General features: G+C 69.9%; 107 protein-coding genes, 1 tRNA gene and 1 pseudogene (2 of these 109 cut by a window edge). 71 read left to right on the forward strand and 38 right to left on the reverse strand.

What is annotated here, in order from left to right; translation table 11 throughout:
• Together ACYVHG_RS10970 and ACYVHG_RS10975 are read left to right on the forward strand one after the other, a co-directional pair.
• On the forward strand, positions 1-648 hold the 3' portion of the coding sequence (locus ACYVHG_RS10970; protein ID WP_461167468.1) for a cystathionine gamma-synthase. 525 nt of this gene lie to the left of the window's left edge; only the last 648 of its 1,173 coding nucleotides appear in the window; the start codon falls outside the window, past its left edge; its stop codon occupies positions 646-648.
• Positions 649-820: 172 nt separating this feature from the next.
• Entirely contained in the window at positions 821-1,957 is a 1,137-nt protein-coding gene (locus ACYVHG_RS10975; protein ID WP_461167469.1) for a polysaccharide deacetylase family protein, read from the forward strand.
• 76 nt (positions 1,958-2,033) lie between these two features.
• Here ACYVHG_RS10975 and greA read toward each other — a convergent pair whose 3' ends face one another.
• The 3 genes from greA to ACYVHG_RS10990 all read right to left on the reverse strand — a co-directional run bounded on the left by greA (position 2,034) and on the right by ACYVHG_RS10990 (position 3,880).
• The gene (greA, locus tag ACYVHG_RS10980; RefSeq protein WP_461167470.1) at positions 2,034-2,528 is read right to left on the reverse strand and encodes a transcription elongation factor GreA; all 495 of its coding nucleotides are present in this window, start codon (positions 2,526-2,528) and stop codon (positions 2,034-2,036) included.
• Positions 2,529-2,696: 168 nt separating this feature from the next.
• Positions 2,697-3,455 (reverse strand): queuosine precursor transporter, encoded by a 759-nt coding sequence (locus tag ACYVHG_RS10985; protein ID WP_461167471.1) that lies wholly within the window; start codon positions 3,453-3,455, stop codon positions 2,697-2,699.
• Positions 3,452-3,880, reverse strand: a complete 429-nt coding sequence (locus ACYVHG_RS10990; RefSeq protein ID WP_461167472.1) for a DUF4307 domain-containing protein — start codon at positions 3,878-3,880, stop codon at positions 3,452-3,454. The genes ACYVHG_RS10985 and ACYVHG_RS10990 overlap by 4 nt, the downstream gene beginning before the upstream one ends.
• An 86-nt stretch (positions 3,881-3,966) precedes the next feature.
• On the opposite strand from ACYVHG_RS10990, the gene mca reads away from it, so the two are divergent.
• The 6 genes from mca (at position 3,967) to ACYVHG_RS11020 (ending at position 10,139) form a co-directional block, all read left to right on the forward strand.
• A complete protein-coding gene (mca, locus tag ACYVHG_RS10995; protein ID WP_461167473.1) occupies positions 3,967-4,833 on the forward strand; it encodes a mycothiol conjugate amidase Mca in 867 nt (288 codons plus the stop codon).
• Positions 4,833-5,150, forward strand: a complete 318-nt coding sequence (locus tag ACYVHG_RS11000) for a hypothetical protein (RefSeq protein WP_461167474.1) — start codon at positions 4,833-4,835, stop codon at positions 5,148-5,150. Before mca ends, ACYVHG_RS11000 begins: the two co-directional genes overlap by 1 nt.
• Before the next feature lie 78 nt (positions 5,151-5,228).
• On the forward strand, positions 5,229-7,199 hold the full coding sequence (locus ACYVHG_RS11005; RefSeq protein WP_461167475.1) for a thioredoxin domain-containing protein: 1,971 nt from the start codon (positions 5,229-5,231) through the stop codon (positions 7,197-7,199).
• Positions 7,200-7,393: 194 nt separating this feature from the next.
• Complete coding sequence (locus ACYVHG_RS11010) at positions 7,394-8,506, forward strand: 3-deoxy-7-phosphoheptulonate synthase (RefSeq protein ID WP_461167476.1); 1,113 nt, start codon at positions 7,394-7,396, stop codon at positions 8,504-8,506.
• 2 nt (positions 8,507-8,508) lie between these two features.
• Positions 8,509-9,258 carry an SDR family NAD(P)-dependent oxidoreductase gene (locus ACYVHG_RS11015; protein ID WP_461167477.1) on the forward strand — a complete coding sequence of 250 codons (750 nt, stop codon included), beginning with the start codon at positions 8,509-8,511 and terminating at the stop codon, positions 9,256-9,258.
• Positions 9,259-9,338: 80 nt separating this feature from the next.
• Positions 9,339-10,139, forward strand: coding sequence for an isoprenyl transferase (locus tag ACYVHG_RS11020; protein WP_461167652.1), 801 nt, complete (start codon positions 9,339-9,341; stop codon positions 10,137-10,139).
• 3 nt (positions 10,140-10,142) lie between these two features.
• On the opposite strand, the gene coaA is transcribed toward ACYVHG_RS11020, so the two are convergent.
• On the reverse strand, positions 10,143-11,066 hold the full coding sequence (coaA, locus tag ACYVHG_RS11025) for a type I pantothenate kinase (RefSeq protein ID WP_461167478.1): 924 nt from the start codon (positions 11,064-11,066) through the stop codon (positions 10,143-10,145).
• 45 nt (positions 11,067-11,111) lie between these two features.
• Between coaA and ACYVHG_RS11030 the strand changes: the two genes are divergently transcribed.
• The 8 genes from ACYVHG_RS11030 (at position 11,112) to ACYVHG_RS11065 (ending at position 20,284) form a co-directional block, all read left to right on the forward strand.
• Positions 11,112-12,335 carry a DUF885 domain-containing protein gene (locus ACYVHG_RS11030; RefSeq protein WP_461167479.1) on the forward strand — a complete coding sequence of 408 codons (1,224 nt, stop codon included), beginning with the start codon at positions 11,112-11,114 and terminating at the stop codon, positions 12,333-12,335.
• A gap of 9 nt (positions 12,336-12,344) precedes the next feature.
• On the forward strand, positions 12,345-13,643 hold the full coding sequence (gene glyA / locus ACYVHG_RS11035) for a serine hydroxymethyltransferase (RefSeq protein ID WP_461167480.1): 1,299 nt from the start codon (positions 12,345-12,347) through the stop codon (positions 13,641-13,643).
• Between the two features lie 91 nt (positions 13,644-13,734).
• The gene (locus ACYVHG_RS11040) at positions 13,735-14,562 is read left to right on the forward strand and encodes an acyl-ACP desaturase (RefSeq protein ID WP_461167481.1); all 828 of its coding nucleotides are present in this window, start codon (positions 13,735-13,737) and stop codon (positions 14,560-14,562) included.
• Between the two features lie 272 nt (positions 14,563-14,834).
• Positions 14,835-16,139, forward strand: coding sequence for a PhoH family protein (locus tag ACYVHG_RS11045; protein ID WP_461167482.1), 1,305 nt, complete (start codon positions 14,835-14,837; stop codon positions 16,137-16,139).
• Positions 16,140-16,285: 146 nt separating this feature from the next.
• A complete protein-coding gene (locus tag ACYVHG_RS11050) occupies positions 16,286-16,636 on the forward strand; it encodes a PadR family transcriptional regulator (protein WP_461167483.1) in 351 nt (116 codons plus the stop codon).
• Positions 16,633-17,952 (forward strand): permease prefix domain 1-containing protein, encoded by a 1,320-nt coding sequence (locus ACYVHG_RS11055; RefSeq protein ID WP_461167484.1) that lies wholly within the window; start codon positions 16,633-16,635, stop codon positions 17,950-17,952. Before ACYVHG_RS11050 ends, ACYVHG_RS11055 begins: the two co-directional genes overlap by 4 nt.
• A gap of 46 nt (positions 17,953-17,998) precedes the next feature.
• Positions 17,999-18,439, forward strand: a complete 441-nt coding sequence (locus tag ACYVHG_RS11060; RefSeq protein ID WP_461167485.1) for an anthrone oxygenase family protein — start codon at positions 17,999-18,001, stop codon at positions 18,437-18,439.
• Positions 18,440-18,589: 150 nt separating this feature from the next.
• Positions 18,590-20,284, forward strand: coding sequence for a fumarate hydratase (locus ACYVHG_RS11065; RefSeq protein ID WP_461167486.1), 1,695 nt, complete (start codon positions 18,590-18,592; stop codon positions 20,282-20,284).
• On the opposite strand, the gene ACYVHG_RS11070 is transcribed toward ACYVHG_RS11065, so the two are convergent.
• The 4 genes from ACYVHG_RS11070 to glpX form a co-directional block, all read right to left on the reverse strand.
• Positions 20,285-20,866 (reverse strand): methyltransferase domain-containing protein, encoded by a 582-nt coding sequence (locus ACYVHG_RS11070; protein WP_461167487.1) that lies wholly within the window; start codon positions 20,864-20,866, stop codon positions 20,285-20,287.
• 9 nt (positions 20,867-20,875) lie between these two features.
• Complete coding sequence (locus tag ACYVHG_RS11075) at positions 20,876-22,393, reverse strand: serine/threonine-protein kinase (RefSeq protein ID WP_461167488.1); 1,518 nt, start codon at positions 22,391-22,393, stop codon at positions 20,876-20,878.
• Between the two features lie 169 nt (positions 22,394-22,562).
• A complete protein-coding gene (locus ACYVHG_RS11080) occupies positions 22,563-23,978 on the reverse strand; it encodes a class II fumarate hydratase (protein ID WP_461167489.1) in 1,416 nt (471 codons plus the stop codon).
• A 59-nt stretch (positions 23,979-24,037) separates the two neighbouring features.
• Entirely contained in the window at positions 24,038-25,042 is a 1,005-nt protein-coding gene (gene glpX / locus ACYVHG_RS11085; protein ID WP_461167490.1) for a class II fructose-bisphosphatase, read from the reverse strand.
• 140 nt (positions 25,043-25,182) lie between these two features.
• Here glpX and ACYVHG_RS11090 point away from each other — a divergent pair, with 140 nt between their 5' ends.
• The gene (locus tag ACYVHG_RS11090; RefSeq protein WP_461167491.1) at positions 25,183-25,827 is read left to right on the forward strand and encodes a DUF4245 domain-containing protein; all 645 of its coding nucleotides are present in this window, start codon (positions 25,183-25,185) and stop codon (positions 25,825-25,827) included.
• A 1-nt stretch (position 25,828) separates the two neighbouring features.
• Here ACYVHG_RS11090 and ACYVHG_RS11095 read toward each other — a convergent pair whose 3' ends face one another.
• The 3 genes from ACYVHG_RS11095 to ACYVHG_RS11105 are packed head-to-tail and all read right to left on the reverse strand — an operon-like array spanning position 25,829 to position 27,932.
• Entirely contained in the window at positions 25,829-26,041 is a 213-nt protein-coding gene (locus ACYVHG_RS11095) for an exodeoxyribonuclease VII small subunit (RefSeq protein ID WP_461167492.1), read from the reverse strand.
• A complete protein-coding gene (gene xseA, locus ACYVHG_RS11100) occupies positions 26,038-27,333 on the reverse strand; it encodes an exodeoxyribonuclease VII large subunit (RefSeq protein ID WP_461167493.1) in 1,296 nt (431 codons plus the stop codon). The genes ACYVHG_RS11095 and xseA overlap by 4 nt, the downstream gene beginning before the upstream one ends.
• On the reverse strand, positions 27,330-27,932 hold the full coding sequence (locus ACYVHG_RS11105; RefSeq protein ID WP_461167494.1) for a lipid droplet-associated protein: 603 nt from the start codon (positions 27,930-27,932) through the stop codon (positions 27,330-27,332). The genes xseA and ACYVHG_RS11105 overlap by 4 nt, the downstream gene beginning before the upstream one ends.
• A 59-nt stretch (positions 27,933-27,991) precedes the next feature.
• On the opposite strand from ACYVHG_RS11105, the gene ACYVHG_RS11110 reads away from it, so the two are divergent.
• Entirely contained in the window at positions 27,992-28,942 is a 951-nt protein-coding gene (locus ACYVHG_RS11110; protein WP_461167495.1) for a 4-hydroxy-3-methylbut-2-enyl diphosphate reductase, read from the forward strand.
• 84 nt (positions 28,943-29,026) lie between these two features.
• Positions 29,027-29,182, forward strand: a pseudogene (locus tag ACYVHG_RS11115) (DivIVA domain-containing protein); the annotation flags it as partial.
• Between the two features lie 44 nt (positions 29,183-29,226).
• Here the strand turns inward: ACYVHG_RS11115 and ACYVHG_RS11120 are convergent.
• The 7 genes from ACYVHG_RS11120 to ACYVHG_RS11150 all read right to left on the reverse strand — a co-directional run bounded on the left by ACYVHG_RS11120 (position 29,227) and on the right by ACYVHG_RS11150 (position 37,527).
• Positions 29,227-30,639, reverse strand: coding sequence for a DUF6542 domain-containing protein (locus ACYVHG_RS11120; RefSeq protein WP_461167496.1), 1,413 nt, complete (start codon positions 30,637-30,639; stop codon positions 29,227-29,229).
• A gap of 16 nt (positions 30,640-30,655) precedes the next feature.
• Positions 30,656-31,741, reverse strand: coding sequence for a DNA recombination protein RmuC (locus ACYVHG_RS11125; protein ID WP_461167497.1), 1,086 nt, complete (start codon positions 31,739-31,741; stop codon positions 30,656-30,658).
• Positions 31,742-31,775: 34 nt separating this feature from the next.
• Entirely contained in the window at positions 31,776-33,029 is a 1,254-nt protein-coding gene (locus ACYVHG_RS11130) for an AI-2E family transporter (RefSeq protein WP_461167498.1), read from the reverse strand.
• Positions 33,026-33,535: a methylated-DNA--[protein]-cysteine S-methyltransferase gene (locus tag ACYVHG_RS11135; protein WP_461167499.1), complete on the reverse strand. Its 510-nt coding sequence runs from the start codon at positions 33,533-33,535 to the stop codon at positions 33,026-33,028. The genes ACYVHG_RS11130 and ACYVHG_RS11135 overlap by 4 nt, the downstream gene beginning before the upstream one ends.
• Positions 33,532-35,028, reverse strand: coding sequence for a DNA-3-methyladenine glycosylase 2 family protein (locus tag ACYVHG_RS11140; RefSeq protein WP_461167500.1), 1,497 nt, complete (start codon positions 35,026-35,028; stop codon positions 33,532-33,534). Before ACYVHG_RS11140 ends, ACYVHG_RS11135 begins: the two co-directional genes overlap by 4 nt.
• 61 nt (positions 35,029-35,089) lie before the next feature.
• On the reverse strand, positions 35,090-35,221 hold the full coding sequence (locus ACYVHG_RS11145) for a CstA-like transporter-associated (seleno)protein (RefSeq protein WP_461167501.1): 132 nt from the start codon (positions 35,219-35,221) through the stop codon (positions 35,090-35,092).
• A 29-nt stretch (positions 35,222-35,250) separates the two neighbouring features.
• Positions 35,251-37,527, reverse strand: a complete 2,277-nt coding sequence (locus ACYVHG_RS11150) for a carbon starvation CstA family protein (RefSeq protein WP_461167502.1) — start codon at positions 37,525-37,527, stop codon at positions 35,251-35,253.
• Between the two features lie 105 nt (positions 37,528-37,632).
• Between ACYVHG_RS11150 and ychF the strand changes: the two genes are divergently transcribed.
• The 4 genes from ychF to ACYVHG_RS11170 all read left to right on the forward strand — a co-directional run bounded on the left by ychF (position 37,633) and on the right by ACYVHG_RS11170 (position 40,188).
• Positions 37,633-38,706 (forward strand): redox-regulated ATPase YchF, encoded by a 1,074-nt coding sequence (gene ychF, locus ACYVHG_RS11155; protein WP_461167503.1) that lies wholly within the window; start codon positions 37,633-37,635, stop codon positions 38,704-38,706.
• 138 nt (positions 38,707-38,844) lie between these two features.
• Positions 38,845-39,210 carry a zinc ribbon domain-containing protein YjdM gene (locus tag ACYVHG_RS11160; protein ID WP_461167504.1) on the forward strand — a complete coding sequence of 122 codons (366 nt, stop codon included), beginning with the start codon at positions 38,845-38,847 and terminating at the stop codon, positions 39,208-39,210.
• 98 nt (positions 39,211-39,308) lie between these two features.
• Complete coding sequence (locus tag ACYVHG_RS11165; RefSeq protein WP_461167505.1) at positions 39,309-39,740, forward strand: VOC family protein; 432 nt, start codon at positions 39,309-39,311, stop codon at positions 39,738-39,740.
• A 97-nt stretch (positions 39,741-39,837) separates the two neighbouring features.
• On the forward strand, positions 39,838-40,188 hold the full coding sequence (locus ACYVHG_RS11170) for a hypothetical protein (protein ID WP_461167506.1): 351 nt from the start codon (positions 39,838-39,840) through the stop codon (positions 40,186-40,188).
• On the opposite strand, the gene ACYVHG_RS11175 is transcribed toward ACYVHG_RS11170, so the two are convergent.
• Positions 40,172-40,819 (reverse strand): DUF2461 domain-containing protein, encoded by a 648-nt coding sequence (locus ACYVHG_RS11175; RefSeq protein ID WP_461167507.1) that lies wholly within the window; start codon positions 40,817-40,819, stop codon positions 40,172-40,174. The two genes, ACYVHG_RS11170 and ACYVHG_RS11175, sit on opposite strands and share 17 nt — an antisense overlap.
• A 23-nt stretch (positions 40,820-40,842) precedes the next feature.
• On the opposite strand from ACYVHG_RS11175, the gene ACYVHG_RS11180 reads away from it, so the two are divergent.
• From ACYVHG_RS11180 to ACYVHG_RS11190, 3 genes are read left to right on the forward strand one after another with little or no spacing between them, the layout of a single operon-like run.
• Positions 40,843-41,301 carry a peroxiredoxin gene (locus tag ACYVHG_RS11180; protein WP_461167508.1) on the forward strand — a complete coding sequence of 153 codons (459 nt, stop codon included), beginning with the start codon at positions 40,843-40,845 and terminating at the stop codon, positions 41,299-41,301.
• 21 nt (positions 41,302-41,322) lie between these two features.
• A complete protein-coding gene (locus tag ACYVHG_RS11185) occupies positions 41,323-41,889 on the forward strand; it encodes a DUF1707 SHOCT-like domain-containing protein (protein WP_461167509.1) in 567 nt (188 codons plus the stop codon).
• Positions 41,886-42,332, forward strand: coding sequence for an acetyltransferase (locus ACYVHG_RS11190; RefSeq protein ID WP_461167510.1), 447 nt, complete (start codon positions 41,886-41,888; stop codon positions 42,330-42,332). The genes ACYVHG_RS11185 and ACYVHG_RS11190 overlap by 4 nt, the downstream gene beginning before the upstream one ends.
• Before the next feature lie 3 nt (positions 42,333-42,335).
• Here ACYVHG_RS11190 and ACYVHG_RS11195 read toward each other — a convergent pair whose 3' ends face one another.
• Positions 42,336-43,886 carry an OFA family MFS transporter gene (locus ACYVHG_RS11195; protein WP_461167511.1) on the reverse strand — a complete coding sequence of 517 codons (1,551 nt, stop codon included), beginning with the start codon at positions 43,884-43,886 and terminating at the stop codon, positions 42,336-42,338.
• Positions 43,887-44,067: 181 nt separating this feature from the next.
• On the opposite strand from ACYVHG_RS11195, the gene fdnG reads away from it, so the two are divergent.
• Genes fdnG through nrfD form a run of 3 tightly spaced genes read left to right on the forward strand, consistent with a single transcriptional unit; the run spans position 44,068 to position 49,390 of the window.
• Positions 44,068-47,298: a formate dehydrogenase-N subunit alpha gene (gene fdnG / locus ACYVHG_RS11200; protein ID WP_461167512.1), complete on the forward strand. Its 3,231-nt coding sequence runs from the start codon at positions 44,068-44,070 to the stop codon at positions 47,296-47,298.
• The gene (locus tag ACYVHG_RS11205) at positions 47,286-48,302 is read left to right on the forward strand and encodes a 4Fe-4S dicluster domain-containing protein (protein WP_461167513.1); all 1,017 of its coding nucleotides are present in this window, start codon (positions 47,286-47,288) and stop codon (positions 48,300-48,302) included. Before fdnG ends, ACYVHG_RS11205 begins: the two co-directional genes overlap by 13 nt.
• Positions 48,299-49,390, forward strand: a complete 1,092-nt coding sequence (gene nrfD, locus ACYVHG_RS11210) for an NrfD/PsrC family molybdoenzyme membrane anchor subunit (protein ID WP_461167514.1) — start codon at positions 48,299-48,301, stop codon at positions 49,388-49,390. Before ACYVHG_RS11205 ends, nrfD begins: the two co-directional genes overlap by 4 nt.
• Here nrfD and selD read toward each other — a convergent pair.
• Positions 49,362-50,372 carry a selenide, water dikinase SelD gene (gene selD / locus ACYVHG_RS11215; RefSeq protein ID WP_461167515.1) on the reverse strand — a complete coding sequence of 337 codons (1,011 nt, stop codon included), beginning with the start codon at positions 50,370-50,372 and terminating at the stop codon, positions 49,362-49,364. The two genes, nrfD and selD, sit on opposite strands and share 29 nt — an antisense overlap.
• Positions 50,373-51,016: 644 nt before the next feature.
• Between selD and ACYVHG_RS11220 the strand changes: the two genes are divergently transcribed.
• From ACYVHG_RS11220 to selB, 3 genes are all read left to right on the forward strand, one after another.
• A tRNA-Sec gene (locus ACYVHG_RS11220) sits at positions 51,017-51,112 on the forward strand.
• Positions 51,113-51,140: 28 nt separating this feature from the next.
• Positions 51,141-52,436 carry an L-seryl-tRNA(Sec) selenium transferase gene (gene selA, locus ACYVHG_RS11225; protein ID WP_461167516.1) on the forward strand — a complete coding sequence of 432 codons (1,296 nt, stop codon included), beginning with the start codon at positions 51,141-51,143 and terminating at the stop codon, positions 52,434-52,436.
• Positions 52,424-54,244: a selenocysteine-specific translation elongation factor gene (gene selB / locus ACYVHG_RS11230; RefSeq protein ID WP_461167517.1), complete on the forward strand. Its 1,821-nt coding sequence runs from the start codon at positions 52,424-52,426 to the stop codon at positions 54,242-54,244. Before selA ends, selB begins: the two co-directional genes overlap by 13 nt.
• Before the next feature lie 6 nt (positions 54,245-54,250).
• Here selB and ACYVHG_RS11235 read toward each other — a convergent pair whose 3' ends face one another.
• Genes ACYVHG_RS11235 through ACYVHG_RS11245 form a run of 3 tightly spaced genes read right to left on the reverse strand, consistent with a single transcriptional unit; the run spans position 54,251 to position 58,274 of the window.
• Positions 54,251-55,831 carry an ABC transporter permease gene (locus ACYVHG_RS11235; protein WP_461167518.1) on the reverse strand — a complete coding sequence of 527 codons (1,581 nt, stop codon included), beginning with the start codon at positions 55,829-55,831 and terminating at the stop codon, positions 54,251-54,253.
• On the reverse strand, positions 55,828-56,592 hold the full coding sequence (locus ACYVHG_RS11240) for an ABC transporter ATP-binding protein (protein ID WP_461167519.1): 765 nt from the start codon (positions 56,590-56,592) through the stop codon (positions 55,828-55,830). The genes ACYVHG_RS11235 and ACYVHG_RS11240 overlap by 4 nt, the downstream gene beginning before the upstream one ends.
• 14 nt (positions 56,593-56,606) lie before the next feature.
• Positions 56,607-58,274 carry an AMP-binding protein gene (locus ACYVHG_RS11245; RefSeq protein WP_461167520.1) on the reverse strand — a complete coding sequence of 556 codons (1,668 nt, stop codon included), beginning with the start codon at positions 58,272-58,274 and terminating at the stop codon, positions 56,607-56,609.
• 101 nt (positions 58,275-58,375) lie between these two features.
• Between ACYVHG_RS11245 and ACYVHG_RS11250 the strand changes: the two genes are divergently transcribed.
• The 7 genes from ACYVHG_RS11250 (at position 58,376) to ACYVHG_RS11280 (ending at position 67,314) form a co-directional block, all read left to right on the forward strand.
• A complete protein-coding gene (locus ACYVHG_RS11250; protein WP_461167521.1) occupies positions 58,376-59,905 on the forward strand; it encodes a CoA-acylating methylmalonate-semialdehyde dehydrogenase in 1,530 nt (509 codons plus the stop codon).
• A 9-nt stretch (positions 59,906-59,914) separates the two neighbouring features.
• Positions 59,915-61,078, forward strand: a complete 1,164-nt coding sequence (locus tag ACYVHG_RS11255; protein ID WP_461167522.1) for an acyl-CoA dehydrogenase family protein — start codon at positions 59,915-59,917, stop codon at positions 61,076-61,078.
• A 13-nt stretch (positions 61,079-61,091) separates the two neighbouring features.
• Entirely contained in the window at positions 61,092-61,961 is an 870-nt protein-coding gene (mmsB, locus tag ACYVHG_RS11260) for a 3-hydroxyisobutyrate dehydrogenase (protein ID WP_461167523.1), read from the forward strand.
• A gap of 21 nt (positions 61,962-61,982) precedes the next feature.
• On the forward strand, positions 61,983-62,483 hold the full coding sequence (locus tag ACYVHG_RS11265; RefSeq protein ID WP_461167524.1) for a MarR family winged helix-turn-helix transcriptional regulator: 501 nt from the start codon (positions 61,983-61,985) through the stop codon (positions 62,481-62,483).
• 132 nt (positions 62,484-62,615) lie between these two features.
• Positions 62,616-65,087: an alpha-glucan family phosphorylase gene (glgP, locus tag ACYVHG_RS11270; protein ID WP_461167525.1), complete on the forward strand. Its 2,472-nt coding sequence runs from the start codon at positions 62,616-62,618 to the stop codon at positions 65,085-65,087.
• A complete protein-coding gene (locus tag ACYVHG_RS11275) occupies positions 65,084-65,992 on the forward strand; it encodes an ROK family protein (RefSeq protein ID WP_461167526.1) in 909 nt (302 codons plus the stop codon). Before glgP ends, ACYVHG_RS11275 begins: the two co-directional genes overlap by 4 nt.
• Positions 65,989-67,314, forward strand: coding sequence for a hypothetical protein (locus ACYVHG_RS11280; protein ID WP_461167527.1), 1,326 nt, complete (start codon positions 65,989-65,991; stop codon positions 67,312-67,314). The genes ACYVHG_RS11275 and ACYVHG_RS11280 overlap by 4 nt, the downstream gene beginning before the upstream one ends.
• Here ACYVHG_RS11280 and ACYVHG_RS11285 read toward each other — a convergent pair.
• A complete protein-coding gene (locus ACYVHG_RS11285) occupies positions 67,305-68,294 on the reverse strand; it encodes a LacI family DNA-binding transcriptional regulator (protein WP_461167528.1) in 990 nt (329 codons plus the stop codon). The genes ACYVHG_RS11280 and ACYVHG_RS11285 overlap by 10 nt on opposite strands.
• A 50-nt stretch (positions 68,295-68,344) precedes the next feature.
• Here ACYVHG_RS11285 and ACYVHG_RS11290 point away from each other — a divergent pair, with 50 nt between their 5' ends.
• Together ACYVHG_RS11290 and ACYVHG_RS11295 are read left to right on the forward strand one after the other, a co-directional pair.
• On the forward strand, positions 68,345-69,571 hold the full coding sequence (locus ACYVHG_RS11290) for an MFS transporter (RefSeq protein WP_461167529.1): 1,227 nt from the start codon (positions 68,345-68,347) through the stop codon (positions 69,569-69,571).
• Between the two features lie 201 nt (positions 69,572-69,772).
• Positions 69,773-70,693, forward strand: coding sequence for a hypothetical protein (locus ACYVHG_RS11295; protein WP_461167530.1), 921 nt, complete (start codon positions 69,773-69,775; stop codon positions 70,691-70,693).
• Between the two features lie 207 nt (positions 70,694-70,900).
• Here the strand turns inward: ACYVHG_RS11295 and ACYVHG_RS11300 are convergent, their stop codons facing one another.
• Complete coding sequence (locus ACYVHG_RS11300) at positions 70,901-71,665, reverse strand: lysostaphin resistance A-like protein (RefSeq protein WP_461167531.1); 765 nt, start codon at positions 71,663-71,665, stop codon at positions 70,901-70,903.
• 57 nt (positions 71,666-71,722) lie between these two features.
• Between ACYVHG_RS11300 and ACYVHG_RS11305 the strand changes: the two genes are divergently transcribed.
• The 4 genes from ACYVHG_RS11305 to ACYVHG_RS11320 are packed head-to-tail and all read left to right on the forward strand — an operon-like array spanning position 71,723 to position 76,806.
• A complete protein-coding gene (locus ACYVHG_RS11305) occupies positions 71,723-73,000 on the forward strand; it encodes a glycosyltransferase 87 family protein (RefSeq protein WP_461167532.1) in 1,278 nt (425 codons plus the stop codon).
• A gap of 4 nt (positions 73,001-73,004) precedes the next feature.
• On the forward strand, positions 73,005-74,069 hold the full coding sequence (locus ACYVHG_RS11310) for a thiamine ABC transporter substrate-binding protein (RefSeq protein WP_461167533.1): 1,065 nt from the start codon (positions 73,005-73,007) through the stop codon (positions 74,067-74,069).
• Positions 74,070-74,079: 10 nt separating this feature from the next.
• A complete protein-coding gene (locus ACYVHG_RS11315; RefSeq protein ID WP_461167534.1) occupies positions 74,080-75,705 on the forward strand; it encodes an ABC transporter permease in 1,626 nt (541 codons plus the stop codon).
• 39 nt (positions 75,706-75,744) lie between these two features.
• Positions 75,745-76,806, forward strand: coding sequence for an ABC transporter ATP-binding protein (locus ACYVHG_RS11320; protein ID WP_461167535.1), 1,062 nt, complete (start codon positions 75,745-75,747; stop codon positions 76,804-76,806).
• Between the two features lie 69 nt (positions 76,807-76,875).
• Here the strand turns inward: ACYVHG_RS11320 and ACYVHG_RS11325 are convergent, their stop codons facing one another.
• Entirely contained in the window at positions 76,876-77,073 is a 198-nt protein-coding gene (locus ACYVHG_RS11325) for a hypothetical protein (RefSeq protein ID WP_461167536.1), read from the reverse strand.
• A 176-nt stretch (positions 77,074-77,249) separates the two neighbouring features.
• Here ACYVHG_RS11325 and typA point away from each other — a divergent pair, with 176 nt between their 5' ends.
• The 6 genes from typA to ACYVHG_RS11355 all read left to right on the forward strand — a co-directional run bounded on the left by typA (position 77,250) and on the right by ACYVHG_RS11355 (position 85,671).
• Entirely contained in the window at positions 77,250-79,157 is a 1,908-nt protein-coding gene (gene typA, locus ACYVHG_RS11330) for a translational GTPase TypA (RefSeq protein ID WP_461167537.1), read from the forward strand.
• 92 nt (positions 79,158-79,249) lie between these two features.
• Complete coding sequence (locus ACYVHG_RS11335; protein ID WP_461167538.1) at positions 79,250-81,115, forward strand: ABC transporter family substrate-binding protein; 1,866 nt, start codon at positions 79,250-79,252, stop codon at positions 81,113-81,115.
• Entirely contained in the window at positions 81,112-82,011 is a 900-nt protein-coding gene (mshB, locus tag ACYVHG_RS11340; protein ID WP_461167539.1) for an N-acetyl-1-D-myo-inositol-2-amino-2-deoxy-alpha-D-glucopyranoside deacetylase, read from the forward strand. Before ACYVHG_RS11335 ends, mshB begins: the two co-directional genes overlap by 4 nt.
• Entirely contained in the window at positions 82,011-82,361 is a 351-nt protein-coding gene (locus ACYVHG_RS11345) for a hypothetical protein (RefSeq protein WP_461167540.1), read from the forward strand. Before mshB ends, ACYVHG_RS11345 begins: the two co-directional genes overlap by 1 nt.
• A gap of 35 nt (positions 82,362-82,396) precedes the next feature.
• Positions 82,397-84,946 (forward strand): bifunctional FO biosynthesis protein CofGH, encoded by a 2,550-nt coding sequence (locus tag ACYVHG_RS11350; protein ID WP_461167653.1) that lies wholly within the window; start codon positions 82,397-82,399, stop codon positions 84,944-84,946.
• Complete coding sequence (locus ACYVHG_RS11355; protein ID WP_461167541.1) at positions 84,943-85,671, forward strand: hypothetical protein; 729 nt, start codon at positions 84,943-84,945, stop codon at positions 85,669-85,671. Before ACYVHG_RS11350 ends, ACYVHG_RS11355 begins: the two co-directional genes overlap by 4 nt.
• Before the next feature lie 70 nt (positions 85,672-85,741).
• Here ACYVHG_RS11355 and ACYVHG_RS11360 read toward each other — a convergent pair whose 3' ends face one another.
• Complete coding sequence (locus tag ACYVHG_RS11360; RefSeq protein WP_461167542.1) at positions 85,742-86,959, reverse strand: NupC/NupG family nucleoside CNT transporter; 1,218 nt, start codon at positions 86,957-86,959, stop codon at positions 85,742-85,744.
• A 108-nt stretch (positions 86,960-87,067) separates the two neighbouring features.
• Between ACYVHG_RS11360 and fdxA the strand changes: the two genes are divergently transcribed.
• Both fdxA and dapC read left to right on the forward strand, forming a co-directional pair.
• Positions 87,068-87,394 carry a ferredoxin gene (gene fdxA, locus ACYVHG_RS11365; protein WP_461167543.1) on the forward strand — a complete coding sequence of 109 codons (327 nt, stop codon included), beginning with the start codon at positions 87,068-87,070 and terminating at the stop codon, positions 87,392-87,394.
• A 16-nt stretch (positions 87,395-87,410) separates the two neighbouring features.
• Complete coding sequence (dapC, locus tag ACYVHG_RS11370; RefSeq protein ID WP_461167544.1) at positions 87,411-88,514, forward strand: succinyldiaminopimelate transaminase; 1,104 nt, start codon at positions 87,411-87,413, stop codon at positions 88,512-88,514.
• Positions 88,515-88,532: 18 nt separating this feature from the next.
• Here dapC and dapD read toward each other — a convergent pair whose 3' ends face one another.
• Positions 88,533-89,483 (reverse strand): 2,3,4,5-tetrahydropyridine-2,6-dicarboxylate N-succinyltransferase, encoded by a 951-nt coding sequence (gene dapD / locus ACYVHG_RS11375; protein ID WP_461167545.1) that lies wholly within the window; start codon positions 89,481-89,483, stop codon positions 88,533-88,535.
• Positions 89,484-89,522: 39 nt separating this feature from the next.
• On the opposite strand from dapD, the gene dapE reads away from it, so the two are divergent.
• The 9 genes from dapE (at position 89,523) to ACYVHG_RS11420 (ending at position 97,182) form a co-directional block, all read left to right on the forward strand.
• Positions 89,523-90,599, forward strand: a complete 1,077-nt coding sequence (gene dapE, locus ACYVHG_RS11380; RefSeq protein WP_461167546.1) for a succinyl-diaminopimelate desuccinylase — start codon at positions 89,523-89,525, stop codon at positions 90,597-90,599.
• 10 nt (positions 90,600-90,609) lie between these two features.
• Positions 90,610-91,395, forward strand: coding sequence for an LOG family protein (locus ACYVHG_RS11385; protein ID WP_461167547.1), 786 nt, complete (start codon positions 90,610-90,612; stop codon positions 91,393-91,395).
• On the forward strand, positions 91,392-91,940 hold the full coding sequence (locus tag ACYVHG_RS11390) for an LOG family protein (RefSeq protein ID WP_461167548.1): 549 nt from the start codon (positions 91,392-91,394) through the stop codon (positions 91,938-91,940). The genes ACYVHG_RS11385 and ACYVHG_RS11390 overlap by 4 nt, the downstream gene beginning before the upstream one ends.
• Positions 91,900-93,762, forward strand: coding sequence for a long-chain-acyl-CoA synthetase (locus ACYVHG_RS11395; RefSeq protein ID WP_461167549.1), 1,863 nt, complete (start codon positions 91,900-91,902; stop codon positions 93,760-93,762). Before ACYVHG_RS11390 ends, ACYVHG_RS11395 begins: the two co-directional genes overlap by 41 nt.
• Positions 93,763-93,844: 82 nt before the next feature.
• Positions 93,845-94,657 (forward strand): dihydropteroate synthase, encoded by an 813-nt coding sequence (gene folP, locus ACYVHG_RS11400; RefSeq protein ID WP_461167654.1) that lies wholly within the window; start codon positions 93,845-93,847, stop codon positions 94,655-94,657.
• On the forward strand, positions 94,654-95,565 hold the full coding sequence (locus ACYVHG_RS11405; protein ID WP_461167550.1) for a glucosyl-3-phosphoglycerate synthase: 912 nt from the start codon (positions 94,654-94,656) through the stop codon (positions 95,563-95,565). The genes folP and ACYVHG_RS11405 overlap by 4 nt, the downstream gene beginning before the upstream one ends.
• A 70-nt stretch (positions 95,566-95,635) precedes the next feature.
• Positions 95,636-95,956, forward strand: coding sequence for a DivIVA domain-containing protein (locus ACYVHG_RS11410; RefSeq protein WP_461167551.1), 321 nt, complete (start codon positions 95,636-95,638; stop codon positions 95,954-95,956).
• A 120-nt stretch (positions 95,957-96,076) separates the two neighbouring features.
• The gene (locus ACYVHG_RS11415; RefSeq protein WP_084611546.1) at positions 96,077-96,244 is read left to right on the forward strand and encodes a DUF3117 domain-containing protein; all 168 of its coding nucleotides are present in this window, start codon (positions 96,077-96,079) and stop codon (positions 96,242-96,244) included.
• A gap of 74 nt (positions 96,245-96,318) precedes the next feature.
• Complete coding sequence (locus ACYVHG_RS11420; protein WP_461167552.1) at positions 96,319-97,182, forward strand: putative RNA methyltransferase; 864 nt, start codon at positions 96,319-96,321, stop codon at positions 97,180-97,182.
• Here ACYVHG_RS11420 and glgA read toward each other — a convergent pair.
• The gene (glgA, locus tag ACYVHG_RS11425; protein WP_461167553.1) at positions 97,160-98,344 is read right to left on the reverse strand and encodes a glycogen synthase; all 1,185 of its coding nucleotides are present in this window, start codon (positions 98,342-98,344) and stop codon (positions 97,160-97,162) included. The genes ACYVHG_RS11420 and glgA overlap by 23 nt on opposite strands.
• A gap of 79 nt (positions 98,345-98,423) precedes the next feature.
• Here glgA and glgC point away from each other — a divergent pair, with 79 nt between their 5' ends.
• Entirely contained in the window at positions 98,424-99,641 is a 1,218-nt protein-coding gene (glgC, locus tag ACYVHG_RS11430) for a glucose-1-phosphate adenylyltransferase (RefSeq protein ID WP_461167554.1), read from the forward strand.
• 37 nt (positions 99,642-99,678) lie between these two features.
• Here glgC and ACYVHG_RS11435 read toward each other — a convergent pair whose 3' ends face one another.
• From ACYVHG_RS11435 to cofD, 3 genes are read right to left on the reverse strand one after another with little or no spacing between them, the layout of a single operon-like run.
• Entirely contained in the window at positions 99,679-100,236 is a 558-nt protein-coding gene (locus ACYVHG_RS11435; protein WP_461167555.1) for an NUDIX hydrolase, read from the reverse strand.
• A gap of 8 nt (positions 100,237-100,244) precedes the next feature.
• Positions 100,245-101,624, reverse strand: a complete 1,380-nt coding sequence (locus ACYVHG_RS11440; protein WP_461167556.1) for a coenzyme F420-0:L-glutamate ligase — start codon at positions 101,622-101,624, stop codon at positions 100,245-100,247.
• The gene (gene cofD, locus ACYVHG_RS11445; RefSeq protein WP_461167557.1) at positions 101,621-102,634 is read right to left on the reverse strand and encodes a 2-phospho-L-lactate transferase; all 1,014 of its coding nucleotides are present in this window, start codon (positions 102,632-102,634) and stop codon (positions 101,621-101,623) included. The genes ACYVHG_RS11440 and cofD overlap by 4 nt, the downstream gene beginning before the upstream one ends.
• Before the next feature lie 208 nt (positions 102,635-102,842).
• Between cofD and ACYVHG_RS11450 the strand changes: the two genes are divergently transcribed.
• Positions 102,843-103,211: a WhiB family transcriptional regulator gene (locus tag ACYVHG_RS11450; protein WP_461167558.1), complete on the forward strand. Its 369-nt coding sequence runs from the start codon at positions 102,843-102,845 to the stop codon at positions 103,209-103,211.
• 19 nt (positions 103,212-103,230) lie between these two features.
• Here ACYVHG_RS11450 and ACYVHG_RS11455 read toward each other — a convergent pair whose 3' ends face one another.
• Positions 103,231-103,734, reverse strand: coding sequence for a metallopeptidase family protein (locus tag ACYVHG_RS11455; protein ID WP_461167559.1), 504 nt, complete (start codon positions 103,732-103,734; stop codon positions 103,231-103,233).
• 104 nt (positions 103,735-103,838) lie between these two features.
• Here ACYVHG_RS11455 and ACYVHG_RS11460 point away from each other — a divergent pair, with 104 nt between their 5' ends.
• From ACYVHG_RS11460 to manA, 4 genes are all read left to right on the forward strand, one after another.
• Complete coding sequence (locus ACYVHG_RS11460; RefSeq protein WP_461167560.1) at positions 103,839-104,318, forward strand: DUF3499 domain-containing protein; 480 nt, start codon at positions 103,839-103,841, stop codon at positions 104,316-104,318.
• 64 nt (positions 104,319-104,382) lie between these two features.
• On the forward strand, positions 104,383-105,753 hold the full coding sequence (locus ACYVHG_RS11465; protein ID WP_461167655.1) for a phosphomannomutase/phosphoglucomutase: 1,371 nt from the start codon (positions 104,383-104,385) through the stop codon (positions 105,751-105,753).
• 39 nt (positions 105,754-105,792) lie between these two features.
• Positions 105,793-106,902, forward strand: a complete 1,110-nt coding sequence (locus ACYVHG_RS11470) for a tobH protein (RefSeq protein ID WP_461167561.1) — start codon at positions 105,793-105,795, stop codon at positions 106,900-106,902.
• Entirely contained in the window at positions 106,902-108,146 is a 1,245-nt protein-coding gene (manA, locus tag ACYVHG_RS11475; RefSeq protein WP_461167562.1) for a mannose-6-phosphate isomerase, class I, read from the forward strand. The genes ACYVHG_RS11470 and manA overlap by 1 nt, the downstream gene beginning before the upstream one ends.
• Before the next feature lie 9 nt (positions 108,147-108,155).
• Here the strand turns inward: manA and ACYVHG_RS11480 are convergent, their stop codons facing one another.
• Positions 108,156-108,359 carry a hypothetical protein gene (locus ACYVHG_RS11480; RefSeq protein WP_461167563.1) on the reverse strand — a complete coding sequence of 68 codons (204 nt, stop codon included), beginning with the start codon at positions 108,357-108,359 and terminating at the stop codon, positions 108,156-108,158.
• A gap of 197 nt (positions 108,360-108,556) precedes the next feature.
• Here ACYVHG_RS11480 and ACYVHG_RS11485 point away from each other — a divergent pair, with 197 nt between their 5' ends.
• Both ACYVHG_RS11485 and ahcY read left to right on the forward strand, forming a co-directional pair.
• Positions 108,557-110,047, forward strand: a complete 1,491-nt coding sequence (locus ACYVHG_RS11485; protein WP_461167564.1) for an amino acid permease — start codon at positions 108,557-108,559, stop codon at positions 110,045-110,047.
• Positions 110,048-110,173: 126 nt separating this feature from the next.
• Positions 110,174-111,664, forward strand: a complete 1,491-nt coding sequence (ahcY, locus tag ACYVHG_RS11490; RefSeq protein ID WP_461167656.1) for an adenosylhomocysteinase — start codon at positions 110,174-110,176, stop codon at positions 111,662-111,664.
• A gap of 18 nt (positions 111,665-111,682) precedes the next feature.
• Here ahcY and ACYVHG_RS11495 read toward each other — a convergent pair whose 3' ends face one another.
• Genes ACYVHG_RS11495 through ACYVHG_RS11505 form a run of 3 tightly spaced genes read right to left on the reverse strand, consistent with a single transcriptional unit; the run spans position 111,683 to position 114,187 of the window.
• A complete protein-coding gene (locus ACYVHG_RS11495) occupies positions 111,683-112,399 on the reverse strand; it encodes an Rv0361 family membrane protein (RefSeq protein WP_461167565.1) in 717 nt (238 codons plus the stop codon).
• On the reverse strand, positions 112,386-112,904 hold the full coding sequence (locus tag ACYVHG_RS11500) for a DUF1003 domain-containing protein (protein WP_461167566.1): 519 nt from the start codon (positions 112,902-112,904) through the stop codon (positions 112,386-112,388). The genes ACYVHG_RS11495 and ACYVHG_RS11500 overlap by 14 nt, the downstream gene beginning before the upstream one ends.
• Positions 112,901-114,187, reverse strand: coding sequence for a magnesium transporter MgtE N-terminal domain-containing protein (locus tag ACYVHG_RS11505; protein WP_461167567.1), 1,287 nt, complete (start codon positions 114,185-114,187; stop codon positions 112,901-112,903). The genes ACYVHG_RS11500 and ACYVHG_RS11505 overlap by 4 nt, the downstream gene beginning before the upstream one ends.
• A gap of 51 nt (positions 114,188-114,238) precedes the next feature.
• On the opposite strand from ACYVHG_RS11505, the gene ACYVHG_RS11510 reads away from it, so the two are divergent.
• Positions 114,239-114,405, forward strand: the start of a protein-coding gene (locus ACYVHG_RS11510) for a YflT domain-containing protein (protein WP_461167568.1). It continues 352 nt past the right edge of the window; 167 of the gene's 519 nt are visible here — the first part of the coding sequence; its start codon is at positions 114,239-114,241; its stop codon lies beyond the right edge, outside the window.

Here is a 114,405-nt window from a genome sequence, read left to right on the forward strand (position 1 = left end):
CACGCCGCCGGGGCGAAGCTGGTGGTCGACAACACCTTCGCCAGCCCCTACCTGCAGACCCCGCTCACGCTCGGCGCCGACGTGGTGCTGCATTCGGTGACCAAGTACCTCGGCGGGCACAGCGACACCGTCGGCGGCGCGCTGATCACCGACGACGAGCAGCTCGACACCGATTTCGCGTTCCTGCAGAACGGTGCGGGTGCGGTACCCGGGCCGTTCGACGTGTACCTGGCGCTGCGCGGGATCAAGACCCTCGGAGTGCGGATGGACCGGCACTGCGACAACGCCGAGCGGATCGTCGACTCCCTCAGCGGGCGCCCCGAGGTCTCGACGGTGCTCTACCCGGGCCTGGCCGAGCACCCCAACCACGAGGTCGCCCGGAAGCAGATGAAGCGCTTCGGCGGCATGATCTCGCTGCGGCTGGCCGGTGGCCGTGAGGCCGCGCAGCAGTTCTGTGCACGCACCGAGATCTTCACTCTGGCCGAGTCGCTGGGCGGAATCGAATCGCTCATCGAGCACCCCGCGGCCATGACGCACGCCTCCACCGCCGGCTCGCAGCTGGAGGTCCCGGACGATCTGGTGCGCCTGTCCGTGGGCATCGAGGACATCGGCGATCTGATCGCCGATCTGGAGAACGCCTTCGGCTGACGCCGCGTAGGCACCATCGACCGAATCCCCCGTGCGGCCTGCTCGCACGGGGGATTCGGCGTTCGCCGGTAACGACTCGGTCACCATCCGATCCCTCGACTTCCACTTCAGACTTTCTGAGACTAAAGTGGCGCATGTTGTAGAACGTGACACAAGTGGCTGGAGTGAGTTCGTGAGGCCGAAACAGAGCCGAAGGGTCCGCAATTACGCGGTTGCCGGGAGTGCGCTGGTGATCGCCGGCGCCCTCGCGGCGGCCTGCGGTGTGACCGGTATCGATTCCAGCCGCGCCGGGTCGAGCCTCACCTTCGACCCGTTGCCGTCGTCGGCACCGTCGGGTGCCTCCGCCGCACCCGGCCCCGGCGGTTACCCCGGTGCACTGCCCTCCGGGCAGACGGCGGCGTCGCCCGCCCCGCCCGCACCGGCCACGATGACCGTTCTGGTCCCGCCGCCGAACGCCCCGGCGGCACCTCCGGCCGACGCCGCCCGCGTTCCGGTGGCACCGGCCGCACCTCCCACCGGGCCGGGCAACGCCTCAGGGTCCGGCGATTCCGGTAACAGCGCCACCGGGAACACAGCGAGCGGGAACACTCCCGGCGGGAACACTGCCGGGTCCGGGAACGGCGCGCAGCCGGCCCCTGGTGGGGATGCGGGCCGCCCCGCAGCACCGTCGTCCGGCCGCCAGGCGCCTGCACAGCCCAAACCCGCACTGCTGCCCGACGGCAGCGTGGACTGCGCCCGGAGCAAGTGCGTGGCGCTCACCTTCTCCGGCGGCCCAGGACCGGTGACCAGGCAGTTCCTCCAGGCACTGGACAGCTACGGAGGCAAGGGCACGTTCTTCGTCACCGGCGCGCAGGTCAGCCTGAACCCGGACATCATGACCGCGATCGCCGGGACCGGGAACGAGGTCGCCAACGGCACCTGGACCCAGCCCGATATGACCACCCTCTCCGACGCCGAGGGCAGCTCGCAGTTGCAGCAGACCAACGACGCGATCCGCAGCTCCGTCGGCATCACGCCCACACTGTTCCGGCCGATGGGCGGGCACACCAACGCGGCGGTGGTGGACGCCGGCAAACGACTCGGCCTGACCCAGGTGCTGTGGGACCTCGACAGCCGCGACTACAACTACCAGGCCGATCCGGACGGTCTGACGAAGGTGCTGATGCAGGTCAAGCCCGGTCAGATCGTGATGTTGCACGACACCTTCGTGGCCTCGGCGCAGGCCCTGGAACGCACGATGGCCGCGCTGACCGAGCAGGGCTACGCCTTCGTCACCGTCAGCCAGCTGCTGCGCACCCGCGCCGGCTGATCCGAGACCGATATGGAAAGCGGGCCCGTCCCCGGAAAGGGGGCGGGCCCGCTGTTCGCTGTGCGGCGGGAGCCGATCAGGAGTGGTACGGCTCCGCGCTGACCAGCGTGACCTTGACCGTCGCGCCGCTGGGGATCGTGTACTCGCGGGTGTCGCCGACCTTCGCATCGATCAGGGCGGAACCGAGCGGCGAGCTGGGCGAGTAGACCTCGAGCCCACCGTCCTGTGCGCCCTCCTCGCGGGTCGCGATCAGGAACGTCTCGGTATCGGAATCGTCACCGTCGTAGTAGACCTTGACCACCGAACCGGGCAGCGCCACGCCCGACTGGGTGGGGGCCTCGCCGACCTTCGCGTTGTTCAGCAGTTCCTGCAGCTGGCGGATACGCGCCTCCTGCTGGCCCTGCTCCTCACGCGCGGCGTGGTAGCCGCCGTTCTCCTTGAGGTCGCCCTCTTCGCGGCGCTCGTTGATCTCGGCGGCGATGACGGGCCGGTTGGCGATCAACGTGTCCAACTCGTTCTTGAGCCGCTCGTGCGACTCCGGGGTCAGCCACGTCACCTGCGTGTCCGTCATGTCATCCATCCTTCGTCGATTGTCGGCAGGGCCCGGTTGCAGGCCCTACACCTGCCGCCGAACCGGTCCCGGGGCACTGCCCGGGGCCCGAAATGCAGCAATACACGGCTCCGCTCGGAACCGTGCATCCGCCGATTCTAGCACGGAACCGGCTATTGTGTGCGGCCGTCACGCAGTCTGCAGGGCGGCCTGATACGTGGGTTCGCGGCGTTTGAGGAAACCGCACAGCGCGTAACTCAGCGGCATGATCGCGATCTCGACCAGCGTCTTCCAGACGAACCCCAGGATCAGGTAGTTGAGGAACTGCCCGGCGCTGGTGAAGCCGAGTGCCGGGGCCGCGATCGAGCAGAAGACCAGCGTGTCGAAGAACTCGCCGACCACGGTCGAACCGAGCAGCCGGGACCACAGGTGCCGCTCCCCGGTGATCTCCTTCATCCGTACCAGCACGAACGAGTTCATCAGCTCGCCGACCAGGTAACCGGCCAGGCCCGCGATCAGGAAGCGGGGGACCACCCCGGCGACGGTGCGGAAGGCCTCGTCGTTCGGCCAGCCGGGAGCCGGCGGCAGGGCGGTGGTGATCCAGAAGCAGAGGGCGGCGAGCGCGAGGATGGCGAAACCGGTGAAGATCACCCGGCGCATCGCGCGGAAGCCGTAGACCTCGGAGATCACGTCACCGAGGACGTAGGCGAGGGGGAAGAGGTAGAAGGCGCCGTCGGTGGCGATCCCGTCGATCTGCAGGCCCAGGATGTTCAGCTGCAACGACGGTGCGAACAGCACGGCCTTCGTGCCGGTGATGTTGCTGATGATCATGACGCCGACGAACAGGCCGACGAGCATGGGGAAGTAGTGACTGCTGACTCGCGCGTACGCCGGCCTCACACGGTTGCGGGCCGGCCGCCCAGACTCGGGTTCTCTCTCGATGCTCACGGACGGTCAAGATACGCGGGCACATCCGTTCCGCAACCGAAGACATCACCCACAGCGGCGGGCTCCGTGGTACGGACCTCGCTGGTCACCACCACGATCGGCTCGGTCGACGGGGGCACGTAGAACTCCCGTCGGCCGATCTCGTTCGCCGCCCGATCCTTGGCGTAGATGATGCAGCTGACCGGCTGCGACGGGTCGGTGCGGGTCACCGAGACCTGCACCTCCACGGTCGAATCGGAGACCACCTCGTAACCCGCCGCGGTACCGGTGACCGGCTTGCGGGCGAATTTCTGGTATCCGAGCCAGGCGATGCCCACACCCGCGACGACGACCACGATCAGACCGATGATCGCCCAGCGCCGCGCTTTCGCGGGATCCCGCTCATCCGGGTACCGGTCGGCGGGGCGGGCGGGGACGGTCGACATGCGTCCATCGAAACACGCCGCACCCCGCCCGCGCCAAGCGCACCCGGCGCGGCGCGGAGTCGGCCGATCGTGGAACACTGGACGCCATGACCGGTTATCGCCTACTGGCCGTCCACGCGCACCCGGACGACGAGTCGAGCAAGGGCGCCGCCACCATGGCGCGATACGCATCCGAGGGCAACGACGTACTGGTCGCGACGTTCACCGGCGGAGAGCGCGGCGACATCCTCAATCCCGCGATGGACGTGGCCGGGGTCAAGGACCGCATGGTCGACGTCCGGCGTGAGGAGATGGCCAAGGCCGCTGCGATCCTCGGCGTCGATCACCGCTGGCTGGGCTACGTGGACTCGGGACTGCCCGAGGGCGACCCGCTGCCCCCACTGCCCGAGGGCAGCTTCGCGACGCTGCCGCTGGAGGTCCCCGTCGAGGCCCTGGTGCGCCTGATCCGCGAGTTCCGTCCGCACGTGATGCTCACATACGACGAGAACGGCGGCTACCCGCACCCGGACCACATCATGACGCACAAGGTGTCGATGGCGGCCTACGAGGCCGCAGCGGATCCGGAGCGGTTCCCGGACGCCGGAGCGCCCTGGCAGATCTCGAAGGTCTACTACAGCCACGGTTTCCTGCGCGGGAAGTTCCAGGCCTTCGCCGACGAGTTCGCCGAGCACGGCATGGAGAACCCGTACACCGAGTGGCTGGCCAAATGGAAGGACGAGAAGAACGACATGATGGCCCGGGTCACCACGCAGGTCACGTGTGGGGAGTTCTTCCCGGTCCGCGACGACGCGCTGCGCGCCCACGCCACCCAGATCGACCCCAACGGACCGTTCTTCGTGGTGCCGATGGAGTGGCAGCAACGACTGTGGCCCACTGAGGAGTACGAATTGGCGAAGACGACAGTGAGCAGCAGGATGCCCGAGACGGACCTGTTCAGCGGAATCGAGCTGTGATGGGACCGTTGCTGCAACTCGCCACCGACGTGGTGATCCTCGCCGACCCGCAGAAGCCCAAGGGGCCCGAGTTCGGTAAGTCGGGCCCGCTCGGCCTGGCCGTCACCGTCGCCCTGCTGGCCGTGACGTTCTTCCTCATCCGGTCGATGAACAAGCACGTCAAGAACCTGCCCGAGTCGTTCGAGGACGAGGCTCCCGGAGTGGGCGACGAGGCCGGCGGGACCGACCACGCCGGCATCGAGACCGCCGACGGCTCGCCGGCGAAGGCCGACGGCGCACCGTCCACCGCGACCGAGGGCACTGAACCGAAGCCCTAGCCGTGATGCCCGGGGACGTCGTCCTGATCGGCCGCTGATCGCGGAAACGCTGTCAGTGCCCTGAGGCAGGATGGGTACATGAACCGTCTCGGCCAGTCGACCAGCCCGTACCTGCGGCAACACGCCGACAATCCGGTGCACTGGGTGCAGTGGTCCGAGCAGGCGCTCGCCGAGGCGGCTGAGCGGGACGTACCGATCCTGCTGTCCATCGGCTACGCCGCCTGCCACTGGTGTCACGTGATGGCGCACGAGTCCTTCGAGGACGAGGCCATCGCGGAGCAGATGAACGCCGGTTTCGTGTGCATCAAGGTCGACCGCGAGGAACGCCCCGACCTGGATGCGATCTACATGAACGCCACCGTCGCCATGACCGGGCAGGGCGGCTGGCCGATGACCTGCTTCCTCACTCCGGCGGGGGAGCCCTTCTACTGCGGCACCTACTTCCCGCCGGAGCCGCGCAACGGACAGCCGGGCTTTCCGCAACTGCTCGACGCGATCAGCGACACCTGGCGCGAGCGCCGTGCCGAGGTCACCCGGGTCTGCGAGCAGGTCACCGAGCACCTGTGCCGGGCCGGCGCAGGCCTGCCCGACGGTGCCGCGCCCACCGCGCCGGAGCTCGCAGACGCGGTGGCCGCGCTGTGTGCCGATGAAGACCGTTCCGGCGGCTTCGGTCGCGCTCCGAAGTTCCCACCCTCGGCGACGGTCGAAGCGCTGCTGCGGCACCACGAACGCACCGGTGATCCGGCCGCCTATGCGGTCGCCCTACGGTGCGCGGAGGCGATGGCGCGCGGAGGCATCTACGACCAGCTCGGCGGCGGCTTCGCCCGGTACGCCGTGGACGCCGACTGGGTGGTGCCGCACTTCGAGAAGATGCTCTACGACAATGCCCTGCTCCTGCGCTTCTACGCCCACCTCGGCCGGCGCACCGGCTCGCCCCTGGCGCTGCGCGTGGCCGGCGAGACCGCCGACTTCCTGCTCCGCGACCTCCGGGTCGACGGCGGCGCGTTCGCCTCCTCCCTGGACGCGGACACCGACATCGACGGACACGGGGTGGAGGGTGCGACGTACGTGTGGACGCCCGCGCAGCTGGCGGAGGTCCTCGGCGAGTCCGACGGTGCCTGGGCCGCCGAGGTCTTCGCAGTCACGGAGGCGGGCACCTTCGAGCACGGCACGTCCACGCTGCAACTGCACGGCGAGCCCGACCCGGTGCGGCTCGCCGATGTGCGGCGGCGACTGTTCGACGCCCGCTCCCGCCGCCCGCAGCCCGGCCGCGACGACAAAGTGGTCACCGTCTGGAACGCTCTCGCGATCACCGCGCTCGCCGAAGCGGGCCGGGTCGGCGATGCCGCCGCCTGCGCGCACTACCTGCTCGATACCCACTGGGACGGCGACCGGCTGTACCGCAGCTCATTGGGCGGGCTGGTCGGCGCTGCCGACGGGATGGCCGAGGACTACGCGGCGTTGGTCACCGGCCTGCTCGCGCTGGCCCAGCACACCGGAGATCCCGCCTGGTCACAGTCGGCGACCGTGATCCTGGACGCGGCGATCGACCGATTCGCCGACCCGTCGTCCGTCGGGAACTGGTACGACGCACCGTCGGACGGTCAGCCGCTGCTGACCCGGCCGCGCGACCCCGCCGACGGCGCGACACCGTCGGGCGCGAGCCTGATCGCCGAGGCACTGACTTACGCCGAGGTCCAGCTCGGTGAGCGCTACGCGGCGCTCGCCGCCGCCACCCGGGCCCGTGCGGGCGAGCTGATCCGCCGGCTCCCGCGCGGCGCTGGGCACCATCTCGCGGTCGCGGAGCAGGCCCGGGCCGGGCTCGCCGTCGCTGTCGCCGACGGTGCCGGAGCCGCCGCCCTCCTCGCCGAGGCGCGTCGCCTGGCACCCGGCGGCGCCGTCGTCGTCGCAGGTGAGCGGGACTCACAGCCGCTGCTCGAAGGTCGCGGCCCGGTGGACGGCAAGGCCGCGGCCTACGTCTGCCACGGGCAGGTGTGCGCACTGCCGGTCACCGATGGTCAGGCACTGGCCGCGCTCCTGCGCCGATAGCGTGTGCTAGTTTCTCCGGCGTGGGTATGAACGCGTATTGGCGCTTTACGTCGGGCTCCGGGTGGGCCGGCGGTGATGCGCGTATGCGCGGATAACCCGTCCGAACAACCCCGGAGCCCAGGCAGCGAGATCACTCGCTGCCTTTTTCTATGGCGCCGGAGGGGATCTGGTGCCGTCCACCAGAGAGGTACCCCATGACCATCGAACTCGACGTACCGGCATCGACATCGAACCGCCGTGTCCGCGCCTTCCACGCCATTCCGTCACCGGCGCAATTGCGTGAGGAACTGCCGCTGGAATCCGCTCTGGCCGCGCAGGTCGAAGCGGACCGCGCCGCGGTCGCCGATGTGATCGCCGGACGCGACCAGCGGCTGCTCGTGGTGGTGGGGCCGTGCTCGGTGCACGACCCGCAGGCCGCTCTCGATTACGCTCGCCGGCTCAAGCCGATCGCCGATCAGCTCGCCGACGAGCTGCTGATCGTGATGCGCGTGTACTTCGAGAAGCCGCGCACCACCGTCGGCTGGAAGGGCCTGATCAACGACCCCGGCATGGACGAGAGCTACGACGTGCCCCGCGGCCTGCGTATCGCGCGGCAACTGCTGCTGCAGATCCTCGAGATCGGGCTGCCGGTGGGGTGCGAGTTCCTGGAACCGACCAGCCCGCAGTACATCGCCGACACTGTGGCCTGGGGCGCGATCGGTGCCCGCACCACCGAATCGCAGGTGCACCGTCAGCTCGCCTCCGGACTGTCCATGCCGATCGGTTTCAAGAACGCCACCGACGGCAACGTCTCCGTCGCGATCGACGGGGTGCAGGCGGCGGCGGCCGGCCACGTCTTCTTCGGCACCGACGACGACGGTGCCGCCGCCGTGGTCGAGACCGTGGGCAACGACAACTGCCACGTGATCCTGCGCGGCGGCCGGGGCGGGCCCAACTTCGACGCCGGATCCGTCTCGTCGGCGGTCGCGGCGCTGGTGCAGGCGGGCCTGTCCCCGTCGCTGATGGTCGACTGCTCGCACGCGAACTCGGGTAAGGACCATGTACGCCAGGCGGAGGTGGCGCGGGAGATCGCCGGCCGGATCGCCGCGGGGGAGCAGGGAATCTCCGGGATCATGCTGGAGTCCTTCCTGGTCGCCGGTGCGCAGCAGCCCGGTCCGGGGCCGCTGGTCTACGGACAGTCGGTGACCGACAAGTGCATGGACTTCACCGTCACCGATTCGGTGCTGCACGATCTGGCCGCCGCACTGCGGCACGATCCCCGCGATACGGTGGTCGCCACCAGGTCCCACTCAACATTTCAGGAGTAGTCATGGCCGAAGTCGCTGTCGTCACCGGAGCCAGCAGCGGGATCGGGGCCGCCACGGCGCGGCAACTGGTGCTCGCCGGATACGACGTGGTGATCGGTGCCCGCCGGATCGAGCGGCTCGAGGATCTCAAGGCCCGGCTCGAAGCCGAGTTCCCCGAGCGGATCGTCACCGCACTGGCGCTCGATGTCTCCGATGCCGCCTCGGTGCGTGCCTTCACCGACGCCATCGACACCGTGGACGTGCTGGTCAACAACGCCGGTGGCGCGATCGGTGTGGACCGCTTCGAGAGCGCCGACGAGGCCGATTGGGCCCGCATGTACGACATCAACGTGCTGTCCATTCTGCGCGTGACCCAGGCGCTGCTGCCGAAACTGCGCAACTCCCCGGCGGCCAGCGTGGTGACCATCGGCTCGGTGGCCGCGCTGGAGCCGTACGAGACCGGCGCCGGCTACAACGCCGCCAAGTTCGGTGCCCGCGCAGTGACCCGTGTACTTCGCCTCGAGCTCAAGGGCGAGCCGATCCGGGTGATCGAGATCGACCCGGGCATGGTCGAGACCGAGTTCTCACTGGTCCGGCTCGGCGGCGATGCCGAAGCCGCGAGCAAGATCTACGAGGGCGTCGACAACCTCACCGCCGACGACGTCGCCGATGCCGTGACCTGGGCGGTCACCCGGCCTCCGCACGTGAACATCGACCAGATCCAGATCATGCCCCGCGATCAGGTCGCCGCCCGCAATGTGCACCGCCGGTAGCGCGCGGCCGAAACCCGGAAACGGTGCCGCAGCGGCGTAGTGTGTTCCGCGTGGTGAGTGCTCCCAGACTGCCCTTGTCGATTCCCACCGGCTCGGCCCGCAAACTCGTCGCACCCGTGTACGCGCTGTACGAGCGTCGCCTGGTGAGCGAGCTCACCTCGTCGTACCGCGACGGTGCGCAGCGCCCCCGGCATGTGGCCGTGCTGTGCGACGGGAACCGGCGCTGGGCCCGGGCCGCCGGATTCACCGATGTCAGCCACGGCTACCGGATGGGCGCGAAGAAGATCGCCGAGATGCTCGACTGGTGTGATGAGGCGGGCATCGAACTGGCCACCATCTACCTGCTGTCCACCGAGAATCTGAGGCGTGATCCGGACGAGCTCGCCGCACTGCTGGAGATCATCACCGACGTGGTCGAGGAGATCGCCGGCGCCGACAAGAACTGGTCCGTGCAGATCGTGGGCGCGATGAACCTGCTGCCCGCCGAAGCCGCCCGCCGGCTCACCGCGGCCGCCGAGGGGACCCGGGGACGCACCGGCACACACGTCAACGTCGCCGTCGGGTACGGCGGGCGCAAGGAGATCGTGGACGCGGTGCAATCGCTCCTGCGGGAGAAGGCGTCCGACGGTGCCTCACCGGCCGAGCTGGTGGACGCGGTGACCGTCGACGGGATCGACCAGCACCTCTACACGAAGGGGCAGCCCGACCCGGATCTGGTTATCCGCACCTCCGGTGAGCAGCGCCTGTCCGGATTCCTGTTGTGGCAGAGCGCGTACAGCGAGATCTGGTTCACCGAGGCGTACTGGCCCGAGTTCCGGCGGGTCGATTTCCTGCGCGCACTGCGCGACTACGCCGCGCGGCACCGCCGGTTCGGGAGCTGAGACCTACAGCTTGCGCAGCCGCACCCGGTTGATCGAGTGGTCGGAGTCCTTGCGCAGCACCAGCGTCGCGCGCGGGCGCGTCGGCAGGATGTTCTGCACCAGGTTCGGCCGGTTGATACCCGCCCAGATGTCTTCGGCGCGGTCCCGCGCCTCGGTGTCCGAGAGCTCGGCGTAGTGGTGGAAGTGCGACGACGGATCCGCGAACGACGTGGTCCGCATGGACAGGAACCGGTCGACGTACCACCGCTCGATGTCCTCGATCCGCGCGTCCACGTACACCGAGAAATCGAACAGGTCCGAGACCATCAGCCGCGAGCCCGTCTGCAGTACGTTCAGCCCCTCGACGATCAGTACGTCCGGGCGTCGAACATGGATGAACTCCCCGGGCACGATGTCGTAGAGGCGGTGCGAGTAGACCGGGGCGGTGACGTCCTCGGCGCCGGACTTCACCGCGGTCACGAACCGCAACAGGGCGCGCCGGTCGTAGGCCTCGGGGAAACCCTTGCGGTGCATGATGCCGCGGCGTTCCAGCTCGGCGGTGGGGTAGAGGAAACCGTCGGTGGTCACCAGATCGACCCGCGGGTGCGAGTCCCAGCGGGAGAGCAGTGCCTGCAGCACACGGGCCGTCGTCGACTTGCCGACAGCGACCGATCCGGCCACCCCGATCACGAACGGGACCTGGGCGTCGTGGCGCTGTTCGCCGAGGAAGGTCGCGGTCGCCGCGTACAGCCGTTGCCGGGCGGCGACCTGCAGGTGGATCAGACGTGAGACCGGTAGGTAGACCTCGGCGACCTCGGCCAGGTCGATCTGCTCGCCGAGACCGCGCAGGTGGGAGAGGTCCTCCTCGGTCAATGACAGCGGGGTCGACTGCCGGAGCTCACGCCACTGAGCACGGTCGAGCTCGATGTACGGGCTCGGTTCGCTCACCGGGCTCCGCTCCCCGCGTCAGACATGCCCCTTAGTCTGGCACGCATGGGCGACATCAGCGTCACTGACCGTTACCTGCGGCTCGGCCTGCGGTTCGACCGCATCGAATCCGGTTTCGTCGACGCCTACTTCGGTGACCCGGAGCACCGTCGGGCGGTGGCGGCCGAGGACGCGCCCGTTCCGTCGGAGCTCGCCGCCCAGGCGCGCGCCCTGCTGCGCGAGATCGACGCCGATACCTCGCTCAGCGCGCAGCGCCGCGAGTTCCTGGCCGGTCACGTCGCGGCCCTGGAGTGCTCCGCCCGCAGGTTCGACGGTGCGCCCATCGGTTTCGTGGACGAGGTGAAGGCCTACTTCGACGTGGACATCGCCCTGGGGGAGACCGCCGACTACGAGGCCGCGCACGCCCGGCTCGACGAACTGCTGCCCGGCACCGGCCCCGTGCAGCCTCGGATGCAGGCGCAGCGCGAACGCTTCGCCGTTCCCGCCGAGCGGGTGCCCGAGGTGGTGGACGCGCTCGCCGGGGCGCTGCGGGAGGTGGTGCGCGAGCGTTACCGGTTGCCGGAGGCGGAGACGGTGGCGTTCGAGATCGAGCGCGATAAGCCCTGGTCCGGGTTCAACTACTACCTGGGCGGCTACCGATCGCGGGTGGCGATCAACGGCGACCTGCCGCAGTACCTGTCGACGCTGCCGCACCTGATCGCACACGAGGCCTACCCGGGGCACCACACCGAGCACTGCCGCAAGGAGCAGCTGCTGGTGGCGGGGGAGCCCGGCGGGAGGCAGCCCGAGCAGACCATCTTCCTGGTCAACACCCCGCAGTGCCTGATGGCCGAAGGACTCGCCGATCACGCACTGCACGCGGCGATCGGGCCGGGCTGGGGTGCCTGGGCCCGCGAGATCTACGCCGATCTGGGCTTCGGTTTCGACGGGGAACTCGCGGAGGCGATCGCCGTGGCATCGTCGCCGCTGCAGCGGGTGCGACAGGACGCCGCGCTACTGCTGCACGATCGCCACGCCGGCGAGGACGAGGTGGCCGCGTACCTGCAGCGCTGGGGGCTGATGGCCGAGCGGAGCGCGCGGCAGTCGCTGCGCTTCGTCGGCTCGCCGCTGTGGAGGGCGTACATCAGCACCTACGTGGAGGGGTACGCCCTGCTCGGCCGGTGGCTGGACGCCGCACCGGGTGTCCCGGGGGCTCGGGAGGAGCGCTTCGGCCGTCTGCTCGACGAGCCGCTCACCCCGTCTGCGCTGCGGCGGGAACTCGCCGCTTAGGATGGGCACATGAGCGAAAACAGCGTGAACTCCGCGTCCCTCGCCGAACTCGATCCCGAAGTGGCCGCCGCCATGAACGGTGAGCTCGCCCGGCAGCGCGACACGCTGGAGATGATCGCGTCGGAGAACTTCGTGCCCCGCGCGGTGCTGCAGGCGCAGGGCTCGGTGCTCACCAACAAGTACGCCGAGGGCTACCCGGGGCGCCGTTACTACGGCGGCTGCGAGTACGTCGACGTGGTCGAGGACCTCGCGCGCGATCGCGCCAAGGAGCTCTTCGGCGCCGAGTTCGCCAACGTCCAGCCGCATTCCGGCGCGCAGGCCAACGCCGCGGTGCTGCAGGCGCTGATGGAACCCGGCGAGACGCTGATGGGCCTGGACCTCGCGCACGGCGGGCACCTCACCCACGGCATGCGGCTGAACTTCTCCGGCAAGCTCTACGAGAACGTCTTCTACGGCGTGTCCAAGGAGGACCACCGGGTGGACATGGACGAGGTGCGCAAGATCGCCCTCGATTCCAAGCCGAAGGTGATCGTGGCCGGCTGGTCGGCGTACCCGCGTCACCTCGACTTCGCGGCCTTCCGCTCCATCGCCGACGAGGTGGGCGCACACCTGTGGGTCGACATGGCGCACTTCGCCGGCCTGGTGGCCGCCGGCCTGCACCCGAGCCCGGTCCCGCACGCCGACGTGGTCTCCTCGACGGTGCACAAGACGCTGGGCGGCCCCCGGTCGGGCATCATCCTGGCCAAGCAGGAGTGGGCGAAGAAGCTGAACTCCGCGGTCTTCCCCGGCCAGCAGGGCGGCCCGCTGATGCACGTGATCGCCGCCAAGGCCGTCGCGCTCAAGGTCGCGGCGACCGACGAGTTCCGGCAGAAGCAGCAGCGCACCCTCGACGGTGCCCGGATCCTCGCCGAGCGCCTCGGCGCGAAGGACGTCGCCGATGCGGGTGTCACCGTCCTCACCGGTGGCACCGATGTGCACCTGGTGCTGGTGGACCTGCGCAACAGCGACCTCGACGGCCAGCAGGCCGAGGATCTGCTGCACGAGGTCGGAATCACCGTCAACCGCAACGCCGTGCCCTTCGACCCGCGCCCGCCGATGGTGACCTCCGGCCTGCGGATCGGCACCGCCGCGCTGGCCAGCCGCGGTTTCGGCGACCAGGAGTTCACCGAGGTGGCCGACATCATCGGCACCGCGCTGGCGCAGGGCAAGGCCGCTGACACCGCCGCGCTGCGTGCCCGGGTGTCGGCGCTGGCGCTGCAGATCCCGCTGTACGAGGGTCTCGAGGACTGGGGCCTGCTCTCGCGCTGACCTCGACCGGTCCGCAACGTCCTGGGACGTGGGTCCCGGGTCCGTCACCTGGGATTTGAAGGCCGGGCGGCGGCTGGCCTACAGTGGGCGAGTGACTTCCAGCACCTCCGAGGACCTGACTCTCGCCATCGACAAGGCGCTGCCGGACATCCGCGCCGCCTACGTCGAGGCCGGCGACGCGTGGCAGCCCCACGACTACGTGCCGTGGGACGACGGCCGCAACTACGCCTTCCTCGGCGGCGAGGACTTCGTCCCCGCTGACGTGAAGGTGCATCCGGTCGTGGCGCACGGCCTGGTCCTGGGCCTGCTCACCAAGGACCACCTGCCGTCCTTCCACCGTCTGCTCGCGCAGCACCACCTCATCGAGTCGGACTGGGGCCGCTTCGTCGGCCACTGGACCGCCGAGGAGAACCGCCACGCCATCGCCCTGCGCGATCACGTGGTGGTCAGCCGCACCTTCGACGTCGAACAGCTCGAGGCGTGGCGTCTGGAGGCCGTGACCCGCGGCTACCGTCAGTACGAGAAGACTCGCGAGGAGATCCAGGTCGCCGACCAGATCGCCCTGGTCGTGGCGCATGAGGCGCTGTCCGCCGACTACTTCGACCGCCTCGCCGATTTCGCCGAGAAGTCCGAGGGCACCCCGGCCGGCCTGGTCACCACGCTGCGCAAGATCGCGGCCGACGATCGCACCCAGCAGCAGTACTGGACCGAGTTGCTCACCGTGGCGCTGGACGTCAACGAGGGGCAGGTCAAGGACGCCCTGCTGCGTCAGGCACGCGCCACTTCGCCGATGGGGGCCGAGACCGCCGACGGTTTGGACGAGTCGCGCAGCATCGTCACCGAGGCCGGGATCAGCTCGCCCGAGCGGGACCGTGAGGTGCTCAACGTGCTGCTCTCCCGGTGGGGTTTGGAGCTCTGAAACAAGGCGAGCACAGCTCGTAACGCACTGTTCACGAACGCGCCGCGTGTGGTCCCTGACCCGCGGCGCGTTCGGCGTTAGTTTGGCGGTGATGGATTGCGGGGAAGCAGTTCATCCCGGGAGGTTCCAACCGTGACTGGACAACCAGTTCTCACGAGAGGGCCGGCCCCGGTCCTCGCCGTACGGGCGTAGAACACGCACCGTCGGTGTTTGGAACCGGCCGGCCGCAGCTACACGCTTGCGTGGGCGCCGCGCAGGCTAGGAGCGTCACCGTGTCCTTCCAGGCCAACCGCACGTACGTGCTCGACACCTCCGTCCTGCTGTCCGATCCCTGGGCCGTCACCCGATTCGTCGAGCACGATGTGGTGCTCCCGCTCGTGGTGATCAGTGAGCTCGAAGCGAAGCGTCACCACGCCGAACTCGGCTGGTTCGCCCGCGAGTCGCTGCGCCTGCTCGACGACATGCGGCTCGAGCACGGCCGACTCGACCAGCCGATCCCCACTCCTGGGGGCGGCACGGTGCAGGTCGAGCTGAACCACATCGACCCGACGGTGCTGCCGGTCGGGTTCCGCACCGAGACCAATGACTCCCGGATCCTGGCGTGCGCGCTGAACCTGCGCGCCGAGGGGAAAGACGTCGTGCTGGTCTCGAAGGACATCCCGCTGCGCGTCAAGGCCGGCGCGGTGGGCCTGCCCGCCGACGAGTACCGCGCGCAGGATGTGGTGACCAGCGGTTTCACTGGAATGGAGGAGCTGGAAGTGGCTCCGGGGTCGATCGACTCGCTGTTCGCGGACGGTGTGGTCGATCTCGACGACGCCCGGGACCTGCCCTGTCACACCGGGGTGCGGCTGCTGGGGGGTACCTCCAGTGCGCTCGGCCGCGTGACCGCCGACAAGCAGGTCCAACTGGTCCGCGGTGATCGCGAGGCCTTCGGTCTGCACGGACGCAGCGCGGAGCAGCGGGTGGCGCTGGATCTGCTGCTGGACGAGTCGGTGGGCATCGTCTCCCTCGGTGGTAAGGCCGGAACCGGCAAGTCGGCGCTGGCGCTGTGCGCGGGCCTGGAAGCGGTGCTGGAGAAGCGGACGCAGCGCAAGGTGGTCGTGTTCCGGCCGCTGTACGCGGTCGGCGGTCAGGAACTGGGCTACCTGCCCGGGACTGAGAACGAGAAGATGGGCCCGTGGGCGCAGGCGGTCTTCGACACCCTCGACGGGCTCGCGTCGACCGAGGTGATCGAGGAGGTGCTCTCGCGCGGCATGCTGGAGGTACTGCCGCTGACCCACATCCGCGGCCGGTCGCTGCACGATTCCTTCGTGATCGTCGATGAGGCTCAGTCGCTGGAGCGGAACGTGCTGCTCACGGTGCTCTCGCGGCTCGGTAGCGGCTCGCGGGTGGTGCTGACCCACGATGTGGCGCAGCGCGACAACCTGCGGGTCGGCCGGCACGACGGTGTGGCCGCGGTGATCGAGAAGCTCAAGGGTCACCCGCTCTTCGCGCACATCACGCTGACTCGTTCCGAGCGTTCTCCGATCGCCGCGCTGGTGACCGAGATGCTGGAGGAGTTCGCACCCGGCGCCTGATCAGCTGTGAAAACTGCGGTTCTCGCGGCTATGAAGCCGGATTCGGCTTCATCCGGCAGAAAACCGCGATTCTCACGACCGCCTTGGCATACCTAGATCCGTTAGGTATATGTATACCTAACGGATCTAGGTACGGAGGTTGTGTCGTGCACATCGACAAGGATCTGGTCGCGGCATCGGCGACCCCGCTGGTGCTGAGCATCCTCAGCCGCGGCGACAGCTACGGTTACGCGATCCTCACGCGGGTCCGGGAGCTCTCGGACGGGCGGCTCGAGTGGTCCGACGGGATGCTCTATCCACTGCTGCACCGGCTCGAACGCCTCGGTCAGGTGGAATCGCGGTGGGAGGTCGCGGACACCGGCCGTCGGCGCAAGCACTACGCCATCACCCCCGCCGGCCAGGAGGCGCTCGCGGATCGCCGGGATCAGTGGCGGGTCGTCAGCGCCGCCCTCGACGGGCTCTGGTCCGACCACGCACCGCTTCCGGGGCAGGCATGAGCGGCGACGCCCAGATCCGGCAGTGGCGCGGCTACCTGGAGGGTCGCCGGATGCGTTCCGAGGAGGTCGACGAGCTCGAATCGCATCTGCGTGATCAGATCGCCGATCTGCAGGCTCGCGGCCTCGACGGTGACGAGTCGTTCCTCGTCGCGGTCAAGCGCATGGGCGCCGCCGACGCGGTTGCCCACGAGTTCGCCCGCGAGCATTCCGACCGGCTCTGGAAGCAACTCGTACTCGGCAAGGCCGAAGACCGGACCGGTCGGCGTGGTGAACTGCAGGTGGTGCTGACACTCGGTGCCGCCGCCGGGCTGTCACTGCTCGCGGTGCTGCACCTGCTCGGCGGGGTCGCACCCCGGTTCGCCGCCTTCGCGATCGCGCCGTTCCTCGTCGGCTACTTCACCTGGAAGCGGTCCTCGCCCGCTCGCACTGCGGCGATCCTGATCGGTGGCTTCGCGGTGATGGCAGCGCTGCTCGCCGCCTACCCGTTCGCATCCGGCGGTTCCACGGAGGCTCTCGCGGTGGTCGCCGCGCCGATCGTCCTGTGGTTCGGTGTGGGCATCGCCTACACCGGCGGCGCTTGGCGCTCGGCTCCGCGACGGATGGATTTCGTGCGGTTCACCGGCGAGTTCGTCATCTATTTCGTACTCATCGCGCTCGGGGGCGGAGCGATCACGGGGCTGACGATCGCGGCGCTGAGCACCGTCGGACTGGATGCGGAGTCGCCGGTCACCGAGTGGGCCCTGCCGGCCTGCGCGGGCGGCGCGGTCCTGGTCGCCGCGTGGCTGGTGGAGGCCAAGCAGGAGGTCATCGAGAACATCGCCCCCGTGCTCACGCGTATCTTCACCCCGATCACGCTGGTCATGCTGGTCGTGGTGCTCGGTGCGTTCGTCTCGCGGCCCGGCCTCATCGGCGCCGACCGCAATCTGCTGTTGCTGATGACCGTGGTTCTGGTGCTCGTCGTGGGGCTGCTGCTGTACGCGGTATCGGCACGCGATCCGCGGCGGCGCCCCGATGTCTTCGACCGCCTCCAGGTGGCACTGGTGGCAGTCGCGATCGTGGTCGACCTCGTCGTGCTGGTGGCGATGGTCACCCGTACCGCCGAGTTCGGGACCTCGCCGAACAAGGTGGCGGTACTGGGCCTGAACCTGGTGCTGTTGGTGATCCTCGCGGGTGCGGCGGTGCTGGGCGTCGGGTTCACCCGTGGGCGCCGGGACTTCACCGCTGTCGAGCGCTGGCAGACGACCACGCTGCCCGCGTACGGCGTGTGGGCTACGGTGGTGGCACTCGCCCTTCCGCCCGTCTTCGGGTTCGGCTGACCTGGCCTCTCGCGGGAGTGAGGGGATCGAGGGGGATCATCGAACCATGTCTGATGAACTCGTTCTCGGATCCGCGGCCCTGCTCAGCGGAGTGCTGGCCGGCTTCTACTTCGCCTACGCCACGGTCGTCTCCGCTCAGCGTGCAGCGGCCGACGGTGCCGACTCCATGCGCCGGATGAACGACGCGGTCGAGCGGCCACCGTTCCTCGCGATCTTCCTGCTCGCCCCGGTGCTCGCCGTCGTCGCGGTGATCGGGAGGATCGTCACGGACGGGTTCGACCCGAGGACCGCCGCTGCTGCGCTGGGCGCGGTGTGCGTCGTCGCCGCGCTGGTGCTGACCATCGCGGTCAACGTGCCGCTCAATCGACGACTCACCGCGGGCACAGTCGAATGGGCGCGGTTCGTCCGCGTTTGGGGAGCGTGGAACCTCGCCCGCACGTGGTTGTGCGCCGCGGGCGCCGTTGGCCTGGCGGTTGCCGGCGTCTGATCGGCTGCGAAAGCGGGCGGTTTTTCCGCTATGAAGCCGAATTCGGCCTCGTACGCCAGAAAACCACCAGTTTCCCAGTGTGCGACACCTGATAAGCAGGTAGGGCAGCCTAAGCCGAGAGGCGGAAGTGCTGGGGAATACCCTCGGGACGTGACTTCGAACAGCCCCGAATTCATCTACTCCGACCTGCTGCCCATCGGCCCGGACACCACGCCGTACCGCTTGCTCACCACCGAGGGCGTGCAGACCTTCGAGGTCGACGGCCGGAAGTTCCTCAAGGTGGAGCCGGAGGCCATCGAGAAGCTGACCGCGGAGGCGATGCACGACATCAGCCATTTCCTGCGGCCCGCACACCTGCAGCAATTGCGCAGGATCATCGACGATCCCGAGGCCTCGGGAAACGACCGATTCGTGGCGCTGGACCTGCTCAAGAACGTCAACATCTCGGCCGGTGGCGTGCTGCCGATGTGCCAGGACACCGGCACCGCGATCGTGATGGGCAAGAAGGCCGAGGGTGTTCTGACCGGCGCCGACGATGCCGAATGGGTCTCCCGCGGTGTCTACGACGCCTACACGAAGCTGAACCTGCGGTACTCGCAGAACGCCCCGATGACCATGTACGAGGAGCGGAACACCGGCACGAATCTGCCCGCCCAGGTGGAGATCTACGCCACCGAGCAGGGGGAGAAGGGGCCCGAGTACAAGTTCCTGTTCATGGCCAAGGGCGGTGGCAGCGCCAACAAGTCGTTCCTGTTCCAGGAGACGAAGGCGATCCTCAACCCGGACCGCATCCTGAAGTTCCTGGACGAGAAGATCCGCTCGCTCGGTACCGCGGCCTGCCCGCCGTACCACCTGGCCATCGTGATCGGTGGCACGTCCGCCGAGTTCGCGCTCAAGACCGCCAAATACGCCTCGGCGCACTACCTCGACGAGCTTCCCGAGTCCGGCTCGATGGCCGCTCACGGCTTCCGGGACAAGGAGCTCGAGGAGAAGGTCTTCGAGCTCACCCAGTCGTTCGGGATCGGTGCGCAGTTCGGCGGCAAGTACTTCTGCCACGACGTGCGGGTGGTTCGCCTTCCCCGGCACGGCGCCTCGCTGCCGGTCGCGATCGCGGTCTCCTGCTCGGCGGACCGCCAGGCCCTCGGCAAGATCACGGCCGACGGTGTCTTCCTGGAGCAGCTCGAAACCGATCCGGCGCAGTACATGCCGGACGCGGGTGTCGCCGAGGACATTGAGGGCGGTGCGGTCGTGGAGATCGACCTGAACCGGCCGATGCCTCAGATCCTGGCAGAACTGTCGAAGCACCCGGTGAAGACGCGACTGTCGCTGACCGGTCCGCTGGTGGTGGCCCGTGACATCGCGCACGCCAAGATCAAGGACCTGCTCGACTCCGGGCAGCCCATGCCGCAGTACCTCAAGGATCATCCGGTCTACTACGCCGGACCGGCCAAGACCCCCGAGGGTATGGCGTCGGGCTCCTTCGGCCCCACCACCGCAGGCCGGATGGACAGCTACGTCGATCAGTTCCAGGCCGCGGGTGGATCGATGATCATGCTGGCCAAGGGGAATCGGTCCAAGCAGGTCACCACCGCGTGCGAGAGCTACGGCGGCTTCTACCTGGGCTCGATCGGCGGTCCGGCGGCGCGGCTGGCACTGGACTGCATCAAGAGCCAGGAGGTCATCGAGTACCCCGAGCTCGGCATGGAGGCGGTGTGGAAGATCGAGGTCGAGAACTTCCCGGCGTTCATCGTGGTCGACGACAAGGGTAATGACTTCTTCACTGATCCCTCGGGTGAGGTGTCGGTCCCGCTCAGCGGCATCCGGGTTCGCTCGAAGGAGCGGTGATCAGGCCGGACGGAGGACGGTGACCGCGAAATCGGCACCGTCGTACCAGGGCTTGACGTCCCACGTGGCCAGACGCAGATCGGTGCGCAGGCCGGCTTCGGCGGCGTAGCCGTCGAACCGCTCCGGGCTCAGACCGCGGTCGGTGTGGAAGCCGACGATCACGAAACCGTCGTCGGCCAGGTGCCGGCGGAAGTTGCGCAGCACGGTGGTCTCGGTGCCCTCCGCGACGAACACCATCACGTTCCCGGCGCACACGATTGCGTCGAAGGCACCGTCGAGGTCCAGGTCGGTCAGGTCCTGCACCAACCAGCGTGGGCCGGGGTGGTCGGCTTCGGCGGCGGCGATCAACGCGGGATCGACGTCCACACCGACCACGTCGTGGCCCACCGAATGCAGGTGACCGCCGAGCCTGCCGGGACCGCAGCCTGCGTCCAGGATCCGCGAGCGGCGGCCGACCATCGCATCCACCAGCCGCGCCTCACCGGCCAGGTCCGCTCCCTCGCGTGCCATGGTCCGGAACCGCTCGATGTACCACTGGCTGTGGCCTTCCTTGGTCTCGGTGAACCACCTCGGTGTGCTCATGATGCCAAGCTACTCGCAAGGGTTCGTGCCGACGGCAACGCCGTTGCGAAGCGTGCGCACATACGAACCGCCCCGGTGTTGTAGCGCGTAGCAAGCGGCTTTCAGATCGGGGCCGTAATCGACGTACGGCGTGTAGAAGCGTTCGCCGTTCGCGTTGACAGCATTGATCGAGTTGCAGTTGAGTGCGCCGCTGTAGAAGTACTGCGAACGGGGCTCGGCGCTCAAGCGGGAGGTGATCAGTGCACGCAGAGACGGGTTGGATTCCTCGATCGATTCGAGAACGACGATGAACCGCCCGTCGCAGGCCGGTGTGCTGACCGGTTTCACGAGTCCCAGATCGTATGGCCGGACAGCCGGAACGGTGACGATCGGCGTGGGGGCGACGATCGTGACGGTCGACGGTTCCACGGACACCGGGGGCGGGGGCAGGGTGGACGATGTGGCGGTGCTGGATCCCGGAACCGCGGCGGCCGCGGTCGAGCCCGGTTCAGACTTGTGACGCAGAACGAGGGCTCCGGCGGCACCGGCCCCGATGAGGAGCACTGCAACGGCGGCCGCCGGGAGCGCCCATCGTCGTCGGGCGGGTGCCGATGGTGTCGGTCTCGTTCGATCCGGAGGTATGGCCGCGTGAGTTCGAGCCGGTGCGAGCAATGTGGCCTCGGCACCACTCGCTGGGCTTCGCCTGAGCGTCGTCGTATCACTGCTGTCGCGCGCTGCGTTCAGCTCGGAGACGAATCCACCCGCGGTCGAGGGGCGGTCGCCGGGGGCACGCGACATACCGTGTGCGAGAGCGATATCCACTGCAGGTGGAAGGTCACTCCGCACACTGACAGCCGACGGAGCCGTTCCCTCGAGTGCGGCGGCGATGACTGCCGACGGGCTACTGCGGTCGAACGGCCGGAGACCAGTGAGGAGGGCGTACGCAGTGGCGGCGAGCGAGTACACGTCCGCGGCGGGCCCGACCTGCTCGCCGCGCAATTGCTCCGGTGAAGCGTAGGCGACTGAGCCGATCGTCGTGCCCGTCGCCGTCAGATCCGACGTGTCGTTCGCTGCTCGGGCGATCCCGAAATCCGTCAAGAGAGCACGGGACCCGTCGAGCAGAATGTTGGCGGGCTTGACGTCACGGTGAAGGACCCCACGCTGGTGAGCGAAGTCCAGCGCAGCGGCGGTATCGGAGACGATCGACACGACTTCGTCGAGGGACAGTCCGCGAGGAGAACCGCGCAGGCGTTCGGCGGCGTCGATCCCGTCGATGTAGGGCATCGTGAGCCACAGGCGGCCACCGTCTTCACCGCGGTCGAGGATACCGACGACGTTCGGATGATTGAGAGTTGCGGCGAGGTCCGCTTCACGCAGAAATCGTTGGCGGAAAGCACCGTCGGACGCGAGGTGGGGAGGCAGGACCTTGATCGCATCCTGCCTCGGCAGCCGGGGGTGCTGAGCGAGGTAGACCTCTCCCATTCCGCCTGCACCGAGTCGTCGGATGATCGTATAGCCGGCGAAGACTTCGCCCTGCTCCAGTGCCATGGTGACCTCCCGCGACGAACCTACCGCGGTGCTCGCACCTGCGCTGCTGATCTCCCTAGCGGGACGTTCACCTCCCCAGCGCCATGGACCGGGGGAATGGAGCCGGCGCTGGGGAGACGGCGGCCCTATAGGGAGGACCGCGACGGTGCCCCCCCGGCGAGAACCCGGGTCAGCGGCGGCGGTCGAGGTTGGCCATGGCCAGCACATCCAGCCGGCGATCGAGCTCCTCGACGGTCAGCGAGTCACCGATGAGGCCGCGGTCGATCACCGTCTGCCGGATGGTCTTGCCCTCCCGCAGCGCCTGCTTGGCGACTGCGGCGGCCTCTTCGTAGCCGATCAGCGAGTTCAGCGGGGTCACGATCGACGGCGAGCTCTCGGCGAGGGTCCGCAGCCGCTCCTCGTGGGCGGTCAGACCGTCGATGCACCGGTCCGCGAACAGCCGGGAGACGTTCGCCAGCAGGGTGATCGATTCGAGGACGTTGCGCGCCATCATGGGGATGTACACGTTCAGCTCGAAGGCGCCGTTGCCGCCGCCCCAGGCCACCGCTGCGTCGTTGCCGATCACCTGGGCGGCGACCTGTGTCACCGCCTCGGGCAGCACCGGATTCACCTTGCCGGGCATGATCGAACTGCCCGGCTGCAGATCGGGGAGCGTGATCTCACCGAGACCGGTCAGCGGACCCGAGCCCATCCACCGCACGTCGCCGGCGATCTTGGTCAGCGAGATCGCGACGGTCCGCAGCGCGCCGGACAGTTCCACCAGCCCGTCGCGGGCCGCCTGCGCCTCGAAGTTGTCCTTCGCCAGCGTGATCTCGTCGACGCCGGTGAGCCGGACCAGTTCCGCCACCACGAGCGAGCCGAAACCGTCGGGGGCGTTCAGGCCGGTTCCGACGGCGGTGCCGCCGATCGGGACCTCACCGACCCGTGGCAGCGTCGCCCGAAGCCGCTCGACTCCGGCCTCCACCTGCCGGGCGTACCCACCGAACTCCTGGCCGAGCGTCACCGGGACCGCGTCCATCAGGTGTGTACGGCCGGATTTCACCACTTCCCGCCACTGCTCGGCCTTCGCCGCCAACGCGCTGTGTAGGTGCTGCAGAGCCGGGATCAGGACGGTGACCACGGCTTCGGTCGCGGCGACATGGGTAGCGGTGGGGAAGGTGTCGTTGGAGCTCTGCGACATGTTCACGTCGTCGTTCGGGTGCACCTGCACCCCGGCGCGGGCGGCGATCGAGGCGATGACCTCATTCGCGTTCATGTTCGAGCTGGTCCCGGACCCGGTCTGGAAGACGTCGATCGGGAACTGGTCGTCGTGCGCGCCGTCGGCGACCTCCTGCGCCGCGGCCACGATCGCATCCGCGCGCTGCGGGTCCAGCAACCCCAGGTCCCGGTTCACCTGTGCGGCAGCCGCCTTGAGCAGACCCATGGCCCGGATCTGGGCGCGTTCGAGAGGCCGGAAACTGATCGGGAAGTTCTCCACCGCGCGCTGCGTCTGCGCCCGCCACAGGGCCTGCGCCGGCACCCGGACCTCGCCCATGGTGTCGTGCTCGATGCGGTACTCGGCCGGGGTGTCAGCGTTATTAGCCATACCTTAGAAACGTACTCGGGCCCCGGGGAACTTCCCAGGGCCCGAGAACAAGATCACGTTCAGTCGAAGATCTGCGCGTACGTCTTGAGCTTGTTCAGGCGGTGCGTGGCATCGACCATCCGGACGGTGCCGGACTTGCTGCGCATCACGATCGACTGCGTGGTGGCACCGTCGGCCCGGTACTTCACCCCGCGCAGCAGATCACCGTCGGTCACGCCGGTCGCGGCGAAGTAGACGTGCTCACCCTTGACCAGGTCGGTGGTGCCGAGCACCTCGTTCGGGTCGATGCCCAGGTCCTTCAGGCGCGCCCGCTCGACGTCGGTCGACGGTGCCAGAGTGCCCTGGAACTCGCCGCCCATACACCGCATGGCTGCGGCGGCGATGATGCCCTCCGGGGTACCGCCGATGCCGACCAGGATGTCGGTCTTGGCCTCGGGGCGGGCGGCGGCGATCGCACCGGCCACGTCACCGTCGGAGATCAACCGCACGATCGCGCCGGTGGCGCGGATGTCGGCGATCAGCTGCTCGTGCCGGGGACGGTCGAGCACCGTCAGCGTCACGTCGGAGACCTTGATGCCCTTGGCCTTGGCGACCTTGGCGATGTTGTCGGCGATCGGGGCCTGGATGTCGATCACACCGGCCGCCTCCGGGCCCACGGCGATCTTGTTCATGTAGAACACCGCCGACGGGTCGTACATGGCGCCGCGCTCGGAGACCGCGAGTACCGCGATCGAGCCGGGCATACCCTTGGCCATCAGGGTGGTGCCGTCCACCGGATCCACGGCGACGTCGGTCGGCGGGCCGAAGCCGTTGCCCACCTCCTCGCCGTTGTAGAGCATCGGGGCCTCGTCCTTCTCGCCCTCACCGATCACCACGACACCCTGCATGGAGACCGTGGAGACCAGCTGCCGCATCGCGTCCACGGCGGCTCCGTCGCCGGACTCCTTCTGCCCGCGGCCCACCCAGCGTCCGGCGGCCAGCGCGCCGGCCTCGGTCACGCGCACCAGCTCCATCGCGAGGTTCCGGTCGGGCGCGATGGGGTTCGCTGTGGGCGTATCGGACATTGGTGCCTCCATGGAGTTCGACGGTGCTCACGCCGGTCGAGCCCGATCGGCGCCAGTGCACATGGATTCTTCCATGCCGGGTTCACACCGGTGCGGATGCCGCGTGCCGCGTCGCCGGGGCGCTTCGGGATACTGGTCACGTGGCTGATAAACCCCGGATCCTGCAGAACCGACGCGACATGGTGCTCACCCTGGTACCGCTGCTCGCGCTGTGCCTCCTCGCCCTGTTCGCCTCGGGGAACTTCCGGCTCGGGTTCGGCGGTGACCCGAAGGACGAGACGGTCGCGGCGATCGATGCCAAGTCGGTCTTCGAGATCACCGCCGGGCGGCTGGACTTCCCGGTTCGCATGCCCTCCGGGCCGGGCGTGGCCGACGGTGTCCCGGAGGGCTGGAAGGCCACCGCCACCCGCGACGAGGCGGTCACCGGCGGAGTGGTGTTCTCGGTCAACTACCTGACCCCGGAGAAGAACGCGATCGAACTCGCGCAGTCCGGCGGGCAGCTCGCGGAGGTGGTGCAGTCGGTCTTCGGTACCCGTAGCCGGCCCTCCGGCGAGATCGAAGTCGACGGGCGGACCTGGCAGGTCTACGGCCCGAACGACAAGAACCGCAGCGCCTGGGCCCTGCAACTCGACCGTGAGGTCATCGTGATCTACGGCAGTGCGACGGTGCCGCGGTTCACCGAACTGGCCACCGCGGTGCAGTCGCAGCAGCCGCTGCCGCGCGCCGCCGGCGACCTGCCCACGCCCGCGTCGGCGGCCCCGTCGGAAACCGGCGCGCCGCGGTAGTTCACTGCTGCGCGGAGATAGCCTTCTCGATCCGTTCCTTGGCGCCCGCGAGATGTTCCTCGCAGCGCTTGGCCAGCGCCTCACCGCGCTCCCACAGGTTCAGTGACTCGTCGAGGTCGAGTCCGCCCTGTTCGAGGAGCCGGACCACCTCGGTCAACTCGTCGCGGGCCTGCTCGTAGCCCAGCTCGGCCACCGGCGTCACATCGTCACTCACTGTTGGTCCACCCCTTCCGGTGCGGGTTCGGTCAGTTTCTTCACACCCATCACCGCCGCGTGCGCAGCACCGTCGGGAACCCGCACCCGAAGCTGTGCGCCCGGCGCGAGATCGTCGATGCTGCGGACCACCGGGTTGACGCCGTCCGGAGTCACCTTCTGCACCACCGCGTAGCCGCGGGCCATGGTGGCGGCCGGGCCCAGTGCGGTGAGCCGCGCGGCGAGGTGGCGCACCCCGTCGGATTCGCGTTCGACGGTGCGCCGGATGTCGCGTCGTCCGTCGCGCAGCAGCCGCTGAACCTGCTCGGCGCGTTCGTCCACCAGGCGCTGAGGATGCGCGAACACCGGCCGCGAGCGCAGCGACATCACCGTGTGCGCCTCCCGCGCCACCCAGCCGCGGAGCGCTGTCGCGGCTCGTTCGCGCAGCTCAGCGACTCGCGCCAGTTCGGACACCACATCCGGGACCACCCGTTTCGCGGCGTCGGTGGGGGTGGCGGCTCGGACGTCGGCGGCGAAATCGCACAGCGGATTGTCCGGCTCGTGGCCGATCGCCGAGACGATCGGCGTGCGGGCGGCGTGCACGGCTCGGCACAGTGTCTCGTCGGAGAAGGGCAGCAGGTCCTCCACGCTGCCGCCGCCGCGGGCCAGGATGATCACGTCCACTTCGGGTGCGGCGTCGAGCGTGCGCAGCGCCTCGACCAGCTGCGGGACCGCGGTTGGCCCCTGCACCGTGGCGTACTCCGCCCGGATCCGGACCCCGGGCCAGCGTTGCTCGGCGATCGAACGGACATCACGTTCGGCTGCGCTGGCCCGCGCGGTGACCAGGCCGACGGTGCCCGGGAGGAAGGGCAGCGGGCGTTTGAGGCGCTGGTCGAACAGGCCCTCGGCGTGCAGCAATTGCCGCAGCCGTTCGATTCGCGCCAGCAGCTCACCCACGCCCACGGCGCGGATCTCGGTGATCCGCAGAGACAGACTGCCGCGGCCGGCCCAGTAGGTGAACTTGCCGCGCACGATCACCTGGGTGCCCTCGGTGAGCGGGACCTCGGAGCGGTCCAGTACCGCAGGCAGGCAGGTGACCTGCAATGACACGTTCGCCGACGGGTCACGCAGGGTGAGGAAGGCGGTGCCGGTGCCGCGCCGGTTGAGCTGGGTGATCTGACCCTCGACCCAGACTTCGCCGAGCCGGTCGATCCACTGCGCGATCTTCATCGAGACCACACGCACCGGCCACGGCTGCTCCGCAGTGGAGGGACCGGCGCCGCTGGGCGGGCCGCTCGTCGCAGGTCCGGTCACCGGGTGATGCGGTTCTCGAGCATCGTGAGGAAGGGGGGCCGCGCGCCGTTGCCGCGCTCGTACTCCACCAGCGACTCGACCTCGGCGGTGGTCAGCCCGGACAGCCGCCCGCGCAGCTGCGCGAGCGTCAGCTCGGGGTAGTCGATGCGCTGTGCCACGGCGGGCAGGTCCGCCGCGGGCGCGTGGGAGTTCGACGACGGTGCCGGGACCGGCGAACTGTAGAGCGCGTAGCGTCCGGTGCCCGACGGTGCCGGAGCGGACTCGGCGGATTCGGCGGATTCGGCGGGCCCGGTCGCGGGGCGGACCTCACCGAAACCGGGCCGGGCCTCGGGAAGATCGACGTCGACGTCCTCGTCGTCGTCGAAGGTGGCCCAGGCGGCCTGTTCGTCGTCCTTGGCGGGGAAGACCGTTTCCAGAGCCCGGTCGCCGCGGACGGCGAGTTCGGCCAGATCCTGCTGGACCGCGATGAAGGCCTGCGCGGACTTGCTGCCCAGCGTGAGCGGGGCGCTGACGGCGCCGGAGACGATCTCCTGGCCCTTCTCGGCGGCCACTGCGACGGCCCCGACGGCGACGCGGACCACGAACGGTAAACGGCTCATACCTCCAGGGTGCCTCATCGAGCCCGCGAGCACACCGTCAGGTGCCGTAGCCTGGAGGCATGAGTTCTGGCAAGCGTGTCCTGCTGGCCGAGCCGCGTGGCTACTGCGCGGGTGTCGACCGCGCGGTGGAGACGGTCGAGAAGGCCCTGGAGAAGCACGGCGCGCCGGTGTACGTGCGCAAGGAGATCGTGCACAACCGGCACGTCGTGGAGACCTTGCAGGACAAGGGCGTGATCTTCGTGGACGAGACCGATGAGGTGCCCGAGGGTGCACTGCTGGTGTTCTCGGCACACGGTGTCTCGCCCGCGGTGCACGAGGGTGCCGCGCAGCGCAGCCTGCGCACCATCGACGCGACCTGCCCGCTGGTGACGAAGGTCCACCAGGAGGCCAAGCGTTTCGCCCGCGACGATTACGACATCCTGCTGATCGGCCACGAGGGCCACGAGGAGGTCGAGGGCACCGCCGGTGAGGCGCCGCAGCACGTGCAGCTGGTGGACGGCCCGGATGCGGTGGATGCGGTCACGGTCCGCGACGAGGACAAGATCGTCTGGCTCTCGCAGACCACGCTCTCGGTGGACGAGACGATGGAGACGGTGCGCCGGCTCCGCGAGAAGTTCCCCAAGCTGCAGGATCCGCCCAGCGACGACATCTGCTACGCCACCCAGAACCGCCAGGTCGCGGTCAAGGCGATGGCGCCCGAATGTGATCTGGTGATCGTGGTGGGGTCGCGGAACTCGTCGAACTCGGTACGGCTGGTGGAGGTGGCTCTGCAGGCCGGTGCCCGCGCCGCGCACCTGATCGACTTCGCCCGCGAGATCGACCCGTCCTGGCTGGACGGGGTGCAGACCGTGGGCATCACGTCCGGTGCCTCGGTGCCCGAGATCCTGGTCAAGGGCGTGGTGGAGTACCTCGACGGCGAGGGCTTCAAGGACGTGAAGGCGGTCACCACCGCCAATGAGACGTTGGTCTTCGCCCTGCCACGAGAGCTACGCCCCCGCGCCAAGGCCTGACCGCCGTCACCGGCCTGCGGACGGCCCGCGGTCGATCTCGCTGTCCGGTACGCACGTCACCGAATCTTCGATACGGTGACCTTCATGAAGTTCTTGAGTCCCAGCGACGTCCGCAACGTCACCTTCTCCAAACCGCCGTTCGGCCGCCGCGGGTACAGCGAGGACGAGGTCGACTCGTTCCTCGAGGACGTCGAGGCGACCCTGCGTGATCTGTACGCCCGGCTCGAACGCTACGAGGGCCGGCCTCCGGTGCAGGGACCCTCGTAGCGCCGGTCTCGTCGGCGTCAGTCCTTGTAGCGGTGCCGGCGGATCTGCCGCGGCGGCTCGTCGGGTTCGGCGAAGTCGTCGCGGAAATCCGTCTCCACCGCGGACTCCTCGCTGGCCGGACGGTAGCGCGGCGGCCGGTAGTGCTCGTACCGGCTGGGATTGTTGCGCGCCTCGGAGCGGCGTGCGGCACGGTCCGGGTCCCGCTGCAGGCTGGGGAGATCGGGCTGTGCTGCGCGGCTACCCGAGATCCGGGGCAGGGAGCCGTAATCGTCGCGCGGGATGGCCGAGCGGTCCCGCGCGGGCCGCGCCCGGGGGTCGTCGACACCTCGAGCCCGGTCGATCTCCCGCGCCTCACGCCGGTAATCCCGCGCAGCAGGCCGCGGGACCGCTGCCCTTGGGCCCGACGCACCGGGCCCCGATGCACCCTGCCGCGGATCGAGCTCGCGTCCGCCGCGTGCCCGAGGATCCCGGCGGTCGGGGTCTCGGCGGGGATCGCGGGGCTCACCCGGGAACGGCCGGGGCCGGTCGCCGTAGGCCACCGGCGGACGTGGCCGGGCGCCGTGCGGCATACCCGCGGCGCGCTCGTCGTCGGCGGGGCGCCGCGGCGGCTGCCCCCGGCGGATCCGGCCGGAATCCGGGCGGACCACCCGGTTGACGGCGGTCGCGGGCGCACCCTCGTCCCGGCGTGCCACCTCATCCCGGGTCAGGGCACGCCGTGGGGCGCCCTCACTCGATGGCGTGCGGCGGGTCTCGCCGCGGTCTGGGCGGGACCGGTGCGCGGTGCCCTGGTGCCGCTCCGAGCGCTTCTCGGCCGAGACGCGCGTCCCGGCTGCTCCGCCTGCGGTGGCCGCAGCGGCGGCGGGCGCAGGGCGCATGCGCGCCGCAGCGGCGCGCAACCGCTCACCGAGTGGCAGCCCGGCCGATTCCGGGGCCTTCTTCGCACCGGCCTTGGCCGGTTTCGCCGGCGCCGATCCACTGCGCTGCGCACTTCGAGCCGTCGCGGTGAGCCGGTGGTACAGGAACATCCGAGCGCCGCCGATCAGCAGCACGATCACCGTGATCCAGAACATCCACGGGAACAGCGAGATCAGCGGGAACAGCACGTCGGTGAGGATCTTGCTGGTGCTACGCGGGCTCGGTAGCGCGAACCACCGGTACACCGGGATCGCGGTGGCGATCACCAGTGGCGGCTGGACCATTGCGGTGAACAGGGCGCGGTTGCGCACGGCGAGGACGGCAACGATCGCGCCGACCGTGATCGCCAGCATCCCGGCGTTCGCGCCGGCGAACTCGCCCGCGGCGACGGCGCCGACCGCAGCGAACGCCAGCAGCGTCAGGACGGCGCCCCACCACGGCAGACCGGGCACCGTTGCGAGCACGGAGCGCTCGTCCACCGGCACCTGGGAGCGTGAGGGTTGGAACTTCGACACAGGTGAACCGTACCGGTTAACACTGTGAGAACCGAGAACGCGCAGGCGACGGGACCGCACGTGGCGCGGTGTTCAGTTCCAGGTGATCCTCGCGGGAACCGTCGGGCATGGATGCCAACTCGGACAGTCGGCGCGCCGTGACCCCGACCCGCGCGTTGTACGAACCGACGGTGCTGTTGAACGCCTCGACCGTCTTACCCAGGGCGGCACCGAGCGACGTGAAATGACTGTTGAGGATGTCGAATCGATCGCTGAGCTCGCGGCCGAGGGCGTGGATCCGGGCCGCATCCTCCCCGAGCGCGTGCTGCCGCCACGCCAGAGCCACCGCCCGGAGCATCGCGACCAGGGTCGTAGGAGTGGCGAGAACCACGTTCTTGTCGAGTGCGAACTCCAGCAGATCCGGGTCGGCCTGCAGCGCCGCGTCCAGAAAGGCCTCGGCGGGCACGAACATCACCACCAGTTCGGGGGAGCCGACGGCGTCCCAGTACCGCTTGCCGGACAACTGCACAACGTGTGAGCGGAATCGCCGGGCATGATCGGCGAGGAGAGCCGGATGTTCTGCCGGGGGAGCCTCCAGCAGGTTCAGGTAGGCGTCGAGCGGCACCTTCGCATCCACCGCAAGATCCCGGCCACCGGCCAGGTGCACCACCAGATCGGGCCGCACCCGGGCGTCGCCGAGCCGTGCTCCCACCTGGGTGGAGAAGTCGCAGTGCCGGCTCAGCCCGGCCAGCTCGACCACCCGCTCGAGCTGCAGCTCACCCCAGCGGCCGCGCACCGTGGACGACTTCATCGCCGAGCGCAGCGTCGCGGTCTCGGCGCGTAGCGCCTCACTGGTGCGCGCGACGGTGCCGATCTGCTCACGCAGGCCGGCGAACGCCGCCACCCGACTGCGCTCGGCGACCGCGAACTCGTGCCCGAGGGTTTCGACCGTCTGCCGGAGGGGTGCCAGCAGGGCGTTGACCGGGCCGGCGACCGCGTCGTGGCCAGGGGCTCCGCCGCTCGGCGCGGGGGACCGGTCGGGAACCACTCGGGCGAGGATCACCCCGAGGGCGGCGCCGACCAGCAGTGCCAGCAATGCCACGAGCAGGTGTGAGAGGTCCATGCCGCAAGCATGGGCCGGGGCACTGACAAGTTCGTCAGGCGTCCGCGGCGGGTCCGGCCGCCCTCGCCTGTCCGGCCTCCTGCTCCGCCGCACCGCCACCGCTGTCGCCGTTGCCGGTGGCGGATCGGATCCGGGTTCTCAGCTTGTCCAGCAGGTTCGGACCGGAGGGCTCGTCCGGGTCCGGTTCGGAGCTCTCGCCGGTGCGCTCGTCGACGAGTTCGCCCAGGTAGCGGAAGAGCACCGCGATCGCCGCGGCGGACGGAACAGCGAGGAAGGCGCCGATGATCCCGAACTGGGTGCCCCCGAAGGCGATGGCCAGCAGCACCACCACCGGGTGCAGGTTCATCGAGCGGGATTGCAGCATCGGCGACAGCACGTTGCCCTCGAGCTGCTGCACCGCGATCACCACTGCCAGGACCAGCAACGCGGTGGTGAAACCGTTGGTCACCAGGGCGACGACGACGGCCAATGCGCCGGCGACGAAGGCACCGACGATCGGGATGAACCCGCCGAGGAAGGTGATCACCGCCAGGGCGTAGGCCAGCGGAACGTCCAGGATCACCAGGCCGAGGCCGATGAACACCGCGTCGATCAGGCTGACCAGCGCCTGGGTGCGGATGAAGCCGCCGAGAGTGGTCCAGATCCGGCCCAGCAGCTCGACCAGGTGCGAGGCCACCGGGGAGCCGGACTGGCGGCGGATCCACGGGAGGAACTTGTCGCCGTCCTTGAGGAAGAAGAAGGTCAGCATGGCGACCATCACCACCGTGACGACCGCCGATCCGGCGGCGCTGACCCCGGTGAACACGCCGGTGGCGATGGATTCGGCGCTGGACTGCAGCTTCTGCGTGATGGAGGTGACGAACCGGTTGATCTGCTCGTCCTGCAGGTTCAGCGGCGGGCCCTGCGCCCACAACTGGATCTGGCGCACACCGGCCACGGCGCTGTCGGCGATCTGCTGGGACTGGCTGCCGATCGACGGTGCGATAGCGCCGATGATCCCGCCCAGGACGCCCACGCCGAGCAGCAGCACCGTCGCCGTCGCCAGTGCGGGCGGGAACCGGTGCTCGCGCAGCCACCGCACCGGAGGCCACAGCACCGTGCTCACCAGCACGGCGAGCATCACCGGGAGCAGGATCGACCAGAACTCGCCGATCAGCCAGACCAGCACGAAGAGCATCGCGGCGATGGCCACCACGCGGATGCTCCACTCGGCCAGCCAACGTCCCGCCCGGCCGTACACATCGCCGCGGGTGGGCCTGGCCGCAGGTGTTGTCACCTCATCGCTCACAGTGTGATCGTATGTCTCTCATGCCTCAGTAGCCACTTCTTCGTCGGTAATCCCCACCGGAATCCGCCCAGTGATCCGTCGGTGCGCAGCACGCGATGGCAGGGGACGAACAGGGCGGCCGGGTTGCGGGCGCAGGCCATCGCCGCGGCCCGGACCGCGGCCGGTCGACCGGACAGTTCGGCGTAGCGGGTGTAGGTGACCGGCGCTCCGGGTTCGACGGTGCGCAGTACCCGCCAGGCGTGTTCGATGAACTCGCCGGAACGTTGCCGGACCGCGACCGTGTCGATCGCGGTCAGGTCGCCGGCGTGGAAGGCGTTCACCGCCGCCGTCACGTCCCCGAGGTCGGAGCGGTGTTCCACGGTCCGGGGCCGCAGCGAGGAGTGGATCAGCGGCACCAGTGATTCGGCGTCGGCGGTCCAGCCGGAGGCGAGCACGGCACCGTCGGCATCGACGACGGCGGTGAACGGCCCGGCGGGGGTCTCGGTGGTGGAGTGGAAGGCGGTCACGGACTACTCCTCTGCGAGGTGGACTGGACGGTGTTCCGGGCGGTGGTCAGCGCATGGTTCCACAGGTGCAGGCACAGGTAGCTGGCCCACGGACTCCAGCGGTTGGCGGTGATGTCGAGGTCGAGCAGCGCAGCGCCCTTGGCCACCACCAGATCGGCGGCGAGCAGGGTGTCCGGGTCTGCGAGCAGTCGCATGGCCACGTAGTCGGCGGTCCACGGTCCGACGCCGGGCAGGCTCAACAGTTCGGTGCGGACCTGCTCGCGCGGCATTCCCGGGTGCAGGATCAGCGTGCCGTCGGCGAGGGCGCGCGCGGCGCCGACGATCGCGGTGATCCTCGCTCTCGGTCCGGTGAGGATCTCTGCTCCGTGTTCGGCGATGGAGGCGGCGGTCGGGAAGGCCCGGCTGACGACGGCGCCGGAGCCGATGGTGTCGGCGAGCGGGGTGCCCAGCGCTGCGACCAGTCGGGCCTGGTGGGTGGCGGCCGCGGCGATCGAGATCTGCTGACCGATCATGGTGCGCAGCAGCAGTTCCTGCGGGTCGATGCAGCCGATCAACCGGATGCCGGGGGTCGACCGGATCAGCGGCGTCAGTCGTGGATCGGCGGCCAGAGCCTGATCCACGGCGATCGGATCGGCGTCGAGGTCCAGCAGGTGCCGCAGCCGTGCGACCGCGGCCGGGAGGTCGCTCAGCGCGGTCAGGCGCAGCTCGGCACGCACGTACCCCTCGGGTGCGGCGGAGAGGTCGACGGTGACGACGCCGCTGCCGCCCGGCAGGTTCAGCACCCGGGTGAAGCGGTCACCGTCGGCGTGTTCGAGGCCGGGGACGGCGTGCGCGGTGAGGAACCAGCGCACCCAGCCCACGTCGTAGGGCGGCCGCAGGGCCAGGCGCAGCGTCAGCGCCCCGGTGGTCGGCGGTGCGCCGCGTCCGCGGGCCCGCAGCGCCGACGGGGTGGCGGCGAAGACTTCCCGAACGGTGTCGTTGAACTGCCGGATCGAGGTGAATCCGGCGGCGAAGGCGACGTCGGTGAAGGGCATCGCGGTGCCGACGATCAGGGTGCGCGCGGTGTTCGCGCGGTGCGCGCGGGCCAGGGCCAGCGGGCCCGCGCCCAGCTCGGCGGTGAGTACCCGGGTGAGTTGCCGCTCGCTGTAGCCCAGGCGTTGCGCGAGCCCGGTCACCCCGTCGCGGTCGACCACGCCGTCGGCGATCAGCCGCATGGCCCGGGCGGCCAGGTCCGATTCCAGATTCCACCGCGGTGATCCGGGGACGGCGTCGGGCAGGCACCGCCGGCAGGCACGGTATCCGGCGGCCTGGGCCGCCGCCGCGGTGAGGTGGAAGGAGACGTTCTCCGGTTTCGGGGTGGTGGCCGGGCACGAGGGACGGCAGTAGATGCCGGTGGTGGCGACCGCGGTGTAGAACTGCCCGTCGAACCGGGCGTCGCGTCCGGCGATCGCCCGGTAGCACCGGTCGAAGTCGAGGGTCGCGCTTTCGGTCACGATGTCGACTCTGGCACCGTCACCGTGCCCGCGCTAGCGGGTTTCGGACAGGGCGGCGTCGTCAGCAACAGCGGGCGGAGACGGCGGCTCCGTCGTGCCGCGCCTTCCAGTACTCCCGTTCGGTCATCACCGGTTCGCCAGGGTGCGTCGCCCGACGGTGCTCGACGTACCGCTGGTAGTGGTTGTCGCCCATGATGGACCCGACGTACCAGCGGACCGCCTTCAGTGCCCGGAGCGCTGCAGTGCCGGGTTGCCCACCGCGTCCCATTGGTTCTGCACCTCCCGTTCGGCGGGGGTGGCGATCAGGCCGCGCGGGGCGAACCGCCGGCTCGGTACCGGTTCCTCCTCGGTGAGGGGCCGGCCCCGGCCGGTGACGGTGCGGAAGATCGTCCACAGCCCGGTCGCGACCACCACCAGCACCATGACGGCGAAGACGATCGACAGGGTGCCCTGGATGAAGGTGTTGCGGACCACCGCGTCGATGGCCTCGGGAGTCTTGGCCGAGCCGTAGCTCTGCAGCCCGGCGTCTGCGGCGTTCCGGAAGTTGCTGTGCTGCTTCCAGTAGCCCACGGCCGGATCGGAGCTGAAGATCTTCTGCCAGGACGCGGTCATAGTGACCGTGAGATCCCACACCAGTGGGATCGCCGGTATCCACACCCACTTGTAGTAGCCCTTCTTGACCACCACCACGACCACCAGGGTCAGGGCCATCGCGGCGAGCAACTGGTTGGCGATGCCGAACAGCGGGAACAGGGTGTTGATCCCGCCGAGCGGGTCGGTGACGCCCATCAGCAGGATGCTGCCCCAGGCCGCGACCACCAGCAGGGAGGCGCCCCAGGCGCCGACCCGCCAGCTCGGGTCCTTGAGCCGACGGAACGGGCCCCCCAGATTGCTGAACGCGTCCGAGACCAGGAACCGAGCCACGCGGGTGCCGGCGTCGACGGTGGTGAGGATGAACAGGGCCTCGAACATGATCGCGAAGTGGTACCAGAACGATTTCATCGCCGAGCCGCCGAAGACCTGGTGCAGCACCTCGGACATGCCGAAGGCCAGTGTCGGGGCGCCGCCGGTGCGGGAGACGATGGACTGCTCACCGACGTCCTTGGCGGCCTGGCTGATCTGCTCGCCGGTCACGGGATCGCCGCTCAATCCGAGCGAGTTGACGTAGGCCGCCGCTGATTCGGCGGTACCGCCGGTCTTGGCCAGCGGGGCGTTCATGGCGAAGTAGAAGTGCTGGTTGATGATCGACGCGGTGATCAGCGCCATGATCGCCACGAACGATTCGGTGAGCATGCCACCGTAGCCGATCAACCGCATCTGGCCCTCCTTCTCCAGCAGCTTCGGGGTGGTGCCGGAGCTGATCAGGGAGTGGAAGCCGGACAGCGCGCCGCAGGCGATGGTGATGAACAGGAACGGGAACAGGGAGCCGGCGAAGACGGGGCCGTCGCCGCGGGTGGCGAAGTCGGAGACGGCGGGGGCCTCCATCATCGGGCGGGCGATCAGGATTCCGACGGCGAGCAGCACGATCGTGCCGACCTTCATGAAGGTCGAGAGGTAGTCGCGCGGGGCCAACAGCAGCCACACCGGCAGCACCGATGCGGCGAAGCCGTAGATGATGATCGCCCAGCTCAACTGGACCGGGGTGAGGGTGAACAGCTCCTTGCCCCAGGAGGTCTCGGCGACGGGTCGTCCACCGATCACCGCGGCGAGCAGCAGTACGACGCCGATCAGGGACACCTCGGAGACCCGGCCGGGGCGCAGGTACCGCAGGTAGATGCCCATGAACAGGGCGATCGGGATGGTGCAGGCGATGGAGAACACGCCCCACGGGCTGTGGCCGAGGGCCTGCACCACGACCAGTGCGAGCACCGCGATGAGGATCATCATGATGGTGGCGATGCCGATGATCGCGGCGGTGCCGCCGACCGGGCCCAGCTCGTCGCGGATCATCTGGCCGAGTGAGCGGCCGCGGCGACGGGTCGCGATCCACAGCACGAGGTAGTCCTGCACGCAGCCGGCCACCAGCGCACCGACGATGATCCAGATGGTGCCGGGCAGGTAGCCCATCTGCGCGGCGAGGACGGGGCCGACCAGCGGGCCGGCGCCGGCGATCGCGGCGAAGTGGTGGCCGAACAGCACGCGCCGGTCGGTCGGCATGTAGTCGGTGCCGTTGTCCTCGATCTCGGCCGGGGTGGCGCGATCGTCGCGGGGGCGCACCACTTTCAGCTCGATCAGGCGCGCGTAGAACCGGTATCCGACCACGTACGTGCAGACCGCGGCGAGGACGAACCAGACGGCGTTCACGGTCTCGCCGCGGGCCAGCGCGATCATCGCCCAGGCGACGGCGCCGAGGATCGCGATGACGCCGAAGATCAGTTTGTGCCGGGTGGTGATGGGGGAGCGGTCGATGATCGCTATCGGCGGCTTCGTGGGGTCGGTGCGCACGTAGGTGAGGTCACCGTCGGTCTCCCGGATCGGTTCGGCCGTCGGAGCGGACATGGGTCCTCCTGGTCGGAGTGCAGAGCGGGTTGCTGGTTCGCAGGGGACATCGTTGCACCCGGCGGGCGTTCGGCGCGGGCGAATCGGCACGTAGAATCAGGTCCCGTGAGTCTTACCCTCGGAATCGTCGGACTGCCCAACGTCGGCAAGTCAACTCTGTTCAACGCCCTCACCAACAGTGAGGTGGAGGCGGCGAACTATCCGTTCGCCACCATCGAGCCGAACGTGGGCGTGGTGAACCTGCCGGATCCGCGCCTGACGCGGCTGGCGGAGATCTTCGGTTCCGAGCGGATCCTCCCGGCGCCGGTGTCGTTCGTGGACATCGCCGGCATCGTCAAGGGCGCGTCCGAGGGTGAGGGGATGGGCAACCAGTTCCTGTCGAACATCCGCGAGGCCGATGCGATCTGCCAGGTGGTGCGGGTGTTCGCCGATGAGGATGTGGTGCACGTCGCGGGCAAGGTCGATCCGCTGGCCGATATCGACACCGTCGCGACCGAGCTGATCCTGGCGGATCTGCAGACCCTGGAGAAGGCGCTGCCGCGGCTCGAGAAGGAAGCACGGAAGAACAAGGAACTGGCGCAGACGCTGGAGGCGGCGAAGTCTGCGCAGCTGGTGCTCGAGGACGGCAAGACGTTGTTCGCGGCCGGTTTCGACACCGCGCCGATCCGTGAGCTGCACCTGATGACGGCCAAGCCCTTCCTGTACGTGTTCAACTCCGACGAGGGCGTGCTCACCGATTCGGCGCGGCGGGCCGAGTTGCAGGCGGCGGTGGCGCCGGCCGATGCGGTGTTCCTGGACGCGAAGATCGAGTCCGAGCTGCTGGAGCTCGATCCGGAGGACCAGGCCGAGATGCTGGAGTCGATCGGTCAGGACGAGCCGGGCCTCGATTCGCTGGCCAAGGCCGGTTTCCACACCCTGGGCCTGCAGACCTACTTGACCGCCGGCCCCAAGGAGTCGCGCGCCTGGACCATTCGCAAGGGCGACACCGCCCCCAAGGCGGCCGGCGTGATCCACACCGATTTCGAGAAGGGCTTCATCAAAGCCGAGATCGTCTCCTTCGCCGACCTCGACGCTGCCGGCTCGATGGCTTCGGCCAAGGCCGCCGGCAAGGTCCGCATGGAGGGCAAGGACTACGTGATGGTCGACGGCGACGTGGTGGAATTCCGCTTCAACGTCTGACGACCACTGCGCGATGCGTTGTCTCAAGCCCCGGGACGACGCTCGGGCGCTGAGTGCGGTCCGACCCGCTCGACTCTCCTGTGAGGGGAGACCGGATGCTGGAACGGTGCTCCCGGGCTGAGAGTAGTGTTCCGTGCGATGTCTGATCAATTGCCTCCGTGCCCCGAGTGCTCCAGCGAGTACACCTACGAACAGGGTGCGCTGCTGGTGTGCCCGATGTGCGCCCACGAGTGGTCGGCCGACGCATCGGCCGCCGAGTCCGGCGACACCGCTGCTGGCGACGTGATTCGGGATGCCGTCGGCAACGAGCTCGCCGACGGTGACTCGGTCTCCCTGGTCAAGAGCCTCAAGGTCAAGGGCGCGGGCGGCGCCGTCATCAAGGCGGGCACGCGGGTGCGCGGGATCCGCCTGCTCGACGAGCCCGTCGACGGCCACGACATCGAGGCCAAGGTGCCCGGGCTCGGTCAGATGCGGTTGAAGTCGAGCATCGTCAAGAAGGCCTGACCGGCGACACATCGGCCGGCCCGGTCGTGCGCGCGACGCATGGCTTTCGTGGAGCGAAGACCTCACCCCTCCGCCACGGAATAGCTACCGTCATGCCCATGACCGCCAGGCAGTTCCAAGTCACCTTCGATTGCGCCGATCCCAGGCGCGTCGCACTGTTCTGGTGCGAGGCGCTCGGCTACGAGGTGCCCCCGCCACCGCCGGGCTTCACCGACTGGGACGCGTTCGAGAAGATCCTCCCGCCCGAGGCACAGGGCTCGCGGTTCGCCTGCGTCGATCCGAGTGGTGCGGGCCCACGCCTGTTCTTCCAGCGGGTCCCCGAGGGCAAGGAGGTGAAGAACCGCGTTCACCTCGATGTCCGCGTGGGAACCGGGCTGACGGGCGCAGAGCGCCTCGCCGCCCTGGAAACGGAATGTGCTCGCCTGATCGGTGTGGGTGCCACACGCCTGCGACTACTGGAAGCCGACGGCGTCTCCGAATCCTGCATCGTCATGCAGGACGTCGAAGGCAACGAGTTCTGCCTCGACTGATCCGCGCATCGCGATCGTCAGAACACGTGGTGGCAGGCGGACCCGAGGATGTGGACACTGGAAGGAAGGAACACTTCTCAGCCCGAGGGAGCAGCAGATGGCAGGTAACGAGAATCCGTTCGGGTTCGGCCCGGGTGAGTTCGACGATCTCGCGCGCGAAGCCCGGGACATGCTCGGCAAACTCGTCGGCGGCGCCGCCACCGGACGGTACGCCTTCTCGGGGCTGTTCGACGATCCGGGTCAGCGCACCCGTCGCGAACCGGAGACCACAGGGGAGACGGGTGACGGGGTCTGGGCCGTGATCGTCACCGGCGACGACGATGCCGCCCGAGTCGAGCAGGTCTTCGCCACCGAGATCGACGCGCTGCGCGCCAATCAGCACAACACCGAACCGAACCGCAAGGTGCGATTCCTGCCGTACGGGATCGCGGTCAGCGCCCTGGACTGATCCCGTCACAGTGCTCGACCAGCCAATCGAGCAGGGGTGCGGTCTGCCGCCAGTGCTTGCGGATCTGCGGTACCAGCTTCGGTGAGCCGATGATCGCCCCGAAACCGTAGTCCCGCATCACCGTGAGTGACCGGTGGCGCAGCAAGTCGATCCGCGGATGGCCGGCGTCCCACCCGCGCGGGGATGTCTTGAGCGTGTCACCACCGATCTCCCAGCCACCCCGCCGCAACGCCGCGACGATCTGTTCCAACGCCGGCCCGGACAGGTCGTTGTCGATGGCCTGCCGGAACGCGGCGAGCCGTGTTGAACTCGCCTCGTAGAAGCCCGCGCCCACCCGCACACCGGCGGCTCCGATCTGCACGTAGTAGCCGGTCGCCGGGCCGACTGCGACGAACGCGCCCTGATGCGTCTTGTACGGCGTCTTGTCCTTCGAGAAGCGCACGTCACGGTACGGACGGAAGATCTTCGCCGTCCCGAACTCCGCCGCCAGTTCCTCGGTGAGTGCCGTCATCGGGCCGGCCACGGCAGACGCATAGGTCGCCTTGTTCGCCTCCCAGAACACCTTCGAGTTGTCCGCCTCGAGGTCGTCGTAGAAGTCGAGCGCGGCTTCGGGGAAACCGGTGAAGCTCATGAGGGCCAGGCTAGCCTTGAACCATGGAACCCGGTGACAAGGCGCCCGACTTCGAACTCCTCGACCAGGACGGCGCGCCGCGCCGACTCTCCGACCTGCTGGCCGCAGGCCCGGTCGTGCTGTTCTTCTACCCGGCCGCGTTCACCCCTGGCTGCACCAAGGAGGCCTGCCACTTCCGTGACCTCGCGGCCGAGTTCACCGAGGCCGGTGTACAGCGTGTCGGCATCAGCCGCGACGCCGTCGCCAAGCAGCAGGACTGGACCACCGAACACTCGTTGGACTACCCGCTACTCTCCGATGCCGACGGTGCCGTCGCCGCCGCGTACGGGGTCCGCCGCGACGGCCTGCTCAAGCTCGCCGGCATGCCCACCAAACGCACCACCTTCGCGATCCGCGCCGATGGCACCGTCGCCGAGGTGATCGCCTCCGAGGTGAACATGCAGGTCCACGCGGACCGCGCTCTGGCGGCGCTGCGCACCTGACTCGTGCGATAGTGTCGGGACATGGCGGACTTCGACCGAATTCGAGTGGGGGATCCGGAGCGTCAACGCGCGGTGGAACTACTCGGTGAGGCGATGGCCGCCGGGTATCTCACGGTGGACGAGTTCGACACGCGAACGCATGCGGCTTACGCCGCATCGAACCGCGGTGAGCTGCGTGAGCTACTCAGCGACCTACCGATCCGCGACCGCCTGTTTCCGGTCACCGCGCTCGAGTCATCTTCGGAGCTACCGGTCGAGGTGCTCGAAATCGACTGGACGAGCGAGGCGCGTAAAGGCGTTTGGACGGTCCCGGCGCGGATGCGCATCACCGGATCAGCGGGCGGCGCGAAGCTCGATTTCCGCAGAGCGGACTTCCCCTACGGCGGGCTCGACCTCGAGCTGCAGGTCTCGTGGAGCACGATCAAACTGCACCTGGGCCCGACGATGCGGGTCGACGACAGTGCTATGGAGTACACCGGCTGGAGCTCGATGAAGGACAAAGCCGGAGCCACCGACAGCACCTCCGGACCGTTGCTCGTCTTGCGCGGCTACGCCTCGGCCGGATCAGGGATCGTTGTCCTTCGATGACGCCCATCGCGATCCGGTCGAGTGGCGGCGTCGCCGAGTATTCGCAGTTGGTCCGGATCTGGCGCAGCGCCGTCGACGCGACCCACACGTTCCTGAGTGCTGCTCACCGAGACGAGATCGAGCGCGAATTGCCCGGCGTGTACTTCCCACAAGCACGGCTGAGGGTCGCCGAGGTCAACGGACGACCGGCCGGTTTCGCGGGCACCTCGAACGGTGACCTGGCGATGCTGTTCGTCGACGCGAGCCATCATGGTAGCGGCGTCGGCTCAGCCCTGCTCGCCCACGTGATCGCCGAACACGGCGTGCGCACCGTCGATGTCAACGAACAGAACGTGACGGCCACCGACTTCTATCTGCGGAGAGGATTCCGTGTCGCTGGGCGCAGCGAGACCGATGGTGACGGCAGGCCGTATCCGGTCCTGCACCTGCACTTGGTGCCGTAGCTGCTACCCGGAGAACAACTGCAGCGCGGCCCTCCCCGCGTAGAACAGTCCGTACGCCAGTGGCACGGTGACAACCGTCCAGGTGGCGATGATCGCCGGCCGGTACCGGCCCGCCGTCGGCGCCGACGGTCCCTCCGGCGCCGGTCTCTCCGGCGCCGCCGGCGTCGCGACGGTGCTCGCACCGGCGGAATCGGCCGCATCGGTGACCGGACCGCCCTCGTGCCACTTCGCGGCCACCGGCCGGATCAACAGGTTCGCCACGAAACCGATCACCAACACCGCGGTCATGATCAGCAGAGCCGGCCGATAGTCCCCGGCCCGCAGTTCACCCGGTGAGCCCTGCGCATCCAGTACCCCGTTGACGATCAGCGGCCCCAGCACGCCCGCGGTCGACCACGCCGTCAACAACCGGCCGTGGATCGCGCCCACCTGGAAGGTGCCGAACAGATCCCGGAGGTACGCCGGCACCGTCGCGAAACCACCGCCGTAGAACGAGATGATCACCGCGCAGAACAGCACGAACAATGCCGTCGATGACGACCCGATGGTGGCCAACGCCAGATACAGAGCCACGCCCACACCGAGGTACAGCATGTACGTACGCTTGCGGCCGAGGTAGTCCGAGGTGGTCGACCACCCGAACCGGCCGGCCATGTTCGCCACCGAGAGCAGGCCCACGAAACCCGCCGCCACGGTCGCCGTCACCGTCGAGGCACCGTCGCCCCCGCGGAAGAAGTCCTCGATCATGTCTGCCGCGTTCTCCAGGATCCCGATACCGGCGGTCACGTTGCACAACAGCACCACCCACAGCAGCCAGAACTGCGGTGTCCTGATCGCGTTCGCCGCCGAGACGTGCGCGGTGGTCACCATCGCCGACGCCGGCCGGTTCGCCGGATCGAAACCGGCGGGGTGCCAACCCGGGGCGGGTACCCGCACGGTGAACACGCCCAGCATCATCACCGCGAAGTAGGCGATGCCCAGGGTGAGGAACAGTTTCATCACCGCGGTACCGCCCGCCGCTCCGCCGCCGTAGAACGTGAGCAATTGCTTCGACAGCGGCGCGGCCACCATCGCTCCGCCGCCGAAACCCATGATCGCCATCCCGGTCGCCAAGCCGGGTCGGTCCGGGAACCATTTGATGAGGGTCGACACGGGGGAGATGTACCCCAGGCCGAGGCCGATCCCGCCGACCACGCCGTAGCCCAGGTACACCAGCCACAGCTGCCCGGTGGCGATCCCGCCTGCGGCGATCAGGAAGCCCGCCGACCAGCAGCACGCGGAGGTGAACATGGTGCGCCGCGGTCCCACCCGGTCGACCCAGGTGCCGAACAGTGCCGCGGAAACACCCAGCAGAACGATCGCGACCGAGAACACCACACCGATCGCGGTCAGGCTGGTGTCGAAGTGCTTGACCAGCGCGTCCTTGTAGACGCTCGTGGCGTACGCCTGGCCGATGCACAGGTGGATCGCGAGGGCGGCGGGCGGGATCAGCCACCGGCTGTAGCCGGGAGGTGCGATCGAACGGCTACGGTCCAGGAACGACAAAGCGGACACGTCTTCTCCTCGTGGGGCTGCGGCGCCGAGTGCCCCAGTCATACCGCGCCGGAGAACCCGGCGAGAGGGTTTTCGTTCGCGGCGGTACCGGTCCGCCCGCTCGGGGGAGGGGGAGAGAGATCTGAAGCCGTCCTCAGCAGTCGGCGCCCGCCGCCACGATGCGAGGGCTATGGTGGCAGACATGACGAGGTTCAGCCCCCTCGAATGGCCGGTTCTGCGACAGCTGCGCTCGGGAGACGTCCTCGGCCGGGGGCCGGCCGTGGAGTCCGCACGCACCCGCGCGATGTCGCCGCGCACCAGGACCGCGGACCGCGTGGTGCAGACCGTGTGTCCGTTCTGCGCCGTCGGCTGCGGGCAGAAGGTGTACGTCAAGGACGAGAGGGTCGTCGCGATCGAGGGTGACGCCGACTCGCCGATCTCCCGTGGCCGGCTCTGCCCGAAGGGCTCGTCCAGTGAGCAGCTGGTCAATAATCCGCTGCGGCAGACCAAGATCCGCTACCGCGCCCCGCACGCCACGCAGTGGCAGGACCTGGACCGGGACACCGCGATCGACATGATCGCCGACCGCTTCATCGAGTCCCGCCGGAACGGGTGGCAGGACGTCGACGATCAGGGGCGCAGCCTGCGGCGCACCATGGGCATCGCGTCACTGGGCGGCGCCACTCTCGACAACGAAGAGAACTACCTGATCAAGAAACTGTTCACCGCGGCCGGTGCCATCCAGATCGAGAACCAGGCCCGGATATGACACAGCGCCACGGTTCCCAGTCTGGGAGCCTCGTTCGGTCGCGGAGGGGCGACGCAATCCCTTCAGGACATGGCCAATTCCGACTGCATCGTGCTGATGGGCGGGAACATGGCCGAGGCGCACCCCGTCGGATTCCAGTGGGTCAGTGAAGCCAGGGCTCGCGGTGCGCGGGTCATCCACGTCGACCCGCGGTTCACCCGCACCTCGGCGGTGGCCGACCGGCACATCGCCATCCGGGCCGGTTCGGATGTGGTTCTGCTGGGCGCGTTGATCAACCACGTGCTCACCGAGGAGAAGTACTTCCGCGAGTACGTGGTGGCCTACACCAACGCCGCCACCCTGATCGTGGACGAGTACGGCGACACCGAGGACCTCGGCGGGCTGTTCTCCGGATTCGACCCGCAGACCGGACGGTACGACCCGTCCACCTGGGCCTACCAGCACGCCGGCGGTGCCTCCGGCGCACCGCACGAGGACGCGAGGGTGGTGCGTGACGAGACCCTGCAGGACCCGCGCAGCGTCTTCCAGATCCTCAAACGCCACTTCGCGCGCTACACCCCGGACATGGTGGAGCAGATGTGTGGAATCCCCCGAGCCGATTTCGAGTACCTGGCGCGGTCGATCACCGACAACTCCGGTCGTGAGCGCACCACCTGCTTCGGCTACGCCACCGGCTGGACCCAGCACACGCTCGGCGCGCAGTTCATCCGGACCGCGGCGATCCTGCAACTGCTGCTGGGCAACGTGGGCCGTCCGGGTGGCGGGATCATGGCGCTGCGCGGGCACGCCAGCATCCAGGGGTCGACCGACATCCCGACGCTGTTCAACCTGCTTCCGGGCTACCTGCCGATGCCCTCGGTGGGCAAGCACGACACCTTCGCCCAGTACATCGAGGCGATCGGATCGAAGCAGCAGAAGGGGTACTGGGCGTACGCCGATGCGTACACCGTGAGTCTGCTCAAGGCCTGGTTCGGTGACGCCGCGACCGCCGAGAACGACTGGTGCTACGACTATCTGCCCCGGCTCAACGGCCCCGCCGGCACGTATCAGACCACGGTGGACATGCTGGCCGGCAAGGTGGAGGGCTACTTCGTTCTGGGCCAGAACCCTGCGGTCGGTTCGGCCAACGGTCGCCAGCAGCGGTTGGCGATGTCGCACCTGAAATGGCTCGTCGTGCGTGATCTGAACATGATCGAATCCGCCACGTGGTGGAAGGAGGGCCCCGAGATCGAATCGGGGGAACTGCGCACTGAGGACATCGGCACCGAGGTGTTCTTCATGCCGGCTGCCACCCACGTGGAGAAGGCGGGCAGCTTCACCCAGACCCAGCGGATGCTGCAATGGCGGCACCAGGCGGTGGCACCGCCGGGGCAGGCGGAGAGCGAATTGGATTTCTTCCATGAGCTCGGTGTGCGGATCCGCCGGCGTCTGGCCGGGTCCACCGATGAGCGGGACCGCCCGCTGACCGACATGACCTGGGACTATCCGCCGGATGCGCACGGCAATCCCGATCCGGAGGCGGTGCTGGGGGAGATCAACGGATTCCACACCAGCGGCCCGGACCGCGGCAAGCACCTGAACTCGTACACCGAGATGCGGGCCGACGGTTCCACGGCCGGCGGCTGCTGGATCTACACCGGTGTGTACGCAGACGGCACCAACCACGCCGCGCGCCGCACCCCGCACGGCGGCGACGGACTCACCCAATCCGAGTGGGGGTGGGTGTGGCCGTCGGATCGCCGGATGCTCTACAACCGGGCATCGGCCGATCCGCAGGGCGAGCCGTGGAGCGAGCGCAAGCGGTACATGTGGTGGGACGAGCAGGCCCAGCGCTGGGTGGGTCCGGACGTCCCCGACTTCCCCGTCGACCGGGCGCCCGGTGCCCGCCCGGATCCGGGACTCGGCGGCGCGCAGGCACTCTGCGGCGACGATCCGTTCATCATGCAGGCCGACGGCAAGGGCTGGCTGTTCGCCCCGTCGGGTCTGGTCGACGGTCCGCTCCCGGCGCACTACGAGGCGCAGGAATCTCCGGTGCGCAATGCGCTGTACCCGCAGCAGCAGGCGCCCGCCCGGGTGATGTTCCCCCGTGAGGACAATCTCGACGCGCCGAGTGCGGGTGAGGCCGGAGTCGAGGTGTACCCGTGTGTGTTCACCACCTACCGGCTCACCGAGCACCACACCGCGGGTGGCATGAGCCGCTGGTCGCCGTACCTGTCGGAGCTGCAACCGGAGATGTTCTGCGAGATCTCGCCCGAACTGGCCGCCGCACGCGGGCTGGTCAACGGCGGCTGGGCCACGATCATCTCCCCGCGCGCCGCGATCGAGGCCAGGGTGCTGGTCACCGACCGGGTCAAGACGCTCACCATCAACGGCCGTGAGGTGCAGCAGGTGGGACTGCCGTACCACTGGGGCGTGGGCTCCGACGCGGTGGTCTCCGGTGACGCCGCGAACGACCTGATCGGCGTGACTCTCGACCCGAACACCCAGATCCAGGAGTCGAAAGTGGGCTCGTGCGAGGTGATCGCGGGGCGCCGGCCGCAGGGCGCCGCCCTGCTCGATCTGGTGCGTGAGTACCAACAGCGGGCGGGTGTGACCACCTCGACCGACAACGTCCGGCTGACCGATCCGTTGCGAGAGGACAGGAGGAACCGATGGGACAGTTGACCGGACCCACCGATCCGAGCGCCGACGCGCACTGGGCGGTGCACCAGCAGCGGCGCGGATTCTTCACCGACACCTCCATCTGCATCGGCTGCAAGGCCTGCGAGGTGGCGTGCAAGGAATGGAACCAGAACCCGCGCGACGGTGACCTCGACCTGACCGGCATGTCCTACGACAACACCGTGAGCCTGGGGGCGAGCACCTGGCGGCACGTGGCCTTCATCGAGCAGGATCGCACCGAGATCACCCGCGCCCGGGAAGCCGGGCGGAGACTGGTGACCCTGGGAATGCCGTCCCTGCCCCCGAAGCAGTCCGCCGAGACGGACACCGCCCCACCGGACACCGCCCCACCGGACACCCCGGAGTTCCGGTGGCTGATGTCCTCCGATGTGTGCAAGCACTGCACCCACGCCGGATGCCTGGACGTGTGCCCGACGGGGGCCATGATGCGCACCGAGTTCGGCACCGTCGTGGTGCAGGCCGACGTGTGCAACGGCTGCGGAACGTGTGTAGCGGGTTGCCCGTTCGGTGTCGTCGAGCGGCGCAGCGACGGTACCGCCGCGCCCACTCACCGTGAGGGCCACCGCAAGGGTGAGCAGCCCCCGGTCGCCAAACGCGGTGTGGCACAGAAGTGCACGCTCTGCTACGACCGGCTGATCGACGACGAGACACCGGCCTGCGCGAAGACCTGCCCCACCACCTCGATCAAGTACGGCCACCACGACGATCTGGTGGACACCGCCAAGGCGCGGGTGGCGCAGTTGCACGCCCAGGGCATGACCGAGGCACGCCTGTACGGCGCCAACGGAGACGACGGCGTCGGCGGCACCGGCTCGGTGTTCCTGCTGCTCGACGAACCCGAGGTCTATGGACTGCCACCGGATCCGCGGGTGTGCACCGCCGATCTGATGACCATGTACAAGCGTGCCGGAGTCGCGGCGGCGGGAATGGTCGCCGCCGCGGCCGCGTCGTTCGTGCTCGGGTCTGTGGGGAAGGGGCGACGGTGACGCATTCCGGCTTCGACGAGGTCCGTCCGCCCGAGCCGCCCCGTCAACGCAAGTGGCGCAAGAATCCGCCGCAGCGCAGGCCGGGTGGACGCGATGACGTGGTGGTACCCGACATCGAGTTCGAGTCGTACTACGGCAGATCCATCGTCAAACCTCCACCGTGGGAGTGGCCGGTCGGTGCCTACCTGGTGCTCGGCGGTATCGCCGGCGGCTCCAGCCTGCTCGGTGCCGGTGCACAGCTCACCGGACGGACGGCGCTGCGCCGCAACGCCCGGCTCGGCGCGCTCGGCGCGGCCGGTGTCGGTGCTCTGTGCCTGGTGGCCGATCTGGGCAAACCCATGCGGTTCATCAACATGATGCGAGTGGTCAAGGTGACCTCGCCGATGAGCCTCGGCTCCTGGATCCTCTCCGGTTTCATGGGTGGTATCGGCGTTGCCGGTGCCGCCGAAATCGACCGGCTGCTCGGAGAGCGGCTACCGCTCGGACCGCTGCGCACGGTGCTGCACGCGATGCAGGGACCCGCAGGACTGGCGGGAGCCGCCTTCGGTTCCCCGCTGGCGGTGTACACGGCGGTCCTCCTCGCCGATACCGCGGTGCCCACGTGGAACGGCACGCACCGGGATCTTCCCTTCGTCTTCGTCAGTTCCGCCGCCCTGGCCTCCGGCGGCCTGGCGATGGTCACCACACCCACCACCGAGACCGGTCCGGCGCGCGCCTTCGCCGTCGCCGGGGTGGCCGGCGACGTCGCCGCGATGAAGATCATGGAATCCAGGATGGACCCCACCCTGGTCGAGCCGTTGCACCACGGCAGACCCGGCACGATGCTCCGCTGGAGCGAACGGCTCGCCATCGCCGGCGGCCTCGGCGCACTGTTCGGCGGCGGCCGCAGGCCCGTCGCTGTCGTCTCAGGGCTCGCGCTGATCGGCGCCTCTGCGCTGACCCGGTTCGGGGTCTTCGAAGCCGGCCTGGAGTCCACACGCGACCCGAGATACGTGATCGAGCCGCAGAAACGGCGGCTGGCGGCCCGCCGTGCGGCGGGGATCACCGGGGACTCGATCGTCACCGGCCCCGAACAGGGCGAACGCTGATCGAGCCGGCCGGGGCGGCGACGGTCCGGCCGATCACCGGGTACCCGGGGACCTCACCGGCCACCAGCAGGCCACCGGAGGTCTGCGCGTCCGCGAGCAGCAGCAACTGATCCTCGGGCACCCCGTCGGTGGTGAGCAGGCCCGACGATGCCACCCAGTCCAGATTGCGGCGGGTGCCGCCGGAGACGAAGCCGTCCCGGAGGGCCTCTCGGGCATCGTCGACCAGCGGGACCGCGGCCGGGTCGATCTCCGCGCCGACGCCGGAGGCCCGGCACATCTTGAACAGGTGTCCGAGCAGTCCGAAGCCGGTGACATCGGTCGCCGCCCGGGCACCGGCGGAGAGCGCGGCCGCAGCGGCATCCCGATTGAGCGTGGTCATGGCAGCGATCGCCGACTCGAAGACCTCCCCGGTGCGCTTGTGCCGGTTGTTCAGCAGCCCCACTCCGATCGGCTTGGTCAACGTCAAGGGAAGCCCGGCCTTGGCGGAGTCGTTGCGCAGCAACCTGTCCGGGTGTGCGATCCCGGTCACGGCCATCCCGTACTTCGGCTCGGGATCGTCGATGCTGTGCCCGCCGATCACCGGACACCCGGCCTCCTGGGCCACCGCGAGACCGCCGCGCAGCACCTCGGTCAGCAGCTCCATCGGCAGCGTCTCCCGCGGCCAGCCGACCAGGTTGATCGCCATCACCGGGCGGCCACCCATCGCGTACACGTCGGAGAGCGCATTCGCGGCGGCGATCCGGCCCCAGTCGTACGCGGAGTCCACCACCGGGGTGAAGAAGTCCGCGGTGGAGAGCACCGCCAGATCGCCGGAGACCCGCACCGCAGCCGCATCGTCACCGTCGTCGAGGCCGACCAGGACGTCCGGCGCCACCTGCCCGGTGAGTGAGCGCACCGCTTCCTCCAGCTCGCCGGGCGGGATCTTGCAGGCACAGCCACCGCCGTGCGCGAAGGAGGTGAGCCGGGCGAGCTGTTCGGTCATGGCGCCACGGTATCGCGGAGCGGGCCGGACGGGTGTCTCGATCGTCGGTCGAGCCCGGGAACCACGCCGGCCCTGAGAACTACGGGAGAGGTGAACTCTCGAAGCGGTTTCCCGCCGGGTGAGCGCTACCGAAGGTCACCTCGGAGAATCGCCGTTCGGTGTCGGTGCCCACCGGTGAGTACACGTGGATACCCACTGTTCGAGCGTTTCCCGTTCCGCCAAGACGGTTCCCGGGCTCGGGCTCGCCGATCAGCGTTCCTTGGCCGATGGCATTGTCACGGTTCCATTCACTCCACGTCACCGAGATCAGGGTCCGCTTCGTACCGACGCAGTCGAGGACGATGGTTCGGGGCATCACGGTCGCGGTGCCGGAGCAATCCCGGATCGCGGTCTTGGGTGCAGGTAGTGGCGCAGCGCCCGCAGCGAACGGCGCGGCACCGGCGATCACTCCCGCCATGAGCACTGATGCAGCGGCTTTCCACGAGGTCCGTCCGGTGACCATCATCCCTCACTCCTGCCCTGTCGAGCGGTTCGCGGCGATATGCCGATATCCGATCGTGGCACGCGCGGAAGGACCGATCCAACCCGCCACATGGCTGGAATTCAGCGGGAGAGCACCGTCGTGCACCGCTAGGGTGGCCGGTGGAGGTGTCCGAGTTCCTGGTGGGCTCCCCGGTCTTCAAAACCGGTGAGGTCGAGCATCTCGGCCTGGCGGGTTCGATTCCCGTCCACCTCCGCCATCTTCGAGGCGAGAGACGAGGAGCGAGCGTGAGCGATCCCCGCAGGCGGATTCCCCGCACCGACCACCTGCTCGCCGATGCCGACATCGCCGCTGCCGCCGCCCGACTCGGCCAGCGTCGGGTGAAGACGGCGATCGTCGCCGCCCAGGATGCCGCTCGCAGCGGCCGGATCGCACCGGAGGACGTCGCAGCGATGGTGCGGTGCGAACTCGGCGATGCCGCCGCCTCATCGCTGCGGCCGGTGCTCAACGCGACCGGAGTGGTGGTGCACACCAATCTGGGGCGGGCTCCACTCTCGGCCGCAGCCGTCGCCGCCGTGGTCGACGCGGCCGGTTACGTGGACGTGGAACTCGACCTGGCCGCCGGCACCCGCAGTCGGCGCGGAACCGCGGCCCGCGAGGCCCTGATCGCCGCCTGTCCCGCCGCGCAGGACGCGCTGATTGTCAACAACGGGGCGGCGGCGCTGGTGCTCGCCACCACCGCACTCGCCGCGGGCGGCGAGGTGATCGTCAGCCGAGGCGAACTCATCGAGATCGGCGCCGGTTTCCGGTTACCGGATCTGATCACGTCCACCGGTGCTCGCCTGCGCGAAGTGGGTACCACCAACCGCACCCATGCCCGCGACTACGCCGAGGCCATCGGCCCCGACACCGGCGCCATCCTCAAGGTGCACCCCAGCAACTTCCGCGTCGACGGCTTCACGGCCGGAGTGCACCTGACCGAACTGCGCCGGCTCAGCGGGAACATCCCGGTGATCATGGACATCGGCAGTGGTCTGCTCGCCGCCGACCCGGCGCTCCCGGACGAACCCGACGCCGCGACCGCGCTCAGGTCCGGCGCCGATCTGGTCACCGCCAGCGCCGACAAGCTGCTCGGCGGCCCACAGGGCGGGATCCTGCTCGGCAGTGCAGAACTCATCGGGCGACTGGCCGGTCATCCGCTGGCCCGCGCGGTCCGCGCCGACAAGCTGGCACTCGCCGCACTGGAGGCCACCGTCGGCGGACCGGACGCACCGGTGAGCCGGTACGTCCGCGCCGACCCCGAGCACCTGCGTCGGCGGGCCGAGCGGCTCGCCGCACAGGTCGGTGGCACCGTCGTCGCACACGACGGGCGAGTCGGGGGTGGGGGCGCGCCCGGTGTTCCGCTGCCGGGCTGGGCGGTGCGCCTGCCGCAGTCACTGGCCGAGCCGCTGCGCACCGGATCACCGGCGGTACTGCCACGGGTGACCGACGGTGCCTGCCTGATCGACCTGCGTTGCGTCCCCGAGGAGTCCGACGATGCCGTGGCTGCAGCCGTCCGGGCGGTGACCGCGTGCACGTCGTAGCCACCGCGGGGCACGTCGATCACGGCAAGTCCACCCTGGTGCGGGCGCTCACCGGAATCGAACCCGACCGGTGGGCCGAGGAGCGACGACGGGGCCTGACCATCGACCTCGGATTCGCCTGGACCGCACTACCGTCCGGCCGGGAGATCGCCTTCGTGGACGTCCCCGGCCACGAGCGGTTCCTCGGCAACATGCTGGCCGGCCTCGGTCCGGTGCCGGTGGTCTGCTTCGTCGTCGCCGCCGACGAGGGGTGGCGGGCGCAATCCGACGATCACCGCGACGCCGTCGAGGCCCTGGGGATCGAACACGGCGTGGTGGTGATCTCGCGTGCCGATCGCGCCCCGAACCGGATCGATCAGGTGAGCGCGCAGGTGCGCCGCGAGCTCGGCGGAACCGGCCTCGCCGAGGCGCCGGTGGTCGCCGCCTCCGCGCTCACCGGCCACGGACTCGATCAAGTGCGTTCCGTGTTCGACCACGTGCTGGCGCGACTACCGGAACCGGATGCTGCTGCACACAAGCGGATCTGGATCGACCGGGCGTTCAGCGTCGTCGGTGCGGGCACGGTGGTCACCGGAACCCTACCCGCGGGCACCGTCACCGTCGGTGATGAACTGGAACTACACGGCGCGCGGTCCACCCGGCGGGTCGTCGTGCGCGGACTGCACCGCCACGGCTGCGCCACCGATCGGGTCGGTCCGGTCTCGCGGATCGCGGTGAATCTGCGCGGCATCGCCGCTGACGACATCCGCCGAGGGGACGCTCTGCTCACGCCCGGTGCGTGGACGAGGACGGCACTCGCCGACGTCCGGACCCGGACCGAACAGCGGCTCCCCGAGTGGGTCACCGTGCACGCCGGGACCGCTGCGGTTCCGGCGCGGGTGCGGCCCTTGGGGGCCGGACACGCGCGGCTCACCCTGGCCCGAGCACTGCCCCTGGCGCTCGGAGACCCCGTGGTGCTGCGTGATCCGGGTGCCAAGCGGATCCTCGGCGGCGCGCGGATTCTCGATCCGGACCCGCCGCCCCTGCGGCGCCGCGGCGACGGTGTCCGCCGCGCCGGTGTACTCGCCGACCGGCGCACCGGCGGTGACATTGGCCGGGACACCGGCGGTGCCATTGGCCGGGACACCGGCGGTGACCTGCTCGCCGAGGTCGCCCGAGCGGGAGCGGTGCACCGCAGCCGCCTCGACCAGCTCGGATTCGGCGACCACGTGCCGGAATCGGTCGTGGTGGTGCGGCAGTGGTGGATCCACCGCGACCGGATCGACGCCTGGCAGGCGCGCCTGCGGGGCGCGGTCACCGATCTGCACGAGCGCGACCCGCTCGCAGCCGGCCTGTCCCTCGGTGCGGCCCGCGACCTGCTCGGCCTGCCCGATCCCGCGCTGCTGCCGACGGTGCTCGACGGTTGCGGCTTGGAGGTAGGTGGGGGAGTGCTCGCGGAGCCGGGACACCGCACCGTCCTCGGACCGGCGGAGAGCGCCGTCGCCGAGGTGGAGCGCCGGCTCACCGCCGATCCGTTCGCCGCCCCTGACGCCGATGATCTGCACGAACTGGGTCTCGGTGGGCGTGAACTCGCCGCAGCCGAGCGGGCCGGACGGCTGCTGCGGATCGCCGACGGCGTGGTGCTCGCGCCCGGTGCCCCGGCGCTGGCGATGCGCTCGCTGGCGGCTCTGCCGCAGCCGTTCACCACCTCCCAGGCGCGTGCGGCCCTCGGCACCACCCGGCGCGTGGCGATCCCGCTGCTGGAACACCTGGACGCGAAGGGATGGACCCGGCGGCTCGACGCCGGGCACCGCGAGGTCGTCCGCTGACGCCGTTCAGGTGCGAGTCACGTCGTACTGGATCCGGTCCGGATACCGTTGCAGTCGCCCGACCGCTGCGCGGCCGAGCCACCACCACCCGCCCGCGCCGACGGCCAGAGCCACCGGCACAGCGAGCCAGCTCGCGGGACCGGGCAGCAGTGCCGCCAGTAGCGCGCACGGCCCGGCGGTGACCAGTAGCAGACCCATCGAGCCGAAAGCCATGCCGATGGCGGCTCCGCTGGAGGAGTTGCGGGTGGAGAAGGACATCATCTTGCGCGCCTCGGGCACCGGATACGGCGCCGCCGCGGAGGCGTACGCCATGAGGCCGGACCCGACACCGAGCATGCAGACCGTGACCGTCACCGGAACGGCCAGGCGCTCCAGTGGTGAATCCCCGAAGGCCCGGACCAGCAGCACCGGCAGAACCGCGATCGGAATCGTCACGATCACCCAGGCGAGTTGGCGCCCGCGCACGTCGGCAGCAGCGGCGCCGGGAACCATCGCCAGGTGCCAGAAGGACTTCCCATCCAGTCCGTAGAGGTTCAGCGCGGCCATGACCGCCATGAGCAGCGCTATCCACGCACCCCAGCGGGCGTTGAACGGGAAGCCCTCGAGCAACAGCGGAAGGAGGCCGCTCATCACCGCGAACGCGATCGGCGAGAGCAACTGGTAGCGGCGGCGGATGTCGCCGCGCCACAGTGAGAGCTCACGGGCGACCACGGCCCCCGTCGGACGGGCCCGCCATCCGCGCCGCAGGTATCCGCGGCGCTCGCGGCGCCGCTGAGATCCGCTCGGGACGGCTCCCTTCCCGGAGAACTGCCGCCGGATGAGCAGCTGCCACGCGCCGATCAGGGCGGCATCGAGTGCGGCGAGAGCGGCCACCGCTCCCACTGCGAGCAGCCAATCGCCCTGGGCAGCACGCTCGACCGCACCGACCCCCCAGGCGAAGGGCACCGCCAGGGCCGGGCCCAGAGCGCCCCGCTCGGCGGCGGAGACCAGTCGGTTGAGCATGAACTGGCCGGCGTACAGGGCGCAGAACCCGGTCACGAACAGCAACAGCACCGCTTCCCGGGCGCGGCGCGACTGAGCGGCCTGGGAGAGACCGAGCGAGATCACCCGGGACAGCGCGACCATCAGCAGCGCGGTCAGCGGAACCGCCGGTACGGCGAGCAGTAGCGTGACCGGTGACCGGAAGGCCGAGTAGCCCACGATCGAGGTGCAGGCGAGCAGCGTCAGCGGAACCGGCATGCCGATCAGCGAGGCGGTGAACAGCGCCCGCGCCAGCGGCGCGGGCCGGACTGGCAACAGGGTGAACTGGCGCGGATGCAGGGCGTTGTCGGAGAAGCCCGACAACGCCGGGAGGTACGCCCACATCAGCCCGATCCCGATGAGAGCGGTGGCGATGACCGCTCCCGCGGACGAACTCCGTTGCAGGCCCGCCGCGATCGCACCTGCGACCAGTCCGGCCGCGGCGAGCGCGCCGAGCAGGCCGAACAGGATGTTCACCAGGAGCCGCCCGCCGGTGGAGCGCCGTTTGTACAGCGTCCAGTGCATCGCCGCGACGACGCGGCGCAGATCCTGGTGCGATCCGGTCACGACTGCAACCAGGACAGACCGCCGGTGTGCGCGGGACCACCGACCAGAGCCACGAAGGCCTCGTCGAGGGTGCCACCGTTGCGGACCGCCTCGACGGTGCCCGCAGCCGCCACGCGTCCGGCGTTGATCACCGCGACGTGCGTGCACAGTTCCCCGACCGTCGCCATCACGTGGCTGGACAGGATCACCGTGCCACCCCCGCGGACGTACTCGATCAGGATCGAGCGGATGGTCGCACTGGAGACCGGATCGACGGACTCGAAGGGCTCGTCGAGGACGAGCAGCCGGGGGCTGTGCAGCAGTGCGGCCGCGAGGCCGATCTTCTTCGTCATCCCCGCCGAGTAGTCGGCGATCACGGTCGCGCCGGCATCCGCCAGCCCCAGAACGCCGAGCAGCTCGTCCCGCCGGGCGGCGATCGTCGCCTCGTCCATCGCCCGTAGGCGCCCGAGGTAGGTCAGCAACTCGGGGCCGGTGAACTGGTCGGGCAGCGCCAAGCCGTCGGGCAGCACCCCGATCAGCTGCTTGGCGGTGATTGGGTCGCCCCAGACGTCCACTCCGAAGACCAGGCTGCGCCCATGTCCGGGGCGCAGCAGCCCCACCGCCATCGACAACGAGGTGGTCTTACCCGCGCCGTTCGGGCCGACGAGTCCGAACATCGATGCCTGCGGCACCCGGAGTGAGACCCCGGCGACTGCGGGTTTGCCATTGAACGACAGGTGGAGATCCTCCAGGAGCAGGGCCGGCGGCGCTGACGCTGTCATGGCCACACGGTACGTCAGGATTCGTGGAACTCGCCGGACGTACGACCCTGTTCCTCCGCTCTCCGCAGCTCCACCCGGCGGATCTTCCCGCTGATCGTCTTCGGCAGATCGGCGAAGGCGATGCGGCGGACCCGCTTGTACGGTGCGAGGTGTTCGCGGCTGTGGTCGAAGATCGCCTGCGCGGTGGCCTCATCGGCGGTGTGGCCCTCGGCGAGCACGATGTACGCCTTCGGTACCGACAGTCGCAGCTCGTCCGGGGCCGGGACGACGGCGGCCTCGGCCACCGCCTCATGCTCGAGCAGTACCGATTCCAGCTCGAACGGGCTGATCTTGTAATCACTGGATTTGAACACGTCGTCGGTTCGACCGACGTAGGTCAGGTAGCCGTCCGCATCCGCCGAGGCGACGTCGCCGGTGTGGTAGACGCCGCCTGCCATCACCTTCGCCGTCCTCTCGGCGTCGCCGTGGTAGCCCACCATCAGGCCCAGCGGGGGTGGGTCCAGGCGCAGGCAGATCTCACCCTCGCCGACGCCCTGCTCACCGGTCGCCGGATCCACCAGTACCACCTGGTAGCCCGGGCACGGACGGCCCATCGAACCGTCCTTGAGCGGTTGTCCGGGGGTGTTCGCCACTTGCACGGTGGTCTCGGTCTGCCCGAATCCGTCGCGGATCGTCACACCCCAGGCCTCGCGCACCCGGGCGATCACCTCGGGGTTGAGCGGCTCACCGGCGCCGACGGCCACCCGCGGCGGCGACTGCAGCGCCGTCAGATCGGCCTGGATCAGCATGCGCCACACCGTGGGCGGGGCGCAGAAGCTGGTGACCGCACAGCGGTCCATCTGCTGCATCAGCGCCGCGGCGTCGAATCGCGTGTAGTTGTAGACGAACACACAGGCCTGCGCGATCCATGGGGTGAAGACATTGCTCCACGCGTGCTTCGCCCAGCCCGGCGAACTGACGTTCAGGTGCACGTCGCCCGGGCGCAGCCCGATCCAGTACATGGTGGACAGGTGCCCGACGGGGTAGCTGGCGTGGGTGTGCTCCACCAACTTCGGAGCGCTGGTGGTACCGGAGGTGAAGTACAGCAGCAGCGTGTCGCCGGCGCGGGTGGTGTGCGTCGGCTCGAAGTGCTCGGATTCGGTGTACGCGGGCGCGAAGGCCTCCCACCCCGGAACCGGGGCACCGACACTGATCCGGGTGACCCGCGCGTCGGCGGGAACCCGGCCGGCCAGCTCGCTGCGGACGATCACGTGCCCGGCGCCGCCGCGTTCGATGCGATCGGCGATGTCCGCTTCGGCGAGCAGTGTGGTCGCGGGGATCACCACCGCGCCGATCTTGATCGCGGCGAGCATCACATCCCACAGCTCCACCTGGTTCGAGAGCATGAGCAGGATCCGGTCACCGGGGTGCACCCCGCGCTGGCGCAGCCAGTTGGCGACCCGGTTGCTCCGCGCACTCATCTGCGCGTAACTGAACTTCGACTCACTGCCGTCCTCCTCGACGATCCACAGCGCGGGGGAGTCGTTGTCCTGAGCCACCCGGTCGAACCAGTCGAGCGCGAAGTTCCATTCGTCGAGTTGCGGCCAGGCGAAGCGTTCGCGGGCCGCGTCGTAGTCGTCGGCGAGCTCGACCAACAGGTCTCGCGCGGCGAGGAAATCTCGATACCCCTGTGTGGTAGCCACTTTCAGAACCTCCGGTTGATTACTTGGATATCCAAGTATAGAGTGACCGTAGACACATCGCGGCGGATTCGCGATGGCTCGATCGAGAAAGAAGGACCACCATGACTGCACCGCGGACCGTGCCGCACTTCATCGACGGTCGCCGCGTCGAGGGCGCACCCGGCGGGCGCACCGCAGACGTCTTCGACCCGAGCACCGGTCAGGTGCAGGCGACGGTGCCACTGGCCTCCGCGGCCGAGGTCGACGACGTGGTGACCCGCGCGAAGCAGGCGCAGCAGCAGTGGGCCGCGTTCAACCCGCAGCGCCGCGCCCGGGTGTTCATGAAGTTCATCGACCTGGTGCACCAGAACATCGACGAACTGGCCTCGTTGCTCTCCAGCGAGCACGGCAAGACCCTCGCCGACGCCAAGGGCGACATCCAGCGCGGCATCGAGGTGATCGAGTTCTCCATCGGCATCCCGCACCTGCTCAAGGGCGAGTACACCGAGGGTGCCGGTGCCGGGATCGACGTCTACTCGATGCGCCAGCCTCTGGGTGTGGTCGCCGGGATCACCCCGTTCAACTTCCCCGCCATGATCCCGCTGTGGAAGGCCGGACCGGCCCTGGCCTGCGGAAACGCCTTCGTTCTCAAGCCCTCTGAGCGGGACCCCTCGGTCCCCGTGCGCCTGGCCGAGCTGTTCATCGAGGCCGGCCTGCCGGAGGGCGTCTTCCAGGTGGTGCACGGCGACAAGGAGGCCGTGGACGCCCTGCTGGAGAACCCGGACGTCAAGGCCGTCGGTTTCGTCGGCAGCTCCGACATCGCCCAGTACATCTACGAGGGCTGCGCCCGCAACGGCAAGCGCAGCCAGGCCTTCGGCGGCGCGAAGAACCACATGGTGATCCTCCCCGACGCCGATCTCGACCAGGCCGTGGACGCCCTCATCGGGGCGGGCTACGGTTCGGCCGGCGAGCGGTGCATGGCCATCTCGGTGGCCGTCCCAGTCGGTGAGGAGACCGCCAACCGGCTGCGCGAGCGCCTGGTGGACCGGATCAGCGAGCTGCGGGTCGGCCACAGTCACGACCCGAAGGCCGACTACGGGCCGCTGATCACACCGGCCGCGGTCGAGCGGGTGCGCGGATACATCCAGCAGGGTGTCGACGCCGGCGCCGATCTCGTCGTGGACGGGCGCGAGCGCTCCACCGACGAGCTGACCTTCGGCGATGCCGACCTCTCCGGCGGCAACTACCTCGGCCCCACCCTGTTCGACCACGTCACCGAGGACATGTCGATCTACACCGACGAGATCTTCGGCCCGGTGCTGTGCATCGTCCGGGCCAAGGACTACGAGCAGGCCCTCGCCCTGCCGACCGAGCACGAGTACGGCAACGGCGTGGCGATCTTCACCCGCGACGGTGACGCCGCCCGCGACTTCACCGCCCGCGTCGAGGTGGGCATGGTGGGCGTCAACGTCCCGATCCCGGTGCCGGTGGCGTACCACACCTTCGGCGGGTGGAAGCGCTCCGGATTCGGCGACCTCAACCAGCACGGACCGCACTCGATCCTGTTCTACACCAAGACCAAGACGGTCACCTCGCGCTGGCCCTCGGGCATCAAGGACGGTGCCGAGTTCTCCATCCCGACGATGCACTAGGAGACCGTCGTGCCCTACCCCAGCCTGGCCGGGGACGACCTCGCCATCGTCGAGATGGCGAGGGAGTTCTCCCGCAAACGTCTCGCGCCCCACGCGCTCACCTGGGACGCCGACAAGCACTTCCCGGTGGCGGAGATGAAGGAGGCGGCCGGCCTCGGCATGGCCGCCATCTACACCCGCGAGGACGCCGGCGGCTCCGGTCTGCGCCGGATCGACGGCGTGCGGATCTTCGAGGAGCTCGCCAAGGGAGATCCGGTGACCGCGGCCTTCCTCTCGATCCACAACATGTGCACCTGGATGGTCGACACCTACGGCACCGAGCAGCAGCGGCAGGAGTGGATCGGAAGGCTCGCCCCGATGGACGTGATGGCCAGCTACTGCCTCACCGAGCCCGGCGCCGGATCCGACGCGGCCTCGCTGACCACCAGGGCCGAGAGCGACGGCGACCACTTCGTGCTCACCGGCACCAAGCAGTTCATCTCCGGCGGCGGCGCGTCCGACCTCTACGTGGTGATGGCGCGCAGCGGGGGAGCCGGAGCGCGCGGCATCTCCACTTTCCTGGTGGACAAGGGCACGCCGGGACTGTCGTTCGGTCCGGCCGAGGCCAAGATGGGCTGGCACAGCCAACCCACCACCCAGGTGATCTTCGAGAACGTGCGGGTCCCGGCGTCACGGATGCTGGGCGGCGCAGACGGTGCCGGTCAGGGCTTCGGCATCGCCATGAACGGACTCAACGGTGGCCGGCTCAACATCGCCGCCTGTTCGCTCGGTGGCGCCCAGGCCGCCTACGACCTCGCACTGCGATACACCACCGAGCGGGAGACCTTCGGCCGCAAGCTGATCGACGAGCCGACCATCCGGTTCACGCTCGCCGACATGGCCACCTCGCTGGAAGCCTCACGGCTCATGCTCTGGCGCGCCGCCACCGCGCTCGACGAGGGCGACCCGGACAAGGTGGAGCTGTGCGCCATGGCCAAGAAGTTCGTCACCGAGACCTGTTTCCAGGTCGCGGACCAGGCCCTGCAGTTGCACGGCGGCTACGGCTACCTGCACGAGACCGGTGTCGAGAAGATCGTCCGCGACCTGCGGGTGAACCGGATCCTCGAGGGCACCAACGAGATCATGCGGATGGTGATCGGCCGCGCCGAGGCCGCCCGCGTCCAGGGTAAGTAGGAGAGGCAGTTCCATGAGCACGATCGCATTCCTCGGACTCGGCCACATGGGCGGTCCGATGGCGAAGAACCTGGTGGCGGCCGGACACACCGTCCGGGGATTCGACCTGGTCCCCGAGGCGCAGGAAACCGCCCGGGCGGCGGGCGTCACCGTGGTCGGTACCGCCGCGGAGGCGGTGACCGGCGCCGAGGCCGTGATCACCATGCTGCCCAACGGCGCAATCGTGAAATCGGTCTACGACGAGGTGCTACCGCACGCCGCCCGGGGGGCACTGTTCATCGACAGTTCCACCATCTCGGTCGACGACGCCCGGCAGGTGCACGCCGTGGCGGAGGCCGCCGGTATGCAGCAGGTCGATGCGCCCGTCTCCGGCGGAGTCAAGGGTGCCGACGCCGGAACCCTCGCGTTCATGGTCGGCGGCGACACCGCCGCCTTCGCCGCGGCGCAGACGGTGCTCGAACCGATGGCGGGCAAGGTGATCCACTGCGGCGGGTCCGGGAACGGGCAGGCCGCGAAGGTGTGCAACAACATGATCCTCGCGGTCCAGCAGATCGCCGTCGGGGAGGCCTTCGTCCTCGCCGAGAAACTCGGACTGGCGGACCAGGCGCTCTACGACGTCGTCACCGGCGCCACCGGCAACTGCTGGTCACTGCACACCAACTGCCCGGTCCCCGGACCGGTGCCGGCCGCACCGTCGGCGAACGAGTACCGGCCCGGATTCGCGACCGCGCTGATGAACAAGGATCTGGGCCTGGCGATGGACGCGGTCGCGTCCACCGGTGCGAACGCCCCGCTGGGTACCCACGCCGCCGCGTTGTACGCGGCGTTCGCCCAGGACAACGGGGGTCTAGACTTCAGCGCGATCATCCAGACGCTGAGGTAGGACGACAGGGAGGCGGGTGCAGTGGCCGAACCGGACCCACGGGACCCGATCGCGCTGGCACGGCGCAACTGGGAGGACGCCGGCTGGGGTGGCCCGGTCGCGTCCGGAATGGAGGCCGTGACCTCGGTCATGCGTGCCCACCAGATCCTGCTGGCGCGGATCGAGGCGGCGCTCAAACCCTTCCGATTGTCGTTCTCCCGCTTCGAGCTGCTGCGGCTGCTGGCCTTCAGCCGTCGCGGCGAGCTGCCGATATCGAAGGCCAGCGCCCGTCTGCAGGTGCACGTGTCCTCGGTGACGCATGCGATCGACCGGCTCGGTGAGGCCGGACTGGTCGAACGCCGGCCGCACCCCACCGACGGGCGGACCACCCTGGTCGCGATCACACCCGAGGGACGTGCACTGGTGGAGCGGGCCACCGAGGTACTCAACGGCGTGTTCTCCGACATCGGGATGCCCGACGACGAATCGGCGGCGCTGGTGGGGGCGATCCGGTCGCTGCGCCGCTTCCACGGCGACTTCTGAACCGCGCCGGGCACCCGGGCCGGAACGGACCCGTACTCGCCGACCAGCGCCGGACGCCGACAGCGCCGGGAACGCGCGAGGTGACCGGCCGGTAACCTCGCGGCGGGGGCGAGCAGGCAATAGGCTCGGCGCGTGCACGCAGAAGGAACCTTCACCGTAGAGCCGGCGTACCCGCAGGCACTGGAACCGCTCGTGGAGCTCGCGCACAACCTGCGCTGGGTATGGCACGGGCCCACTCAGGATCTCTTCGCATCCCTCGACCAGCAGGTGTGGACCGCCACCGGCGACCCGCTTGCGACGCTGCGCCGCGCGCAGCAGCAGCGAGTGAGCGAACTCGGCGCCGACGAGGAGTACGTGGCGCGCGTGCGTGCCGTGCACGCCGACCTCCGCGACTACCTCACTCGCCCCGCCTGGGCGGACGAGCTCAAGGACTCCGCCAAGGCGATCGCCTACTTCTCCATGGAGTTCGGCGTCAGCCAGACCCTGCCCAACTATTCCGGTGGGCTCGGAGTTCTGGCCGGCGATCACCTCAAAGCCGCCTCCGATCTGGGGCTGCCGCTGGTGGCGCTGGGCCTGCTGTACCGGCAGGGGTACTTCCAACAATCGCTCTCCGCCGACGGCTGGCAGCTCGAGCAGTATCCCGACCTCGACCCCGCTCGCCTGCCGCTGCGACCGGTGAACCTGTCCACCGGTCAGCAACTGGTGATCTCGGTGCCGCTTCAGGGGCGAGTGCTCAGCGCCGCCGTGTGGCGCGCAGACGTCGGCCGGATCCCGCTGCTCCTGCTGGACACCGACATCGAGAGCAACGCCCCGGACCTGCGCGCCATCACCGACCGCCTCTACGGAGGCGACACCGAGCACCGTCTGCGCCAGGAGATCCTGCTGGGCATCGGCGGTGTCCGCGCCGCCCGCGCCTACTGCGACCTCACCGGCCACCCCGGTATCGAGGTCTTCCACGCCAACGAGGGCCACGCCGGCTTCCTCGGTCTCGAACGCATCCGCGAACTGATGGCCACCGACGGCCTGAGCTACCCGCAGGCGAAGGCGCTCGCGCGCACCGCCACCGTCTTCACCACCCACACGCCCGTCCCGGCCGGTATCGACCGCTTCCCGGTCGATCTGGTCCGCCGCTACTTCGGCGACGCCGGACAGATGTGCTCGCTGCTGCCGCAGGTCCCACTCGACGAGGTGATCGCCCTCGGCGCCGAGGCCGACCCGGGGGTGTTCAACATGGCCCATATGGGCTTTCGGCTCGCCCAGCGCGCCAACGGCGTCTCCGCGCTGCACGGCGAGGTCAGCCGCGAGATGTTCGCGGACCTGTGGCCCGGCTTCGAACCTGCCGAGGTGCCGATCGGATCGGTCACCAACGGTGTGCACCACGGGACCTGGGCACACCGTCTGATCTCCGAGCGGGTGAGCGACCCCGCCACGGTCCCCGACGAGGTGCTGTGGCGGCTGCGAACCACGCTGCGGGCCCGCCTGGTCGACGAGGTACGTGCCCGCACCCGTGCCGCTTGGCGCGAGCGTGGCGCAGTCGACGCCGAACTCGGCTGGACGGACCGGATGTTCGATCCCGAGGTACTGACCATCGGCTTCGCCCGACGGGTGTCGACCTACAAGCGGCTGACCCTGATGCTGCGCGACCCGGACCGGCTGCGCGCCCTCCTGCTCGATGACGAGCGGCCCGTGCAGGTGGTGATCGCCGGCAAGAGCCACCCCGCCGACGACGAGGGCAAACGCCTGCTGCAGCAACTGCTGCACTTCACCGACGATCCCGCGTTGCGGCACCGGATCGCCTTCCTGCCGAACTACTCGATGGGTATGGCGGGGTACCTGTACCACGGCTGCGACGTGTGGCTGAACAACCCGCTGCGGCCGCTGGAGGCCTGCGGTACGTCCGGCATGAAGAACGCCATGAACGGTGGCCTCAACCTGTCCGTCCTCGACGGATGGTGGGACGAGCTGTACGACGGCGACAACGGATGGGCCATCGCCTCGGCGATCGGCACCGATCCGCAGCGCCGCGACGACATCGAAGCCGACTCCCTGTACGACCTGCTCGAACACGAGGTGGTTCCGGCGTTCTACGACCGCGAGGGCGCAGCACCGTCGGACCCGCCGCCGAACTGGCTGCCCAGACTGCGGCACACTCTGGCCGTGACCGCCCCGCAGGTCTCCGCCGAACGGATGGTGCGCGAGTACGCCACGCAGTACTACCGGCCCGCCGCCCGCTCGGCCCGGGCCACCCGACCGGCGATCGGTGAGCTGGTCGACTACATCGACCGGGTTCGCGCCGGCTGGGACCAGGTGCGGGTGGGCGCATCCAGCGCCGAGGTGGTGCCGGACGGTGTCGCCCTGGCCGCGGACATCGACCTCGGTGGTCTCGAGGACGACGACGTCCGGGTCGAAGCGGTGGTCGGCACCGTCGACGACGCCGGCGAGATCCACGACGCAGCGCCGGTCCGGCTGCACTCCGACGGCGAGCGGTACCGTGCGGTGCTCCCGTCCCGCTCCGGACGGTTCGGTTACGCGGTGCGGGTACTGCCGCGGCACCGGCTGCTGGCCGGTCCCACAGAACTGGGCCTGGTGCGGTACGCACGATGACGGTCCTGGCGGTGGACCTCGGCGGCACCAAGGTCGCCGCCGCTCTGGTCGATCAGAGCGGCGATGTCCTCGACCGGACCCGGCGGCGTGAGCCCACCGGGCCCCGGGCGAGCACCGCCGACCTGGAACAGCGGATCGTCGCCGTGGTCCGGGACGCAGTGGCGGCGGCGCCGGACGTGCCGGTCAGCGGGGTGGGGCTGGCCGCTGCCGGGCCGGTCGACGAGGCGGCCGGAACCGCAGCCCCGATCAACCTGCCCGCGCTGCACGGATTCCCGCTGCGTGACACGGTGGCCCGCGCCGCGGGCGGCGTCCCGGTGGAGTTCCGGCGCGACGGCGTGGCGATCGCCGTCGGCGAGCACTGGCTCGGCGCCGCTCGCGGCCACGAGGACGCCCTCGTGGTGGTGGTTTCCACCGGGGTGGGCGCCGGTTTCGTGGTCGGTGGACGGGCGCTCGGCGGCAACGCCGGCCACATCGGGCAGGTCGAACTGTCCGGGTACACCGGAAGTCAGACCCCGGACCGCATCACCACGGTCGAATCCGTCGCCTCCGGCCCGAACACCGTCCAATGGGCTCGCGCTCGGGGATTCACCGGCAGTACCGGCGAGGAACTCGGCGCCGCATACAGATCCGGTGACCCGGTGGCCGCCGCAGCGGTACAGCGGTGCGCCACCGCGATCGCCCACGGGATCGGCAGCGCGATCGCTCTGGTCCCTGTCTCGGTGGTCGTACTCGGCGGTGGATTCGCCTCGGTCGCCGATGATTTCGTGGATCAGGTGCAGGTGGCACTGGCGCGGCACCCGTTGCCGTACGTCGCAGCCGCACGCGTGGTTCCCGCGGGGCTCGGCGCCGATGCGCCGCTGATCGGTGCCGCCGCACTGGTCCTGCGGAGGGACCTGCTGCCATGACCGGCGGGCTCCTGGCACCGCGTGACGCCCGGATGTTCTGGGCCTCCGCAGTGATGCCCAGCGATCAATTCCTGCTCTACTGCTTCGACCACGGTGCGGCGCGATCACCGTCGGCGAACGAGGTCGCCGAGGTGGTCTTCACCCGGGCCCCGTCGATCCCGGACCTGCGGCTGCGGGTGGCGCCGGCGCCGGGCAACCTCGAGCATCCGGCGTGGGCGCCGGGCGCGGTGATCGACGTGCGCGAGGGTGTGGCCCGCACCTGGGACGCGATCTCCAGTGGTGTTCCCCGGCTGTTCGCCGCGCAGGTCGACGCGACCGTCGCCCCGTGGCGGCTGCACGTCTTCCCGCACGTGCGCGGCGCACCGCGCTGCGCGGGGACGGCAACGGTGGTGGTCCTGCAGATCGCGCACGTGCTGGCCGACGGCCGCCGCGCCGCGGACATCGCCCGCGCCCTGTTCACGCCGGGGGAGGGCGGTCCGGCGCCGGTCTTCGAACCGCTACCGGCCCGGCTGCGCGCCCTGCGCGGCGCGGCCGGTCTGCCACTGGCGCTGGCGAAGACGATCGCCCTGGGTACCAGGGTGCAGCGCGCCCGGGCCGAGATCGACCGTCTCACCGCCGGCGGCGGCCTGCCGCCTCCGGTACCCGGCTGTCCGCCGACCCCGCTCAACGCGCGGCCCGATGCGACCCGGGACGTGCGGATGACGGTGCGCGATCACCAGGATCTGGCGCGCGGCGTCACGGTGACCGTCGGCGCGTTGACCGCGGTCTCCCTGGCGGTGGAGCGGTACCTGCGCGGGTGCGGAGCGCCGGTGCCTGAACAGCTGAGCGCGGAGGCGATGGTCGGCCGGCCCCGGCGCGGCACCGAACGCAATGCTTTCGGCAACGTCTCCGTTCCGCTGTTCCCCGGAACGCCCACTGCGGAGCGCCCCGCGCTGATCACCGAGGCGTTCGCGGCGGCCCGGAAGCGGGCCGCCTGCGGCCTGTGGCGCACCGTCGCCGCGGCCGATGACGCCGCGCCGTCGGTCCTGGCGGAGTGGGGGGTGCGCTCCTTCGATCCGGACGCCCGGCCCGAGACGATGGCCGGTGCGACGGTGGTGTCGAGCGTGAACCGCGGGTCGGCGGATCTGCAGTTGCTCGGCGGGAAGTCAGTGCTGACCGCCGGGTTCCCGGCGCTGTCCCCGGCGATGGGGCTCACCCACGGGGTGCACGGGTTGGGCACGACGGTCACGCTGTCGACGACCAGTAGCCGTACCGCGGTGCCGGACCCCGACGAGTACGCGGCGCTGCTCGGCGAGGCGCTCGACGAGGTCGCTCAGCTCTGACCGGCTCGCGCAACTGCGGTGGTCTCGCCGGGAACGAATTCGACGTCGAGGGCGAGAGTGGGCAGCGGAGCACCGTCACCGGCGGCGAGCACCGCCTCCGCTGCGAGACGGCCCATTTCGGCGGCGGGTTCGGCGATGGTGGTCAACACGCGGGTGAATCCGTCCACTCGGACACCGTCGAACCCGACCACCGACAGGTCCTGCGGTACGCGGAGGCCGCGGGCCTCGGCCGCGCGGATCGCCCCGACCGCGAGCAGATCGGACTGCGCGATGATCGCGGTGGGTCGACCCCGGAGCAGTTCGGCGGCGGCACGTGCACCCTCGTCGATGGTGCTGTCGGAGGTCGCGGCGATCACGGCGCCGGGGAAGGCCGCCAGTGCCGCCGCAGTGCGGGCCTGCTCGACCGCGCCCTCGCGCAGCCGGATCACGCCCACCTCCCGGTGTCCGAGGCCGATCAGATGATCGGTGAGAAGTCTTGTCGCCGAATAGTTCTCCACACCCACGCTGCCGATGTCGTCGACCTGATTCCCCGCCGTGACGACGGGGATGTTCCGCAGCGCCATCGCCGCGCGCACCTGCGGCAGAGTGGGGGAGCAGCCGGCGACGATCACCCCGTCGACCGGAAGGGTGCGCAGCCGCTCCTCCGGGATGGAGTCCGGGATGAGCAACACCGACGTGGGGCTCGCGGCGAGAGCGGCGGACACCCCGCCGAGGATTCCGGTGATGACCGGGTCGCGGAAGGCGCGACCGGCCTCGTCGTCGACCTGGACACCGATGATGTCGGTGCGGCCGCTGCGCAGCGAGCGCGCCCGCGGGTCCGGACCCTGATAGCCCAAGCGAGCCGCCGCGCTGAGGACGCGTTCGCGGGTGGCATCGCTGATCGGCTTACCGACGCCGAAGGCGTGTGAGGCCGTCGACAGCGAGACACCCGCCGCCTCGGCGACGTGGACCAGTGTTATCCGGTTTGACCCGCGTGTCATGGGCGCATAGCCTAGCAACCACGAATCGAAACGTTTCGAAAGGGTGGATCGTGGGAGTGATCGCGCAGGGGCGGGCACCGTCGGAGCCGGGCTCGGTGACCGCATGGCGCAATGCGGTCTTCGTGATCTTCACCCTCAACGGACTCAGCTTCGCCAGTTACCTGGGACGACTCCCGCAGGTCCGCGACGATCTGAGCGCGAGCACCCTGCAGGTGGCCATGCTGACCTTCGGGCTGGCCATCGGCTCGGTCGTCGGACTCGTCGGTTCGGGCTCGCTGGCGGCACGCTTCGGGCCGCGCCGGGTTCTCGCGGTGACCCTCCCCGCGCTCGGTGTGACGATGATCGCCGCCGCGGCCGGCGCCGAATCCGGGATCTACCTGCTGACCCTGGTCCCGCTGGTGGGAGTGGGCCTGTCCAACGGGATCACCGACGTCTGCATGAACCTCTCCGGCGCCGACAACGAACGCGCACTCGGGCGATCGGTGATGCCGGCCTTCCACGGCGGCTTCTCGCTCGGCACCATGGCCGGTGCGCTCACCGGTGCGTTCGCGCAGGCGATGCACGTGGGACTCCTGCCGCACCTGCTGGTGGTCAACGGGGTGCTGCTGGTGGCCGGATTCTTCGCGCTGCGGCACGTGCCGTTCGTCGCGCACGACGCCGACGATCACCATCCGCTCACCCGCGGCGAGCGGATCGCGGTCTGGCGCGAGCCCCGCACCCTGCTGGTGGGGCTGATGGTGCTCGGGATGGCGCTCACCGAGGGCAGCGCCAACGACTGGCTCGCACTGGCGATGGTCGACGACCACGGGGTGTCCAAGACCGTCGGTACCGCGACCTTCGCAGTATTCGTCACCTTCATGACCATCGGCCGGTTCGCCGGTACCCGGGTACTGGACACCTTCGGCCGAGTGCACACCCTGCGCGGATGCGGCGCGCTTGCGTTCATCGGTCTGGCGCTGGTGATCTTCGGCTCCACCTGGGCGGCCTTCATCGGCACCGCGCTGTGGGGGCTCGGCGCCTCCCTGGGATTCCCGGTGGGGATGTCCGCCGCCGCCGACGATCCCCGGATGGCCGCCGCCCGGGTATCGGTGGTCTCGACAGTCGGCTACCTGTCGTTCCTCGGCGGCCCGCCGCTGATCGGTGCACTCGGTGAGTACGTGACGCTGCTCGGCGCGCTGATGGTGGTGCTGGTCGCGATCGCCGTCGCCGTCGTCGTGGCGCCAGCGGCACGTGAACCCGAGCGTCCGGCACCGTCGGCACCGTCGGCCTCCCGCTAGGGCCGTTCGCTCCCCAGCTCGGGGTGCGTTCCCCATGTCCATGGACCGGGGGAGAGCGACGCCCCGCTAGGGATGGCCACCGCAGCACGACGGGGCGGATCGCGCAAGCCCCCTGTGGAGAACGCCGGATCTGTGGATGACGGGGGCCGGGCGGGGCCGCGGCGCCCACTGCGGCGGTGCCTTCGGAGCAGGATCGCAGCCATGGGGGAACTTCTGACACGCGAACTGCTGTTCGCGCAGGGATGGACGCGCAATCGGATTCGGCAGGCGCTGCGGAACAAGACGCTGCGACCACTGTGGCGGACCGTCTACACGGACCGGCCGGTCGAGCAGCCATGGATCGAGTACGAACGGATGGTTCGCGCGGCCGGCACCGTCGGCGGCTGGGGCGTGCTCAGTCACCAGAGCGCGGCGATCCTGTGGGGCCTGCCGATGCTCGCTCCCGACTACAGCCACGTGCACAGCACGATCGACCACCGCCATCGAGGCGGCTTCGTCAGCGCCAGGCGGCACGTGCACCCGCGGCCGCTGCCGCCGCAGGACGTGGTGCTGCTCGAAGGTCTGAAGGTGACATCTGCGGCCAGGACCGCCGTCGACATCGCGATGTCCGGCGATTACGAGCAGGCCCTCGCGGTTCTCGACGCTGCCAGACTGGTCCCGCGGACCCCGGTCGGCCGGCCGAGCGTGCCGAGGGCCGATCTGGTCCGGGTGATCGACGAGCTCGGTCCGCGGACCGGCCGCGAGGTGGCGCTGCGCGCGCTCGCGGACTCGGTCACCTGCAGTGAATCGGTGGGGGAGTCGTGGTCGCGGGCGCGGATGATCGAGTGGAAGTTGCCGATGCCCGAGCTGCAATGCAAGTTCGTGGTGTCCGGCCGGACGTACTACGCCGACTTCCGGTGGGGCCCGCTCGTCGGCGAGTTCGACGGTGACGGCAAGTACGAGTCGGACGCGGACCGTCGGCGCTACGAGAAGCGGCGGGACAGCGATTTCGCTTCCCTCGGCATGATCGTCTGCCACTGGTCGTGGGAGGACCTGCGCAATCGTGAGCGGTTCTACCGGATTCTGACGACGGCGCTGTTCCGCGCGGGTGTCCTGGCATCTGTGCCGCGTTTCCCCGGCTGATGCCCTGCTGACAACCCCGCCGTTCCCCGCTGATTCCCGACTGCGTGACCCGGGTGTCGTCCCTAGCGGGACGCCGCGACCCCAGGGCTACGTGCATTCCCCATGTCCATGGACCTAGGGACGCTCACGTCCCGCTAGGGACGGCCCCGAGCGGAGCGAGGCGGGGCGAGGCCGAGCGGGGCGGGGCGAGGGGAGCGGGGGACGAGGTCAGCGGAGGAGTTGCCAGGCGAAGGCGGCGGCGAGGGCGCCGGCGCCGTTGAGACACCAGTGCAGCGCGATGGGGGCGATCAGGGAGCCGCTACGCGAACGGAGCCAGGTGAAGACGTAGCCCGCCGCGGCCGTCGCCAACACCGCACCCGCGATCCCCAGGAACTGCGCCAGCGGGCCGACGCCGAGGATCCGCGTGAGCCCCGCGTTCGAGCTGGTCAACCCCAGTGACGAGGCGATGTGCCAGAAACCGAACAACAGCGAGCCGGTGGCCGCGACCCAACGCAGCCGCATCGCGCGCGACAGCGTGCCGTGCAGAGCGCCGCGGAAGGCCAGTTCCTCCGGGATCACCGTCTGCAGCGGGATGATCACCATCGACGCGATCAGCGCCGTCGAGAACGTCGCGTACCGGTCGTTGAGGAACAGTCCGCGAGTCGCCGGCAGCAGCGCACCGACGGCGATCACCGTCGCCACGATCAGCACCGCGACAGCCGCGTACTTCGCCCCCGACCGCCAATGCGCGCGCCCCAGGCCCAGCTCGTGCCAGTGGAGCCCACGATGGCGGGCGATACCGATCAGGAGCACCGCGGACACCGGAACCGCGAGCAGCGCGGTCCAGCTGCCGGTGAAATGCGCGATCAGATTCGTCGCGACCAGTACCGCCACCACCACGCCCACATCGACGAGAGCGCGGGTGCCCGAGACCACCGCCCGGGTGCCGGACGGTGCACTCGGGCCGGTCGGTGCTGCGTTCACCCGCTCCATGGTCCCCATCGGCGGTGGTTCGCGCAACGAGTGTGACCGTGGCTAAGGTGTGAGCCCGTGACGAGTGTGGGGTCGGGGTTGCGCCGCGTGGCACTTCCGGTGTTCCTGCTGGCCGTCGGCGCACGCATCGTCTGGATCCTCGCGGGGAAGCACAACTTCAACTTCGTGGACCTGCGGGTCTATTACGAGGCCGCGAGCCGGGTCGCCGACGGTGGCCTCTACGACTTCGCGCTCTCGGACTACACCCCGAACCAGCCGTTGCCGTTCACCTACCCGCCGTTCGCGGGCCTGTTCTTCTTCCCGCTCAAGTTCCTGCCGTTCCCGGTGGTGGCGATCGGCTGGGTGTTCCTCACCGCGGCGCTGCTGTTCCTGGTGGTGCGGATGTGCCTGGCGATCCTGGCCGCCGGGCGTGGCGCACCGTCGCGCCTGGGCGACGTCCCGCCCGAACTCGCCCTGGTCTGGACCGCGGCCGCGCTGTGGATCGACCCGGTCCGCACCAACCTGGACTACGGCCAGATCAACGTGGTGCTGATGACCTTCGGGGTCTGGGCGGCGTATCTGCTGGCGCGCACCGGAGCGCCCGCGCTCGCACTGCGCCCGGCCAGGGTGGACGGCGCCACCGGACTGCTGATCGGCATCGCCGCCGGGATCAAGCTCACCCCGGCCGTTGGCGGGCTGTTCCTGCTGGCCCGGGGCCGGATCTGGGCGGCCGCGGGTTCGGCGCTGACCTTCGGCGCGACGGTGGCGGTCAGCTACCTGCTGCTACCGGCCGAGACCCGCCGCTACTTCACCGTGCTGCTCGGTGACACCGGTCCGATCGGCGACCCGGCGAAGCCCGACAATCAGGCCCTGCGCGGTGCGATCTCACGACTGGCCGGTCAGGACGTGGGTACCGGCGCCGCGTGGATCGTCGCGGTCGCCGTCGCCGCCGCACTGCTGCTGGCCGCCTGGTGGGTGGTGCGCCGCGGAGACGCGCTGATCGCACTGGTCCTGGTGCAACTCCTGGGCCTGCTCGGATCGCCGATCTCCTGGATCCACCACTTCGTGTGGATCCTGCCGCTGCTGATCTGGGTGGTGCACGGCCCGCTCGGACGCTGCGGCGGTGCCGACCTGCGCAGTCCTGGACCGGCCTACACGCGCTGGTCGACCGTGCTCGCGGGGTTCGTCGCCGGGTTCGGGTACGTGGGTGTGCACTTCATGCTCAAGGGCCTGGGGGCGATCGGCATCCACGACGGTTTCCTCTGGTCGATCCTGATGGCACACGGCGCGCTCGCGGCCGCCGGGCTGGTCGCACTGATACTGGCGCGCCGTCGACAGCTGAGGACCGTAGTCTGAGCCGATGATCAGAATCGGACGTCTGGGTATCGCGTTCGTCGCAGCGGCGACCCTGGCCACCAGCGCCTGCGCCACCGGCACCGCACCGTCGCGCGGGGGCGAACAGAGCGCCGCCGCCGGAACCGTGACCCTGGTGACGCACTCGAGCTTCCAGCTCCCGGAGAACCTGCTCGCCGACTTCACCCGGCAGACCTCCCTGAAGATCCGCACCGTCGAACTCGGCGACGGCGGTGAGCTGGCCACCAAACTGTCCCTGACCCCGGGCAACCCGCCCGGTGACGTCGCCTTCGGCGTGGACAACACCTACGCCGCGCGGCCGGTGCGGTCCGGCGTCTTCGACGAGTACCTCTCCCCGGCGGCGGCCGAGGGGGCCGCGGCCTACGCCGTGCCCGGAATGCCACAACTGACCGCCGTCGACTTCGGCGACGTGTGCGTCAACATCGACACTCGCTACTTCCGGGACAAGAACCTGCCCGAGCCCCGCACCTATCAGGATCTCGCCGCACCCGAGTACCGCGGGCTGACCGTGGTGCAGAACCCCGAGACCGCCTCTCCCGGGATGGCCTTCCTGGCCGGCACCGTGGGCGCGCTCGGCGAGGGCTGGCAGGACTTCTGGCGCGCACTGCGCGCCAACGACGTCACCGTCGCCCCGAACTGGTCGACCGCGTACTCCACCGACTTCTCCGGATCGTCCGGCAAGGGACCCAAGCCGATCGTGGTGTCCTACGCCAGCTCGCCCGCGGCCGAGGTCGGCAAGGACGGCTCCGCCCCGGCCACCAAGGCGCTGCTGGACACCTGCTTCCGGCAGGTCGAGTACGCCGGGGTACTGCGCGGCACCAAGAACCCCGACGGTGCCCGCAAGCTCATCGACTTCCTGCTCTCACCCGCCGTGCAGGCCGCGGTACCGGAACAGATGTACGTCTACCCCGTGACCCGGGACGTGCCGCTGCCGAAGACCTGGGCGCAGTTCGCCCCGGTCCCACCGAAGCCGGCGATCCTGCCGGCCGAGCGCCTGGCCGACGAGCGGGACGGCTGGGTGCGCACCTGGCGCCAGCTCATGGGCCGGTGAGCGCGGGCCGGTGAGCGCGGGCAGCGGGGTGCGATCGAGCGGCGGGCGGCTGGCGCTGCTCGCCGCGCCGCTGGTGTTCGTCGCCGTCTTCTTCCTCTGGCCCGTGGCCGCGATCATCGCCCGCGGGCTGACCTCCGACGGTGTCTCCCTGATGGAGGGCTTCACCGGCGCCGGGGGGCTGGGCCTGGTGTGGTTCACGCTCTGGCAGGCGGCGGCATCGACACTGCTCACCGTGGCCCTGGGACTGCCGCTGGCGTGGCTGACCGCGCGTGCCGGATTCCGCGGTCAAGGGCTGATCCGGGTACTGGCGACGGTGCCCTTCGTGCTGCCGACGGTGGTGGTCGGCGTGGCCTTCCGCACGCTGTTCGCGCCCGGCGGCACGCTCGGCGTTCTCGGCCTGTCCGAAACCGTATGGGCGGTGCTGATCGCTCACGCCTACTTCAACGTCTCGGTGGTCGCCCGGATCGTCGGCGGCGTGTGGTCGGGGGTGGACCCGCGGGCCGAGCAGGCGGCCCGTACCCTCGGCGCCGGACCGGTACGGGCGTTCTGCACGGCCACCGCCCCCGCACTGCTGCCCGCCGTCGCGTCCGCCGCATCGGTGGTCTTCCTGTTCTGCGCCACCAGCTTCGGTGTGGTGCTGGTGGTGGGCGGGAGCCGGCTGCGAACCCTGGAAACGGCCGTCTACCAGGAGGTCGTCGGCGCTTTCGATCTGCGCACCGCGGCGCTGCTCGCGTTGGTGCAGATCGCGGTGGTGATCGTCGCGGTCGCACTCAGCGGTCTCCTGCGCGCGCGGGCCGCACGGCCGATCTCCGCGGCTCGGGTGCCGCGCACCCGCACCGGAATCCGGGCGCGGGTGGCGATCGTGCTGGGTGTCCCGGTGGCGACGGTGCTCTTGCTGTTCCCCCTCGCGGCGCTCCTCATGCGGTCACTGCACCCCGATCCGTCGGGTGCGATCAGCCTGGACGCCTATCGCCGGATCACCGCGGACTTCGGCGGTGTCGTCCCGGCGAAGGCTCTGCTCATGTCGTTGGTCACGGCCGCGCAGGCGGGCGGCATCGCACTGGTCCTCGGCGCCCTCGCGGCACTGGCGATATCCCGGTCCCGGGGGCCGCTGAGCCGGTTCGCCGACGCGGTGGTGATGCTCCCGCTCGGCGTGAGCGCGGTGACCCTGGGCTTCGGCTACCTGCTGGCACTGCAGTCCCTGCCGGGCGTCCGCGAATCCCCGGCGGTGCTGCCCTTCGTGCAGGCGATGGTCGCGTTGCCGCTGGTGGTGCGAGTGCTGGTGCCCGCGCTGGCGGCCATCGACCCGCGGCAACGGCACGCCGCGGCGGTCCTCGGCGCTTCCCCGCTGCGGGTCCTGGCCTCGGTGGATCTGCCACTGGCCGGCCGCTCGGTGGCCGTCGCCGCCGGTTTCGCCTACGTGGTCACGCTCGGCGAGTTCGGTGCAGCCAGCTTCCTGGTCCGGCCCGACCGGATGACCCTGCCCGTGCTCATCGGCCGGATCTCCGGCCGCCCCGGGTTCGAGGACGCCGCCCTCGCCGCCGCCTGCTCGGTCCTGCTCATCGCGGCGACGGTGCTGGTGATCGGCCTGGTCGAGGTCCTGCGCCGGGATCAGCGCGCCACGGCGGAATTCTAAAAGAGCTCGAGAGGTGCGAGAACAAGGAGGAGGCCAGCCGTGCTGACCATCGACGAGGTCACTGTCCGATACGGCCGCGAGACCGCGGTCCGGCGCGCGAGCCTGACCGTCGGCGGTCCCAGTGATCCCAGCGATACCGGGGAGTCCGGCGGGGTGCATCCGGCGGGCGGCGCCTCGGTGACCGCCTTGCTGGGACCGTCCGGTTGCGGGAAGTCGACCCTGCTGCGCGCCGTCGCCGGACTCGAACCGCTGGCCGGCGGCCGGATCCTGTTCGACGGTGTCGACCTCGCGGCGGTCCCGACTCATCAGCGCGGATTCGGCATGGTCTTCCAGGACGGGCAACTGTTCGGGCACCGCGATGTGGCCGGCAACATCCGCTACGGCATGGCGCGGCAGGGCTTCTCCCGCGCCGACGCCGACGCCCGGGTCACCGAACTGCTGGAACTGGTGGGGCTGCCCGGTATGGGCGCACGGCCGGTGGGGGAGCTCTCCGGCGGGCAGCAGCAGCGCGTCGCCCTGGCCCGCGCCCTCGCCCCGCGGCCCCGGCTGCTACTGCTGGACGAGCCGCTCTCGGCGCTGGACCGGCAGTTGCGCGACCGGCTCGCCGGTGACCTGCGGCGGATCCTGCATCAGGCACGGACTCCCGCGCTGATCGTGACCCACGACCACGACGAGGCGGTGGAGCTGGCGGACACCGTCGCAGTCCTGGCCGCCGGCGAGATCGCCCAGGTGGACCTGCCGCAGCGGCTCTGGCGCCGGCCGCGCACCGCGGAGGTGGCGCGATTCCTCGGCTACTCCGTGCTGCTGGACGCGCAGGTCACCGATCAGCAGGCGCGGTCGGCGCTGGGACCGGTGCTGGTGGACTGCCCGGACGGGAGGTTCCAGCTGGGCCTGCGCCGGGGTTCGGTGGTGATCCAGACGCGGGGCGTGCCGGCCCGGGTGATCTCCTCGATGCCCACCCTCGACGGGGTCCGGATCACCGTCGAGGTGCAGACCGGCGACGGGCCACTGCGGGTGGACGCGCTCGGTGACACCGCGCCCGCCGACGGTGACGCCGTGCAGGTCGCGCTGAACCCGCGTCGGGTCGCCGTCATCGGCTGAGCGGCGTGCCTGCGGGATCCACCACCGGTTACCGCCGCGCGGTGGTCGTCGCGGGGTGGTCATGGGAGGTCAGGCGACGCGGGTGCGTGCGGGATTCGCCCGGACGGTCTTGAGTGACTTCTGCATGTCCTTCTTGGAGGCGCCGTCGGCGGCCATCCGGTTGAGCCGGTGGATCACCACCGGGCACTTCATGCACCGGGTCTTCTTGCGGCAGCACTTCTTCTTGGGCTTGCTGCCCACGAGTTCGTGTGCCTTCTTCTTCCCCACGGTTGTAGGTTAGCGCAACCTAATGCGAACTTGTGAATCGTCACATCCGACGTGGGTGATTCGGGCGGGGCACCCACTTCCGCCTAAGCTGGTATCGACCAGGCGTGTTCACACGCCCCTTCTTCGTGTCCGCACAGCCCCGCGCCGGCGCGGACGCCAACCCCAGGAGAACCCTTGTGAGTCAGTCCAGCTTCCGCAACGTCGCCATCGTCGCGCACGTCGATCACGGGAAGACCACCCTGGTCGACGCCATGCTGCGACAGTCCGGCGCGTTCGGCGAGCGCGCCGAGCTGGTGGACCGCGTGATGGACTCCGGTGACCTGGAGAAGGAGAAGGGCATCACCATCCTGGCGAAGAACACGGCGGTGCACCGTGTGAACGCCGACGGCACCACCACCGTCATCAACGTGATCGACACCCCCGGCCACGCCGACTTCGGCGGTGAGGTCGAGCGCGGCCTGTCCATGGTCGACGGTGTCGTCCTGCTGGTGGACGCCTCCGAGGGCCCGCTCCCGCAGACCCGTTTCGTGCTCCGCAAGGCGCTCGCCGCCTCGCTGCCGGTGATCCTGGTGGTCAACAAGACTGACCGCCCCGACGCTCGCATCGAGGAGGTCGTCACCGAGGCGCAGGACCTGCTGCTCGACCTCGCCTCGGACCTGTCCGACGAGGCCGCGGAGGCCGCCGAGCTCGCACTGGAACTGCCGGTCGTCTACGCCTCCGGCCGTGAGGGCAAGGCCAGCACCACCGCGCCCGCGAACGGTGAGGTCCCGGCCGCCGACAACCTCGACGAGTTGTTCGCGATCCTGCACGATCACATCCCCGCACCCAAGGGTGATCCCGAGGCCCCGCTACAGGCCCACGTGACCAACCTCGACGCCTCGGCCTTCCTGGGCCGGCTCGCACTGGTCCGGATCCACAACGGCACGCTGCGCAAGGGCCAGACCGTGGCCTGGATGCGCGAGGTCGACGGCGAGCCCGTGGTCACCAATGCCAAGGTCACCGAGCTGCTGGCCACCGAGGGCGTCGAGCGCAAGCCCGCCGAGGAGTCCGTCGCCGGTGACATCGTCGCGGTCGCGGGCTTCCCGGAGATCATGATCGGCGACACCCTCGCCGATCTGGAGAACCCGGTCGCGCTGCCGCGGATCACCGTCGACCAGCCCGCCATCTCGGTCACCATCGGCACCAACACCAGCCCGCTGGTCGGCAAGGTCTCCGGCCACAAGCTGACCGCCCGGATGGTCAAGTCGCGCCTGGACTCGGAGCTGATCGGCAACGTCTCGCTCAAGGTGATGGACATCGGCAAGCCCGACCAGTGGGAGGTGCAGGGCCGCGGTGAGCTGGCGCTGGCCATCCTGGTCGAGCAGATGCGCCGCGAGGGCTTCGAGCTGACCGTCGGCAAGCCGCAGGTGGTCACGCAGAAGATCGACGGCAAGGTGCACGAGCCCTACGAGCACCTGACTGTCGACGTGCCCGAGGAGTACCTCGGCTCGGTCACCCAGCTGTTGGCGAACCGCCGCGGCCGCATGGAGACCATGGCCAACCAGGGCACCGGCTGGGTCCGCATGGAGTTCGTCGTCCCCTCCCGCGGCCTGATCGGCTTCCGCACCGACTTCCTCACCGAGACCCGCGGCACCGGTATCGCCAACGCCGTCTTCCACGAGTACGCCCCGTGGGCCGGCGAGATCCGCGCCCGCCACACCGGCTCGCTGGTCTCCGACCGCCAGGGCAGCGTGACCCCGTTCGCGATGATCCAGCTCGCCGATCGCGGCACCTTCTTCGTCGAGCCCGGCGCCGACACCTACGAGGGCATGGTCGTGGGCATCAACCCGCGCGCCGAGGACCTCGACATCAACGTCACCAAGGAGAAGAAGCTGACCAACATGCGTCAGTCCTCCGCCGACGTGATGGAGACCCTGGCCAAGCCGATCAAGCTCGAGCTCGAGGCGGCGATGGAGTTCTGCGCCGCCGACGAGTGCGTCGAGGTCACCCCCGAGGTGGTCCGGGTGCGCAAGGTGCACCTCAACGCCACCGAGCGGGCCCGCGAGCGTTCCCGCGCGAAGTCCCGGGACCAGGCCGCCGGCTGACCTGAGGTAGAAATCGATAGGGCGCCGGACGGCGGTCGACACCAGAGGTAACACGAAGCGGGCAAGACGAAGCGGGCAGGAGGCGACGGCAGGTGCGACGAAGGTCGGTGGGCCCGACGGCGGCGTCCGCTCTACTTGCTCTCACTCTGGCCGCGTGCGTCGCCGATCCTCCGCCGGCGGTGCCCGGCTCCGAGACCTCGGCGCCGCAGCAGATCCCGACGGCCACCGGGACCACCGTCCAGGTGGCGATCGACGGCCTCGGTGCGGGCTTCAACCCGCACCTGGCGTCGAACTCCTCGGCCGCCGCGCGGGCGCTCGCGGCGATGACCCTGCCGAGTGTGTTCCGCGAGGTCAAGGGGCCCGACGGGCGTACGGTGCAGGTACAGAACACCGACCTGGTGCCCACCGTCGAGCAGCAGGGACCGCTGCGCATCGTCTACACCATCCGGCAGGACGCCCAGTGGTCCGACGGTGCCCCGATCGCCGCCGAGGACTTCGTCTACCTGTGGGAGTCGATGATCTCCGCCCCGGACACCGTCGGATCGGCCGCCTACCGGCGGATCGAATCGGTGGCGTCGGGGGCCGGCGGTAAGCAGGTGATCGTCACCCTCAAGTCGGAGCTCCCCGGTTGGCGCGGCCTGTTCCAGAACCTGCTGCCCAGTCACCTGGTGAAGGGCTCCCCGGGCGGCTTCAACGGCGCGCTCCGGGAGAAGATCCCCGCCTCCGGCGCCGGCTACCTGGTCAAGAAGGTCGACATCGCACGGGACGAGGTCACCCTCGAACGTAACGACCGGTACTGGATGAAACCCGCGCTGGTGGACCGGATCGTGCTGCGCAAGGGTGGCAGCGATGCGCAGCTCGCGAACTCGGTGCGCACCGGTGACGTGCAGGTCGTGGCCATGCACGGCGGACCGTCGCTGCTCGCGCAACTGACCTCGATCTACCAGGTCCGCGCGGTCGAGCAGGTCGACCCGCGGGTGCTGTCGATGACCCTGAACACCCGCTCGAAGTTCCTCGCCGACACCGCGGTGCGCCGTGCCCTGCTCAATGCCGTCAACGTCGACCTGCTGACCACCGTCGGCTCCGGCGGCGACTCGGTGCGTCCGGCCCGGGCGCAGGTGCTGGCACCGTCGGACCCGGGATACGCACCGACGATGCCCGCCCGGCCCACACCGGCCGAGGCGAAGTCCCGGCTCGAGATGGCCCTCGCCGCGGCCGGTTACACCGTCCAGGACGCGCCGATCCCGCCCAGCCAGAGCGTTCCGCCGCCCCCACCCGCCGGAGCGCCCGCCGGTGGCGCGGCCGACCCCGATGCCGACCCCTCGGCGCTGCCGGTCCCGCCGTCGCCCGCGCCGGGGGAGAACGTGCGGCAGTACGTGCGCGACGGGGTGCCGATGTTCCTGCGGATCGGTGTCCCGCAGGGCGATGTCGCCTCGTTCGCGGTGGCCAGCAATGCCACCGACCAGTTGCGCGCGATGGGGGTCTTCGCCTCCGTGGTGGCGCTGGAACCGCAGGTGCTCACCGGAACCGCACTGCTCGACGGTGGCGTGGACGCCGTCGTCGGCTGGTCCGGTACCGGTCCGGCGCCGGTGGAGCGGTTCGCCGGTCGGGTCGAGTGCCCGCCCCTGCCCGCGGCCTCCGGCAACGGCGGGCGCCCGGCGGTGTCGACCACACCCGCCGCACCGAACATCACCAACGACCCGTCGGCGACGACCGTCGGCGGGAACCTCTCCGGACTGTGTGATCCGCAATTGCAGGGCCTGGCCCGCGACGGCCTGCAGGGCGGGCCGATCGACCTGGCCACCATCGACTCCGACCTGTGGCAGCGCGCCACGGTCCTGCCGATCCTGCAGGACGTGACGCTGACCGCGATCGGCCCGACGGTGCGCGGGGTGACCCTCGACGGTCCGCTGCGCGACGGCGTGTTCAGCGGTGTGGAGAACTGGGGCCGCAAATGAGTTCGCGCCGGCTGCTGCTGGTGCACGCCCACCCCGACGACGAGAGCATCACCACCGGCGGGACCATCGCGAGATACCTGAGCGAGGGCGCCGAGGTGACCGTGGTGACCTGCACTCTCGGCGAGGAGGGGGAGGTGATGACCCCGGAGCACGCGCAGCTGACCTCCGAGCACGCCGACCAGCTGGGCGGGTACCGGATCGGTGAGCTCAGCGCGGCGCTGGCAGCGCTCTCCGACCCCGCAGGGCCGGTGCTCGAACCGCTCTTCCTCGGCGGAGCCGGCCGCTGGCGCGACTCCGGTATGGCCGGGACGCCCGCCGCCGGGCACCCCCGGGCGTTCGCCACCGCCGCCGAAGCAGCGACCGGCGGGGGACCGGTGGCGGCGCTGGCGGCGATCATCCGCGAGCGCCGGCCGCACGTGGTGATCAGCTACGACGAGGTCGGCGGCTACGGCCACCCGGACCACATCGCCGCGCACGCCGTCACCGCGGCCGCAGTGGACGCCGCCGCAGTCCCCGGTGCGGGACCGTCGAACCGGCCCTGGCGAGTGGCGAAGCTGTACTGGACCGTCACCGGCCGCGGCCGGCTCGACGCCGAACTGGCCGCGCTCACCGGTCTCCCCCCAGCTTGGCGATCGCCCCGCCCACAGGAACTGCCCGCGCACGAGGACACCGAACTGACCGCGCTGATCGACGTCGCGGCGGTCGCCGACCGCAAGGTCGCGGCACTGCGGGCGCACCGCACCCAGCTCGCCGTCGACGACGCCGGTACCGCCTTCGCGCTGACCAACCTGATCGCCCAGCCGGTGCTCCGGGAGGAGCAGTACATCCTGGCCCGCGGCGAGGCCGCCCCCGGGCCGGACGGTGTGGAACGCGACCTGTTCGCAGGAGTGCACTGATGGACACCGTCGACCGCCTGCTCCTGGCCCTGTGCGCGCTCAGCGGGGCGTTCTGCGCCATCGGCGCGGTGATGTACCTGTACCTGTACGCCGGGCCGATCCCACTGCCGGTCTCGGCGGTCGTGTTCGGCGGTGCCCTGGCCTGGATCTCGGTGTCGGCGCGGCGGCTGGCGGGTGAGCCCGCGCATGCGGCGATCCCGGTGATCGCCTTCCTGGTGGTGGTCGCCGCGATCCTGCTCGGTGTGGCCGGGAGCATCGTCGTCCTCGCGGACTGGCGCCTGTTGATCCTGGTGCTGTGCGCGATCGGGATGCCCATCGCCGCGGGGTACCTGGCATCATCGGAGAAGTGACCGACCCCTCAGCGTCCGAACCCGCACCGCTGCCGATGCCGTCGGTACCGAAGCCGGTGCAGCCGTACCGGCCGACGGCCTCGGCGATGCGCCGGGCACTGCGCCGCGCGCGTGACGGAGCGGTCCTCAACGTCGACGAGGCCCAGGTCCTGCTCGCCGCCCGCGACGACGACCTCGACGATCTGTGTCGCTCGGCGGCGCGGGTGCGCGATGCCGGACTGCGGGAGGCCGGGCTGATCGGCGCCGACGGCACTCCGCAGGTCACCTATTCGAAGAAGGTGTTCATCCCGATCACCCGGCTGTGCCGCGACCGGTGCCACTACTGCACCTTCGTCACGGTGCCCGGCAAGCTCGCCGCGCAGGGGCACGGTGCCTACCTCGAACCCGACGAGATCGTCGAGATCGCGCGGCGCGGCGCCGAACTCGGCTGCCAGGAGGCCCTGTTCACGTTGGGCGACCGCCCCGAGGACCGCTGGGAGGCGGCCCGCACCTGGCTCGACGAGCGCGGTTACGACTCCACCCTGGACTACGTGCGTGCCATGGCGATCCGGGTGCTGGAGGAGACCGGCCTGCTGCCGCACCTGAACCCGGGCGTGATGAGCTGGGAGGAGATCTCCCGGCTCAAGCCGGTGGCGCCGTCGATGGGCATGATGCTCGAGACCGTCTCCGAGCGACTGTTCACCGACAAGGGCGGGCCGCACTACGGCTCGCCCGACAAGGATCCGGCGGTGCGGCTGCGCACGCTCACCGACGCGGGCCGGCTGTCGGTGCCGTTCACCACCGGGCTGCTGATCGGCATCGGAGAGGACGAGCGGGAACGCGCCGAGTCGATCATGGCCATCCGCAAGGTGCACAAGGCGTTCGGGCACGTGCAGGAGGTGATCATCCAGAACTTCCGCGCCAAGCCCGACACCGCCATGCGTGGCGTCGCCGACGCCGATCTGCAGGTGTACCGGGCGGCGATCGCCGTCACCCGGCTGATCCTGGGTCCGTCGATGCGAGTGCAGGCCCCGCCGAACCTGGTCTCCGCACAGGAGTGCCGATCGCTGCTCGAAGCCGGTGTCGACGACTGGGGCGGTGTCTCGCCGCTCACCCCGGACCACGTGAACCCCGAGCGTCCGTGGCCGGATCTGGACGCCCTTGCCGAGATCACCGCGGAGGCCGGTTTCCAGCTGCGGCAACGGCTCACCGCGCAGCCGCGGTACGTGCGCGCCGGAAGCCCGTGGATCGACCCGCGGGTCGCGCCGCACGTGGCGGCCCTCGCCGATGCCGCGACCGGGCTGGCCGATCCGCAGGCCAGGCCCACCGGACTGCCCTGGCAGGAGCCCGACGAGGACTGGGCATCGTCGGGCCGGGTGGACCTGCACACCGCCATCGACACCGACGGCCGTCACACCGACAGCCGCTCCGACCTGGGTTCGGCCTTCGGTGACTGGGAATCGGTGCGTGAGCAGGTGCTCTCGCTCTCGGCGCCGGAGAAGGTCGAATCGGATGTGCTGTCCGCGCTGCGTGCGGCGGAGAAGAACCCGGGCGGTCTCTCCGACGACCAGTACCGGGCACTGGCCCACGCCGACGGCGACGGCCTGGAGGCGCTGGTCGCCCTGGCCGATCAGCTGCGCCGCCAGAGCGTCGGCGAGGACGTGACCTACGTGGTCAACCGGAACATCAACTTCACCAACATCTGCTACACCGGCTGCCGGTTCTGCGCCTTCGCGCAACGCAAGGGCGATGCGGACGCCTTCACCCTGTCGCTGAGCGAGGTCGCCGACCGGGCCGAGGAGGCGTGGCGGGTCGGCGCCACCGAGGTGTGCATGCAGGGTGGTATCGACCCCGACCTGCCCGCCACCGGTTACGCCGACCTGGTGCGCGCGGTCAAGGAGCGGGTACCCGGCATGCACGTGCACGCCTTCAGCCCGATGGAGATCGTCAACGGCGCCGCCCGGTCCGGTCAGTCGGTGCGGGAGTGGCTGACCGGATTGCGTGAGGCGGGCCTGGACACCATTCCGGGTACCGCCGCGGAGATCCTCGACGACGAGGTCCGGTGGGTACTGACCAAGGGGAAACTGCCCACCTCGGCCTGGGTCGACGTGGTGACCACCGCCCACGAGCTGGGGATCCGCTCCAGCTCGACGATGATGTACGGGCACGTCGACGCGCCGTCGCACTGGGTGACGCACCTGAACGTGATCAAATCGATCCAGGACCGCACCGGCGGGTTCACCGAGTTCGTGCCGCTGCCCTTCGTGCACCAGAGCGCGCCGCTGTACCTGGCCGGCGCGGCTCGTCCGGGGCCGAGCAGACGGGACAACCGGGCGGTGCACGCGCTGGCCCGGGTGATGTTGCACGGCAGAATCGACCATGTGCAGACCTCATGGGTGAAACTGGGAACCGCCGGAACCCAGGCCATGTTGCAGGGCGGCGCGAACGACCTGGGCGGAACGCTCATGGAGGAGACCATCTCGCGGATGGCGGGATCGGCACACGGATCGGAGAAGACGGTGGCGCAGTTGCACGAGATCGCCAATGGCATCGGTAGGCCAGCGCGTGAGCGCACCACCACACACGCTCAGCGCGGTGCCGCGTGAACGCCCTGTCGCCGCGCGGCGGCGCGGTCTCGGCGGAGGTCACCGACCTCGAACTGGCCCGCACGGTGGGGGTCTTCGTCTCGGTGGCCCGGCCCGCCGTCGCCGGGGCCCGGCTGGTCTCCACACTCGCCGGGATGACCCCGATCCCGGTGGTCAACGGCTACCTCCGGCGAGACGCCGACGGCCGTTCCCGCTGGTGGGTGATCCCGGTGGGGGCCGTCACCACCATCGCGGTGGCTTGGCCGAGCGCCCTCGGTTTCGTCGCCCGGGTGCTGCCGGTGCAGCCCTACCTCGGCTTCGCGAACCAGACCGTGGTGATCGTCGGCGTCGCCGGTGAGCACGGGATCACCGATAAGCCCGAGCAGATCGACCTGGTCGCGCGGGTGCTCGCCCGCCGGGACATCGACGCCCGCGAGCTGCTGGGGCCGGCGCCCGGCTTCGGTGACTTCGTGCCGGTGCGGGAGACCGCGGACAAGCTCCGCGGCGGTCTGCGTTCGGCCTTCGGAGCGGCGCGCGAGGTGGTGCACACGGTGCGTTCGGCGCGGTCCGCGCTGGCCGGGCGGCCGCGTCCGGCGACGGCCTTCGACTTCCTCGGCAAACTGCCCGTGGTGGGAGTGGTCGCCGGATACGCCGGTGAGTTCGCGACCCTGCGCATCGTCGAGTCCCATGCCTCCGACGGGGCCAAGATCCTCGGCCTGGAGGCCTCCCTGGCGGCCGACTCCTGAAACCGGGTCTCAGCTCCGTCGCGCCGGAATGATCCGGCGCGGCCGAACAGGAGCCCGGTTTCTGAACGGGTCAGGAGATCAGGCCCACCACGGTGGCGGAGATGAACGAGACCAGGGTGGCGCCGTAGAGCAGCTTGAGCCCGAACTTGGCGATCTGATCACCCTGGTCCGGGGCCAGCGACTTCGCGGCGCCGGCGATGATGCCGATCGAGCTGAAGTTCGCGAACGAGACCAGGAAGGTCTGCACGATCGCGGTGGCGCGCTCACTCATCTGCACCGCACCACCCGGGTTCTGCGAGGTGAACGAGAGCATGGCCACGAACTCGTTGGTGACCACCTTGGTGGCCATGATCTGTCCGGCCTGCACGCACTCGGCCCACGGCACACCGGTCAGCCAGGCCAGCGGTGCGAACACGTGCCCGAGCACCACCTGGAAGGTGGTGCCGTTGAAGATCGCCGCGAAGATCCCGTTGACCAGCGCGATCAACGCGACGAAGCCGATCAGCATGGCCGCCACCGTCAGGGCGACCTTCGCACCGTCCATGATGTACTCGCCGAGCATCTCGAAGAAGGACTGCTTCTTCTGCTCCGGCGCGGCGAAGACGTCGTCCTCCGGTGCGATCTCGTACGGGGTGAGCAGCGAGACCACGATGAACGCGCCGAACAGGTTCAGCACGATCGCCGCCACCACGTACTTCGGCTGGATCATCACCATGTACGAGCCGACGATCGACATCGACACCGTGGACATCGCCGAGGCGGAGAGCGTGTACAGCCGGTTCGGCGGCAGCGTCGGCAGGATCTTCTTGATCGCGATGAAGTTCTCCGACTGCCCGATGATCGCCGAGCTCACCGAGTTGAACGACTCCAGCTTCGGCATGCCGGTGACCTTCGAGAGCACCAGGCCCAGGTACTTGATGATCAGCGGCAGCACCTTGAGGAACTGCAGGATGCCGATCAGCGAGGACACCACGATGATCGGCAGCAGTACGTTCATGAAGAACGGGCCGATACCATCGGGGTTGGTCTTGAAGTCGACGAGGCCGCCGAAGACGAACGACGAGCCCTCGTGGGCGTATCCGAGCAGTGTCTTGAACGCCGCCGCCAGCTTGTCGATCACGAACTTGCCGACCGGTGTCTTGAGCATCACCAGGCCCAGCACGAACTGGATCGCGAGCATGCCCAGGATGTACGGCGCCTTCTTCTTGAGCAGGCCGAAGTTCCGCGTGGGCAGGAACGCGAGAAGCAGGAATACCAGCAGACCGAACACACCGACGATTACGTGCACCGGTGAATGAAAGCACATGATTGCGGGTTAGGCGACACTTCTTAGCGGGAGCCGGTGCCCGCGCGGAATAATGACCGGTGGAATCCGTCGGTGCGAAGGAGATGACAGGTGACGTACACCATCGCAGAGCCCTGTGTGGATGTGCTCGACAAGGCGTGTATCGAGGAGTGCCCTGTCGACTGTATCTACGAGGGCAACCGGATGCTGTACATCCAGCCCGATGAATGCGTCGACTGCGGCGCGTGCGAGCCGGTGTGCCCGGTCGAGGCCATCTTCTACGAGGACGACGTCCCCGACGAGTGGGCCGAGTACGTGAGCGCGAACATCGACTTCTTCGACGAGATCGGCTCGCCCGGCGGCGCCGCGAAGCAGGGGAAGATCGATCACGATCACCCGTTCGTCAAGGCACTGCCCCCGATGAACACCGAGCACTGACGGCGGCGTGGACCGCATGAGTCGCATCTCGCCGGCCTCCCGGTTGCCGGATTTCCCCTGGGACACCCTGGCCGGTGCGAAGGAACGCGCCGCGGCGCATCTCGACGGGATCGTCGACCTCTCGGTCGGTACTCCGGTGGATCCGGTGGCCGAGCCGATCCGTCAGGCGCTGTACGACGGTTCCCGGTTCCCCGGCTACCCGGCGACCATCGGCACCGCCGAACTGCGTGCGGCGGCGGCAGCCGCACTGCACCGGCGCTACGGCACCGTCGCACTCGGTCCGGACGCGATCCTGCCGGTGATCGGTACCAAGGAGGTCATCGCGCAGCTGCCGTCGACCCTCGGCCTGGGACCGTCCGACGTGGTGGTGATCCCCGAGGTCGCCTACCCCACGTACGAGGTGGGTGCACTGCTGGCCGGGGCGCAGCCGGTACGCGCCGACGGTACCGCCCAGCTCGGTCCGCAGCGGCCGGCGCTCATCTTCGTGAACTCGCCGTCCAATCCCACGGGCAAGGTGCTCGGTGTCGATCACCTGCGCAAGGTGGTGCAGTGGGCCCGCGAGCGCGGCACCATCGTCGCCTCCGACGAGTGCTACCTGGGACTGGCCTGGGAGGCCGAGCCGGTGTCCGTGCTGGACCCGCGGGTGTGCGACGGTGACCCGACGGGGCTGCTGGCGATCCACTCGCTGTCGAAGACCTCCAACCTGGCCTCCTATCGCGCCGGTTTCCTCGCCGGTGATCCGGCGCTGATCGCCGAGCTCGCGGCGGTCCGCAAGCACGCCGGTGCGATCGTCCCGTTCCCGGTGCAGGCGGCGATGACGTACGCGCTGTCGGTGGACGAGCACGAGGCGGAGCAACGCGAGCGTTACGCCACCCGCAGGGCGGCGCTGCTGGACGCGGTCCGCGGTGCCGGTTTCACCGTGGACCATTCCGAGGCCGGGCTGTACCTGTGGTCCACCCGCGGCGAGCCGTGCCGGGACACCGTGGACTGGTTCGCCGACCGCGGCATCCTGGTCGCGCCCGGCGAGTTCTACGGCCCGCACGGGGCCCGGCACGTGCGGATCGCCATGACCGCCACGGACGAGCGGATCGCGGCCGCGGCGCAGCGGCTGGCCGGCTGATCCGCCCGTCCGGGCGGGTCAGTTCTTGTGCAGGGCGGCGTTGAGCTCGACGCCCTCACTCTTGAAGGGCACCACCTCGACGGCGCCGCTCACCGAGTTCCGGCGGAAGAGCATGTTGCTGCGGCCGGCCAGCTCGCGGGCCTTGACCTGGGTGCCGTCCGGCCCGGTGACCTTGGTGCCCGCGGTCAGGTACAGCCCGGCCTCCAGGACGCAGTCATCGCCGAGGGGGATGCCCAGGCCGGAGTTCGCGCCCAGCAGGCAGCGCTGACCGAGGGAGATGATCTCCTTGCCGCCGCCCGAGAGCGTGCCCATGGTGGACGCCCCGCCGCCCACATCGGAGTGATCGCCCACGACGACACCGGCGGAGATCCGGCCCTCGACCATCGCGGTGCCGAGCGTGCCGGCGTTGAAGTTCACGAAGCCCTCGTGCATCACGGTGGTGCCCTCGGCGAGATGCGCGCCCAGGCGAACCCGGTCGGCGTCACCGATCCGCACCCCGGTGGGCAGTACGTAGTCCACCATGCGCGGGAATTTGTCCAGCGAGTACACGGTGACGGTGCCGCGCTTGCGCAGGGCGGCCCGGACCAACTCGAAACCGACGGGGGAGCAGGGGCCGAAGTTGGTCCACACCACGTTCGCGAGCAGCCCGAACTGGCCCTCGAGGCTCAGGCCGTGCGGCTGCACCAGACGGTGGCTGAGCAGGTGCAGGCGCAGGTACACGTCGTGCGCGTCGACGGGGGCCTGCGACAGATCGGCGATCGTGGTCCGCACCACGACGGTGCGCACCTTGCGGTCCGCGTCGGTCCCGGCGAGCGCCGTCAGCTCGGCCGGTGCGTCCGCCGGATCCGCTTCCGAGCCGGCGGATGCGCCGCCCTCGGTCAGCTCCGGCGCGGGGTACCAGGTGTCGAGCACCGTCCCGTCGTCGGTGATGGTGGCCAGTCCGTACGCCTTCGCTCCACGATTCGTCACGCCGATCAGGGTACCGACCGCGGGCGATACCCTGCAGGGGTGACTCTGAACATCGCTGCGGACCCGATCGAGTTGACCGCCGCGCTGGTGGACATCCCCAGCGTGAGCCACGACGAGCAGCACCTCGCCGACGAGGTCGAAGCCGCCCTCCGCGGGCTCGGCCGGTTCGAGGTGCTGCGGGTGGGCAACAACGTCCTCGCCCGCACCGACCGCGGCCTGTCGCGGCGGGTGATCCTCGCCGGTCATCTCGACACCGTCCCGATCGCCGACAACGTTCCCAGCCGCCTGGAGGGGGGAATCCTGCACGGCTGCGGCACCGTCGACATGAAGAGCGGCGATGCGGTCTTCCTGCACCTGGCCGCCACCCTGGCCGAGCCGGCGTACGACCTGACACTGATCTTCTACGAGTGCGAGGAGATCGCCTCGCAGTTCAACGGCCTCGGCCGGATCGAGCGCGAGCTGCCGCAGTGGCTCCGCGGCGACGTCGCGATCCTCGGAGAGCCGTCCGGCGGCTTGATCGAGGCGGGCTGCCAGGGCACCATCCGGGTGCGGATCACCGCCGGCGGCACCCGGGCGCACAGCGCCCGATCCTGGCTGGGCGACAATGCGATCCACAAACTCGGTCCGGTGCTCACCGCACTGCAGGACTACCGCCCGCGCACCGTGGACATCGACGGATGCCAGTACCGGGAGGGCCTGTCCGCGGTGCGGATCGAGGGTGGAGTTGCCGGGAACGTCATCCCGGACGAGGCCTTCGTGGACATCAACTTCCGGTTCGCACCGGATCGCAGTGTCGAGCAGGCCGTCGATCACGTGCGCACCACCCTCGCCGGACCGATCGCCGACGGCGAGCTCCAACTGGAAGTCACCGACGCCGCCCCCGGAGCACTGCCCGGGCTGCAAGCGCCCGCGGCGGCGGAACTGGTGCGGGCGGCCGGTGGACGGTTCCGCGCCAAGTACGGCTGGACCGACGTCTCCCGTTTCGCGGCGCTGGGGATACCTGCGGTGAACTTCGGTCCGGGGGACCCGAATTTCGCCCACAAACGGGATGAACAGGTGGAAATCAGGCAGATCACCGAAGTGGCCGACGTTCTGCGACTGTTCCTCGCAGGCTAGGTTGAGCGGCATGCCAGCGGAGAACAGCGAACGGGACCAGCACCTGCGCTACCGCGGACCGGTCCGGGTACAGGGTGCGGTCGCCGCGGAATCGTCGACCACCGATCAACGCCTGCTGGCGAACGCCGATTCGGCGGACTGGCTGCACCGCGACCCGTGGCGGGTGATGCGGATCCAGGCCGAGTTCGTCGAGGGCTTCGGCACGCTCGCCGAGTTGCCGAACGCGGTGACCGTCTTCGGTTCGGCACGGCTGCAGCGCGACTCACCGGAGTACGCCATCGGGCGAGAACTCGGTGCCGCGCTCGCCGATGCCGGGTACGCGGTGATCACCGGCGGCGGGCCGGGCGCGATGGAGGCCGCGAACCGCGGTGCCAAGGACGCCGGCGGTCTCTCGGTGGGGCTGGGCATCGAACTGCCCTTCGAGCAGGGTCTCAACGACTGGGTGGACCTGGGAATCAACTTCCGGTACTTCTTCGTCCGCAAGACCATGTTCGTCAAGTACGCGCAGGCCTTCGTGTGCCTGCCCGGCGGATTCGGCACCCTGGACGAGCTGTTCGAGGCGCTGACGCTGGTGCAGACCGGCAAGGTGACCCGGTTCCCGATCGTGCTGCTCGGCTCGCAGTACTGGGGCGGCCTGGTGGACTGGATCGAGTCGACGCTGGTCGCGCGGGGCATGGCGGCACCCGCCGACGCCGCGCTGCTGACGGTGACCGATTCGGTGAGCGAGGCCGTCGAGATCATCCGCAGCGCCGACGCCCAGCGGGAGGCCGACGCCTCCCCGGTGGATCCGACATGACCGCCATCGCGGTGTTCTGCGCCTCCCGCCCCGTCGCCGCCGAGTTCTCCGAGCTCGCCGCGGAGGTGGGCCGGGGGATCGCGGCCGGCGGTGACTCGCTGGTCTGGGGCGGCGGGCACGTATCGATGATGGGCGCGGTCGCCGAGGCGGCGCGCGCCGGCGGGGCGCGCACCCTCGGGGTGATCCCGGTGTCCCTGGTGGACCGGGAGATCGCCGATCACGGCGCCGACGAGCTGCTGGTGGTGGACACCATGCGCGAGCGCAAGCAACTGATGGACGACAACGCCGAGGCCTTCCTGGTGCTGCCCGGTGGGGTCGGCACGCTGGAGGAGTTCTTCGAGGCGTGGACCGCCGGTTATCTGTCCATGCACGACAAACCGGTGGTCGTGCTGGACCACGACGGCTTCTATGCCCCGCTGCTGAACTGGATCGACGACCTCAAGGCCCGCGGCTTCGTCGGTGACGCCGCGCTGGCCACGTTGCACCGCGCGAGCACGGTCGCCGATGCCCTCGACGCCTGCCGGGCCGGCGCGGCCTCACGGTAGGCTCGCCGCTGTGAGCGCATCCGAGAAGAACAGCACCATCGGCGTCGGTGACCTGGCCAAGGGTCTCGGCAAGATCGTTCCGGACCTGCCACTGTTGATCAAGGAAGGGCCCTCGGTCCTGCTGCGCACGCAGAAGACCAAGGAGACGGTCGGCACCGTCTTCCAGAAGCGCGCCGCCCAGCACCCCTCTCGTGACTTCCTCCGCTTCCAGGGCGAGAGCATCAGCTACGGCGAGGCCAATGCCACCGTCAACACCTACGCCCGGGTGCTGTTGCAGCGCGGCGTGAAGGTGGGCGATGTGGTGGGTGTGGTGATGCACAACCATCCGCAGATGGTGCTGGTGATGCTGGCCATCGTGAAGGTCGGCGCCACGGCCGGACTGGTGAACTACAACCAGCGCGGAGCCGTGCTCGCGCACAGCCTCAAGATCCTCGACACCGGCACCATCGTCACCGACCAGGAGAACCTCGAGGCCTTCGACTCGGTCGATCGGGCCGACCGTCCGGCCGACGGCGTACTGCTGACGCTCGACGCGCTCGCCGAGCAGGCCCGGGCGATCCGCGCAGAGGATCCCGCGGCCACCGAGAACCCGGAGGTGACCGCCACCCTGCCGGCGAGCACCCGGGCGTTCTACGTGTTCACCTCCGGCACCACCGGCATGCCGAAGGCGTCGATCATGACCCACTACCGGTGGCTCAAGGGCATGTCCGGGTTCGGGGCCACCGCCGTGCGGATGCGTTCCGACGACGTCATGTACTGCCCACTTCCGCTGTACCACAACAACGCTGCACTGGTGGCGCTCGGCTCGGTGCTGGTCTCCGGTGCCACGCTCGCGATCGGCCGGAAGTTCTCCGCGTCGAGGTTCTGGGAGGAGGCGAACCAGAACTCGGCCACCATGTTCATCTACATCGGTGAGATCTGCCGGTACCTGATGGGCCGTCCCGCCTCTCCGGACGATCGCTCGAACACCATTCGGGTGGCCGTGGGCAACGGAATGCGCCCGGAGATCTGGCGGGACTTCCAGCAGCGCTTCGGGGTCGAGCGGATCATGGAGTTCTACGCCGCCAGCGAGACCAACATCGCCTTCGTCAACGTCTTCAACGTGGAGGCGACCGTGGGCATGTGCCCGTTGCCGCACGCGGTGGTGGAGTACGACCTGGACACCGCCGGGCCGCTGCGGGACGAACGCGGCAAGATCAAGAAGGTGGGGCGCGGCGAGAACGGCCTGCTGCTGTCGAAGGTCACCCGATCGGCGCCGTTCGACGGTTACACCGACGGAAAGGCCAACGACGCCAAGCTGATCCGCGACGCCTTCAAAGCCGGCGATGTGTGGCTCAACACCGGTGACGTGGTCACCAATCAGGGCTGGTGGCACATCGCCTTCGTCGACCGCCTCGGCGACACCTTCCGCTGGAAGGGGGAGAACGTCGCGACCACCGAGGTGGAGGGCGCCATCGGTTCCAGCGAGCTGGTCGAGTCCTCGATCGTCTACGGCGTCGCGGTACCCGGCGCGGACGGCAAGGCCGGCATGGCCGCCGTCACCCTCGCCGAGGGCGCCTCGTTCGACGGTGCGGCACTGGCGAAGACGCTGCGCGAGCACCTGCCCGGCTACGCGATCCCGCTGTACGTGCGGGTGGTCCCCGGTCTGGAGCTGACCTCGACCTTCAAGAGTCTCAAGGGCGAGCTGCGGGACCAGGGATTCGAGGAGACCGGTGACGATCCGCTGTACGTCTTCGTCGGTGGCTCCGAGGGTTACATCCCGGCGTACTCCGAGTACCCGGCCGATGTCGCGGCCGCCAAGGTCCCGGACCTGCGGAATTAGCGTGAACGCGGGATCCGCCGGTCCCGGTCCGGTGCGGCCCACCCTGTGCGGACGCCCGGTACCGGTGGACCGGGCGCTGGTGATGGCGATCATCAACCGCACACCCGACTCGTTCTACGACCGCGGAGAGCATTTCGCCGTCGAGGCGGCGCTGGCACGGGTGCACGCCGCGGTCGCAGAGGGCGCCGACATCGTGGACGTGGGCGGCGTGAAGGCGGGCCCCGGCCAGACGGTGGACACCGGTGAGGAGATCGCCCGGACGGTACCGTTCATCGCGGAACTGCGGGAGGCGTATCCGCAGCTGCTGATCAGCGTGGACACCTGGCGCGCCGCGGTCGCCGAAGCCGCCGTCGATGCCGGAGCCGACCTGATCAACGACACCTGGGCCGGTGCGGACCCGGACCTGCCGCTGGTGGCCGCCGCGACCGGTGCGGGGCTGGTCTGCTCGCACACCGGCGGAGCGGTACCGCGCACCCGCCCGTTCCGGGTGCGCTACCCGGACCTGGTCACCCAGGTGCGGGAGAGCCTGACCGCCGCTGCGGAAGCCGCCTACGCCGCGGGAGTGCGCGAGGACGGAATCCTGATCGACCCGACCCACGACTTCGGGAAGAACACCCACCACGGGCTGGCGCTCCTGCGGCACCTGGACGAACTGGTCGGGACCGGCTGGCCGGTGCTGATGGCACTGTCCAACAAGGACTTCATCGGTGAGACCCTGGACGCGGGTCTGCAGGAGCGGGTCGCGGGGACGCTCGCCGCGACGGCTCTGGCCGCGCACACCGGCGCCCGGGTGTTCCGGGTGCACCAGGTGGCCGACACCCGCCGGGTGGTGGAGATGGTGGCCTCGATCGACGGGGGCCGCCCGCCGGCGCGGTCGGTGCGAGGGCTGGCGTGAGTACCGCGCACAGGTTCTTCGAGGAACCCGGCTGGACCGTCGATGAGCTGGTGGCGGCCAAGAACGGCCGCACGGTGTCGGTGGTGCTACCGGCACTGAACGAGCAGGACACCGTCGGCGCCGTGGTCGAGACGATCGCGCCGTTGCTGGGGACACTCGTGGACGAGCTGATCGTGCTGGACTCAGGATCCACCGACGCCACCGCCGAGCGGGCCCGCGCAGCGGGCGCGACCGTGATCTCCCGCGAGGAGGCGATCCCGCACCTGCCGCCGGTCCCCGGGAAGGGGGAGGCGCTCTGGCGTGGGGTGGCGGCATCGTCGGGCGACCTGATCGCCTTCGTCGATTCCGACCTGATCGATCCGGACCCGCGCTACGTACCGCGGTTGCTCGGTCCGATGCTGCTGCACCCCGGTGTGCACCTGGTGAAGGCCTACTACCGGCGTCCGCTGCGGGTGTTCCGGGCGGGGGAGGATCCGACCGGCGGCGGGCGGGTGACCGAGCTGGTGGCGCGACCGCTGCTGGCGGCACTGCGGCCGTCGCTGCGCGCGGTACTGCAGCCGCTGGGCGGGGAGTACGCGGGTACCCGGGAGTTCCTGGCGTCGGTGCCCTTCGCGCCGGGTTACGGTGTGGAGATCGGCCTGTTGCTGGACGCCGAGTCCCGGTACGGGATGGGCGGTATCGCTCAGGTGAACCTGTCCGTGCGCAAGCACCGCAACCGCGATCTGCGGGACCTGGGGGTGATGAGCCGGCAGATCATGGCAACCGCGCTGCGGCGCTGCGGCGTCGCCGATTCCGGTGCCGGTATCACCCAGTACCTGGTGGAGCCGGGGCCCGAGGACCGGTTCACCGAGGTCACGACGGATCTGTACGTCGCGGACCGGCCGCCGGTGGATTCCCTCCGGCGGTGACGGCGGGTATTCGGCGGAGGCGCCCGGGCGCGCGCCCCCGCCGGACGCGGCTTTCGGGCATGATGGGTTCATGGTGATCGTGCTGTACGTCCTGGGTCTGCTGGCCGTCGCCGCGGTCCTGTACGGCGTGGCCGCACTGGTCTTCGGCCGGGGCGAGGACACCCCACCGCTGGAGACCGGCGCCACCCCCACCGTGCTCCCCGCCGAGGACGTCACCGGAGCGGATGTGCGCGGCTTGCGATTCCAGCAGGTGGTACGCGGGTACAAGCCCGCGGAGGTCGACTGGGCGCTGGAACGGCTCGCCCGCGAAATCGATGTGCTGCGCACACGTCTGGCCACCGAGCAGGAGCCCGCCCCGGCCCGCGCCGACGGCTCGACCGCGACGGACTAGCCGGACGGGCCGTTCGTTGCCGGTAGTCCGCGGTGATCGTTGCAGCGCACAAGCTAGAATGAACAGCGGACTCGGTTCGGGCACGCCCGGTTCGAGTGACGTATCTGAAGGGAGCAGCGGATGGCGGCGATGAAGCCACGTACGGGGGACGGCCCCTTGGAAGCGACCAAGGAGGGGCGCGGCATCGTGATGCGGGTACCCCTGGAGGGTGGTGGGCGTCTCGTGGTCGAGCTCACGCCGGACGAGGCCGCCGCACTCGGGGAGGAACTGCGCGGCGTCACCGCCTGACGCTCGTCGCTTCGTCCGTCGAGGTCCCGTGTGGCGCGGCGCCGCACGGGACCTCCGCTGTTCGGGGGTGATCCATGGCCGGCATCCCGCCCGGTTTGACCGCGGTGCTCCCCGCGCTCGCCTGTCCGCACTGCGGTAGTGGATTCGACGCCGACACCGATACCGACACCGCCGCCCTGCTCTGCGCGCGCGGCCACGGCTTCGACGTCGCCCGGCAGGGCTACGTCTCCCTGCTCTCCGGTGACGGCCGTGGCCTGATCGCCGACGACGCCCCGATGATCGCCGCCCGCGAACGGTTCTTCGCGACCGGCCACTTCGAACGCTTCCACGCCGCCGTCGCCGCGGCCACCGCCGACCTCACCGCACCCGGACCGATCCTGGACTGCGGAGCCGGTGAGGGCACCTACCTCGCGCGCGCCGTCGACGCCCGAGGCGGCACCGGGGTGGGGCTCGATCTGTCGAAACCCGCCGCCCGGCGCACCGCCCGTCGAGGACCGTCCATCGGCTCGGTGGTCGCGAACGGCTGGGGCCGGCTCCCCGTCGCGGACGGGGCGGTGGCTGCCGTGCTGTCGGTGTTCGCGCCCCGCAATGCCGCCGAGTTCGCGCGGATCCTGCCGCCCGGCGGGCTGCTGGTGGTGCTCACTCCCGGGCCGCGGCACCTGCGCGAGTTGGTGCAGCCGCTGGGCATGATCTCGGTGGAGGAGGGCAAGGTGGCCCGGCTCGACGGTGCGCTGCGCAACTTCCAGCTGCTCGCCCGCGATCAGCACGAATGGCTGATGGACCTGAGCGCGGACGCGGTCTCCGACCTCGTCGCGATGGGGCCGAGCGCCCACCACGGCTCCGCCGAGCAGCGGGCGGCGCAGATCGAGCGGCTCACCGGCGACGGCACCGTCGCGGTGACGGCCTCGGGCACTGTCAGCGTGTACCGCGTGCGGTGATCGCCTCCCGGTACACCTGCACCGTCTGCGCGGCCACGCTCTCCCAGCTGAATTCGGAGATCGCCCGCTCCCGCCCGGCCCGGCCGTAGTCGGCGGCCAGGTCCGGGTTCGCGCACAACGCGTTCACCGCCGCGGCCAGGGCCGCCTCGAATCCGGCGGCGTCGGACCGGTCGTAGTGCACCAGCGTTCCGGTGCCCTCGACCACCACCTCAGGGATACCGCCGACGTTTGAGGCGACCACCGCGGTGCCGCAGGCCATCGCCTCCAGATTGACGATCCCCAACGGCTCGTACACCGACGGGCAGACGAACACCGTGGCCGCGCTGAGGATCTCGCGGACCATCGCGGTGGGCAGCATCTCCTGTATCCAGTGCACGCCCTCGCGCGCCTGCGCGAGTGCGGCCACGGCGTCCGCGGTCTCGGCGGCGATCTCCGGGGTGTCCGGGGCGCCGGCGCAGAGCACGAGCTGCACACCGGGGGAGAACCGGTGCGCCGCCGCCACCAGGTGCCGCACCCCCTTCTGCCGCGTGATCCGGCCGACGAAGGCGACGATCGGCCGATCCGGGTCGACGCCGAGGCGAGCCAGCGGCGAATCCTCACCGAAGGTGGCCGACGGATACCACACCTCGGTGTCTATCCCGTTGCGTACCACGTGGACCCGGTTCGGATCGAGACGCGGGTAGGCGTCGAGAACGTCGTCGGCCATGCCCCGGCTCACGGCGATCACCGCGTCGGCGTACTCGACCGCATTGCGTTCGGCCCAACTGGAGAGCCGGTAGCCGCCGCCGAGTTGTTCGGCCTTCCACGGACGGCGGGGTTCGAGCGAGTGCGCGGTCAGCACGTGCGGGACCCCGTGCAACTGCCCCGCCAGGTGCCCGGCGAGACCGGTGTACCAGGTGTGGCTGTGCACCACGTCGGCCCCGCCGGTCAGGGCCGCCATGCGCAGGTCGGTGGAGAACATCTGCAGGGCCGTGTTCGCGCCCGCCAATCCGGGGTCCGGCGCCGAGACGGTGACGCCAGCGGCGTCCGGGCGGGGAGCGCCCATGCAGTGCACGTCCACCTCGCACAGGGTGCGCAGCCGCGGCACGAGTTCGCCGACGTGCACACCGGCGCCACCGTAGATCTCCGGTGGGTACTCCCGTGTCATCATCGCGACCCGCATGGCACAACGCTAGAACGTCGGCCGGTGCTGCGCAGGCAGAACGCTGCACGGGTGCCCGCACCGGGGTTAGCGTGGAGCCGTGAGCAACCAGCCCCGTGTTCTGGGAATCGTCCTCGCCGGCGGTGAGGGCAAGCGCCTGTACCCGCTGACCGTCGATCGGGCGAAACCGGCGGTGCCCTTCGCCGGCTCGTACCGGCTCATCGACTTCGTGCTCTCGAACCTGGTGAACGCTGGTTTTCAACGCCTGTGCGTGCTCACCCAGTACAAGTCGCACTCCCTGGACCGGCACATCAGCCAGACCTGGCGCATGTTCGGCTTCCGCGGTGAGTACATCACCCCGGTGCCCGCACAGCAGCGGGTGGGCAAGCGCTGGTTCACCGGCAGCGCCGATGCGATCTACCAGTCCATGAACCTGATCGAGGACGACGATCCCGACTACATCGTGGTCTTCGGTGCCGATCACGTGTACCGGATGGACCCCGCGCAGATGGTGCAGGCGCACATCGAATCCGGGGCGGGGGTGACGGTGGCGGGCATCCGGGTACCGCGCGAGGAGGCGAAGGCCTTCGGCTGCATCGACGCCGACGACGCCGGGCGGATCACCCGGTTCCTGGAGAAGCCCGCCGATCCGCCGGGCACCCCGGACGACCCGGACGTGACCTTCGCGTCGATGGGCAACTACGTGTTCAGTCGCAAGGCGCTGGTCGAGGCGATCATCGCCGACGCGGAGAACCCCGACTCCGATCACGACATGGGCGGTGACATCATTCCGGCGTTCGTCGGCGCGGGCGACGCGGCGGTCTACGACTTCAGCGACAACCGGGTGCCGGGACAGACCGAACGTGATGCCGGGTACTGGCGTGACGTGGGCACCATCGACGCCTTCTACGACGCCCACATGGACCTGGTCTCGGTGTACCCGATCTTCAACCTCTACAACCGGCAGTGGCCGATCCGCTGCGAGAACGAGAACCTCCCGCCGGCGAAGTTCGCCCGCGGCGGCCTGGCACAGGAGTCCATGGTGGGGGCGGGCAGCATCATCTCCGGAGCGACCGTGCGCAACTCGGTGATCGGCGCCAATGTGACCATCGGCGACGGTGCCACGGTCGAGGGTTCGGTGCTCATGCCCGGGGTGAGGATCGAGGCCGGCGCCGTGGTGCGGCGGGCCATCCTGGACAAGAACGTGGTGGTCGGGCGCGGGGAGATCCTCGGGGTGAACCTCGAACGCGAGCGGGAGCGGTTCGACGTCTCCTCCGGTGGGGTGGTCACCGTCGGCAAGGGCGTCCGGATCGGCTGAGGCCGACTTCTGCTTCCGGTGGACCGGCTCCGCCGCGTCAGCCGCGGGCCAGGGCCGCGCGCACCTGGTGCGCGACGGTGGTGCGCTCCGCGGACTCGGGGAGCGCGTCGACCGGCCACCAACGCAGATCGTTCGACTCGTCGCTGATCGCCAGTTCCGGTGTCCCGGCGCCCACCGCGAAGGCCCGGAACCGCAGGTCCAGATGCCGGGTGGGCACGCCCAGTGAACAGGTGATCGGGTGGGTGTGCAGGGTCAGCAGATCGGCGTCGAGCACCAGGCCGGCCAGGCCGGACTCCTCGTGACCCTCCCGCATCGCGGCGGCGGCCACCGTCGGATCGGAGTCCTCGCAGTGCCCGCCGAGCTGTAGCCATTCACCCACCCGCGGATGGTGGGTGAGCACCACGTGGCTGCGCGTCTCGTTCAGGATCACCACCGATGCGGTGATGTGCCCGGGGACGTTGGCGCGGGCGCAGGCGTCGGGCTGGGCGTCCAGGAAGGCCAGCACGGTGTGGCGCAATGCGTCGTCGGCGTCGGTGCGGGCGTCGAACCTCACCAACAGGTCCACAGCGGAAGCGTGCAGGGAGGCGAAGGTCACGGGCCGGACTACCTTTCCAGGAGCATCTCACCCGGCGCGAGGGGCGGCCGGGGAACGGACAGTGCGGTCGGGTCCGCCGGGAATCCGACGGCGATCGCTCCCGCGGGGCGGAACTCGTCCGGCAGGTCCAGGACGTCGCGGACGGTGCCGGCCGCGAAGATCGTCGAGCCCACCCAGCAACTGCCGATGCCCCGCACCGCCAGCGCCACCAGCAGCGACTGCACCGCTGCACCGACCGCCACGGTGAACATGGTCTCCTCGGCTGCGGTGCGCCGGGCGTCCGGGTAGGGATGGGCACCGTCGGGAACCATGAACGGCAGGATCAGTTCCGGAGCGTCGTAGAGCAACTGCCCGCGCCGGACCCGCCCGGCCACCGATTCGGGACTGCGCCCGTCCCCGGCGAGGTCCTGCGCCCAGCGGTCCTTCATCGCGTCCAGCAGGTCGTGCCGGCGCTGCGGATCACGCACCCACACGAACCGCACCGGATGGGTGTGGTGCGGAGCGGGCGCGGTCAGCGCTTCGGCGACCGATTCCTCCACCGCCTCGGCGGGCACCGGCTCGGCGGAGAACTCCCGCACCGAGCGCCGCAGCAGCAGCGCCTGCCGGCGCGCGAGCTCCACGCCGGTGTGGAACAGATCGTCCTCGCCCGGACGGACCAGGGCCCGCGCGGTACCCAGCGCGGAATCGGGCGCCGGTCGCCGGACGCCGAAGCCGCGCACCACCGCCACCGGGACGCCACCCAGTTTGCCCTTGACCAGGTCGGCCGCTGCCGCCAGCTCATCGGCGACGGCGATCTCCGTGACCACCAGGTCGTTGCCGTAGGCGTCCACCGCGCCGCCGTAACCGTGCAGCACCTCGATACCGGCGGCGCCGATCGCGGCATCGGTCTGGCCGGTGCGCCAGGCCCGGCCCATGGTGTCGGTGACCAGCACCGCGACATCGGTGCCGAGTCGCTCCCGGAGGCCCGCCCGGACCGACTCGGCACTGCCGTCCGGATCCTCCGGGAGCAGGGCGACGGTATCGGCGGCCACGTTCGAGGCGTCCACCCCGGACGCCGCCTGCACGATGCCCAGTGGGTTCTCGGTGATCCAGGTACGGCCCTTGGTGGCCAGTACCCGCACCGACTCCTGCGCGATCAAGCGGCGACGGAAGGCGTCGCGCTGCTCGGGGTCCGCGGGAGCGGGCAGGACCCGGCCCTGAGCCTTGGAGAAGATCTTCGAGGTGATCACCACGACGTCACCGTCGGCCAGCCAGGGCGCCGCCGCGGCGATCAGGGCGGCGACGTCATCGCCGGCGCGCACCTCGGGAACCCCGAGAACGGGCAGGATCTGCAGCGACGCCGCGCCGTGGTCACGGTCGGGACGGGCCCCGGTCGCGGGCTCGCTCACAGGCCCACCAGCTCCAGTCCGGCGTCGATCATCGTGGCGGTCGCCGACGGGGAACTCATCACCAGCGGCACCGAGGCCACCGCCAGGCCGTCGATCGCCACGCCCTCGTCCTCGGAGGCCACCAGCCAGCCGTCCAGGATGCCGTTGCCGCTGCGGGCGCCGAAGTGCTCACCGATCGCCTGCGCGCTGGTCTCGATGCCGAGCACGTCCAGGCAGCGGTCCGCCATACCGCGCAACGGAGCTCCGCCGATCACCGGCGAGACACCCACCACCTTCGCGGTGGTGTTCCGCAGCGCCGCGCGCACCCCGCCCACGGACAGGATCGCGCCGATCGAGACCACCGGGTTCGACGGTGCCAGGAAGACCACGTCGGCGTCCTCGATCGCGGCGATCGCAGCCCGCGAGGCCTGCGCCCGGCCGGAGCCGCCGTCGCCTCCCCCGACCTGCGCGAAACCGAAGGTCTCGATCTCGGCGCGGTGACGCACCCACCACTCCTGGAAGTGGATCGCCCGCCGGCCGCCGTCGGCGGAATCGGGATCCGCCACCACCACGTGCGTCTCGTGCCGGGTGTCGGTCACCGGCAGCAGCCGCACACCGGGGCGCCACCGGTTGCACAGGGCGGCGGTGACCTCGGTCAGCGGGTACCCGGAGGAGAGCATCTGGGTGCGGATCAGGTGGGTGGCCAGATCACGGTCGCCGAGCCCGAACCAGTCCGGGCTCGCGCCGTACTTCGCCAGTTCCTCCTTGGCGTTCCAGGTCTCCCCGCGGTGCCCCCAGCCGCGTTCGAGGTCGATACCCCCGCCCAGGGTGTACATGCAGGTGTCGAGGTCCGGGCAGATCCGCACACCGTGCATCCAGGCGTCGTCGCCGACGTTGACCACCGCCGTCACGGCGTTCGGACCCGACGGCGAACCGTCCGCGTCCGGGAACGGGGTGATTCCGAAACGTTCCCGAGCGCCCTCCAGGAATCGGGCCCCGCCGACCCCGCCCACCAGCACCGTCACCTTCACCGGGACGAGACTACCGGCGCGGTGGGTGTGACGGGGATTACATCTCAACCACGTGTCGAGGTCTGATTTTCGGACAGTGGGGTGGTATTAGGAGATTTGCCCATTCGGCTTGACGTAGCGCTCGTTCACGTGTGTAATCACAACCGTGTCATTCAGTGCAGCGCGATTGAGCGCGGCGGGGCGCATCTCCAATCAGAAGACCATCTTGATGACCATCGAACACCACGAAAGCAACGAGGGAGGCGGGCCGATGACGATCGACGCTCATCGTGAACCGTTCGGAAGCTTCTCCGGTGGACCCCGTCGTACGCACCTGAGCCTGGTGCCCACGGGTTTCGAGGAACTCTACGAGGCCACCGAGGATCAGTGGCAGGACCGGGCCCTGTGCTCGCAGACCGACCCCGAGGCGTTCTTCCCCGAGAAGGGCGGCTCGACTCGCGAGGCGAAGCGCATCTGCCTGGGCTGCGAGGTGCGCAACGAGTGCCTCGAGTACGCCCTGGCCAAGGATGAGCGGTTCGGCATCTGGGGCGGGCTCTCCGAGCGCGAGCGCCGCAAGCTCAAGCGCGGCATCGTCTGAGCCACCGCGAGAAACGGTGTCAGGCCGTTGAATCCGGGCCGGCCAGCAGGATCTCCTCGGTCACTCCGAGGTACTCGCTGATCTGGTGCACCAGGATCGCGAGGATCTCCTCGAGTAGATCGGCCTGAGACTTCGCCCGCCGCTGCAAAGGCCGCCGGAACAGGATCAACCGGGCCCGAGTGCGATCGCCGCGGCGATCGATCCCCGCCGGAACCAGGCGTGCCAGTGGGATCGGACCGTCGGCCTCCACCTCCTCGGGCCACGACACCGAATCCGGATCGCGGGGGAGGATCCCCGGAACGTCGTCGACGGCGATGTCCAGATCCGTCAGCCGGTCGTGCCAGAGCGAATCGATCTCGGCGAACGCGTCCAGCACCACCTCGTCGAAATCCTGCGTCCGCGTGCGATGCGCGGGCAGGCCCCGCGGCACCAGCGGACCACGCAGACCCCGTTCGCGGCGGTCCCTGGCCACCCGCCGCCGCAATCGCATACCGCGATCGAGCGGTCCCGTCCTGCCTCTCATGATCGCCCCATGCTAGACCCGTCACCCCGCCGTCGTCCGGCGGTGCAGCGCCGGCCGGTGTGTCGGCGGCGAAGCCTCCCGTGCCACGGGTTACCCTTCTTCACGTGAATCCCGTCCGTCAGTGCTGCCGTCCCGGTTGCCGCAACCACGCCGTGGCGACGCTGACGTACGACTACCACCAGTCGATCGCGGTACTCGGGCCGCTGGGCACCACCAGTGAGCCGCACTCGTGGGACCTGTGCGAATTCCACGCCGGCCGCATGACCGCGCCCCGCGGCTGGGAGATGCTGCGCAACCTCCCCGCGTACAGCGCCGCCGCGGTCGGCAACACCGCCCTCGAGGACGACCTGACCGCGCTCGCCGACACCGTCCGCGAGCGCAGCGCGCACGCCGTCGACCGCGCGCGCCGCGAGCCCGTCGGTGACACCCCGGTGCGCTCCCTGCCCCCGGTCGGGGCCATGCGGCCGATCCTGGACGGTCAGGCGGGCCCCGCGCTGCCGCCGTCACCCGCAACCGGTCCCAAGCACGCCGCACGGCCGGGCCGCCGCGGGCACCTGAGGGTGCTCCCCGACCCCGTCGACTAGGCTGGGGCGTCCGCAGCGCAACCCCTGCGGTATTCGAGTGTGCGCATACCAGGAGGTCATCGGCGTGGTTCGAGCGCTGGAATCGGTACAGGCCGTGATCAAGGCGTACGACGTGCGCGGTCTCGTGGGCGAGCAGATCGACGAGGACTTCGTCCGTGACGTCGGCGCCGCCTTCGGTCACCTGATCGCCGCGGAGGGCTCCACCGCCGCCGTGGTCGGGCACGACATGCGGGACTCGTCACCGTCGCTGTCGGCGGCCTTCGCCGAAGGGCTGACCGCGCAGGGCGTGAACGTGACCCTGATCGGGCTGGCGTCCACCGACGAGTTGTACTTCGCGTCCGGCCTGCTGGACTGCCCCGGCGCGATGTTCACCGCCTCGCACAACCCCGCGGCCTACAACGGCATCAAACTCTGCCGCGCGGGCGCCAAGCCGGTCGGACAGGAGAGCGGCCTGCAGCAGATCACCGAGCAGGTCGCGGGCGGCGTCCCGGAGCACCACGGCCCGGCCGGACGGATCGACGAACGCGATGTGCTCGACGAGTACAGCCAGTACCTGCGCGGCCTGGTGGACCTGTCCGGATCGCGGCCGCTGCGCGTGGCCGTCGACGCCGGCAACGGCATGGGCGGGTTCACCGTCCCCTCGGTCCTCGGCCCGGTCGACGTGCTCGACGTACGCGCGCTGTACTTCGAGCTCGACGGCACCTTCCCGAACCACGAGGCCAACCCGCTGGACCCGAAGAACCTCGTCGACCTGCAGCGTTTCGTCGTCGAACAGGGCGCCGACATCGGACTGGCCTTCGACGGCGACGCCGACCGGTGCTTCGTCGTCGACGAGAAGGGTGCTCCGGTGTCGCCGTCGGCGGTCACCGCACTGGTCGCCGAGCGGGAGCTGGCCAAGAACCCCGGCGCGACCGTGATCCACAACCTCATCACCAGTCGGACCGTGCCGGAGATCATCGCCGAGAACGGTGGCACCGCGGTCCGGACCCGGGTGGGGCACTCGTTCATCAAGGCCACCATGGCCGAGACCGGGGCGGTGTTCGGCGGCGAGCACTCCGCGCACTACTACTTCCGTGAGTTCTGGGGCGCCGATTCCGGCATGCTCGCCGCGATGCACGTGCTGGCCGCCCTGGGGGAGCAGTCCGCGCCGCTGTCCGAGCTCATGGCCGCCTACGACCGGTACGCGGCCTCCGGCGAGATCAACTCGACGGTGGCCGACCAGGCCGAGCGCACCGCCGCGGTACTCGCCGGGTTCGAAGGCGAAATCCGGAGCACCGATGAACTGGACGGCGTGACGGTACAGTTGGATTCGGGCGCCTGGTTCAACCTTCGCGCTTCCAACACGGAGCCGCTGCTCCGGTTGAACGTCGAGGCCGCGACGCAGGAAGAGGTGCGGGCACTCTCCGAGCGGATCCTGGCGATCGTACGTGCCTGAACGCGCGATTCGCGCAGGACAGCAGGACAGGAGGGAACCGTGGCAGAGGTCGCCGATCTCGACGATCCCGAGGGCCTGATCACCGCCGACGTGGGCGGACACCTGCGCGCCGCCGCACTCGCCGGAGCCCAGGTCCGGGCCGTGGCCACCGCGGTGGACGAGGGCGCGCTGGACCGGCTCGACGGCCTGACCCCGCGCGCCGTCGTCGTGATGTGCGGTGCCGGACCCGCTGCGGCCGCCGCCGGATTCGTCGAAGCCCTCACCGCCGGCCGGCTCGCCGTGCCGCTGGTCCGCTCGACCGAACTGCCGCCCTGGGTGGGCGCGCTCGACGTGGTCCTGGTCTGTGGTTTCGACGCCGGCGACCTCGCCCTCGCCCGGGCGATCGCGGTGGCCGCGCAGCGCGGAGCGACGGTGGTGGTGGCGGTGCCGATGGAGGGCCCCGTCGCCGAGGCCGCGGCCGGACGCACCGTCGACCTCTCACCCCGGCTGCGCGTGCCGGAACGGTTCGGCTTCGTCGGCGTGACCGCCGCGGTCCTGGCCGTACTGGGCCGCCTGGCCGGCACCGACCGATCCGCAGCGCCCGGTGAGGGCTTCCTGTTCACCCTCGCCCAGGCGCTCGACGACGAGGCCGAACGCGGGGCACCGGACCGGGACGTCGATTCGAACCCGGCGAAACGGCTCGCCGCCCGGATGAGCGGCCGCCGGATCGCGCTCACCGCCGACACCGCCGCCGGCCTGGCCATCGCCGAACACGCGGCCGCTCAGGCGCTGACGGTGGGCGGGCAGGTGGTGGCCGCGGTCGGCCTGGCCGACGTGGAACTGGCCACCCCCGAGCTGGCACCGGCACCGTCGGGCGGTGCACTGGAGACCGACGGTGCCTCGCCCGCGGTCGACCCGCTGTTCCACGATCCGTTCCTCGACGGCCCCGCGGCCCAGGCCCCGCTCCGGGTGCTGGCGCTGACCACGCAGGCGCGCGCCCCGATGGTAGGCGCCCGATTGCGGGCACTGCCGGATGTGGAACCACTGCCGGTGGACGAGGGAGCGGCACCGGTGGAGGCCGGCCCGCGTGCCGACGCACTCGCCCTGCTCGCGCTGGCGGTACGGTTCGATCTCGCGTCGGTCTACCGGCGATTGACGGGGGACGAGTGATGCAGCGGATCGAAGGAGTCATCCGTCCGTACGCGTGGGGCTCACGCACCGTACTGGCGACGATGCGGGGACGTCCCGTGCCGTCGAACCATCCCGAGGCCGAGCTGTGGTTCGGAGCGCATCCGGCCGACCCGGCCCGCTTGAGCCGGCCGGACCTCCCCGGCCAGGACCTGCTCACGGCGATCGGGGCCGACCTCGACGGCCAACTCGGCCCGGTGTGCCGTGCGGAGTTCGGTGACCGGCTGCCGTACCTGGTGAAGGTGCTCGCCGCGGACGAGCCGCTCTCGCTGCAGGCGCACCCCTCGCGGGAGCAGGCGCAGGAGGGGTTCGAGCGGGAGAACGCCGCCGGCATTCCGCTGGACGCCCCCGAACGCAACTACCGCGATGCCGCGCACAAGCCGGAGGTGGTGATCGCGCTGAGCCGGTTCGAGGCCCTCGCGGGCTTCCGGGACCCGGAGGTCACCGTCGAACTGCTGCGGGTGCTGGCGGTGCCGGAGCTCGACAGCTACCTCGGTCTGCTCGCCGGCCAACCCGATTCGCAGGGCCTGCGTGCGTTGGTGACCACCTGGATCACGCTGCCGCAGGCCGCGCTCGCCGAACTGGTGCCGGCGGTGCTGGTGGGCTGCGTCAAGTACCTGGAGACCGGTGACGGCCGGTTCCGCGGTGAAGCGGAGCTCGCGCTCACGCTGGGGGAGCGGTACCCCGACGACGCCGGGGTGCTGGCGGCGCTGCTGCTCAACCGGGTGGTGCTCGAACCGGGGCAGGCGCTGTACCTCTCGGCGGGCAACCTGCACGCCTACATCAGCGGCGCGGCGGTCGAGGTGATGGCGAACTCGGACAACGTGCTGCGCGGCGGGCTCACCCCCAAGCACGTCGACGTCCCGGAGTTGCTGCGGGTGCTCGATTTCGCGCCGCGGGCACCGTCGGAGCTGGCGCCGCGGACGTCCACCATCGGTCCGGAGGTGGTCTTCTCGACACCCGCACCGGAGTTCCGGGTCTCCCGGATCCGGCTGGACGGGACCGCGCTGCGGCGCGCGGCATCGGTGGAGCTGGACGCACGCGGCCCGCAACTGCTGGTGGTGACCGAGGGCACCGTGACGGTGCGGGTCCCGGGCAGTGCGGGCCGTTCGATCGACGTGCCGGCAGGCAGCGGCCTGTGGATGGCGGCGTCGGATCCGGGGGCGGTGGTCAGCGCCCACTCACCGGCGGCGGAGTTCTTCCGGACGCTGGTGGGCGGGCACTGAGCCGATCGGTCAGACGCCGCCGAGGTTCTCGTAGAACGTCTCGGGGATGTCGAAGGTCTGCATGTTCTCCACGGCGACGGCCTCCGGCTGGGCCTTGCTGAGCACGGCGAGCGGCTTGCCGTCCCGGGTGAGCAGCACGTCGTCGCCGCCCTCGACGATGCTGAGCAACTGAGCGACGGTCTGATCGGTGGTGTACGCGAGAGTCTTGGTCATAGCCCGACGCTAGGGGTTACTTGCCGGTACGCCAACAGTTTTCGCGTACCGATCGGTAACAAAAAGTGGCGGCGGCCGCACGGTCGACTCGGAAACCCGGCCGCCGGTACGCGTGCGGCCGGCACGGATCTCGCGCGGGATCGTGTCGGCTGGTGTTTGATTGAGCGTCACACCACGAAGCACCCGAGGAGCACCGGATGGCGAATCCACTGCTGCGCACGAAATCGGTGGAGCAATCCATCGCCGACACCGAGGTCGTCGGAACCCGGCTCAAGAAGCAACTCACCGCATGGGACCTGACGATCTTCGGCGTCGCCGTGGTGGTCGGAGCGGGCATCTTCACCATCGGCGCGAAGACCGCGGGCGACCTCTCCGGTCCGGCGGTCTCCGTCTCCTTCGTCATCGCCGCGATCGCCTGCGGTCTGGCGGCACTGTGCTACGCGGAGTTCGCGTCGACGGTGCCGGTCGCGGGCTCGGCGTACACCTTCTCCTACGCCACCTTCGGTGAGTTCGCCGCCTGGATCATCGGCTGGGACCTGGTGCTGGAGTTCTCCATCGCCGCCGCCGCGGTCGCCAGCGGATGGTCGAGCTACGTGGGTACCGTGCTCGGAACCTCCGCCCCGGTCGTCGAGATCGGCGGGGTCAAGGTCGACTGGGGGGCGATGCTCATCGTCGGCGTGCTCACGGTGCTGCTCACCTTCGGTGCCAAGGTCTCATCCCGGGTGTCCGCAGTGATCACCGCGATCAAGGTGGCGGTGGTGCTGCTGGTGATCGTGGTCGGCGCGTTCTACATCAAGGCCGCCAACTACACCCCGTTCATCCCGCCCTCGGAGAGCGGCGAGGGGGAGACCGGCTGGAAGCAGAGCCTGTTCCAGTTCCTCACCGACGGCGGCGGGCTCTCCTACGGCTGGTACGGCGTGCTGGCCGGCGCATCGTTGGTGTTCTTCTCGTTCATCGGCTTCGACATCGTCGCGACCTCCGCCGAGGAGACCCGCGACCCGCAGCGCGATGTGCCGCGCGGCATCCTGGGTTCGCTGGCGATCGTCACGGTTCTCTACATCGCGGTGACCGTGGTGGTCACCGGTATGGCGAGCTATAAGGACCTGGCCACCTCCGCCGGAAACGGCAAGCCCAAGAACCTGGCCTCGGCGTTCGCCATGAACGGCGTCGACTGGGCCGCGACCATCATCTCCATCGGTGCTCTCGCCGGCCTGACCACCGTGGTGATGGTGCTGCTCATGGGGCAGAACCGGGTGTTCTTCGCGATGGCCCGGGACGGGCTGCTCCCGCGGCAGCTGGCCAAGACGTCCGACCGGGGAGTCCCGGTGCGGATCTCCGTCGGCGTCGGCGTGGTGGTGGCACTGTTCGCCGGCCTGGTGCCCCTGGACGAGCTGGCGGAGCTGATCAACATCGGCACCCTGTTCGCGTTCGTGCTGGTCTCGGTGGGTGTGGTGGTGCTGCGCAAGCAGCGGCCCGATCTGCAGCGCGGGTTCCGTACCCCGATGGTCCCGCTGGTGCCGATCCTCTCGGTGATCGCCTGCGGGTGGCTGATGGTGAATCTGCCACTGGAGACCTGGGGCCGGTTCCTGGTGTGGATGGGGCTCGGCGTGCTCGTCTACTTCGTCTACTCCAAGAACCACTCGGTGGCCGGTAAACGCGAGCGGGGCGAGACGATCAGCACGGTGTGAACGCAGCGGAAGTGGCGGTTTTCTGCGGCATGAGGCCGAATCCGGCTTCGAACCGGAGAAAACCGCCACTTTCACAGCCGATCGCCCGGGGAGGTCCCGGTCTGCGCCGCTACCGGTACAGATAGCCTGGAGTGCGTGACTGATGCGCTGACCGCCGATACGGCGAACGGAATCGATTTCAAGGTCGCGGACCTCTCGCTCGCCGAGGCCGGCCGCAAGCAGCTGCGCCTGGCCGAGCACGAGATGCCCGGACTGATGGCGCTGCGCCGTGAGTACGCCGATGTGCAGCCGCTCAAGGGCGCACGGATCTCGGGCTCGCTGCACATGACGGTGCAGACCGCCGTGCTGATCGAGACACTGGTCGACCTCGGTGCTGAGGTCCGGTGGGCGTCGTGCAACATCTTCTCCACCCAGGACGAGGCGGCGGCCGCGGTGGTCGTGGGACCGCACGGCACCGTCGAGGCGCCGCAGGGTGTGCCGGTCTTCGCGTGGAAGGGCGAAACGCTCGAGGAGTACTGGTGGGCCGCCGAGCAGATGCTCACCTGGCCCGCGGAGAACGCCGAGCCGCGCCACGCGAACATGATCCTCGACGACGGCGGCGACGCCACCATGCTGGTGCTGCGCGGCGCCCAGTTCGAGGCCGCCGGTGTGGTCCCGCCCACCGACGAGGACGCCGACAGCGCCGAGTACCAGGTCTTCCTGGCGCTGCTGCGCCGGTCGCTGGCCGCCGACCCCACCAAGTGGACCACGATCGCCGAGTCGGTCAAGGGTGTCACCGAGGAGACCACCACCGGTGTGCTGCGGCTGTACCAGTTCGCCGCCGCGGGGGAGCTGAGCTTCCCGGCGATCAACGTCAACGACTCGGTCACCAAGAGCAAGTTCGACAACAAGTACGGCACCCGCCACTCCCTGATCGACGGCATCAACCGCGGCACCGACGTGCTGATCGGCGGCAAGAAGGTGCTGATCTGCGGTTACGGCGATGTGGGCAAGGGATGCGCGGAGTCGCTCGCCGGGCAGGGCGCACGCGTGCAGGTCACCGAGATCGACCCGATCAACGCGCTGCAGGCCCTGATGGACGGCTTCGACGTGGTCACCGTGGAGGACGCGATCGGCGACGCCGACATCGTGATCACCTCCACCGGCAACAAGGACATCATCACCCTCGACCACATGCGGGCGATGAAGGACAACTCGATCCTGGGCAACATCGGCCACTTCGACAACGAGATCGACATGGCCGGCCTGGAGCGTTCCGGCGCGGTGCGCACCGTCATCAAGCCGCAGGTGGACCTGTGGAGCTTCGGTGAGACGGGCCGTTCGATCATCGTGCTCTCCGAAGGGCGCCTGCTGAACCTGGGCAATGCGACCGGCCACCCGTCGTTCGTGATGAGCAACAGCTTCAGCAACCAGGTGATCGCGCAGATCGAACTGTGGACCAAGCCGGACGAGTACGACAACGAGGTCTACCGCCTGCCCAAGCACCTCGACGAGAAGGTCGCCAGGATCCACGTCGAAGCGCTCGGCGGCACCATGACCAAGCTGACCAAGGAGCAGGCGGAGTACATCGGCGTCGACGTCGAGGGCCCGTACAAGCCCGAGCACTACCGCTACTGATCGGTGTGCGCCGGCTGGTCAGCGCACCGACGACGAGCTGACGCACACCTTCCAGGCCCCGGACTCCTTGCGCAACGCGGCGGTGTCGGTCACGGTCTGCGGGATGATCGCCCCGGACCCGACCGGCACCGTCGTCTGTTCCGCGACGGCGGTCCCGGCGGCCGCATCGACCCGCACCGACCCCACGGTGACCTCCCACCGGCCTCCTGGACCGATCATCGAATCGACCTCGGCGGCGAATGTGGCGGAGGTGAACTGGCGTTGCAGCGCACGGACATCCGCCTCGCACCGGTTCGCGATCACACCGTCGAGATCGCGGGCGTTCAGGGCCCGGGTCTCGGCGGCGATCGCGTCGCGGACCTGCTGCTCGTCGTCGGGCCCGAGTGAGGCCAGGATGATCGCGGTGGCGGTCACGATGATCGCGATGATGGCCGCGGTGGCGCCCGCCACGATCCACAGCGTGCGGTCCTTACGCGCGGGACCTCCCGCCCCGGGGGCCAGGTGAGCAGGCCCGGGGAAGTGCGGCGGCGGTAACGGATTCGGCCGCACGGAACCGGCGGGGATGCCGGGCGGCGCACCGGTCACCGCCGACCCGGTGAGGTACGGCGTACCGGCCGCCGAGACCGGGCCACCCGCATACGGTCTCAGCGGACGCGGCGGGGTGATCCCGAGCCTGCGGTAGGTCTCCGCCGGCAGCACCGGGTACAGGTTCTCCCGGGGGTCAGTCGGACGCATCGGCGGTTTCCCGGTCCGGGGCGGGGTGCTGCATCTGCTGCAGCAGGGCCGTCAGCGCGTCGAGCTTGTCGTGCACCTCGTCGAGTTCGCGGCGCATGTAATCGCGGCTCGCCGCGTCGCCCACCGCGATCCGGACCGCGGCCAGTTCGCGCGCCAGGAACTCGGTGTCGGCCTTGGTCTGCGCGGCACGGGCACGGTCCTCGTCGAGCGAGATCCGGTCCCGGCTCTCCTGGCGGTTCTGCGCCAGCAGGATCAGCGGTGCGGCGTAGGCGGCCTGGGTCGAGAAGGCCAGGTTGAGCAGGATGAACGGGTACGGATCGAACTCCAGGCTCACCCACACCACGTTGACGATGATCCATACCACCACGATGATCGTCTGGATCGCCAGGTAGCGACCGGTGCCCAGGAACCGCGCCACCCGTTCGGCGCCCTGGCCGATCATGTCGTCGCCGAGGTTCAAGCCGAAACTGCGGCCCAGGCGCGGAGTATCCAGACGGTCCTTCATCGAACCTCCTCCACGGTGTCGGCGAGGTCCTCGTCGCGCCAGTCCTCGGGCAGGAGATGGTCGAGCAGGTCGTCCACCGAGACCGCGCCGAGCAGGTGGTTCTCGGCGTCGATGACCGGTCCGCTGACCAGGTTGTACGCGGCGAAGTACCGGGTGACGGCGCCGAGCGGATCGTCCGGGCCGAGCTTGGGCAGTTCGGTGTCGACGATGCCGCCCACCAGATCGGCCGGCGGCTCCCGCAGCAACTGCTGCAGATGCACCGCGCCGAGGTAGCGGCCGGTCGGCGTGGCGGTCGGCGGGCGGACCACGAAGACCATGCTGGCCAGGGCCGGGGTGATGTCCGGATTGCGGGCGCGGGCGAGGGCCTCGGCCACCGTGGTCGACGGGGTGACCACGATCGGCTCGGGCGTCATCATGCCGCCCGCGGTGTACGGGGAGAAGGTGAGCAGCCGCCGGACCGTGCCCGAGTCCTCCGGGTCCATCACCGCGAGCAGTTCCTCCCGCTGCCGTACCGGTAGGTCACCGAGCAGGTCGGCCGCGTCGTCGGGGTCCATCGCCTCGAGCACGTCCGCGGCCCGGGCCTTGGACAGGTGCGCGATCACCTCCGCCTGATCGTCGGAGCCGAGCTCCTGGAGCACGTCGGCGAGCCGTTCGTCGTCGAAGGCCGCGGCCACCGCCAGTCGGCGCGGCGCGGGCAGCTCACGCAGCGCCTGCGCGACGTCGGTGGCGCGCATGTCGTCGAACATGGTCAGTGCCTCGGCGACGTCGTTGTCGGCGCCGGTGAGCGCGGTGGTGGTCAGGCCGGTGATGTGCGGGAGATCCACCACCTGCACCCCGCCGCGGCGGCTCCATCCGGCACTGCGGATCCGCACCGCCAATCGGTGCACCACCCAGTCGCGGGTGCGGGTCTGCTCGATACCCACGTCGGCGATGGTGGCGCCGGCGCCGCTGTACGGCTGACCCGGCTCGTCGATCTGCACCCGGGTGCCCACCACTTGAGCGAGCACCAGTGCCTCACCGGGGCGCAGGTGCAGCCGCCGCAGGCTCACCGATCCGGTGTTGAGCGTCACCGCGGCCGCTTCGATGCTGGTCACGCGCAGCATCGGTACGAAGATCCGGCGGCGGTTGGCCAGCTCGATGGCCAAACCCAGTACCCGCGGAGCCTTCCGGTCGGCCCGCAGGCCGATGACCGCGTCGCGCACCCGGCCGATCGATTCACCGTCCGGACCCACGACGGGGAGACCGGACAGTCGCGCGACGAATACTCTGGAGACGGCCGACATGATGTTCAGAGTAGTTTTCGTTTTCGTTCGCCGTACGTAGGGAGGGGCAGAATGTCGAATCCGATGCAGGGGCCCGGGTCGCAGAACCGACCGGGAGGAGTCGGACGGGGCCTCCCCACGCCGCCGAAGGGATGGCCGATCGGCTCGTACAGCACGTACGCCGAGGCGCAGCGCGCCGTCGACCACCTCTCCGACCAGGAGTTCCCGGTCCAGAACGT

The organism is Tsukamurella serpentis, assembly GCF_054780975.1.

Bases quoted from the DNA above. Each gene is read 5' to 3' on its own strand.
- greA (WP_461167470.1), bottom strand. From the start codon at position 2,528: ATGACGGACACGCAGGTGACGTGGCTGACCCCGGAGTCGCACGAGCGG.
- ACYVHG_RS10990 (WP_461167472.1), bottom strand. From the start codon at position 3,880: ATGTCGACCGTCCCCGCCCGCCCCGCCGACCGGTACCCGGATGAGCGG.
- mca (WP_461167473.1), top strand. From the start codon at position 3,967: ATGACCGGTTATCGCCTACTGGCCGTCCACGCGCACCCGGACGACGAG.
- ACYVHG_RS11000 (WP_461167474.1), top strand. From the start codon at position 4,833: ATGGGACCGTTGCTGCAACTCGCCACCGACGTGGTGATCCTCGCCGAC.
- ACYVHG_RS11005 (WP_461167475.1), top strand. From the start codon at position 5,229: ATGAACCGTCTCGGCCAGTCGACCAGCCCGTACCTGCGGCAACACGCC.
- ACYVHG_RS11010 (WP_461167476.1), top strand. From the start codon at position 7,394: ATGACCATCGAACTCGACGTACCGGCATCGACATCGAACCGCCGTGTC.
- ACYVHG_RS11015 (WP_461167477.1), top strand. From the start codon at position 8,509: ATGGCCGAAGTCGCTGTCGTCACCGGAGCCAGCAGCGGGATCGGGGCC.
- ACYVHG_RS11030 (WP_461167479.1), top strand. From the start codon at position 11,112: ATGGGCGACATCAGCGTCACTGACCGTTACCTGCGGCTCGGCCTGCGG.
- glyA (WP_461167480.1), top strand. From the start codon at position 12,345: ATGAGCGAAAACAGCGTGAACTCCGCGTCCCTCGCCGAACTCGATCCC.
- ACYVHG_RS11055 (WP_461167484.1), top strand. From the start codon at position 16,633: ATGAGCGGCGACGCCCAGATCCGGCAGTGGCGCGGCTACCTGGAGGGT.
- ACYVHG_RS11060 (WP_461167485.1), top strand. From the start codon at position 17,999: ATGTCTGATGAACTCGTTCTCGGATCCGCGGCCCTGCTCAGCGGAGTG.
- ACYVHG_RS11070 (WP_461167487.1), bottom strand. From the start codon at position 20,866: ATGAGCACACCGAGGTGGTTCACCGAGACCAAGGAAGGCCACAGCCAG.
- ACYVHG_RS11075 (WP_461167488.1), bottom strand. From the start codon at position 22,393: ATGGCACTGGAGCAGGGCGAAGTCTTCGCCGGCTATACGATCATCCGA.
- ACYVHG_RS11080 (WP_461167489.1), bottom strand. From the start codon at position 23,978: ATGGCTAATAACGCTGACACCCCGGCCGAGTACCGCATCGAGCACGAC.
- glpX (WP_461167490.1), bottom strand. From the start codon at position 25,042: ATGTCCGATACGCCCACAGCGAACCCCATCGCGCCCGACCGGAACCTC.
- ACYVHG_RS11105 (WP_461167494.1), bottom strand. From the start codon at position 27,932: ATGAGCCGTTTACCGTTCGTGGTCCGCGTCGCCGTCGGGGCCGTCGCA.
- ACYVHG_RS11110 (WP_461167495.1), top strand. From the start codon at position 27,992: ATGAGTTCTGGCAAGCGTGTCCTGCTGGCCGAGCCGCGTGGCTACTGC.
- ACYVHG_RS11125 (WP_461167497.1), bottom strand. From the start codon at position 31,741: ATGGACCTCTCACACCTGCTCGTGGCATTGCTGGCACTGCTGGTCGGC.
- ACYVHG_RS11145 (WP_461167501.1), bottom strand. From the start codon at position 35,221: ATGGGCGACAACCACTACCAGCGGTACGTCGAGCACCGTCGGGCGACG.
- ACYVHG_RS11150 (WP_461167502.1), bottom strand. From the start codon at position 37,527: ATGTCCGCTCCGACGGCCGAACCGATCCGGGAGACCGACGGTGACCTC.
- ACYVHG_RS11160 (WP_461167504.1), top strand. From the start codon at position 38,845: ATGTCTGATCAATTGCCTCCGTGCCCCGAGTGCTCCAGCGAGTACACC.
- ACYVHG_RS11165 (WP_461167505.1), top strand. From the start codon at position 39,309: ATGACCGCCAGGCAGTTCCAAGTCACCTTCGATTGCGCCGATCCCAGG.
- ACYVHG_RS11170 (WP_461167506.1), top strand. From the start codon at position 39,838: ATGGCAGGTAACGAGAATCCGTTCGGGTTCGGCCCGGGTGAGTTCGAC.
- ACYVHG_RS11175 (WP_461167507.1), bottom strand. From the start codon at position 40,819: ATGAGCTTCACCGGTTTCCCCGAAGCCGCGCTCGACTTCTACGACGAC.
- ACYVHG_RS11180 (WP_461167508.1), top strand. From the start codon at position 40,843: ATGGAACCCGGTGACAAGGCGCCCGACTTCGAACTCCTCGACCAGGAC.
- ACYVHG_RS11185 (WP_461167509.1), top strand. From the start codon at position 41,323: ATGGCGGACTTCGACCGAATTCGAGTGGGGGATCCGGAGCGTCAACGC.
- ACYVHG_RS11190 (WP_461167510.1), top strand. From the start codon at position 41,886: ATGACGCCCATCGCGATCCGGTCGAGTGGCGGCGTCGCCGAGTATTCG.
- ACYVHG_RS11205 (WP_461167513.1), top strand. From the start codon at position 47,286: ATGGGACAGTTGACCGGACCCACCGATCCGAGCGCCGACGCGCACTGG.
- selD (WP_461167515.1), bottom strand. From the start codon at position 50,372: ATGACCGAACAGCTCGCCCGGCTCACCTCCTTCGCGCACGGCGGTGGC.
- ACYVHG_RS11240 (WP_461167519.1), bottom strand. From the start codon at position 56,592: ATGACAGCGTCAGCGCCGCCGGCCCTGCTCCTGGAGGATCTCCACCTG.
- ACYVHG_RS11250 (WP_461167521.1), top strand. From the start codon at position 58,376: ATGACTGCACCGCGGACCGTGCCGCACTTCATCGACGGTCGCCGCGTC.
- mmsB (WP_461167523.1), top strand. From the start codon at position 61,092: ATGAGCACGATCGCATTCCTCGGACTCGGCCACATGGGCGGTCCGATG.
- ACYVHG_RS11275 (WP_461167526.1), top strand. From the start codon at position 65,084: ATGACGGTCCTGGCGGTGGACCTCGGCGGCACCAAGGTCGCCGCCGCT.
- ACYVHG_RS11280 (WP_461167527.1), top strand. From the start codon at position 65,989: ATGACCGGCGGGCTCCTGGCACCGCGTGACGCCCGGATGTTCTGGGCC.
- ACYVHG_RS11285 (WP_461167528.1), bottom strand. From the start codon at position 68,294: ATGACACGCGGGTCAAACCGGATAACACTGGTCCACGTCGCCGAGGCG.
- ACYVHG_RS11295 (WP_461167530.1), top strand. From the start codon at position 69,773: ATGGGGGAACTTCTGACACGCGAACTGCTGTTCGCGCAGGGATGGACG.
- ACYVHG_RS11300 (WP_461167531.1), bottom strand. From the start codon at position 71,665: ATGGAGCGGGTGAACGCAGCACCGACCGGCCCGAGTGCACCGTCCGGC.
- ACYVHG_RS11310 (WP_461167533.1), top strand. From the start codon at position 73,005: ATGATCAGAATCGGACGTCTGGGTATCGCGTTCGTCGCAGCGGCGACC.
- mshB (WP_461167539.1), top strand. From the start codon at position 81,112: ATGAGTTCGCGCCGGCTGCTGCTGGTGCACGCCCACCCCGACGACGAG.
- ACYVHG_RS11345 (WP_461167540.1), top strand. From the start codon at position 82,011: ATGGACACCGTCGACCGCCTGCTCCTGGCCCTGTGCGCGCTCAGCGGG.
- ACYVHG_RS11350 (WP_461167653.1), top strand. From the start codon at position 82,397: ATGCCGTCGGTACCGAAGCCGGTGCAGCCGTACCGGCCGACGGCCTCG.
- dapC (WP_461167544.1), top strand. From the start codon at position 87,411: ATGAGTCGCATCTCGCCGGCCTCCCGGTTGCCGGATTTCCCCTGGGAC.
- ACYVHG_RS11385 (WP_461167547.1), top strand. From the start codon at position 90,610: ATGCCAGCGGAGAACAGCGAACGGGACCAGCACCTGCGCTACCGCGGA.
- ACYVHG_RS11390 (WP_461167548.1), top strand. From the start codon at position 91,392: ATGACCGCCATCGCGGTGTTCTGCGCCTCCCGCCCCGTCGCCGCCGAG.
- ACYVHG_RS11395 (WP_461167549.1), top strand. From the start codon at position 91,900: ATGCCCTCGACGCCTGCCGGGCCGGCGCGGCCTCACGGTAGGCTCGCC.
- folP (WP_461167654.1), top strand. From the start codon at position 93,845: ATGGCGATCATCAACCGCACACCCGACTCGTTCTACGACCGCGGAGAG.
- ACYVHG_RS11410 (WP_461167551.1), top strand. From the start codon at position 95,636: ATGGTGATCGTGCTGTACGTCCTGGGTCTGCTGGCCGTCGCCGCGGTC.
- ACYVHG_RS11415 (WP_084611546.1), top strand. From the start codon at position 96,077: ATGGCGGCGATGAAGCCACGTACGGGGGACGGCCCCTTGGAAGCGACC.
- ACYVHG_RS11420 (WP_461167552.1), top strand. From the start codon at position 96,319: ATGGCCGGCATCCCGCCCGGTTTGACCGCGGTGCTCCCCGCGCTCGCC.
- glgA (WP_461167553.1), bottom strand. From the start codon at position 98,344: ATGCGGGTCGCGATGATGACACGGGAGTACCCACCGGAGATCTACGGT.
- ACYVHG_RS11450 (WP_461167558.1), top strand. From the start codon at position 102,843: ATGACCATCGAACACCACGAAAGCAACGAGGGAGGCGGGCCGATGACG.
- ACYVHG_RS11455 (WP_461167559.1), bottom strand. From the start codon at position 103,734: ATGAGAGGCAGGACGGGACCGCTCGATCGCGGTATGCGATTGCGGCGG.
- manA (WP_461167562.1), top strand. From the start codon at position 106,902: ATGCAGCGGATCGAAGGAGTCATCCGTCCGTACGCGTGGGGCTCACGC.
- ACYVHG_RS11480 (WP_461167563.1), bottom strand. From the start codon at position 108,359: ATGACCAAGACTCTCGCGTACACCACCGATCAGACCGTCGCTCAGTTG.
- ACYVHG_RS11485 (WP_461167564.1), top strand. From the start codon at position 108,557: ATGGCGAATCCACTGCTGCGCACGAAATCGGTGGAGCAATCCATCGCC.
- ACYVHG_RS11495 (WP_461167565.1), bottom strand. From the start codon at position 112,399: ATGCGTCCGACTGACCCCCGGGAGAACCTGTACCCGGTGCTGCCGGCG.
- ACYVHG_RS11500 (WP_461167566.1), bottom strand. From the start codon at position 112,904: ATGAAGGACCGTCTGGATACTCCGCGCCTGGGCCGCAGTTTCGGCTTG.
- ACYVHG_RS11505 (WP_461167567.1), bottom strand. From the start codon at position 114,187: ATGTCGGCCGTCTCCAGAGTATTCGTCGCGCGACTGTCCGGTCTCCCC.